The sequence below is a fragment of the Rhizobium laguerreae genome (assembly GCF_002008165.1).
Classification (GTDB): Bacteria; Pseudomonadota; Alphaproteobacteria; order Rhizobiales; family Rhizobiaceae; genus Rhizobium; species Rhizobium laguerreae.
The window spans coordinates 732,130-823,630 of sequence record NZ_MRDM01000010.1 but is presented as its reverse complement, the minus strand read 5'-3'; the positions used below and the strand labels follow the sequence as shown (position 1 = coordinate 823,630).

The 91,501-nt window shown below is 61.0% G+C and carries 79 protein-coding genes and 1 tRNA gene (1 of these 80 cut by a window edge); 18 read left to right on the top strand and 62 right to left on the bottom strand.

The genetic code is table 11. The annotated features are described in order from the left end of the window. The 4 genes from BS630_RS12525 to BS630_RS12510 form a co-directional block, all read right to left on the bottom strand. Positions 1-1,408, bottom strand: a 1,408-nt coding sequence (locus BS630_RS12525; RefSeq protein WP_208623363.1) for a M10 family metallopeptidase, incomplete at its 3' end; no start/stop codon positions are given. 534 nt (positions 1,409-1,942) lie between these two features. Continuing rightward, on the bottom strand, positions 1,943-2,746 hold the full coding sequence (locus BS630_RS12520) for an anti-sigma factor family protein (RefSeq protein WP_077977689.1): 804 nt from the start codon (positions 2,744-2,746) through the stop codon (positions 1,943-1,945). Continuing rightward, positions 2,743-3,348 carry an RNA polymerase sigma factor gene (locus BS630_RS12515; protein WP_077977688.1) on the bottom strand — a complete coding sequence of 202 codons (606 nt, stop codon included), beginning with the start codon at positions 3,346-3,348 and terminating at the stop codon, positions 2,743-2,745. The genes BS630_RS12520 and BS630_RS12515 overlap by 4 nt, the downstream gene beginning before the upstream one ends. Positions 3,349-3,394: 46 nt before the next feature. Next, complete coding sequence (locus BS630_RS12510) at positions 3,395-3,931, bottom strand: tetratricopeptide repeat protein (protein WP_077977687.1); 537 nt, start codon at positions 3,929-3,931, stop codon at positions 3,395-3,397. A 168-nt stretch (positions 3,932-4,099) separates the two neighbouring features. Between BS630_RS12510 and BS630_RS12505 the strand changes: the two genes are divergently transcribed. The 3 genes from BS630_RS12505 (at position 4,100) to BS630_RS12495 (ending at position 6,975) form a co-directional block, all read left to right on the top strand. Next, complete coding sequence (locus BS630_RS12505; protein ID WP_077977686.1) at positions 4,100-5,152, top strand: type III polyketide synthase; 1,053 nt, start codon at positions 4,100-4,102, stop codon at positions 5,150-5,152. Continuing rightward, positions 5,149-5,652, top strand: coding sequence for an isoprenylcysteine carboxyl methyltransferase family protein (locus tag BS630_RS12500; RefSeq protein WP_077977685.1), 504 nt, complete (start codon positions 5,149-5,151; stop codon positions 5,650-5,652). Before BS630_RS12505 ends, BS630_RS12500 begins: the two co-directional genes overlap by 4 nt. 75 nt (positions 5,653-5,727) lie before the next feature. Next, positions 5,728-6,975, top strand: a complete 1,248-nt coding sequence (locus BS630_RS12495) for an NAD(P)/FAD-dependent oxidoreductase (RefSeq protein WP_077977684.1) — start codon at positions 5,728-5,730, stop codon at positions 6,973-6,975. Here BS630_RS12495 and BS630_RS12490 read toward each other — a convergent pair. From BS630_RS12490 to BS630_RS12445, 10 genes are all read right to left on the bottom strand, one after another. After that, complete coding sequence (locus BS630_RS12490) at positions 6,965-7,504, bottom strand: gluconokinase (RefSeq protein WP_077977683.1); 540 nt, start codon at positions 7,502-7,504, stop codon at positions 6,965-6,967. The two genes, BS630_RS12495 and BS630_RS12490, sit on opposite strands and share 11 nt — an antisense overlap. Positions 7,505-7,530: 26 nt before the next feature. Further along, positions 7,531-8,484 carry a peptide ABC transporter ATP-binding protein gene (locus tag BS630_RS12485; RefSeq protein WP_077977682.1) on the bottom strand — a complete coding sequence of 318 codons (954 nt, stop codon included), beginning with the start codon at positions 8,482-8,484 and terminating at the stop codon, positions 7,531-7,533. Further along, positions 8,481-9,497: an ABC transporter ATP-binding protein gene (locus tag BS630_RS12480; protein ID WP_077977681.1), complete on the bottom strand. Its 1,017-nt coding sequence runs from the start codon at positions 9,495-9,497 to the stop codon at positions 8,481-8,483. The genes BS630_RS12485 and BS630_RS12480 overlap by 4 nt, the downstream gene beginning before the upstream one ends. After that, positions 9,497-10,387, bottom strand: a complete 891-nt coding sequence (locus tag BS630_RS12475) for an ABC transporter permease subunit (protein ID WP_077977680.1) — start codon at positions 10,385-10,387, stop codon at positions 9,497-9,499. The genes BS630_RS12480 and BS630_RS12475 overlap by 1 nt, the downstream gene beginning before the upstream one ends. A gap of 9 nt (positions 10,388-10,396) precedes the next feature. Then, entirely contained in the window at positions 10,397-11,401 is a 1,005-nt protein-coding gene (locus BS630_RS12470; RefSeq protein ID WP_017959055.1) for an ABC transporter permease subunit, read from the bottom strand. Between the two features lie 87 nt (positions 11,402-11,488). Further along, positions 11,489-13,084, bottom strand: coding sequence for an ABC transporter substrate-binding protein (locus tag BS630_RS12465; protein WP_077977679.1), 1,596 nt, complete (start codon positions 13,082-13,084; stop codon positions 11,489-11,491). Positions 13,085-13,424: 340 nt separating this feature from the next. After that, positions 13,425-13,907 carry an iron-responsive transcriptional regulator RirA gene (gene rirA / locus BS630_RS12460; RefSeq protein WP_017959053.1) on the bottom strand — a complete coding sequence of 161 codons (483 nt, stop codon included), beginning with the start codon at positions 13,905-13,907 and terminating at the stop codon, positions 13,425-13,427. A gap of 108 nt (positions 13,908-14,015) precedes the next feature. Continuing rightward, the gene (locus tag BS630_RS12455) at positions 14,016-15,065 is read right to left on the bottom strand and encodes a M48 family metallopeptidase (RefSeq protein WP_077977678.1); all 1,050 of its coding nucleotides are present in this window, start codon (positions 15,063-15,065) and stop codon (positions 14,016-14,018) included. After that, the gene (locus BS630_RS12450) at positions 15,055-16,137 is read right to left on the bottom strand and encodes a YjgN family protein (protein WP_077977677.1); all 1,083 of its coding nucleotides are present in this window, start codon (positions 16,135-16,137) and stop codon (positions 15,055-15,057) included. Before BS630_RS12450 ends, BS630_RS12455 begins: the two co-directional genes overlap by 11 nt. A 170-nt stretch (positions 16,138-16,307) precedes the next feature. Beyond that, on the bottom strand, positions 16,308-17,804 hold the full coding sequence (locus BS630_RS12445; protein ID WP_020048532.1) for a CoA-acylating methylmalonate-semialdehyde dehydrogenase: 1,497 nt from the start codon (positions 17,802-17,804) through the stop codon (positions 16,308-16,310). A gap of 179 nt (positions 17,805-17,983) precedes the next feature. On the opposite strand from BS630_RS12445, the gene BS630_RS12440 reads away from it, so the two are divergent. Further along, the gene (locus tag BS630_RS12440; RefSeq protein ID WP_077977676.1) at positions 17,984-18,298 is read left to right on the top strand and encodes a putative quinol monooxygenase; all 315 of its coding nucleotides are present in this window, start codon (positions 17,984-17,986) and stop codon (positions 18,296-18,298) included. Further along, positions 18,295-19,176, top strand: a complete 882-nt coding sequence (locus BS630_RS12435; RefSeq protein WP_077977675.1) for a LysR family transcriptional regulator — start codon at positions 18,295-18,297, stop codon at positions 19,174-19,176. The genes BS630_RS12440 and BS630_RS12435 overlap by 4 nt, the downstream gene beginning before the upstream one ends. Here BS630_RS12435 and BS630_RS37330 read toward each other — a convergent pair. Together BS630_RS37330 and BS630_RS12430 are read right to left on the bottom strand one after the other, a co-directional pair. Beyond that, positions 19,173-19,340, bottom strand: a complete 168-nt coding sequence (locus BS630_RS37330; protein ID WP_017959047.1) for a hypothetical protein — start codon at positions 19,338-19,340, stop codon at positions 19,173-19,175. The two genes, BS630_RS12435 and BS630_RS37330, sit on opposite strands and share 4 nt — an antisense overlap. 43 nt (positions 19,341-19,383) lie before the next feature. Next, the gene (locus BS630_RS12430) at positions 19,384-19,821 is read right to left on the bottom strand and encodes a DUF4174 domain-containing protein (protein WP_077977674.1); all 438 of its coding nucleotides are present in this window, start codon (positions 19,819-19,821) and stop codon (positions 19,384-19,386) included. Between the two features lie 194 nt (positions 19,822-20,015). Between BS630_RS12430 and BS630_RS12425 the strand changes: the two genes are divergently transcribed. Then, complete coding sequence (locus tag BS630_RS12425) at positions 20,016-20,195, top strand: hypothetical protein (RefSeq protein WP_077977673.1); 180 nt, start codon at positions 20,016-20,018, stop codon at positions 20,193-20,195. A gap of 129 nt (positions 20,196-20,324) precedes the next feature. Here the strand turns inward: BS630_RS12425 and traA are convergent, their stop codons facing one another. After that, positions 20,325-24,971 (bottom strand): Ti-type conjugative transfer relaxase TraA, encoded by a 4,647-nt coding sequence (gene traA / locus BS630_RS12420; protein WP_077977672.1) that lies wholly within the window; start codon positions 24,969-24,971, stop codon positions 20,325-20,327. Between the two features lie 328 nt (positions 24,972-25,299). Here traA and BS630_RS12415 point away from each other — a divergent pair, with 328 nt between their 5' ends. Further along, positions 25,300-26,313, top strand: a complete 1,014-nt coding sequence (locus BS630_RS12415; RefSeq protein WP_077977671.1) for a nucleotidyltransferase and HEPN domain-containing protein — start codon at positions 25,300-25,302, stop codon at positions 26,311-26,313. A gap of 320 nt (positions 26,314-26,633) precedes the next feature. On the opposite strand, the gene BS630_RS12410 is transcribed toward BS630_RS12415, so the two are convergent. Next, positions 26,634-26,710: transfer RNA gene (locus tag BS630_RS12410), tRNA-His, on the bottom strand. Positions 26,711-26,840: 130 nt separating this feature from the next. Beyond that, positions 26,841-27,290 (bottom strand): phasin, encoded by a 450-nt coding sequence (locus BS630_RS12405; RefSeq protein ID WP_003545621.1) that lies wholly within the window; start codon positions 27,288-27,290, stop codon positions 26,841-26,843. 213 nt (positions 27,291-27,503) lie between these two features. Here BS630_RS12405 and BS630_RS12400 point away from each other — a divergent pair, with 213 nt between their 5' ends. Then, complete coding sequence (locus tag BS630_RS12400; protein ID WP_077977670.1) at positions 27,504-31,373, top strand: ATP-binding protein; 3,870 nt, start codon at positions 27,504-27,506, stop codon at positions 31,371-31,373. A gap of 215 nt (positions 31,374-31,588) precedes the next feature. On the opposite strand, the gene BS630_RS12395 is transcribed toward BS630_RS12400, so the two are convergent. Beyond that, positions 31,589-33,541 carry an acetoacetate--CoA ligase gene (locus BS630_RS12395; RefSeq protein WP_077977669.1) on the bottom strand — a complete coding sequence of 651 codons (1,953 nt, stop codon included), beginning with the start codon at positions 33,539-33,541 and terminating at the stop codon, positions 31,589-31,591. A gap of 219 nt (positions 33,542-33,760) precedes the next feature. Between BS630_RS12395 and BS630_RS12390 the strand changes: the two genes are divergently transcribed. Continuing rightward, the gene (locus BS630_RS12390; RefSeq protein WP_077977668.1) at positions 33,761-35,650 is read left to right on the top strand and encodes an AsmA family protein; all 1,890 of its coding nucleotides are present in this window, start codon (positions 33,761-33,763) and stop codon (positions 35,648-35,650) included. Between the two features lie 26 nt (positions 35,651-35,676). Here the strand turns inward: BS630_RS12390 and BS630_RS12385 are convergent, their stop codons facing one another. The 5 genes from BS630_RS12385 to BS630_RS12365 all read right to left on the bottom strand — a co-directional run bounded on the left by BS630_RS12385 (position 35,677) and on the right by BS630_RS12365 (position 41,279). Then, a complete protein-coding gene (locus BS630_RS12385) occupies positions 35,677-36,495 on the bottom strand; it encodes an ABC transporter permease (RefSeq protein ID WP_077977667.1) in 819 nt (272 codons plus the stop codon). Positions 36,496-36,498: 3 nt separating this feature from the next. After that, positions 36,499-37,410, bottom strand: a complete 912-nt coding sequence (locus BS630_RS12380; protein ID WP_020665224.1) for an ABC transporter permease subunit — start codon at positions 37,408-37,410, stop codon at positions 36,499-36,501. Between the two features lie 4 nt (positions 37,411-37,414). Beyond that, on the bottom strand, positions 37,415-38,557 hold the full coding sequence (locus BS630_RS12375; protein ID WP_077977666.1) for an ABC transporter ATP-binding protein: 1,143 nt from the start codon (positions 38,555-38,557) through the stop codon (positions 37,415-37,417). Between the two features lie 88 nt (positions 38,558-38,645). After that, on the bottom strand, positions 38,646-39,743 hold the full coding sequence (locus tag BS630_RS12370; RefSeq protein ID WP_077977665.1) for a polyamine ABC transporter substrate-binding protein: 1,098 nt from the start codon (positions 39,741-39,743) through the stop codon (positions 38,646-38,648). A 126-nt stretch (positions 39,744-39,869) separates the two neighbouring features. Continuing rightward, positions 39,870-41,279, bottom strand: coding sequence for a helix-turn-helix domain-containing protein (locus BS630_RS12365; protein WP_077977664.1), 1,410 nt, complete (start codon positions 41,277-41,279; stop codon positions 39,870-39,872). Positions 41,280-41,469: 190 nt separating this feature from the next. Between BS630_RS12365 and aceA the strand changes: the two genes are divergently transcribed. After that, the gene (gene aceA / locus BS630_RS12360) at positions 41,470-42,759 is read left to right on the top strand and encodes an isocitrate lyase (protein ID WP_077977663.1); all 1,290 of its coding nucleotides are present in this window, start codon (positions 41,470-41,472) and stop codon (positions 42,757-42,759) included. A gap of 21 nt (positions 42,760-42,780) precedes the next feature. Then, positions 42,781-43,017, top strand: a complete 237-nt coding sequence (locus tag BS630_RS12355; RefSeq protein ID WP_077977662.1) for an SMc00767 family acetate metabolism repressor — start codon at positions 42,781-42,783, stop codon at positions 43,015-43,017. A 141-nt stretch (positions 43,018-43,158) separates the two neighbouring features. Here BS630_RS12355 and BS630_RS12350 read toward each other — a convergent pair whose 3' ends face one another. Next, the gene (locus tag BS630_RS12350) at positions 43,159-44,028 is read right to left on the bottom strand and encodes a LysR family transcriptional regulator (protein ID WP_077977661.1); all 870 of its coding nucleotides are present in this window, start codon (positions 44,026-44,028) and stop codon (positions 43,159-43,161) included. Between the two features lie 90 nt (positions 44,029-44,118). Between BS630_RS12350 and BS630_RS12345 the strand changes: the two genes are divergently transcribed. Then, the gene (locus BS630_RS12345) at positions 44,119-44,355 is read left to right on the top strand and encodes a hypothetical protein (protein WP_077977660.1); all 237 of its coding nucleotides are present in this window, start codon (positions 44,119-44,121) and stop codon (positions 44,353-44,355) included. On the opposite strand, the gene BS630_RS12340 is transcribed toward BS630_RS12345, so the two are convergent. The 4 genes from BS630_RS12340 to BS630_RS12330 form a co-directional block, all read right to left on the bottom strand. Next, the gene (locus BS630_RS12340; protein WP_077977659.1) at positions 44,328-46,175 is read right to left on the bottom strand and encodes a methyl-accepting chemotaxis protein; all 1,848 of its coding nucleotides are present in this window, start codon (positions 46,173-46,175) and stop codon (positions 44,328-44,330) included. The genes BS630_RS12345 and BS630_RS12340 overlap by 28 nt on opposite strands. 174 nt (positions 46,176-46,349) lie before the next feature. After that, complete coding sequence (locus BS630_RS12335) at positions 46,350-48,881, bottom strand: methyl-accepting chemotaxis protein (RefSeq protein ID WP_077977658.1); 2,532 nt, start codon at positions 48,879-48,881, stop codon at positions 46,350-46,352. 311 nt (positions 48,882-49,192) lie between these two features. Then, positions 49,193-49,336, bottom strand: coding sequence for a hypothetical protein (locus BS630_RS37325; protein WP_165503813.1), 144 nt, complete (start codon positions 49,334-49,336; stop codon positions 49,193-49,195). 215 nt (positions 49,337-49,551) lie between these two features. Next, positions 49,552-50,772 (bottom strand): BaiN/RdsA family NAD(P)/FAD-dependent oxidoreductase, encoded by a 1,221-nt coding sequence (locus BS630_RS12330; protein ID WP_077977657.1) that lies wholly within the window; start codon positions 50,770-50,772, stop codon positions 49,552-49,554. Positions 50,773-50,860: 88 nt separating this feature from the next. Between BS630_RS12330 and BS630_RS12325 the strand changes: the two genes are divergently transcribed. The 5 genes from BS630_RS12325 to edd all read left to right on the top strand — a co-directional run bounded on the left by BS630_RS12325 (position 50,861) and on the right by edd (position 57,827). Further along, complete coding sequence (locus BS630_RS12325) at positions 50,861-52,297, top strand: glutamine synthetase family protein (RefSeq protein WP_017967073.1); 1,437 nt, start codon at positions 50,861-50,863, stop codon at positions 52,295-52,297. 9 nt (positions 52,298-52,306) lie between these two features. Continuing rightward, positions 52,307-53,605 (top strand): NAD(P)/FAD-dependent oxidoreductase, encoded by a 1,299-nt coding sequence (locus BS630_RS12320; RefSeq protein ID WP_077977656.1) that lies wholly within the window; start codon positions 52,307-52,309, stop codon positions 53,603-53,605. Positions 53,606-53,739: 134 nt separating this feature from the next. Then, positions 53,740-55,215 carry a glucose-6-phosphate dehydrogenase gene (gene zwf / locus BS630_RS12315; protein ID WP_077977655.1) on the top strand — a complete coding sequence of 492 codons (1,476 nt, stop codon included), beginning with the start codon at positions 53,740-53,742 and terminating at the stop codon, positions 55,213-55,215. Positions 55,216-55,225: 10 nt separating this feature from the next. Beyond that, positions 55,226-55,924 (top strand): 6-phosphogluconolactonase, encoded by a 699-nt coding sequence (gene pgl, locus BS630_RS12310; RefSeq protein WP_077977654.1) that lies wholly within the window; start codon positions 55,226-55,228, stop codon positions 55,922-55,924. A gap of 79 nt (positions 55,925-56,003) precedes the next feature. Beyond that, a complete protein-coding gene (gene edd / locus BS630_RS12305) occupies positions 56,004-57,827 on the top strand; it encodes a phosphogluconate dehydratase (RefSeq protein WP_077977653.1) in 1,824 nt (607 codons plus the stop codon). Positions 57,828-57,907: 80 nt separating this feature from the next. Here edd and BS630_RS12300 read toward each other — a convergent pair whose 3' ends face one another. From BS630_RS12300 to BS630_RS12275, 6 genes are all read right to left on the bottom strand, one after another. After that, entirely contained in the window at positions 57,908-58,261 is a 354-nt protein-coding gene (locus BS630_RS12300) for a hypothetical protein (protein ID WP_077977652.1), read from the bottom strand. Positions 58,262-58,437: 176 nt separating this feature from the next. Continuing rightward, positions 58,438-59,526, bottom strand: coding sequence for an ABC transporter ATP-binding protein (locus BS630_RS12295; protein WP_077977651.1), 1,089 nt, complete (start codon positions 59,524-59,526; stop codon positions 58,438-58,440). A gap of 20 nt (positions 59,527-59,546) precedes the next feature. Continuing rightward, entirely contained in the window at positions 59,547-61,199 is a 1,653-nt protein-coding gene (bglA, locus tag BS630_RS12290; protein ID WP_077977650.1) for a beta-galactosidase BglA, read from the bottom strand. Positions 61,200-61,233: 34 nt separating this feature from the next. Beyond that, positions 61,234-62,397 (bottom strand): carbohydrate ABC transporter permease, encoded by a 1,164-nt coding sequence (locus BS630_RS12285; RefSeq protein ID WP_020048507.1) that lies wholly within the window; start codon positions 62,395-62,397, stop codon positions 61,234-61,236. Between the two features lies 1 nt (position 62,398). Continuing rightward, positions 62,399-63,412 (bottom strand): carbohydrate ABC transporter permease, encoded by a 1,014-nt coding sequence (locus BS630_RS12280; protein ID WP_077977649.1) that lies wholly within the window; start codon positions 63,410-63,412, stop codon positions 62,399-62,401. A 188-nt stretch (positions 63,413-63,600) separates the two neighbouring features. Beyond that, positions 63,601-64,962: an ABC transporter substrate-binding protein gene (locus BS630_RS12275; protein WP_011650499.1), complete on the bottom strand. Its 1,362-nt coding sequence runs from the start codon at positions 64,960-64,962 to the stop codon at positions 63,601-63,603. 309 nt (positions 64,963-65,271) lie between these two features. Here BS630_RS12275 and BS630_RS12270 point away from each other — a divergent pair, with 309 nt between their 5' ends. After that, a complete protein-coding gene (locus tag BS630_RS12270) occupies positions 65,272-66,297 on the top strand; it encodes a LacI family DNA-binding transcriptional regulator (protein WP_077977648.1) in 1,026 nt (341 codons plus the stop codon). Positions 66,298-66,343: 46 nt separating this feature from the next. Here the strand turns inward: BS630_RS12270 and folD are convergent, their stop codons facing one another. The 26 genes from folD to BS630_RS12140 all read right to left on the bottom strand — a co-directional run. Next, complete coding sequence (gene folD / locus BS630_RS12265) at positions 66,344-67,243, bottom strand: bifunctional methylenetetrahydrofolate dehydrogenase/methenyltetrahydrofolate cyclohydrolase FolD (protein ID WP_077977647.1); 900 nt, start codon at positions 67,241-67,243, stop codon at positions 66,344-66,346. Positions 67,244-67,363: 120 nt separating this feature from the next. Next, positions 67,364-69,136: a GumC domain-containing protein gene (locus BS630_RS12260; protein ID WP_077977646.1), complete on the bottom strand. Its 1,773-nt coding sequence runs from the start codon at positions 69,134-69,136 to the stop codon at positions 67,364-67,366. Positions 69,137-69,292: 156 nt separating this feature from the next. Then, the gene (locus BS630_RS12255; protein ID WP_077977644.1) at positions 69,293-70,132 is read right to left on the bottom strand and encodes a WecB/TagA/CpsF family glycosyltransferase; all 840 of its coding nucleotides are present in this window, start codon (positions 70,130-70,132) and stop codon (positions 69,293-69,295) included. A gap of 290 nt (positions 70,133-70,422) precedes the next feature. After that, positions 70,423-70,962, bottom strand: a complete 540-nt coding sequence (locus BS630_RS12250; RefSeq protein WP_077977643.1) for a hypothetical protein — start codon at positions 70,960-70,962, stop codon at positions 70,423-70,425. Further along, entirely contained in the window at positions 70,962-71,327 is a 366-nt protein-coding gene (locus tag BS630_RS12245) for a hypothetical protein (protein WP_017959015.1), read from the bottom strand. Before BS630_RS12245 ends, BS630_RS12250 begins: the two co-directional genes overlap by 1 nt. 121 nt (positions 71,328-71,448) lie before the next feature. Next, entirely contained in the window at positions 71,449-72,012 is a 564-nt protein-coding gene (locus BS630_RS12240) for a rod-binding protein (protein WP_077977640.1), read from the bottom strand. Between the two features lie 32 nt (positions 72,013-72,044). Further along, positions 72,045-72,458 carry a hypothetical protein gene (locus BS630_RS12235; RefSeq protein ID WP_077977638.1) on the bottom strand — a complete coding sequence of 138 codons (414 nt, stop codon included), beginning with the start codon at positions 72,456-72,458 and terminating at the stop codon, positions 72,045-72,047. A 7-nt stretch (positions 72,459-72,465) separates the two neighbouring features. Further along, on the bottom strand, positions 72,466-73,218 hold the full coding sequence (locus BS630_RS12230) for a flagellar biosynthetic protein FliR (RefSeq protein WP_077977636.1): 753 nt from the start codon (positions 73,216-73,218) through the stop codon (positions 72,466-72,468). Then, positions 73,215-75,302, bottom strand: a complete 2,088-nt coding sequence (flhA, locus tag BS630_RS12225; protein WP_077977635.1) for a flagellar biosynthesis protein FlhA — start codon at positions 75,300-75,302, stop codon at positions 73,215-73,217. Before flhA ends, BS630_RS12230 begins: the two co-directional genes overlap by 4 nt. Positions 75,303-75,392: 90 nt before the next feature. Continuing rightward, entirely contained in the window at positions 75,393-75,659 is a 267-nt protein-coding gene (gene fliQ, locus BS630_RS12220) for a flagellar biosynthesis protein FliQ (RefSeq protein WP_009992823.1), read from the bottom strand. Positions 75,660-75,758: 99 nt separating this feature from the next. After that, positions 75,759-76,202: a flagellar hook assembly protein FlgD gene (gene flgD, locus BS630_RS12215; protein ID WP_017959010.1), complete on the bottom strand. Its 444-nt coding sequence runs from the start codon at positions 76,200-76,202 to the stop codon at positions 75,759-75,761. Beyond that, positions 76,193-76,642: a flagellar biosynthesis repressor FlbT gene (gene flbT / locus BS630_RS12210; protein WP_017959009.1), complete on the bottom strand. Its 450-nt coding sequence runs from the start codon at positions 76,640-76,642 to the stop codon at positions 76,193-76,195. The genes flgD and flbT overlap by 10 nt, the downstream gene beginning before the upstream one ends. Continuing rightward, positions 76,639-76,986: a flagellar biosynthesis regulator FlaF gene (gene flaF / locus BS630_RS12205; protein WP_003556569.1), complete on the bottom strand. Its 348-nt coding sequence runs from the start codon at positions 76,984-76,986 to the stop codon at positions 76,639-76,641. The genes flbT and flaF overlap by 4 nt, the downstream gene beginning before the upstream one ends. Before the next feature lie 34 nt (positions 76,987-77,020). Continuing rightward, complete coding sequence (locus BS630_RS12200; protein WP_077977634.1) at positions 77,021-78,073, bottom strand: flagellar hook-associated family protein; 1,053 nt, start codon at positions 78,071-78,073, stop codon at positions 77,021-77,023. A 3-nt stretch (positions 78,074-78,076) separates the two neighbouring features. Then, positions 78,077-79,564, bottom strand: a complete 1,488-nt coding sequence (gene flgK, locus BS630_RS12195) for a flagellar hook-associated protein FlgK (protein WP_077977633.1) — start codon at positions 79,562-79,564, stop codon at positions 78,077-78,079. Between the two features lie 19 nt (positions 79,565-79,583). Further along, complete coding sequence (locus BS630_RS12190; RefSeq protein ID WP_065282210.1) at positions 79,584-80,888, bottom strand: flagellar hook protein FlgE; 1,305 nt, start codon at positions 80,886-80,888, stop codon at positions 79,584-79,586. Positions 80,889-81,012: 124 nt separating this feature from the next. Continuing rightward, complete coding sequence (gene rem, locus BS630_RS12185; protein ID WP_003545558.1) at positions 81,013-81,684, bottom strand: transcriptional activator Rem; 672 nt, start codon at positions 81,682-81,684, stop codon at positions 81,013-81,015. Between the two features lie 280 nt (positions 81,685-81,964). Further along, complete coding sequence (locus tag BS630_RS12180) at positions 81,965-82,522, bottom strand: transglycosylase SLT domain-containing protein (protein WP_077977631.1); 558 nt, start codon at positions 82,520-82,522, stop codon at positions 81,965-81,967. Continuing rightward, positions 82,470-83,903 (bottom strand): flagellar hook-length control protein FliK, encoded by a 1,434-nt coding sequence (fliK, locus tag BS630_RS12175; protein WP_077977629.1) that lies wholly within the window; start codon positions 83,901-83,903, stop codon positions 82,470-82,472. Before fliK ends, BS630_RS12180 begins: the two co-directional genes overlap by 53 nt. Next, on the bottom strand, positions 83,900-85,195 hold the full coding sequence (motC, locus tag BS630_RS12170; RefSeq protein ID WP_077977626.1) for a chemotaxis protein MotC: 1,296 nt from the start codon (positions 85,193-85,195) through the stop codon (positions 83,900-83,902). The genes fliK and motC overlap by 4 nt, the downstream gene beginning before the upstream one ends. A gap of 4 nt (positions 85,196-85,199) precedes the next feature. Next, positions 85,200-86,531: a MotB family protein gene (locus BS630_RS12165; protein ID WP_077977623.1), complete on the bottom strand. Its 1,332-nt coding sequence runs from the start codon at positions 86,529-86,531 to the stop codon at positions 85,200-85,202. Beyond that, entirely contained in the window at positions 86,528-87,157 is a 630-nt protein-coding gene (locus tag BS630_RS12160; protein WP_077977621.1) for a hypothetical protein, read from the bottom strand. Before BS630_RS12160 ends, BS630_RS12165 begins: the two co-directional genes overlap by 4 nt. 202 nt (positions 87,158-87,359) lie before the next feature. Beyond that, a complete protein-coding gene (locus tag BS630_RS12155) occupies positions 87,360-88,322 on the bottom strand; it encodes a flagellin N-terminal helical domain-containing protein (RefSeq protein WP_077977730.1) in 963 nt (320 codons plus the stop codon). A 300-nt stretch (positions 88,323-88,622) separates the two neighbouring features. Next, positions 88,623-89,534 (bottom strand): flagellin N-terminal helical domain-containing protein, encoded by a 912-nt coding sequence (locus tag BS630_RS12150; protein ID WP_077977618.1) that lies wholly within the window; start codon positions 89,532-89,534, stop codon positions 88,623-88,625. Between the two features lie 246 nt (positions 89,535-89,780). Further along, positions 89,781-90,689 (bottom strand): flagellin N-terminal helical domain-containing protein, encoded by a 909-nt coding sequence (locus tag BS630_RS12145; protein ID WP_077977616.1) that lies wholly within the window; start codon positions 90,687-90,689, stop codon positions 89,781-89,783. A gap of 280 nt (positions 90,690-90,969) precedes the next feature. Further along, positions 90,970-91,501: the 3' portion of a flagellin N-terminal helical domain-containing protein gene (locus BS630_RS12140; protein WP_077977613.1), read on the bottom strand. It continues 374 nt past the right edge of the window; only the last 532 of its 906 coding nucleotides appear in the window; its start codon lies beyond the right edge, outside the window; it ends in the stop codon at positions 90,970-90,972.

The following is a 91,501-nucleotide window of genomic DNA, read 5'->3' as shown; positions in this document are numbered from 1 at the left end:
TATAGGTGTCGTCGCCCGCACCACCGATCAAACGATCGGCCCCGGCCCCACCATTCAGCACATCGTTGCCGGCGCCGCCGGTGATCGTATTGGCAAGCGCATTACCGTTGCCGGTAAAGCTGGCGGATCCCGTATAGAACAGGTTCTCGACGTTGTTGCTGAGCGTATAGCTCGAAAGCGCCGTCTGGACCGTGTCCGTCCCTTCCTTCGCGTACTCGCTCACAAAATCGAAATTATCGTCGACAATGTAGATGTCGTTGCCCGCCCCGCCCGACATCCAGTCGGAACCAGCCCCTCCAATCAATGTGTCAGCGCCGGCACCACCATAAAGCGAATCATTTCCTGCATTGCCCCAAAGCGTATTGTTCGCTTCGTTGCCTATAATGTTGTCGTTGCCGGAGCCGGCCTGAACGTTCTCGATCAAGGACGCAACGTTACCGTGATAAAGAAGCGCGTTGAAAATGTTGCCGCGGGCGTAGCCATTGTTCGGGCCACCCCACAGATCAGCCAACTGGCTCTGGGAAAAGACCGAGTATCCTCCTGCTCGCAGGTCGATCTTGAGGGTGGTGGTATAAGCGCTCAAATCATAGGTATCGATACCGCCGCCGTCCCAGATTGTCGCGAAGATCCGGTTGGCATCGGGTGTGATGGCCGCCACCCCGTCGACATAGGTGACGCCTTCGTTCGGATTCCACTTATAGACGGTATCGCCATTGTTCGTGGTGTAGTCTGCGCCGTACATTTCCTGCAGGGCGGCGATGTCGAGCATCATGAAGGTCTGTGGCGCCCCGTCATGTTCATACTCGTACCCGTCCCCATTATCTCCGACATATGTACGGTAGGTCATGATTGTGTATTCGACCGAATCGTAGGCACGCGGAACGACCGTGGGATTGTAAAAGAAATCCGGTTCGTGAGCATGTTTCAGCCCGAGAGCGTGACCCAGTTCATGCGCCAGGGTATGGCCCGCATAATTGCCGAACTCCGGATATCGATAATCTTCTTCTGTACCAGCATATTCCGTCCCGAACCAGATATCGCCGCCGCTGCTGCCAGCATCTGGGTAATAAGCCCATGCCGTCGGAGGCAGGGACGACTGAGCGAACCGCACCGTGGCGGTATCGGCGCTTCCCGCTACGAAGTCGGCGTTCGTAAACCCCTCAACCGAAAAGCCGTCATTTGCCGCGTTTCCATAGGATTGCTCCATAAAAAACAAGGCTGCAGACTGCTGTTGCGAGGAAATCGACGAAAAATCGAAATCTTTCTCGCCGCTATAGGAATATGATGTCGAGAGAGTGGGGAACGCATAGGTTATCGTTCCGTCCCAGGCAGTGCCGCTGAAGAGCCCGTCAATTCTCTGATCCCCAGTCGAATTAACGTACTTCATCCAAGTAATAAGGTTCGTCATGAACTACCCGTTTGCCTATTCCATTTCGGCTGCGCCTAGTACCAGTGCCCGCTCTGCCCCAACTCTAGGGAAAATTCAACTAAAAGCTTCATTTCTCTGCAGGAAATTTTTTTGACCTAGTAAGGAACGCTCCTGACTCGCTTTCTCCGCAACTTCTATCGAAGGCCAGAAGACATATTCCAGGATTCTGTGCTCGCCCGTCCGAACCTTCGCAATTGCTGCCACGGCGGCCCTTAAATTGACGTTACGGTCATCTGCTGAAATTTAACAAGTCTCAGGCTCGGTGATGTCGGGAAAGCGAGAGGTCCACATTGTTTCAGCGCCGCCGAGCGTTGTTTCGGCCTGTCGTACCGCGGGCAGCAATCTTGGTGACGTGGGCTGCGGTCGTTCCGTGGCGAGTGAAGGGAAAGCTTCGAGCCTGACGACAGCGTCCTGTCCGACCTGGTGAAGCCGATGTCCTTGTTCAAAGCGTCAATTTGGAGCTCAAACGCGCTCCCCAAAAAAAGCGGCGAAGCTGAAGTCCCGCTGAGCCGGTCAGCTTGAAAGCCTGCTCCGGGCGTTCTCCGCCAATTCCTGCACCCGGTCTACGGGGATGCGGCCGATCAGCATGAAGGCGTGCGTCGCGTTCGACCAGTAGACGACATTCATACCTTTGCGGTTTTCGAGGTCCGGCGCCTTCGGCCCCTTGTCAGACTTGACGATGCACAGCGCCATCGGGCCGGTTTCGGGGTCGAGATAGGCGATCTGGGCCAGCGCCTTACCATCATATTGCAGCAACAGGGCGCGTTTGAAATCGATCCCCGGCAGCGAGACGGCTTCGGGGGAGAGCGACAGACCGAGCTTCTCGTCAAGACCGGCGAGCTGGGCGGCCTGGTCCTCCCTGCCGGGGGCGGGGCCGGCGTACGTTTCGGCGGTATAGAGCGAGATATAGTCGGCGACTACGGCGCGCCATTCGCTGTTTTCGTCCTTTGCCGAAAAGCGTGCTCCGATGCCGATGACGGCGCGGTCGATGGCGATGCCGGCGATCAGCGAGGCGGCGAGCGCGCCGAGGAAGCGGCGGCGGCTGGCGAATACGGGCGCGGGGCTGGATTTTGCGCTTTCCTGCATAGGGATGGCGGCAAGCATCGCCTGCAGCTTCTCGCGCGGCGCTTCGGCGAGCAGCGGGGCGAAGGCCTGCTTGAACGGCTGGCTGGCGCGTGCCAGCAATTCCAGCCGCTCGGCGACGCTCTCGTCTTCCTTCACCATGGCCTCAATGCGGGCAGCCTCTTCGGCCGTCAGTTCGCCGTCGATGAAGGCGGTCAGATCCTCGTCGGAGGGAATGGTCTGTTTCGTCGTCATTGCCGTCCCCCTTCCGGTCCGGTGTCGGAGAGCTTGGCGCGGGCAGCCGCCAGCCGGCTCATCACGGTTCCGATCGGGATATCCAATATGCCTGCAACCTCGCGATAGGAAAGTCCTTCCACATAGGCGAGGAAAACCACCGTTCTCTGCGCCTCGGGCAGCGCATTCACCTGCTTCAGCACCTGACCCGCCATCACATGGGTTTCGGTGTCGTGCGCGCCGTCGAAGATCAGCGTCTCCCCGGCATCGACGAAACCCTGGCCCTGGCGCACCCGGCGGGAGCGGATCTCGTTCAGCCAGATCGAGTGCAGGATCGAAAACAGCCAGCGGTCGAGCCGGGTGCCGGGCATGAACTGATCGGCGCGCTCCAGCGCGCGAAGGCAGGTCGCTTGCACCAGGTCGTCGGCGACATCGCGCTGATGCGAGAGAACGAGACCATAACGCCAGAGCCTTGCCAGATTTTCCGTCAAGCCGCTCCTAATATCCGCTTCACTCGCGATGGCCGCCTCCGCCGATCCTGCATCCCTCGAAACCGCCGGATGAACCGGCGATTCCGTTCTCGCGCGACCATAGGCAGGAAAATGGGTGCGCGCGACCGACATTCTTACGTCCCTTTTGCGGTTCAAGTCTTCCCGCCGTGCCTGCTGATCAGATCTTCGATGGGTCGAGGATTGCGGCGTTCAGGTCCTGATATTCCTCGCAGCCGGTGCCGCAGATCGCCTTGATTGTCTTCAATTGGTCCTTGGCGAGATCGAGCTGACCCTTGATGACATAGGCTTCACCGAGATATTCGCGGACCTTAGCGTATTGCGGGTCCATCTTCACCGACTGCAGGTAATAGGAGATGCCCTCGTCGGTGCGGCCGAGCTTGCGGGTGGCGTAGCCGCGATAGTTCAGCACTTCGGCAGTGTTCTGATCCTTGACCGTGTCGAGCACCGCAAGCGCCTCCTCATAACGACCGGCCTTGGCCAGCGAATAGGCATAGTCGGCGCGGTTCTCGTCGGAGACGTTAGCGCTCTGCTGCTTGACGCATTTCTTGGTCTTCTGGTCGTAGATCTCGCCCTTCTTGCAGGTGGGCGTTGTGCTGCTATCATCGCCAACCGCAAAAACCGGGCCGGAGACAACAGAAGCGGCAAGGCAGCCGCCGAGAATGATGGAAGCGATGCGGGCTGTCATAAACGTCATGGGGAAACTCCTCGGAAGTGACGTTGCGACGAGAGAACACCGCTGCATCCCGATTTATTCGGCTGCCGCTTGCATTTCTTTCTTCACCCTTTCGTGAAGCTTCAGAGCTGAATAATTTGGGCGTCCGCGTGTTTTCCTCCGTTCCGCCGGAGGGACAAGGAGAATTCTGTGACCGACACCGTCAAACTCGTCAGCCTCGCCGTTGCCACACCCGAACATGTCATTTTCCAAAAACAGGCGGTCGAAGCCTCGGCCCGGCTGTTTGCCGACCGCTTCGAGGATTTCCGCCATCTTGCCCGCGTCTTCGACAGCGCCGGCATCGAAAAGCGCCATGCGGCGCGCCCGCTTGCCTGGTTCGACGAGCCGCATGGCTGGCACGACCGGATGCAGGCCTTTGCAGAGGTGGCAGGCGGGCTTTTCGTCGAGGCTGCCGCCTCTGCCCTTCGCCAGGCAGGGCTTGAGGCCGGCGATGTCGACTGTGTCGTGACGGTCTCCTCCACCGGTTTTACGACGCCGAGCCTTGATGCGCAGCTAGCCGGCCGGATGGGTTTCAGACCCGACATCGAACGCGTGCCGGTCTTCGGGCTCGGCTGTGCCGCCGGCGTGTCAGGCTTTGCGATCGCCTCGCGGCTGGCGCGAAGCCGGCCGGGCACTGTTGTGCTTTTCGTCTCGATCGAGCTTTGCACGCTGGCCTTCCGGCTGGACGAGCTGACGCGGCCGAACATCATCGCGACGGCGCTTTTTGGCGACGGCGCGGCCGCCTGCGTGCTGCGATCAGGCGAAGGCGGGCTGGCGGAGGTAGAATCGACCGGCGAGCATCTTTTTCCCGACACGCTCGATATCATGGGCTGGAAGATCGATGACGGCGGCTTCGGCATCGTGCTGGCGCAATCGCTACCGCCCTTTGCCGAAAAGGAGCTCGGCCCGGCGGTAAAGGCCATTCTGGCACGAAACGGGCTGAGGGTGGAGGATATCGACCGCTTCATCTGCCATCCCGGCGGCACGAAGGTGCTGGCCGCAATGGAGAGCGCGCTTTCGATGGTGCCGGGCACGTTGGATCACGAGCGGGCCGTGCTTGCCGAATACGGCAACATGTCCTCGCCGACCATCCTCTTCGTGCTGGAGCGGGCGCTCCGCGCCGGGTTGCCGGCGCGCGCCGCGATGATCGCCATGGGGCCGGGCTTTTCGGCCAGCTGCGTGACGCTCAGGAGGGTCGCATGATGTGGCTGTCGATCGCGCTCCTTGCCTTCGTGACGCTGCAGCGGCTGGGGGAACTTGTGCTCGCCCGGCGCAACACGGCAGCGCTTCTTGCCAGAGGCGCCAGAGAGGTCGCACCCGAGCATTATCCCGTCATGGTGGCGCTGCATGCCGGCTGGATTATCGGCCTTTGGCTCACTGCACCGGGCAGGCCTGTCGCGCTCTTCTGGTTTCTGGTGTTCATGGGGCTGCAGGCTCTGCGGCTCTGGGTGCTGGCGACGCTGAAAGACCGCTGGACGACGCGCATCATCGTCCTGCCCGGCGCGCCGCTCGTCAGATCCGGGCCCTATCGCTTCCTCCGCCATCCGAACTACGCGATCGTCGTCGGCGAAATCGCCGCCCTTCCCCTCGCCTTCGGCCTGCCGTTTTACGCGATTGTCTTTTCCGTTCTCAACGCGCTTATCCTCTATATCCGTGTGAAGGCTGAAAATGCCGTACTGAAAAGCGCAATGATTTTGAAATGAAAGCGATTTTTCGTTTGCGTCGCAGTATCGGCGCGGGCATTTTCACCCGATAAACAAAGCGGAATTCAAGCGGAAATGACGAAGAACGCAATCGTGCTCGGCGCCGGCATTGTCGGGGTTTCCACGGCCATCCATCTTCAGCGGCGCGGCCGGCAGGTGACGCTGATCGACCGCAAGGATCCGGGCAGCGAAACCTCCTTCGGCAATGCCGGCCTGATCCAGCGCGAAGGTGTGGCACCCTACGGCTTTCCCCAGCAGCTCGGGCTCTTGCTGCGCTATGCGCTGAATAACCGCATCGACGCGCATTATCACCTGCGCACGCTGCCGAGCCAGATCGCCTTTCTCGCCCGCTACTGGTGGAACTCCGATGCGCGGCGCCACGCGATCATCACCCGGGCCTATGCGCCGCTGATCGAAAATTCGATCGTCGAACATAAGGATCTGATCGAAGCGTCGCAGGCCGAAGGGCTGATCCGCAAGGACGGCTGGATGAAGATTTTCCGCACTGAAGCCAAGCGGGACGGCGCTCTTGCAGAGGCAGCACTTTGGCAGAATGAATTCGGCGTGGAGTATGACAGCCTGACTCCGGCCGATATCGCCCGCATGGAACCTCATATGACCGGCGATTTTGCTGGCGGCATCCACTGGCGCGATCCCTGGTCGGTGCTCGACCCGCATGCGCTGACATCGGCCTATCGCCGCTATTTCGAAAGCCTTGGCGGCCGGTTCGTCACGGGTGATGCCGCCTCGCTCGGTCCGTTCGGCTCCGGCTGGAAGATCATGACGGCGGAAGGTCCGCTCGAAGCCGAGGATGCGGTTTTAGCGCTCGGCCCCTGGGCGGCCGTTGCGACGCGCCGGCTCGGCTATTCCTTCCCGCTCGGCGTCAAGCGCGGCTATCACATGCATTATGCCACTGAGGGCAATGCCGTGCTCAACAACTGGACGCTCGATGCCGAGCGCGGCTATCTCCTTGCGCCGATGAACCGCGGCATCCGGCTGACGACAGGGGCGGAGTTTGCAACGCTCGATGCGCCGAAGACGCCGGTCCAGCTCGACCGCGCCGAAGCCGTGGCCCGCACGATCTTCCCGCTCGGAGGCAGGCTCGATCCCGAGCCTTGGATGGGTGCGCGACCCTGCACGCCAGACATGATGCCGATCATCGGCAAGGCGCCGCGCCATCAGGGCCTGTGGTTTGCCTTCGGCCATGCCCATCACGGCCTGACGCTCGGGCCGGTGACCGGCCGTGTGCTTGCCGAAGTCATCACCGGCGAAACGCCGTTCATCGATATCGCGGCCTATTCGCCGCAGCGTTTCAACCCGTAACACCGAGCGCGGCAAGGCCTTTAAAGGCCTTTGTCGCAATGCCTTCTACCGTGTCGTCGATATCGACGGTGACGACACCTTGCTCGCCTGTCGGCACCTCAAGTGTGGCCAGCTGGCTATCGAGCAACGAGACCGGCATGAAATGTCCCTTGCGCTCGGCCATACGCCTCATCAGCAGCGCTCTGGAACCTTCGAGATAAACGAAGAACAGATTGCCGCCGGCAGCGGCCCGTAGCCTGTCGCGATAGATGCGCTTCAGTGCCGAGCAGGAAACGATGATGCCCTCGCTCTTTTCCAGCGAGGCCTTGATGTCTTCGCCGATGCGGTCGAGCCAGGGCATCCGGTCCTCATCGGTCAGCGGAATGCCCTTCGACATCTTCTCGACATTGGCGGCGGGATGAAGCGCATCGCCTTCGACGAAGGCCAGGCGCAGCGCTTCGGCAAGCTTCTCGCCGACGGAGGATTTACCGCAGCCGCTGACCCCCATGACGATGATCGCATGAGGCCTGTTCATCTGCTCATCCGGCATGTTTACTCCTCAGCTTATCTTCCCGCTCAGTCGAGCGGGAAATGACAGGCATATTGTTGTGCGCCTTCTCCCCTTAATTCGGGAGAAACCTGGCGACAATAGTCCTGCGCCTTCCAGCAGCGCGGATTGAAGTGGCAGCCCGACGGCGGCTTCAAGGGCGACGGCAGTTCGCCCTGCAGGCGGATGCGGGTCTTCTCGCGCTCGGGATCGGCGATCGGGGTCGCCGACAACAAGGCGGCCGTATAGGGATGGCGCGGCCGGGCGAAGACTTCAGCGGCAGGGCCGGTTTCGATCGGGCGGCCGAGATACATGACCATCACCTCGTCGGCGATGTGATGGACGACCGAGAGACCGTGCGAGATGAAGAGATAGGCAAGGCCCATCTCCTTCTGCAGGTCCATCAGCAAGTTCAGCACCTGCGCCTGGATCGACAGATCAAGGGCCGAAACCGGCTCGTCGAGCACCAGCACTTTCGGCCGCAGCATCAGGGCGCGGGCAATGGCGATGCGCTGGCGCTGGCCGCCGGAGAACATATGGGGGTAACGGCCATGATGCTCCGGGCGCAGGCCGACGCGGGCCATCATCTCCTCCACCTTGCGGCGGCGGGCGGCCGCGTCGAGATTGGTGTTGATCTTCAGCGGCTCTTCAAGAATCGCGCCGACCTTCTGGCGCGGGTTGAGCGAGCCGTAAGGATTCTGGAAGACGATCTGCACCTGGCTGCGCAAGCTGCGGTCGCCGACACGCGCCGGCTTGCCGTCAATCAGCAATTCGCCGGCCGTCGGATCCTCGATCATCGTGACCAGACGGGCGAGTGTCGACTTGCCACAGCCGGATTCGCCGACGACGGCGAGCGTCTTGCCGGAATGCAGGCTGAAGCTGACGCCGTTCAGCGCCTTGACGGTGGCGTCGGCTTTGAAGAGACCGCGGTTGACCGTGTAGAAACGGGCGAGATCCCTGGCCTCGAGAACAGCGCCCGTCATACCAGGTCTCCTGCAGTTTCAACGGCGATGACACCGGGATGCCCCAGCGGCTTGCCGTCCTTCAATGGATAATTGCACAAAGCCTGGCCGAGCTCCGGGCCCTGGCGCACCACGCCGCGATCGCATTCGACCGTGGCATAACCGCAGCGCGGCGCGAAGAGACAGCCCGTCGGGCGGCCGTGCTGGCCGGGAACGACACCGGCGATCGAGGGCAGACGCTGGCCGACCTTGGCGCGTTCCGGCAGGGCGGCGAGCAGAGCTGCCGTATAGGGATGATGCGGATCGCGAAACAGCGCCCTCACCGGCTGCTCCTCGACCTTCTGGCCGGCATATTGTACCTGCACGCGCTCGGCGGTTTCAGCAACGACACCCATGTCGTGGGTGATCAACACCAGCGCCATGCCGTGCTCCTTCTGCAGACGCACGAGCAGATCGAGGATTTGCGCCTGGATCGTCACGTCGAGCGCTGTCGTCGGCTCGTCGGCGATCAGGAGCTTCGGATTGCAGGCGAGCGCCATGGCGATCATGACGCGCTGGCTCATGCCACCAGACATCTGATGCGGGAAGTTCGACAGGCGGTCTTCCGGGGCCGGAATGCCGACGAGGTTCAGGAGCTCGATAGAGCGTTCGCGGCGCTCCTTGCGGTTGAGGCCCATATGAAAGCGCAGGGTCTCGCCGAGCTGGAAACCGACCGTGAAGCACGGATTGAGGCTCGACATCGGCTCCTGGAAGATCATCGCCATATCCTTGCCGATGATCCTGCGGCGCTGGCGGGCGGAGATACCGCGCAGATCCTTGCCGTCGAACTGCATGCGGTCGGCGGTGATCTTCGCCGTCCAGGGCAAAAGCCCCATCAGGGCCAGCATGGCCACGGATTTACCCGAGCCGGATTCGCCGACGACCGACAGGATCTCGCCCTTGTCGCAGGCAAGAGACACGCCGTCGACGGCGCGGAAGAGACCGGAAGAGGTCTGGAATTCGACCGTCAGATTTTCAATCTCGAGGAGTGACATCACGACCTCTTCAGTTTGGGATCGAGCGCGTCGCGCAAGCCGTCACCCATCAGGTTGATGGCGAGAACGGTAATGAGGATGGCAAGACCCGGGAATGTCACCACCCACCAGGCGCGCGAGATGAACTCACGGGATTCGGCCAGCATTGTCCCCCATTCGGGTGTCGGCGGCTGGGCGCCCATGCCGAGAAAGCCGAGGGCGGCGGCATCGAGAATTGCCGCCGAGAAAGCGAGCGTCGCCTGAACGATCAGTGGCCCAAGACAGTTTGGCAGGATCGTCTTGAACATTAACCGGAAGGTGCCGGCACCGGCGACACGCGAGGCGATCACATATTCCTTCTCCCGCTCTGAAATGACTGAGGCCCGCGTCAGCCGGACGAAATGCGGCTGGTTGACCAGCGAAATCGCGATCATCGCGTTGGTGAGGCCAGGCCCGAGCACGGCCACCAGCACGAGAGCCAACAGCAGCGACGGGAAGGCCAGGATGATGTCCATTAGGCGCATGATTGCCGTATCGATCTTACCGCGGAAAAATCCGGCAACGAGCCCGATCAGGACTCCCGAAATGACCGAAAGCGTGACGACGACGACGCCGATGAAGAGCGAGAACCGCGCGCCGTAGATGAGGCGCGAGAGGATGTCGCGGCCGACGGCATCCGTTCCGAGCGGGTAGGAGGCGCTGCCCGCCTCCATCCAGAACGGTACGGCCAGCAGCACCTGGCGGTTCTGCTCGTTCGGCTGATGTGGCGCAAAGAGCGGCGCAAGGACTGCAACGACCAGGATGATGCTGAACACCACGAGGCCGATGACGGCGCCCTTGTTGCGGGAGAAATAATGCCAGAACTCCGCAAGAGCGGATGGCTGGCCGGTTTTGACGGTGACCGTGCTCATGGACCGCTCCTAATGACGAATGCGCGGATTGATGAAGCCATAGAGAACATCAACAATCAGATTGACCAGCATGATGACGCCCGCGATCAGCAGAAGGCCGCCCTGGACGACGGCGTAATCGCGCTTGAAGACCGAATCGACCATCCATTTGCCGATACCTGGCCAGGAGAAGATCGTCTCGGTGAGGATGGCGCCGGCAAGAAGAACGCCGATCTGCAGACCGATCGTGGTGATGACAGGGATCATCGCATTGCGCAGCGCATGCACGCCGACGACGCGCAGCGGCTTCAAGCCTTTGGAGCGTGCGGTCCGGACATAGTCCTCGCCCAACACTTCGAGCATCGCCGAACGCGTCTGGCGTGCGATGACGGCGAGCGGGATGGTTGCCAACACGATGGTCGGCAGAATGAGGTAGCTGACGGCCGAGGCGAAGGCTCCCTTCTGGCCCGACAGCAGGCTGTCGACGAGCATGAATCCGGTGACCGGCTTGAAGAAATACATCAGCGAGATGCGGCCGGAAACCGGCGTCCAGCCGAGATAGCCGGAGAAGAAGATGATGAGCAGCAGACCCCACCAGAAAATCGGCATGGAATAACCGATGAGGGCAACTCCCATCACGCTCTGATCGAACCACGTGCCTCGCTTGACGGCCGCAAAGACGCCGGCGGGCACGCCAAGACAGACGGCGATAATGATGGCACAGAGCGAAAGCTCCAGTGTTGCCGGGAACAATGTGAAGAACTCGCCGAGAACGGGCCGCTTGGTGACGATCGAGGTGCCGAGATCGCCTTGCAGCACTTTTCCGAGATAATCGAAATACTGCACATATATGGGCCGGTCGAAACCGAGATCGTGCATGATCTGGGCGTGACGTTCCGGCGCCATCACACGTTCACCCGACAAAAGCATGACGGGGTCGCCGGGGATCATGCGGATGAACGAGAAGGCTATCAGCGAAACGCCAAGGAATGTCGGGATCAGCACCGCGAGGCGGCCGATGAAAAAACGCAACATAGCAGGTTTTCCAATAGTTTCCGGCGGTCAGGGGAACCTGACCGCCGGCCGCACCCGGCGTTGACCGGGCAGTTTACAGATTTTTTATTATTCGGAAATGTCCACACCGTCGAAGCGGTGAATTCCGAGCGGGTCCATGAAGAAGCCCGAGACCTTCTTGCTCATCGGAACGAAGACCAATGAGTGGTTAATCGTATTCCAGGGAGCTTCCTTCTTGAAGATCAGCTGAGCCTGCTCATAGGCCTTCGTGCGCTCGGCGACGTCGGCCGTCAGCTTGGCCTTCGTCATCAGATCGTCGAATTCCTTGTTGCACCACTGAGCGCGGTTGTTGCCGCCGACAGCATCGCAGCCAAGCAACGTATCCATGAAGTTGTCAGGGTCGCCGTTGTCGCCGGTCCAGCCAAGGATGACGGCACCGTCGCGATTCTTGTCGGACGAGAGCTTCAGATATTCGGCCCATTCATGGGTGACGATTTCCGCATCGACGCCGACCTTGGCCAAGTCGGCCTGCATCAATTCTGCGGCGCGGCGCGCGTTCAACATGTACGGACGCGAAACCGGCATCGCCCAGATCTTCATCTTCAGATCCTTGACGCCGGCATCTGCCAGCATCTTCTTCGACGCATCGGGATCGTACTTGTCGTCTACGACGGCATCGTTATAGGACCACATCGTCGGCGGGATCGGGTTCTTGGCAACGGCCGCAGCACCCTGGAAGACGGCGTCGACGATCGCCTGCTTGTTGATCGCCATGTTCAGCGCCTTGCGGACTTCGGCCTTGTCGAAGGGAGCAATCAAGGTGTTGTAGGCGAGATACGAAACGTTCAGGCCGGCCTGCTCGAGCACGGTCAGGTTCTCGTCCTTCTTGAGTTCGGCGACGTCGGCCGCATTCGGATAGGGAATGAGGTGGCATTCGCCGGCCTTCAGCTTCTGCGCGCGGACGGCAGCATCAGAGGTGATCGCGAAAACCAGATCGTCGATCTTTTCCTTGCCCTTGAAATAGGTTTCGTTCGCCTTGTAGCGGATGACGGCATCCGGCTGGTAGGCGACGAAGGTGAACGGGCCGGTGCCGAGCGGCTGCTGGTTGAGCTGCGCCATCTTGCCGTCGGCGGCAAGCTTGTCGGCATATTCCTTGGAGACGATCGAGGCGAAGTCCATGGCCAGGTCGGCGAGGAACGGCGCTTCGGGATGATTGAGGACAAACTTGACGGTGAGGTCATCGACCTTCTCGATCGACTTGATCAGCTCGGGAAAGCCCATGCCGGCCGCGTATTCGTAGGAACCGCCCTCGACATACTTGTTCCACGGATTGTCAGACTTGAGCTGACGCTCGAACGAGAAGATGACGTCGTCGGCGTTGAGATCGCGCGTCGGCGTGAAGAAGTCGGTAGTCTGGAACTTGACGCCAGGATGAAGCTTGAAAGTGTATTCCGTGCCGTCGGCCGAAACGCTCCAGCTATCGGCCAGGCCCGGCTCGATCTCGGTCCCGCCATGCTTGAATTCGACGAGGCGGCTATAGACTGTGCGCGACGACGCGTCGAAGGTCGTGCCTGCCGTATAGAGGCTGGGGTCGAAGCCTTCCGGCGAGCCCTCGGAGCAATAAACAAGGGTCTTGGACCAGGCCGACGTCGCCATGACGGAAATCAGGGCCGTCGCTGCCAGCAGGACAGAGATCTTTTTCATAATATTGTTTCCCGGTTGTTCTTTTTTGATGTTTGGAGACCGTAGATTGCCATCTCGGTCGACGCTCGATGGAACGATATTTATTTACTGAAAGCAACGGGCTACGCAGAAAATTTTTCCAGCTGGACAATTTTAGAAATTTTCCGTCAAAAATCAGCCTCATTCGGAAATATTCGCACAAAAAAGAACGAAATTTTGTCGCATTTGGTATAAAAGCGCGCCCATCGCGACACGCAGCCGGCATTTCCCCGTATTCCTGATGCCAAGGAGATGCCCGCAAAAACAAAAACCGCGGTTGCTGGGGGCAACCGCGGTTCAGAAGTTCATCCTGGTCTTTTGATCAGGCGGCAGGGGCAACGATCGCGGGTTTGCGATAGGCCGGCTCGCCGGTGATTCCGAGAAGGAAATTGATCTGCGGACGCGCCTTGACGAGGTCGTCGATGGAGTATTCCGACAGCACGGCAAAGAAAGCGTTGAGCGCCTTGCGCAGCGCCGAATTCAAACCGCAGCTGTCGACCAGCGGGCATTCGACCTCACCGTCATCCTCAAAGCACTCGGCCATGGCGAAGTTGTCTTCCGTCACCCGAACGACGTCGAAAAGACTGATGTCGGCGGCCGGTTTGCCCAAGCGCACGCCGCCGTTGCGACCGCGCACGGTTTCGACCAGACCCGCCTTGTTCAGCGGCTGGAGGATCTTGAAAAGAAAGAGCTCGGAAACGCCATAGGCCCTGGCGATTTCCGGAATCCGGCTCAAGTGCCCGTCGTTGGCAGCACAATACATCAACATGCGAACCGCATAGTTCGTCTGCTTCGTCAACCGCATGCCATTCTCCTGACTCGTCTGTTCAGACCTATATAGGCGGTTTGCTAGTTTTGAACAATTCCAAAATATGAAATTCGCATTCAGCTTATGAGGCCATTTGCCGCGACGTCAATCCCGCCTTAGGACCTCGACGTAATCGAGGATCGCCTGTTTGCGCTCGGGTGTGCCTGGATGGGTGGACAACATGCTGGTGCGGGAGTGGTCGCCGAGCTTGGCTTCCAGCAGATCGAAAAACCTGGCGATCGCGACAGGATCCATACCGGCCTTGCGCATCAGTTCGACCGAGCGCCGGTCAGCTTCAGCCTCGGCGCTGCGGGAATAGGACAATGCGAGCAGACCGCCTCCTTGCGTCAGGATATCCTCGACGCCGGAGCCGATATCGCCGGCAATCAGCATGACGAGACCGGCGATGCCCGCGGCCCGATAGAGCTGCCTCAGGCTGTGCTTGTATTCGACATGGCCGATCTCGTGGGCGAGAACGCCTGTTATCATCTCGTCATGGCCACCCACCAATTCGATCAACTGGTCGGTGAGGACGATATTGCCGTCGGGAAGCGCGAAGGCATTGGGACCGATCAATCCTCCATTGCGAAAATTCAGGACATAGCGCTCGGCGCCGCCTTCGGCATTGGCGGCCACCTTTCGAAAGCGATCGGCGATTTCGGCCTGCCGGATCTCCGTTATGTGGCTTGGAGACAGCGCCGTCGTATCAAGCGTGTTGAGAGCGCCATAGGACATCATCTCAGATACGACAGGCGGCGTCACGAAGATGGCGACTTCGACGAGCGCCGGCAACGCATAACGATAGATTCCGACGGCAAGCAAAACGACCGCGACCGCGAAGACGAAGATGCGGGGATGAAACTCCTCAAGCCGATGCACCCATCCGCTTTTGCCGCCAGCGCGAAGAAAGGCATCGATTGCGTCATTGTCGGCGCTCTCGAAGACCGAACCGTCGGTAAAGACCGCACGCCGGGGGATCGATCCGACGCGCGCCGTAAAGGAGACGTTTCCGATGGCGCCATCGGAAAGAGCCGCATCTTCCGCGGTGACGGCGATGAGGCGCCCGCCCCGCGACAGCAGGCGGGCGGGAACGGCGGCGCTCGAATGAGGCGGATGCCATTCCCCCGTCGCGATGGTTTCTCCGTCAGAAACCAAAATCAAGCCCTTCCATGCTCATATATTCCGAACCGATGGCAGTGCCGCTGGCTTCAAACTGCGTAAAGACCTCGCCGATCTCGCCTTCGATGCGGATCGCTGTGTGCTCGGTGACATAACGCGCCAGCCTAACCGCCGCCCAGGGGCGCATCAGGCCGAGGGTGAGCACCGTCACCACGACGTTCGATATGGCGATCCAGGCATAACGCGCACGGGAAAGATCGCTCCGCAAGACATGCCGGCCGTCGATCTGCGTCGACGACCAGACGATGTTGTGGACGGCTGCCCGATAAAAGAGGCCGGCAAGGCCATAGATGATCAGGACACCGAAGACGGCCAGGTACATTCCCGACACTATCATCACAATATCGGGATCGCGCTCGAACGCGCCAGCGTCATTCGCCTGCATTCCGACGACCGCGATCGCAACCACCGCAACGAGCACGAGGGCGCCCAGCACGACCATCAGGGCCGGGACGAGAAGCGCGCCGTAAAGCGCGCCAACTTTGGGATCCGTTTGAAACGGTCGGTTGCCGTAGCGGAGGTTGTTGAAGATGTAGCGGTTGAGCCAGCGGCTGGCGAAGGGCGCCAGCAGACCCAGCGACAGGACGGCGACGAGGCTTCCGAGCATGACGGAGACGAAGGCGCCGCCGGCAGTGCCGGCGAAATCAAATCGGACGTTGCGATAGCTGGTTACGCGGGCGTTGAAACGAAGGCCCCTCACGATCAGCCAGGGAAGTGCGATGAGGATGAGGACCGTGGTCACCAGCGAGAACAGCGGATGAATCACCGCCAGAATGTTGGCCACGATAACGAAGGCCACCACAATGAGGCGGCCGATAAGGATCTGCATGCCGGTGGCGTGATATTCGAAACTGCGGCCGAGCAGGACGGTGTTGCCGTAGAAATAACGGTTTCGCCGCACCTTCGCCCAGGCCGAATAGATGCCAAGCGTTAGGATCGTCAGAAGAACGTTGACGATCCAGATGCCGAAATATTCCGATGCCCTGCCGGTGAACCTGGCACGCTCGAATGCGTTCGCCGCGGCGCCCGCGGACACTCGATTATCCATATTTTGCTTCCCCCAAAGCGTAACAGGCCCGACCGGCTCATGACTGGAATCACGCGCCCGGCTGCTCATCTGAAAGCAAATCGGGCAAAAATCAACAACTTAGAATCGAAAAATCCGGAGGCCGAAAGGCGCCCCCGGATTGCAGATTGAAGATTGGAAGCTTGTGAAGATTACTTCATCGTCGGCATGACGAATTCGGCGCCGCTCTTGATGCCGGAGGGCCAGCGGGCGGTGACGGTCTTGGTCTTCGTCCAGAACTTGATCGAATCCGTGCCATGCTGGTTGAGGTCGCCGAAGCTCGAGGCCTTCCAGCCGCCGAAGGAGTGGTAGGCGAGCGGAACCGGGATCGGAACGTTGATGCCGATCATGCCGATATTGATGCGCGAGGCGAAATCGCGGGCGGCATCGCCGTCACGGGTGTAGATGGCGACGCCGTTGCCATATTCGTGCTTCATCGGCAGAGACAGCGCCTCCTCATAGTTCTGGGCACGAACGACGGAGAGAACAGGCCCGAAGATCTCGGTCTTGTAGATATCCATCTCAGGCGTAACGTGATCGAACAGGCAACCGCCGACGAAATAGCCGTCTTCATAACCCTGGAGCTTGAAATCGCGGCCGTCGACGACGAGCTTGGCACCTTCCTCGATACCGCGGTCGATCAGGCCGCGAACACGGGTATAGGCTTCCTTGGTGACGAGCGGGCCCATGTCGGCCTTGTCGTCGGTATAGGGGCCGATGCGCAGGGATTCGATCTTCGGCGTCAGCTTCTCGACGAGGCGGTTGGCGGTCTCCTCGCCGACCGGAACGGCAACCGAGATCGCCATGCAGCGCTCGCCAGCCGAACCGTAGCCTGCGCCCATCAGCGCGTTGACGGCCTGATCCAGGTCAGCATCGGGCATGATGATCATGTGGTTCTTGGCGCCGCCGAAGCACTGGGCGCGTTTGCCGTTCATCGCCGCGGTGCCATAGACGTATCGAGCGATCGGCGTAGAGCCGACGAAGGAGACGGCGCCGATATCGGGATCGGTAAGGATCGCGTCGACCGCACCCTTGTCGCCATTGACGACGTTGAGGATGCCGGCGGGCAGACCGGCCTCGATCATCAGTTCGGCGAGACGGATCGGCAGGGAGGGATCACGCTCGGAGGGCTTCAGGATAAAGGCGTTGCCGCAGGCGATCGCCGGCGCAAACATCCACATCGGGATCATGCCGGGGAAATTGAAGGGCGTAATGCCGGCGCCGATGCCGACCGGCTGGCGGATCGAATACATGTCGATCGCCGGTCCGGCGCCTTCGGTGAACTCGCCCTTGGCGAGATGGGGAATGCCGCAGACGAATTCGCAGACTTCGAGGCCGCGGATAACGTCGCCCTTGGCATCCTCGATCGTCTTGCCGTGTTCCTTGGAGAGGATTTCGGCGAGCTCGTCCATGTGCTTGTTCAGGAGTTCGACGAATTTGAAGAAGACGCGGGCGCGGCGCTGCGGATTGGTGGCAGCCCATTTCGGTTGCGCAGCCTTGGCGTTTTCGACAGCGGCGCGCAGTTCCTCGACGCTTGCGAGCGCGACCGTCGCCTGCACTTCGCCTGTTGCCGGATTGTAGACGTTGCTGACGCGGCCGCTGGTGCCGGCAACCTGTTTGCCGCCGATGAAATGACCGATCTCACGCATGGTGTTCCTCCTGTTTTTGGATGGCCGACAATCGCACTTCAATTTGCACAAATCAATGCGCTGATATAAGCAACCGTTGTGCGCAAATTATAGTTCTATCATTGCATCAGGCGCTGCCGTTGCTTCCAAACTTGGCACCGCACGCCAACAAGTCAAACCCCAAAGGGGAGGTCAAACCGATGAGCCGGAAACCCGTCGTCAGAATGGCGGAGTTGGAGATCGATCCGGACACGCTTGAAACCTATCGCGCAGTGCTCACGGAAGAAATCGAAGCATCCCTAGCGCTGGAAGACGGCGTGCTTTCCCTGAGCGCTGTTTCCATCAGGGACACCCCAAACCGGATCCGTATCCTTGAAGTCTACGCCGACCAGGAAGCATACGAGGCCCATCTGCGAACACCGCATTTCCTTAAGTACAAGAACCAGACGGCGCACATGGTGACATTGCTGACGCTTATCGAGGTCGATCCGATCGCGATACGTGCCAAGCCATGAACTGGGACGATGTTCGTATTTTCCTCGCCGTCGCCCGCACCGGGCAGATCCTTGCCGCCTCGAAGCGGTTGGGGCTCAATCACGCCACGCTCTCGCGTCGACTGACGTCGCTGGAAGAGGCGCTGAAGACGCGGCTTTTCATCCGTCGCACGAATGGCTGCGAGCTGACGGCCGAAGGCGAAGTGTTCCTGGCATCCGCAGAGCGGATGGAAACGGAAATGCTGGCCGTGCAGGCCAGCCTCGGCCACACAGATACGGCAATTGCCGGGACTGTGCGCGTCGGGGCGCCCGATGGGTTCGGTGTTTCCTTTCTTGCGCCACGCATGGGCAGGTTGATCGAGCGCCATCCGGAACTGAAGATCCAGCTCGTGCCGGTTCCCCGCTCTTTCTCGCTCTCGCTGCGCGAGGCCGATATCGCCATCACGCTGGAGCGGCCCGAACAAGGGCGGCTCGTTTCCTCGAAGCTGACGGATTACACGCTCGGCCTTTATGCCTCGCGAAATTATCTGGCGTCACAGGGAGCACCTGCCGATATCGACGCGCTCAAGGCCCATCGCCGCATCGGCTATGTCGAAGACCTGATCTTCACCGCATCCCTGAATTTTTCCGGCGCAGTCATGCGGAGTTGGGATGCAGGCTTCGAGATTTCGACGGCGATCGGACAGACGGAGGCGGTGCGAACAGGCGCCGGCATCGGCATCCTGCATGATTATATCGCCAGGCAATATCCGGAACTCCAGCGCATTTTGCCGGAGGTTTCGATCCGGCGCGCTTACTGGACGACCTATCACGAAACCGCGCGCGACCTGCTACGCGTCAGGAGCGTCGCCGATTTTCTTCAGGAACTCGTCAGCGCCGAACGGCACATCTTTCTTTAAGTCTCGAAAGTGTGTTTTGCCGGTTCGTCGTTCTCGTCGGGATTTGGAACCGGCGCTTCGTCGGGCAGCCGGTCAGGCTCCGGTTCCTTGATCGGAGGCTCTGGCTTCCAGCCAGGCCCGGGCATCGGCGGCTGGTCGGGAATGGGTTCGTTGGGCACGGACATGACCGCCTCCCTTTCATGATTTCCGTTTACGCGACGTTCGGGTTTATTTGTCCGGCTTCAGCGATTCCGCAGCACGCATCGGCATGCTGTCGATGATGGCGAAGAGCTCGCCATCGGTAATCGGCTCGCTGGCCTTGAGCTTCACGGTGCCGTCCTTGCCGAGAAGGAAAGCGGCGAATTCGCCGACCTCCGCCGCCTCGAGATCGCGGCGGATCGCTTCGCCGTCGAGATCGTCGGCCGCACCGAAGAGCGGACGGACGCCGGCGCCGGAAACCTTCAGCACCACCAGGTCGCGCTCATCGAGGGCCGAACGGGTGGCCAGCAGCTGATTTTCCTGCCGCGCGGCGCGGGAATTATCCGTGTCGGCGAAAACAACGAAGACGCGGTTCTTCCACTGAAACTGGGTGAGACTTTCGACCGGCGCATAAGCGCTGTTGGTCTCGTCGATCTTCGTCGCACCGTAGAGAAGGGTTTTCGACATGCGTATTCTCCCGTTAACATGGAGAACGACGCGGTACAGCATGGGTTCCATCGAAACGATAAGAACCGAATTTTTGGTTGCGCTTCCCGAATTCATCAGTGAGATCCGCATCTTATTGCCGATCTCCCCTGCGGCCCTATGCACGTTCGCCGCAGAGCGATATCCAACCTTCGTTTGGCACTAGGGAGACTTTCATGAGCGTGGAGATTTTCTTCAAGGATTGCCACGTGACGCCGGAACTCAGGAGAGGGCGTTGGCTTGTCGGATATAAGGTCGGCGACGATCTCTTCATTTCCAGCAACGACATGCCGACTCCAATCGGAATTAATCGTTTGGTATTTTCGCCGGCACGCCCTTATCGCCCACGCGTCTGATTAAACGCATTCTGATCGTCTGAGGTGCTTTTGCCTTCCGTTCGTTTCCCAGCCAGGATAATGCGACCGAGACGCTCCAGCGAAGAGCGATCCACTACGTATTTAGATCAGCAGACAATGGTCTCTTTTTTAAAAGCCATTCATATCGACGCCACGCCCACGGTTGACAGCCCGCTGACGCCGTTCCGAGATGATCTGCTCACTGCTCTCCATCCGGACAGCTTGCTGCAGGACTTTCAGCCTGTCCTGCAGCGCCTCGAACGCACGGCGCTGCAGCGGCGGGATGCGGTTGATAAGATCCTTTTCGCCGCGAACGATGGCGTTGCGACCAAAGCGCTCGTCGAGCGCCCGGCTGACGGCGTCGAACTCCCGGCGAATGCCGGGATCGAGCGAAGCGGCAGGGGCGCTCAGCTTGCGACCGTTGTTCTTCACCTCAGCGGTCAGGCGCGTGAGCGCCTCTTCCGCCGCCTTCGACAGGCCGGGAATGGCGACTGTCATGCGCCGTCGCTCCTCGGCAATAGCCTGGCGTTCGGCATCGAGCACATTGACGTAGGCCGAACCGAGCGCGCGCAGGCGGGCGGCGGCTTCAGGCACGGCCTGCACTGCCTCCTTCCGCTCCCGGCCGGAAGCCAGCATCCGGTCCATCAGGCGATCGGAACCGCGCAAGGCGCCGTAGGCGGCCGGATCGTTGGTCACCGCAGCGGCGATGCGCTCACCGGCAAAACCTTTGGCAAGTAGTTCTTCGATCTTGCCGACGGCGCCTGCCGGATCGCGCCAGATCATGCTTGCCACGGTCGCCAGCGCGGCGCGCTGCTGGCAATACAGCGGCGTGGCGAGAGTGCGCAATCTCGCCTCCTCGTCGATCGGGGTCTTGAATTCGGTGACTGCGGCGAGCATAGGCAGCACCGCGGCATTCTCCTTGCCTGCCTCCATCCCCTGATCGGCACTGGCGCCAGCAACAATCTTCGAACGATCCCGCCGCTCGGCGAGATGCTGCTCCTCGGCAAAGCGCTTCACGGCTTCAAACAGCCGGGTCAACTTCTCGCCTCTGATGCTCGCGAGGTCTTCCGGCATACGCTCGACCACGTTGCGTTCGGCAACCGCATCGGCCTTCGAGGTAAAGGCGCTCCAGCCGAAGCGGGCGGTGAGCGCCTCGCTGACGGCCTTGACCTCCTGCACGAGCGAGCGGTCTTCTGTGGCGAGCGCAAAGGCGCTCTTGTAGGCGTCGTCCCCTCCCTGCCTGCGCACCGCCTCGATCTCGACGAGACGCTTCATCGCCTTTCTGGAGGGCGCCGGGATCGGCAGGGACATATGAGCGCGGCGCTGTTGCTCACGGAGATCGAAGCGTTCGCCGTTCCGGCGGAACTCCGTCGCATGGGCGCGGGCGAGCGGCAGCAGTTCCGTCAAGGCGGTAATCGCGGCATTTCGTTCGTCGCGTGCCGCACGACCGTCGACGATGAGATCGGAACCGCGCAGGCGGCCGAGCCGATCCGGTGCTGCGGCAAGATCCTCGGCAAGCTTGCGCGGTTCGATGCTCATATCCGAGGAAAGCGCGTTCAGCGCTGACAGCGCCGCATCCGGGTCACGATAGATCTTCTCCAGCAGCGGCCGCAGGATGGCTTCGCGCTCTTTCCAGGCCGGCGACGCAAGCTGAGCCAGCCGCGCGTCCTCGTCGACGCTCCTGGCAAAGACCGTGGTGGGCGCGATCAGATACCGCGCACGGCCAGCATCTGCATCCGAGACGCTTTGCGTTTCAATTCGCTCCTCATTGTAGGAGACGCGCCGCTCCCGCTCGATCGCAAAACCGAGCGCCATGCTGGCCCGCTCCCAGAGCTCAGCCACCTGCTCCCTCTTTTCCGCAATCCACGCCCACCGCCGCGAGACCTCCTCTTCCATGCCGGCGGCAGCTTGAGAAAGAGTGTCGATCCCACGACGCCGGGCGAAGTCGTCGGCATGGGCGCGATAACCGGCCTCGTTCTCAAAATCGAGCGTCGTCGTCTTGGCGCCGGAGCGCGACAGGCGCTCGACGAGCTGCTTGAACACATCCGGCCGATGGCTTTCCCGCTCGATGCGCTCCAGGCGAGCTTCGGCGGTTTCGATGCGCTTGGCAGTCCAGACATTGCGGTCGACTTCTCTTTCCTCGAACCGCTTCTGCCCGGTTTGCTCATCGACGATCGGAACCTGAACCTTGACCCGCTCCACGCCGTCCCTGCGCAGGGTGACGGTGTCGCCTTCTGAGATGCCACCTTCCTCCAACGCCTTCGGCAAGCTGACACCCCAGAGACGATGGACGGCTCCGTCGTCCGTCTTCACGTCGGCATAGGGGCTGTCGTCGGCATCCTCATCATTCGGCCGGAATTTGGCTTGTCCTGTTTCGACGAGCTCGCCGGTCACGCCGGCAGCATGATCGACACGCGGCTTCCTCCCCCATTCCGGCCTCGCTTCAAAATCTTCCTTCGCGGCATAGAGGTCAGCGCGGTCGCGATGCCGGGTCATCGACACATAGGTCAGATGCTGGTCCATCATGCCGGTTGCGAGCACGAAGGTTCGCTCGACGGTGGCACCTTGTGATTTGTGAATGGTCGCGGCGTAGCCATGATCGACATTGCGGTAACTGTTCTCGCTGATGACGACATCGCGGCCATTGTCGAGACGCACCGTAAGCAAGGCATCACCGCGTTTGTCGCCGGTGGACACCACCGTCCCGAGCATGCCGTTCTTGACATATTGCGGACCGAGACGGGGAGCACGGGGCTCGAGGAAGCGGGCATTCTCCAGAAAGATGATGCGGTCGCCGACGGCGAATTCCCGCGCACCACGTGCGGTCTGGAATGAGCGGCTCTCACCTAGCGCGCCCTCTCCCGTCATGACCGATCGCAGTGCTTCGTTCAGACGCTTCACGTCGTCATTGGTGTGAGCGAGTACGAGAAGCTCGTCGCCGCGAAGACGACCGTCATTGCCTTCGAGGACCGACGTCTCGATTGCCAGTTTGCGCGCTTCGCTCCAATCGGCGACGATCCGATCGATGATTTCGTCGCGCGTCGCCGCCTCGATGAGATGACCCTGTTGCGCATAGGCGTCGAGACCTTTCTCGATCTCGCCGCGCGCAAAAAGCCGAGATGCCTCGCGCGCCCACTCTTCGCGCTGGCGGCGCACGCCGGCGAGTTCGGCAAAACCGATGCGCTCGGTGATCGCCCGGAAGGCCGCACCCGCCTGGATCGGCTGGAGCTGCATCGCATCGCCGACCAGCACGACTTTCGCCCCTGCTTGTTCCACGAGCTTCAGCACGCGGGCCATCTGCTGCGACGACACCATGCCGGCCTCGTCGACAACCACCACATCACCACGATGGAGCGTCTCGTGTCCATTGGCCCAGATGAATTCCCAGGAGGCGAGCGTCCGCGACCTGATGCCGGAACTGTCTTCCAGTCCTTCGGCGGCCTTCCCCGCAAGGGCCGCGCCGATCACCCGGCGGCCATCGTGTTCCCAGGCGACGCGAGCGGCGGCGAGCAGTGTCGACTTGCCGGCGCCGGCAAGGCCGACCACGGCCGCAATGCCGCTGTCGCCGGTAACATGATGGACGGCGTCCACCTGCTCCGGATCGAGGCGGAAGGACTTTTCCGGATCAGCTGTTTCGACACTTTCGATCGCGGCCGCAACCACGCGATGGGAAACCGCAAATCCGCGACGTTCCGATAAAACCCGCGCGGACCGCGACATGTCATATTCGATGCGAAGGATCTCGCGCGTGGTGAAGACGGCAGGTTCGCTCGCCTTGCCCGTTTCGGCATCGACCTGCTGCGGCTTCAGCATGATGAGATCGTCCGACACCATCAGCCGCGCCCGGATATTGGCGAAGTCTGCGGGATCGTCGACGTATCGATGCAGCGCCTTGGCAATATCGCGCTCGTCGAAGGTCGAACGTTCATTGCCGAGCTGCTTCAGCAACAGCGTAGGATCGGCGAGCAGCCGGTCGGCCATTTCCTGCCGCCGGGCAAGGTCGGCCGGCGCGAAGTACATCTCGGCACCCCGGCGGGAGAGGGCTGCCTTCTCCGGACCGAGATGTTTTTGCGCGATGCCATCAAGACCCTGCTCGGCATAGGAGCGGCCGTCGAGCCGGATCTCTTGGCCGGCAAGCGCCAGGTGCCGGTTGGCCGTTTCCGCCCAGGCGACCTTCCAGGCCTGCAAGGTTTCCTTGTCGCCGCCCCATGACTTATAGACAATCCGACCCCCGGGCCGCCCGGGCGGGAAGAAACGCAGTGGCTCGCCATTCTCTCCCAAGACAGGGGCGTTTTTCGGCCCGAAGCCCTCCTCCGTCAACGGTCTCACGGTCGTCATCAGATGGATATGCGGGTTGCTATCCTTGTCGTGGTAGACCCAATCGGCGACCATTGCCTCGGACATGAAATTATCACGGACGAACTCGCGCGCCAGGGCGATGTTCTCGGCCCGCGTCAGCTCTTCCGGCAGCGCGATGATCAGTTCGCGCGCCAGCCGCGCGTTTGCCTGTTTCTCGAAAGCTTCAACAGCATTCCACAGCGCTTCACTGGCACCGGCAACGGAACGCCCCTCGACCGCCGACCGCAGCCAATCCGGCATCTGATCCGGCAGGGCCAGTTCCTCGTGCACCAGCTCGGAGGCCCCGCGCCGATAGCTGAACGACGTGCCTGCCTGTTCGTCCATCATCCTAGTGCGATGACGATAGGCGGCGGCCGCGACGACGTTGCGTCCCGCTCCCCGGCTGATCACCTGCGCTCTGACGAACATGATCGCCATGATTGTCCTCGCATATCCGGAGCAGCTGCACCAACGAGAGACGTCGCTCTCTTACAATGGTCGGGGCCGAACGACTGACTCGCTCCGCGCTTGTCTCCGGTCGTTTTCGCGCGGGTCCACATCAACTGCGACAAATAAGCGATTTAACTGTTTTATTCAAGATAGTTTAATCTGAAACCTATTTCACGCTTTGTTCACCCTGTTGCACGACGTTCCAACCACGCCGGGATCGGATAATCCTTGTCCCTAGGCGCTTGAATCTTTTCGTCAATCTCCCGGCGTGGGTTGGCAACCGGATGGGACACAGGGGCAAAACGGGAGTCGAGCTGTGCTAAAATTGCCAGTAGACGATATTGGATCTTTCGCCTATCGATTGCTCATGAAATCGTCGCTTGAACATATGCCGCTTCGCAAGCAGCGAGAACTCGGACGGGTTCTCGAAATCCTGCACGAGGAATTCGAGGACGCGTTGAAAGAGGGCACGGCCGATTTCAAGAAGCGTGGCAGGATCCTGAAGATCATCCTGTTCGGCTCCTACGCCAAGGGCGGATGGGTCGACGAACCCTTTACCATGAAGGGGTATCGCTCCGATTTCGATCTCTTGATCATCGTCAACAACCGCAAGCTCTGCGAGTTCGCCGAATATTGGTACAAGGCGGCTGACCGGCTAATGCACGATAAGTCGATCGAAACACCGGTGAGCTTCATCGTCCATTCCAGACGTGAAGTGAATACCTACCTCAAGGAGGGGCAGTATTTCTTCTCAGACATTCGCAAGGAAGGCATTGTTCTCTACGAACTCGACGATGAGCCGCTGGCCGAGGCCGAGCCTCTTTCGTCGGAGGATCGACTGCGGTTGGCGAAGGAGCATTTTGAGCAGAGGTTTGCCGAAGCCACGACCATCCTGGAGACAGCTAGATTTCAACTCAGCAAGTCGGAAAGGACCGGAGACGCCTGGATAAATTGGTCGGCATTCAGCCTGCATCAATCGCTCGAGCAAGCCTATTCGTGCGTTCTGCTCACTCTGACCAATTACGGTCCACCATCGCACAACATCAAATTTCTGCGCTCGCTTGCTGAGGAGCAGGACCGTCGTCTGGCCGAGGCCTTTCCGCGTGATCAGCACAAAGAGCGCGCCTGGTTTAACACACTGAACGAGGCGTACGTGAAGGCGCGCTATTCAAAACATTACGAGATCAGCGAGGAGGCGTTAGGCTGGGTTCACGAGCGAACGACCGTGCTTCTCGATCTGGTCAAGGCGGTTTGCAAAGGGCACCTGGCGATCCTTAAAGGAACAGCTGGCAGCGACGTAATCAAGCGAGATTCGCTGTCATGCGGTTGACGAGCTGCGTGAATGAAATTCGGCATCTCGGCCACGAGCCGCTACAAAATCTTCAATTGCTACAAAGATGACCACCTGGAGGCGCCGACCGATCGGTCTCGGCGGCCGATGCGTTGCGCCAACCAACTACCTTGCCCGGTGGAGGCGATAGTCACGCAGGTGCAAGGAGATCCGACAACTGACGGTCAAGTGCCTGGCCGGCGAACATGCCGTCGAACAGAGGACTTTGCGACCGATCGACGACCCGTTCGCCACGAGGTTGCCACCCATGTCTTAGGAATGATCTGTTACCTATGTCTTCGATATGGACAAAGGGGAGATGGTACGGTTGGGGGGTCTCGAACCTCCGACCTCAGGTGCCACAAACCTGCGCTCTAACCAACTGAGCTACAACCGCATATATCGCGCTTGGCGCGACGGGGGTCACATACGAGGACTTGGCGAGGAATTCAAGTCCCATTCCTCGTCAATATACAAAAAGGCTGGACGCGAGGTCCAGCCTTTTATCTCCGATCGGTAAAGACCGATCAGGCAACCTTGAAGGAAGCCATGGCCTTTTCGGCGGCGTCCTTGGAGGGCTTTGCGAGCTTCTCGGCCACCTGCTTGGTGGTTTCCTGGATCGACTTCGCCTGCTCGACGGTGAGTTCGGCCTGCTTGCGGATGAACGAGGTCTGCAGCTCGAAGAATTCGGCCGGGGACTTGACGCCGAGCAGCGCTTCGAAGTGCGACAGCGAGTTCTCGGAGTTGATGCGCAGGATGTCAATCGCCTTCAGGCCGATCTCGACGCTGCCGGCCTGAGCCGTCTGGACGGTGGCTTCGAGCGTCTTGCCGGCTTCCTCGCCAGCGGTCTTCAGCTTGGCATAGGCATCCTTCGACTGCTGAGCGCCCTTTTCGGCGAATTCACGGAAGGATTCCGTGAACTTGGACGGGTCGAAAGAAGCGATTGAAAAAACGTCGTCGGTCTTTATGGTAGCCATGGGTCGCATCCTTTGGGTTGAGGCAGCCGCTGCCTGCGTTAGTTGGATGATGCTTATATAAGACATTTCATTGTGCATTGCAACAATTATTGTGCAGTGCACAAGACGTTAACCTTTCCGGCCGAAAACCCCCTCCTCTTCTGGACCGGCATGCGCCCCGCAGTTATTAATAAGCCGTTAATTTGAGAAGGCCGACAGCGACAAGGTTCGAACATGCCCGCAGTCCAATATCCGTTCATCGATATCGCCGTGCATGCACGGGTGCGGGAACGCTTTTCACGCGGCGAGGCCATGGTGCTGTTTTCGGCCGATCTTGCGCGCCTGCTCTGGGCGAACGGTGCGGGTGCCGAGCTTTTCGGCCATTCGGCAGTCTATGACCTGCTCGATCAGGGGGTCGACCGCACCGACATTACCTTCCGCCAGCTGGAAACGGCGGCGCGCCAGCTCACCGATATCGGCGACAGCCGCAGCCTGATGATCCGCGTCGCCAGGGGCTTCCAGCGTGCGCAGGTGCAGGCGGCGGCCGAACTGATCCGGCTTTCCCAGGGCGAAAAGGCCATCCTGTTTTCGGTGCCGGTCTCGGCAAAGCCCCTCGCGGCCGGCGCATCGGCCGCCCAGATGCTGCAGGGACTCGATGATCCCGACACGCATATGGCGGTGATCGGTGGCAATGGCGAGGTCATCGCGGCTTCGCCGGGCTTTGCCTCGCTCGGGATCTCCGAGCAGACGGCAAAGATCTTGATCAACCTTGCCGGCGCGCATCCCGACCGGTTGGTGAAGCGACCTGTCGCGACCGCCAGAGGCAATCTTCCGGCCGCGGTCGGCAAGCTCAGCGACGATCCGGCGCTCAATCTGCTCTTTGCGGTGGAGGCCGCGATCGGTCATCTCGACCCGCTCGACGCGCCCACGCTCGATCCCGTCGATGCGCCCACACAGGAAGAAAGCGCGCCGCCGGCCGAAGTGCTTCAGGACGAACCTGTCACCCCAGCAGGCTTTACCGAAATCATTGACGCGGTCTCGGGGATCGAAGAGGTCGAGGAGACTCTCGAGGAGATCGCCGGCGAAAGCGAACAGCCGGCCGAGACAGCCGCGGCATCGGCAGACGAGGCGGTTGAAGAGACGCATCCTGCCGCGGATGCGGAGCCGGAGAGCGACGGCAACATGATCGATAGCGGCGCGGATGAGACCACCGAGCCCGCCGCGGTCATCGAGGACGATTTGACCTCCATTGCGGAGACGGTGGAAACGGCAACGGCGGCGGAACCGCCTGTTGAAGCCAGCGAAACGCCTATCGAAGCCGCGCCGGAAGCGGTCCACGAAGAGCCAGCCATAGCAACGCCTGTGGTCCCCGACACCACCCCTGCCCCTCAGCTTGAGGCTGAGCCCGCCTTCGTCTTCAGGCCGAACAGCCGCGCCACGCGCTTCGTCTGGAAGATCGACGCCGAGGGCCGGTTCACGGAGGTCAGCCACGAATTTGCCGAGGCCGTCGGTCCGCATGCGTCCGACATTATCGGTTCTGCCTTCGGCGATGTCGCCGCCCTCTTCAATCTCGATCCTGACGGCAAGCTTTCCGAGGCGCTCGCCCGCCGCGACACGTGGTCGGGCAAGACGATCCTCTGGCCGGTCGAAGGCACCAGCCTCGTCGTTCCGGTCGATCTGGCGGCGCTGCCGACCTATACCCGCAACCGCGACTTCGATGGCTTCCGCGGCTTCGGCGTGGTCCGGCTTTCCGATGCACAGGAAGATCCGCTGGCGCTCGGCCTGACACTCGGCCCTGATGGTATCGGCCATGATGCAGCGAGCCTCGGTCCGGTTGCAGAGCCCGTCGCCGAAGTGGCAGATGAAGCGGAAGCCGCCCCCCAAGAGGTCTCGGCCGAAACCATCGCAGCGGAAGAGATCGACGACCAAGCGTTTACGGCAGCCGAGCCGGAGACCGAAGAGACAGGATCGGAAGAGATCACTGCCGAAAAGGCGATCGTGCAGACATCAGCGCCGGAGAATGCCGTAGAAGAACAGGCGGTCGGCGCCGACGAAGCACCTGCCGCCGAGCCGGCAGCGGATGTTTCGGACGAGCCGCCGGCGCTTCGGATTTCGGAAACGCCCAATCGCCGTTTCTCCGACAAAATCGTTCAGCTCCACAACAGCGGCGCTGGACTGACGGCTGCCGAACAGGCCAATTTCCGCGAGATCGCCAAGCGCCTCGAAGCCTTCGGCACCCGCAAGGAAGAGCCTGTCGCCCCGGCGCCGATGGAACCCAACGCCGCGGCGCCGATGGAACCCAGCGCCACGGAAACAACCGGCTTCGAAGAGGCCTCCGGACCCGAAGCGTTCGAGGGCGAAACACCCACTACCGACGAGGCAGACATATCGTCGATCGAGGAGATCGCGCCGCAGGAAGCGATCCTCGAGAATGCCGTCGAGGCGGAGCGCGAAGACGATGGCGCCGCCGAAGAGCCTGACGTCATCGCCGAGGACGAGGCAACGGAAGGGCTTGAGGAGACGACCAGCCAGATCGAGGTTCTCACCAGCTTCATCCCGCCGCGCATCAAGATGACGGACGGGCTTTCGGTGGGAACGGTCGACCAACTGCCTGTTGCCGTGCTCATCCATATCGGCGATGCGCTGATCCATGCCAATCCGGAATTCATGCGGCTGACGGGCTACGGCACGCTCGAGGCATTGCGCGAAGTGGGCGGCATCGAAGCCCTGCTGCAGCGCCGCGAACTCGAGGAGAATGCCGCAGGCTCCGGCACCATGATGCTCGTCAAGGCTGATGATACGCTGGCGCCGGTGACCGCGCGGCTGCAATCTGTGCGCTGGGAAGACGCCAACGCCCTGATGCTGGCGCTGATGCCGGTGGAAGGCAAGGAAGATGGCCGCAGCGACGCAAGCCGCTCCGATGGCCGGTCCGAGGGCCGCTCTGAAGGCCGCCCCGAGCGGATGGTCGAGAAGGTCGCTAAACTCCAGGTCGAAGTGGAAGAATTGCGCTCGATCCTGGAAACGGCGACCGACGGCGTCGTCGTCATCGGCACGGAGGGCGACATCCGCTCGATGAACCGGTCGGCCAGCGCGCTTTTCAATTACGACGAACAGGAAACGCGCGGCAAACCCTTCGTCATGCTGTTTGCCCATGAGAGCCAGAAGGCAGTCATCGACTATCTGAACGGCCTCTCCGACCATGGCGTGGCAAGCGTGTTGAACGACGGGCGCGAAGTGATCGGCCGCGAGGCCGCCGGCGGCTTCGTACCGCTGTTCATGACGATGGGCCAGCTCACCTCCTCCAACGGCTATTGCGCCGTCATCCGCGATATCACCCAGTGGAAGCGCACCGAGGACGAGCTGCGCAACGCCAAGGGTGCGGCCGAAACCGCCAACGCCCACAAGACCGATTTCCTCGCCCGCGTCAGTCACGAGATCCGCACGCCGCTCAACGCCATCATCGGCTTTTCCGACATGATGGCCGGCGAGCGCTTCGGGCCGATCGGCCATCCGCGTTATATCGAATATGCCAACGACATCGGCCGCTCCGGCCGGCACGTCCTCGATATCGTCAACGACCTGCTCGACATTTCGAAGATCGAGGCGGGCGAGATGGATCTCGATTTTGCCGCCGTCGGCCTCAACGAGGCAGTCTCCGAGGCTGTGGCTCTGGTACAGCCGCAGGCGAACGGCCAGCGCGTCATCATCCGCACGGCGCTGTCGCATGCGGTACCCGAGGTCGTGGCGGATCTGCGCTCGATCAAGCAGATCGCGCTCAACATCCTGTCGAACGCCATCCGCTTCACCCCGTCAGGCGGGCAGATCGTCGTTTCCACCTCCTATGAAGCCAATGGCAGCGTTGTGTTGAGGGTCCGCGATACCGGCATCGGCATGACGCGCAACGAACTCGACCAGGCGATGAAGCCGTTCCGGCAGGTCTCCTCGACCCAATCGCGTCACCGCGGTGACGGCACCGGGCTCGGCCTGCCGTTGACCAAGGCGATGGTGGATGCCAACCGAGCGACCTTCTCGATCAATTCGGCGCCGAACGAGGGAACGCTCGTCGAGATCACCTTCCCGTCGCAGCGGGTGCTGGCCGGTTGATAAAGAAAAGGCAGCCAGGAGGCCGCCTTTGAATTTGGTGCTGTTCAACAAGAGCTCAGTCGATCAACGTCATGTTTCGGAGGCCCGAAGGCCCCAGGCCGCATCGCTCATGTGCGGCCCCCAAGTTAGCTTCACCTTTGACAAACCTTTCTTAACGAAAGGTTTCCATGACAGGAAATTGATAAAGGGTGAAAGCTTGTAATCTACGATCGCTGTCAATCCTTCAGCTCACTTAGCCCGGCGAAGAGCCTCAGAGCCTCTGGATTGGCAAGCGCTTCCTGGTTCTTCACCGGCCGGCCGTGCACGACCTCCCGCACGGCAAGCTCGACGATCTTCCCGGATTTGGTGCGGGGGATATCGGCAACCGCAATGATCTTCGCCGGCACGTGCCGCGGCGAGGCGCCGGTGCGGATGCGGGTCTTGATCGCCTTGACGAGATCCTCGGTCAGCGTCACATCCGGGGCAAGGCGGACGAAGAGGATGACGCGCACGTCGTCGTCCCAGTCCTGGCCGATGCAGAGCGCCTCGGCCACCTCCTCCATCTGCTCCACCTGATTGTAGATCTCGGCCGTGCCGATTCGAACACCACCAGGATTGAGCGTCGCATCCGAGCGGCCGTGAATGACAAGGCCGCCATGCTCCGTCCATTCGGCGAAATCGCCGTGGCACCAGACATTGTCGAACCGGTCGAAATAGGCGGCGCGATATTTGGCGCCGTCGGGGTCGTTCCGGAACATCACCGGCATCGAGGGGAAGGCCTTGGTGCAGACGAGCTCACCTTTCTCCCCACGCACCGGCTTGCCGTCATCGTTCCAGACGTCGACCGCAAGGCCGAGGCCGGCCCCCTGGATTTCGCCACGCCAGACCGGCTGCAGAGGATTGCCGAGCACGAAGCAGGAGACGATATCGGTGCCGCCTGAGATCGAGGCGAGCTGTACGTCTTCCTTGATGCCCTCGTAGACGAAGGTGAACCCTTCCGGCGACAGCGGCGAACCGGTGGAGGTCATCAGCCGCAGGCTGGAGAGATCGTGGCTGACGCGCGGCGTCAGCCCGCCCTTGCGCACCGCATCGATATATTTCGCCGAGGTGCCGAAGATGGCGAATTTTTCGGCCTCGGCATAGTTAAACAGCACGTTGCCATCGGGGGCAAAGGGCGAACCGTCGAACAGGCAGAGTGTCGCGCCGCTGGCAAGACCGCTGACCAGCCAGTTCCACATCATCCAGCCGCAGGTGGTGAAATAGAACAGCTTCTCGCCCGCCTGCAAGCCGCAATGCAGCCGATGCTCCTTGAGGTGCTGCAGCAGCGTGCCGCCGGCCGAATGCACGATGCATTTCGGCACGCCTGTCGTGCCCGACGAAAAGAGGATGTAAAGCGGGTGCGAAAAGCCAAGCTGCGTGAACTCGACCTCCCTTGCCTCATAGGGCGCGACAAAAGCGTCAAGCGATAAAGCCCCCGGCGTCTTACGCGCCACGGCCTCCGCATCGCCGGCGTAATGGACGATGACGGTCGGGACACCCAGATTTGTTGCGACGGTGGCGACCTTGGCGCCGACATCCTGCAGCTTGCCGGAATACCAATAGGCATCGCAGGCGATGAACAGCTTCGGACCGATCTGGCCGAAGCGGTCGAGCACACCCTGCTCGCCGAAATCAGGCGAACAGGACGACCAGATGGCGCCGATCGAGGCAGCGGCGAGCATGGCGGCGACAGTCTCCGGCATGTTCGGCATCATCGCGGCGATGCGGTCGCCCTTGCCGATGCCGAGTGCTGTGAAGGCCTGCTGCAGCTTCGAGACCAGCACACGCAGCCGGTCCCACGACCAGCGATCCTCGGCCTTGTCCTCGCCGCGGAAGATGATCGCATCGCCCTCGCCGCGGCCCGACAGCAGGTTTTCGGCGAAGTTCAGCGTCGCATCGGGAAAGAAGCGGGCTTCCAGCATGCGGTCGCCATTGGCAAGCACCTCTGCGCCACGCTCTCCCTTGACCCCGCAGAAATCCCAGACGGTCGACCAGAAATTCTCCCGCTCGGCCACCGACCATGCATGCAGATCCTCAAAGCCCGAAAGAGAAAGCCCGAAATCGGCATTGCAGCGCTCCATGAAGGCATGGATCGGGCTTTTTGCAACGGCATCCGCCGAGGGCACCCAGAGTGGTCTGTTATCCTGCATTCAATCCTCCTCCCCAATACCGTCCTTATATCATGCTGCATTGCATTATAAAGCGTGGAACCGACGCGATCCGACGCCGTCAATTCTAAGGTTACAGCGTCCTTTGCGCGTCTGAAAAGACGTGCGGCGCTGTAAGAGATTTGCATATGCCTGGCATTTCCTATATCCGGCGAAATCAGCGCATAACGGGATGGCCGGCTGAATTTGCCGGCGGAGATCATGAGCACGTCAAGACATCGCAGGTGGCGCAGGAAGATCGGACCCGTTTCGCGCTGGCTTCCGGCCTTCGCCCGCCTGTCGACGGTGTTCCTGCTGATCGCGCTGGCACTTTTCGTGGCGCTCAGGGTTGCCGCACCCTATCTCATCTCGACCGGCTTCGTGCGCTCCGGTATCGAGGACGCGCTGTCGAAATGGACAGGCTACCATGCCGAGATCAAGGGCAGTCCGGCTCTCGAATTCTGGCCGACGCCGCGCATCACGCTGAACCAGATCACCATCCGCCAACCGCGCGAAAGCGGCGACAAACTGCTCGGCAGCATTGAAAGCCTGTCGGCCGATTTCAGCCTCATCGACGCGTTGAGGGGCCGGACGAGCTTTCACGAGTTCCACCTGGTGCGCCCCAAGCTGGCGCTGACGCGCGATGAAAAAGGGCTGATCGACTGGAGTTATGCCGGCCTGCTCGCACGCGCGATCGGCGGCGTACGTTACGAAAACGGAGCTGAGGTGCTCGATCCCGATCTCGATGCCGAGATCGGCGCGGTGACCGTCGAGGACGGCACGCTTGTGGTGACCGACATCCGGTCCGCCAAGACCTATCATTTCGACAGCGTCACCGCAGATATCTCCTGGCCGAGACTCTCCGGCGCGATCTCGGCGGTCATCATCGCCCGTATCAACGGCGAGGACCTGAAGGTCGATTTCGCCTCGCGCCAGCCGCTGCTCGCCTTTGCCGGCAGGAATGCCGAGACACGGACGTCGCTCACATCGAACCTTTTGACCGCGCACTTCCAGGGCATTGCCAGCATCGCCAGCCTTTCGGCCCTTTCCGGCAATATCACCGCCAGCATTCCCGATGTGCCCGCACTTCTGACATGGTCGGGCAGATCGATCCCCGGCATCGCAACGCTGAAGAGCGCCTCGCTGGAATCCGACATCATGTCGTCGGGCAACGGGCTGCGTTTCAACAATCTCAGTCTCTCGCTGAACGAAGCGAGCGCCACCGGGGTGATGGACCTTTTCACCCAACCAGGCAAACGACCGAAGATCGGCGGCACGCTCGCCTTCGACCAGATGAACCTCAAGCCCTTCCTCGACGCCTTCGCGCTCAGGCTCGCGGCCGGCGAGGCGGAGGAAGTCTCCGGCATAAGCGGGCCGCTGCGGGTGCTCGATGTCGACGTCAGGGTTTCGGCGCGGCGCGCGCAGATGGGCCTCTTCGAGCTCTCCGATGTCGGCGCCAGCATGATCGTTGCCGGCGGCGAGGCGAAGTTCGATATCGGCGACAGCCAGTTCGAAGGCGGTGAAATGACCGCGCATCTGGAAGCGACGCAGCGCGACTTCGACGGCGGCGGCAAGCTGCAGCTGTCGATCCGCAATGCCGACTTCGCAGCCCTTGCCGAGCGCCTGCAGCTGAAGGGTCCGCTGCCGCTTGCAACCGGATCGCTCGATCTCGACCTGCAGTCACCGAAGGCGATCTGGACGACCGGCCTTGCCGACGTCACTGGCAGGCTGCACTTCTGGACCGGGGAAGGCACGATTCCCGGCATGGATGCCGCAGCACTCCGGACGCAGGCGGCCGAAAAACCGTTCTTTCCGCTCAGCGCGGCGGCAGGCGGCGCCTTCGCCTTCAACCAGCTCAACCTTCAGGCCGATTTCGCCAACGGCTCCGCCGAAATGCACGACGCCCGCATCGCCGGCGCCACACAGACGCTGACGCTTTCCGGCGTCATCACCTATCAGTCGAACGGGCTGGCGCTTTCCGGGTCGCTTGATGCAACCGATCCTGCCAAGGCGGCGGAGTTGCCGCTTCTGCCGTTCTTCATCGGCGGTTCATGGCCGAACCCGGTGATCTCGCCGGTTCCGCTTTTCGGCAATACGCCTCAGGCGCAATAAAGTGCGAGGAGCTCGCGCTTTAGACCTCACGCGCCGGCGGCTGCCGCGCGCTCGTCCCGCTGGCGCTGGATTTCACGGCGCTTGGTGACGACCGAGGCGCAGATGACACCAACGGTCACGATCGCGATCAGGATCGTGCACACCGCATTGATCTCAGGCGTCACGCCGAGGCGCACCTGGCTGTAGATCCTCATCGGCAGCGTGGTGGCGCCCGGCCCCGACGTGAAACTGGCGATCACCAGGTCGTCGAGCGACAGGGTGAAGGCAAGGATCCAGCCGGAGAGCACAGCCGGCGCGATGATCGGCAGGGTGATCTCGAAGAAAGTCTGCACCGGCGGCGCGCCGAGATCCTGCGCCGCTTCCTCGATCGATTGATCGAAGCTCAACAGGCGCGACTGCACGACGACGGCGACGAAGCACATGGTCAGCGTCGTATGCGCGAGCGTGATCGTCCAGAAGCCGCGGTCGAAACCGATCGCGACGAAGAGCAGCAACAGCGACAGGCCGGTGATGACGTCGGGCATGACGAGCGGTGCGTAGATCATGCCCGAAAACAGCATGCGGCCGCGAAAGCGGGTGTAGCGCACCAGCGTCAGCGCCGCCATCGTGCCGAGGATGGTTGCGACCGTCGCCGACAGCAGGCCGACACGGATCGTCACCCAGGCGGCGTCGAGCAGGCCCTGGTTCGAGAGCAGCGAGACATACCACTTGGTGGAGAAGCCGCCCCAGACGGTGACGAGCTTCGATTCGTTGAAGGAGAAGATCACCAGGAGCACGATCGGCAGGTAGAGAAAGGCAAAGCCGAGCGTGACGGAGATGATGTTGAAACGGGTCCATTTCAGCATGACTTATTTCCCCCGCTCTTCGGCCTTGGCCTGGGCGTTCTGGAAGAAGACGATCGGGATCACCAGGATCATCAGCAGGATCGTCGCTACCGCCGAGGAGACCGGCCAATCGCGGTTGGCGTTGAATTCGTTCCAGAGCGTCTTGCCGATCATCAGCGTCTGCGAACCACCGAGCAGGTCGGGAATGACGAATTCACCGACGGCTGGAATGAAGACCAGCATGCAGCCGGCCACCACACCGGGGATCGACAGCGGAAAGGTGACGCGCCAGAAGGCCTTTATCGGCGTGCAACCAAGATCCTGCGCCGCCTCGATCAGCGTACCGTCCATCTTCTCCAGAGCCGAATAGAGCGGCAGCACCATGAAGGGCAGATAGGAATAGACGATGCCGATATAGACGGCGGTATTGGTGTTGAGGATGATCAGCGGGCTGTCGATGACATGCAGCGACAGGAGAAGCTGGTTGAGAAGCCCCTCCGGCTTAAGGATCGCGATCCAGGAATAAACGCGAATCAGGAAGCTCGTCCAGAACGGCAGGATGACCAGCATCACCAGCGTCGGACGGATGCTGCGCGGCGCCTGTGCCATGCCATAGGCAATCGGATAGGCGATCAGCAATGTGAGGAAAGTGGAGATCCCGGCAATCACCACGCTCGAGACATAGGCATTGAAATAGAGCGAGTCCTCGGTGAGGTAGCTGTAATTGTCGAAGGAGAGCTCTCCGATCTTGCTCCAGAGCCCGGCCCAACCGTCGGCAAGTGAGAAGACGGGCTCGTAAGGCGGCATGGCGATCGCCGTCGTCGACAGCGAAATGCGAAAGACGATGAAGAAGGGCGCCAGGAAGAAGAGCAGCAGCCAAGTATAGGGAATGGCGATGACGAGGCGATTGTAGAGGCCGGACGTGAGCTTGCCCATCATGTCAATCCTTCAGCAGAATGCCGGCGTTCTCGTCGAAGGAGACCCAAACTTCCTGATCGTAGGTGAAGGGGTCGTCGACGGAGCGCTGCGCATTGAGGGACGAAGCCTTAACGATATTGCCGCTCTGCAATTTCACATGGAAGACGGTCATGTCGCCGAGATAGGCTATATCCCAGAGTTCGCCCCTGGCAGCGTTGACCGAAGCGTTGGCGGGAGGCATGCGCCCGACCCGCATCTTTTCCGGCCGGATGGCGAAGCCCACGGCGCTGCCTGACGAGGGCGTCTCGGCGGCGGCGACGCGCACGCTGAAGCCGCCGTCGATGGCGATCTCAACGGTGCCATTGCCCGATGAGGCGACCTTGCCGTCGAAGATGTTCACGTCGCCGATGAAATCCGCGACGAAGCGGGAATTCGGCGCCTCGTAGATTTCCGCAGGCGTCGCTACCTGCACGACCTTGCCGTGGCTCATGACGGCGATGCGATCGGCCATTGTCATCGCCTCTTCCTGGTCGTGGGTGACGACGACGAAGGTGAGGCCGAGATTCTGCTGCAGGTCCATCAGCTCGAACTGGGTTTCCTCGCGCAACTTCTTGTCGAGCGCGCCGAGCGGTTCGTCGAGCAGCAGCACCTTCGGGCGCTTGGCAAGCGAGCGCGCCAGCGCCACGCGCTGGCGCTGGCCGCCGGAAAGCTGGTTCGGCTTGCGGGAGGCGAACTGCTCCAGCTTGACCAACTTCAGCATCTGCGAGACGCGGTCAATCATCTCGTCCTTCGACATGCCGTCCTGCCTCAGGCCGAAGGCGATATTCTTCTCGACTGTCATGTGCGGGAAAAGTGCATAGGACTGGAACATCATGTTGACCGGCCGCCTGTAGGGCGGCGTGCCGGCCATGTCGGTGCCGTCGAGAACGATTTCGCCCGAGGTCGGCTGCTCGAAACCGGCGAGCATGCGCAGGAGCGTCGACTTGCCGCAACCCGAAGCGCCGAGCAGCGCGAAGAACTCGCGGTGATAGATATCAAGCGACAGATCGTCGACGGCGGTAAAATCGCCAAAGCGCTTGGTGACATTCTTGAAAGCAATGAAGGGTTTTGCAGACGGATCCGTCCAAGGCGCAAAAGCGCGGCGGATATTGCCGAGAGACTTCATATTATTCCCCGAAATACAAGGTTCTGCCGGCCTCCACCCCGGCCGGTAATTGAAAGGCCCGGACGTTGCCGTCCGGGCCCAGGCTGAATTACTGGCCGGTAACGACCTTCGTCCAGAGGCGCGTCCCCAAGCGCTGCGTTTTCGGATCCCACGGCTTGACCGTGAAGAGGTTCTTCATCACCTCCTCGGTCGGATAGATCGCCGGGTCTTCCAGAATCTCCTTGCTGACGAACTGCTGCGAAGCCTTGTTGCCGTTGGCATAAAAGGTGTGGTCGCTCGCCTTGGCGATGACCTCAGGCTTCATCATGTAGTTCAGGAACTCGTGGGCTTCCGCGACATGGGGCGCATCGGCGGGGATCGCCATCATGTCGAACCACATCTGGGCGCCCTGCGAGGGGATCGAATAATTGACTTCGACCCCGTTCTTGGCTTCGGCCGCACGGTCGCGAGCCTGCAGCATGTCGCCGGAATAGCCGAAGGCGATGCAGATGTCGCCGTTGGCAAGCGCGTTGATATATTCGGACGAGTGGAACTTGCGGATATTGGGGCGGACGGCCGTCAGCAGCTCTTCGGCCCTCTTGAAATCCTCAGCCTTCGTGGAGTTCGGCTCGAGACCGAGATAACGGAACGCCGTGGTGATGACGTCCTTCGGCGTGTCGAGAACGTAGATGCCGCAATCCTTGAACTTTTCGGCGACCTTCGGATCGAAGATCACTTCGAGGCCGGGCTTGACATCGGGACCGAGGATTTCAGCGACCTTTTTGACGTTGTAGCCGATGCCGTCCGTACCCCACATGTAATCGACCGCGTGCTCGTTGCCCGGGTCATATTCGGCTGTGCGCTGCTGGATCACATCCCACATGTTGGAAAGGTTCGGCAGTTTCGACTTGTCGAGCTTCTGGAAGACGCCGGCCTGAATCTGGCGCTGCAGGAAGTCGGCTGTGGGGACGACGACGTCATAACCCGTGCCGCCGGCTAGCAGCTTGGTTTCCACGGTCTCGTTGGAATCGAAGGTGTCGTAGACGACCTTGATGCCGGTTTCCTTGGTGAAGTCGGCCAGGATGGAGTCGTCGATATAATCCGACCAGTTGTAAACGTTGACCACGCGCTCCTGCGCATAGGCCGGCGCGGCAGCAAGGAGTGCGGTAACGGCGGCGGCCGTCACGCATAGGATGGTTGACCTCATGACTTCTCCTGTTTTGTTCAAAGATTCCGCACCCGGAGCATCTTTTCCCTCTGGTTTTCGACGCAGACTAAGAAGGAATTTCTAAGCCCACAAGCGCAAAATCCTGCGCGCTCAATGATTTCACAATCACTGGAAGTCGAAGGCGCTGAGGCCTGCCACCATCTCGTCGAGCCCGAGCGGTCTCGTCACCGGCGGCTCGGCGCGAGAAAGGCAGCCGCGCCGCTCGCAAAGGCGACAGGCGGGACCGATCGCGACCGGCTCGAGCGCCGTCGCCTGCCCGTAGACCACGCCTTCGCCAAGGGCAGCGTCGCAGCCGATGAGGATCGCGGTGCGCCTGACCCTTTCGCCAAATTCGACGCTTGGTCCCTCCAGGGTGCGGGCGACCGTCAGAAAGGATGCGCCGTCAGGCATGACGACCGTTTCGGCGAGGATCTGGCCCGGCTGCAAGAAGGCGGCATGGATATTGAGCTTCGGACAGCCGCCGCCGAAACGGGCCTGCGGGAAGCCCTGCGCGCCGGCCCTGCGCAGCCGGTGGCCGGCGGCATCGACCTCGATCAGGAAGAAGGGAATGGCGGCCGCCCCGGGGCGCTGCAGCATGGCAAGGCGCGCAGCCGCCTGGCCGAAAGAGACGCCGAAGCGCGCACGCAGAATATCGATATCGTAGCGCGTCGCCTTCGCCGCCGATAGAAAGGCCTCGTAGGGCATTGCCAGCGCCAGCGCGGCGATACGGGCAAGTTCGAAGCGGGCGATGCGGCGCGCCTCGGCGGAGGAGAGCGCGAGATCGTCGAGTTCGGCATCGATTGCCGGCAGCAAAGCGAGCGTCGCGGCCTCGACGGCGATCTCATGCGCACGGTCGGCCGGTGACAGACGCTCCGAGATGAAGAGCCGCATCGAATGGCGATCGAAGCGGCGGCGCAGATCCGGCATGACGTGGACGGGCAAGACACGCACTGCAATGCCGCGCTCGGAGCGCAGCCAGTCCTTCAGCCCGGCGGCAAGATCGACGCCCCAGGGCAGCGTTGCGGCAAAGGCTTCGGCCGCCGTCTCGATCTGTCCGAAATAGCCGGATCGGCGCTCCAGCGTCTCGCGCACCTCGTCCAGCGGCAAGCGGCCGGCGGCGAGCGGCGTATGCCCTTCGGCGGCCATCAGCGCCGTCAGATCGGACAGCCTTGCCGCCTGCTCGCGATAGGCGCGGTAGAGCTTGATCATGCCGCTTGCGGCATTGGGTGCGGCCTCGGCCACTTCGACCAATTCCTGATCACCCGGCAGTTCGCCCGACAGCAGCGGATCGGCAAAGACCTCCTTGAGCTGGCCGAGACTGCCGCCGGTCTGCCCGCGCAACTCTTCCAGATCGACCTTGTAGACGCTTGCAAGCTTGAGAAGGAGCTGCACCGTCAACGGCCGCTGGTTGCGCTCGATCAGGTTCAGATAGGACGGCGATATTTCCAGCGCTTCGGCCATGGCGGTCTGCGTCAGCGCCAGCGCATTGCGGATGCGCCTGACTTTCGGGCCTGCGAATATCTTCCGTTCCGCCATGTCACACCCTTTGACAGGAAGGAGCGCTCATGTTTACAAAATTTTACAAATTCACAGCGCCGCTCTGTCAATCCTCCTCATCTTAACCTCTTTCCGGACAGGAAATCAAAGGTTTTGCTGGTCATAACGGCTCTCATTGTCAATCTTGTCATGCAGCACCTTTGTCGCGCTTTTTAGTGAGGAGAGCAGCATGACGGATTTTTACAAGCTTGTTCCAAATGCATCAGCCAGCCGCTTCGACGGCATCGAGAGACCGTACTCGGCCGAAGACGTGCAGCGGCTCAGAGGCTCGGTGGCGCTCAGCCATACGCTGGCCGAAATGGGCGCGGACCGGTTGTGGCGGCTTCTGCATCAGGAGGATTTCGTCAATGCGCTGGGCGCACTTTCCGGCAACCAGGCCATGCAGATGGTGCGCGCCGGGCTGAAGGCGATCTACCTCTCCGGCTGGCAGGTGGCAGCCGATGCCAATACGGCATCGGCGATGTATCCCGACCAGTCCCTCTATCCGGCCAATGCCGGTCCGGAACTGGCCAAACGCATCAACCGCACGCTGCAGCGCGCCGATCAGATCGAGACCGCGGAGGCCCAGGGGCTTTCCGTCGAGACCTGGTTCGCGCCGATCGTTGCCGATGCGGAAGCAGGCTTCGGCGGACCGCTCAACGCTTTCGAAATCATGAAGGCCTATATCGAGGCGGGTGCCGCGGGCGTTCACTTCGAGGACCAGCTCGCCTCGGAGAAGAAATGCGGCCATCTCGGCGGCAAAGTACTGATCCCGACGGCGGCCCATATCCGCAATCTCGACGCCGCACGGCTTGCCGCCGACGTCATGGGCGTTGCAACACTGGTCATCGCCCGCACCGACGCGGAAGCGGCAAAGCTCTTGACGTCGGACATCGACGAGCGCGACCAGCCCTTCGTCGACTATGATTCTGGCCGCACGGTCGAGGGTTTCTACCAGGTGCGAAACGGCATCGAGCCCTGCATCGCGCGCGCCGTCGCCTATGCGCCGCATTGCGATCTCATCTGGTGCGAGACCTCGAAGCCGGACCTCGAGCAGGCGCGGCGTTTTGCCGAAGGCGTGCACAAGGTCCATCCCGGCAAGCTGCTCGCCTATAATTGCTCGCCTTCCTTCAACTGGAAGAAGAACCTCGACGAAGCGACGATCGCAAGGTTCCAGCGCGAACTCGGGGCGATGGGCTACAAGTTCCAGTTCATCACGCTCGCCGGCTTCCACCAGCTGAACTACGGCATGTACGAACTGGCGCGCGGCTACCGGCAGCGGCAGATGTCGGCCTATTCCGAGCTGCAGCAGGCGGAATTCGCCGCTGAGGTCAATGGCTATACCGCCACAAAACATCAACGCGAGGTCGGCACCGGCTATTTCGACGCCGTGTCGCTCGCCATCACCGGTGGTCGGTCTTCGACCACGGCGATGCACGGCTCGACCGAACATGCGCAGTTCAAGCCGGCTGCGGAATAAATCGAAAAGGAGGAGAAGATCATGGCATCCATCACACGCGTCAGAGAACGGGCCGAAGAGCAGGCAAGCAGCATGAACGAGGATCAGCAGACGACGATCCGCATGCTCGCCAACGACCTGCACCGGCTGAACCAATCGGTCATGAAAGCCGTCGAGGCCGGCGTCTCGGTCGAACTGGTGCGCTCGGCCCGTCATCACGGCGGCGACGGCCACTGGGGCGACCTGCTGATCCCCGTCGTCGTCACCAACCGGCATTGACGAAAAGCCGACCGTTGGCGGGCCGGTGACGTCGGCCCGCTTCTTCAATCGCCGCGCGACCTATCGGGCGTGCGGCGCTCGACGTCCCTCTTGGATGCAGCCGCGGTCCCAAAACTGCTGCACAGTTTTCGGCATCATGCTCTAGCCGCGGCTCGGTCGTTTTCCGGCGAACAGATCGGCATAACTTTTGATCAGCTTGGTCATGCGGTCGGCGACGGTCCGGATCTCCGGGCGGTGGCGGTCCTCGGCATTCATGACGATCCATTGCCGGTGGCGCAACTCCGGCAACTCGCCGCCCTGGCGCTGCAATTCGGGATGGAGATCGCCGACGAAACAGGGAAGTACGGTCTTGCCGGCGCCGGCGCGCACCAGATCCGGCAGCGAGCGCGGCCGATTGACGGTGGCAACGATCCCGGCTGCCGAATGGGCGTGCGGCCAGCGCAGATAGGCCGATATGGCCTCCTCCTCAGCGACTGCAATCCAACGCTCGTCGGTCTCGGCGGCATTGCGCCTGACATAGACGGCATAGGCCACCTCCCCGAGCTGACGTGCGGCGAGATTGGCCTCCTCAGGCTCGAAGGCGCGAATACCGATATCGCTTTCGCGGTAGGCAAGGCTCGCCCGCGCCTCGCCAATGGTGAGCGAAATGGCGAAGGCATCGCCCGGCATGCGGATTGCGGCGAAATTCTCGGTCAGCAGCCAGGCGAGCCAGGTGCCGGCGGTGACCCTGACGGTGGTGCCGCCCTCGCCGGATTGCCGCCACGCCGCCACCTTGCGGGCGGCGGCCTCCATTTCCTGCAGGTGATCGAGCAGCGCCTGGCCATCCTGGGTCAGACGGTATCCGGTCTGGCTGCGCGAAAACAATGCGCGGCCGATTTCCTGCTCGAGATCGAGCATGCGCCGGCCGACGGTCGCAGGACTGAGCCCGCTTGCAGTGCTTGCCCCCGTCAGCCCGCCGAGCCGGGCCACCTGCAGGAAAAGCTGATAGGAATCCCAACTCGCATTTTTCATTGATGAAAAACATAGCGGGATTTTCCCCGTTTATAAAGAGAAATTCGACGCCTAGATCAGGTGATGTCTTACACAGGAAAGGACATTGTCATGATCGACATGCTCACCATCGCAGGCACCATCGGCTATCGGCACTATCCCCAGCGAAGCGGTGGCAAGGCGGAAGAGGACAGATTCTATGCCGAGTTCGGAAACAATAGCCTTATTGGCTTTGCCGCCTGGCTGACGTCGCTCGACCTCAACCTCGGAAGGCGCCGCAAGGCCACTGCGCAATCCCGCAGCGGCTGCGGCTGCGCAGTTCAGGCGACTCTTCTTGCTCCGAGATGAGCCGGTGCCGATTCTGCAACGATGCGGAACCGCTCGATCAGCGCCATCAGCGTATCGGCTTCGCCGGCAAGCAGACGGCTTGCCTGCGTCGTCTCGGCAACCATCGCCGCGTTCTTCTGAGTCATCTGGTCCATGGCGTTGACCGAACCGTTGACTTCCTGTAGCGCGGCCGACTGATCGCGGCTGGCGGTGGCGATGGTCTCGACATGGCCGCTGATCGCGATGATCTCCTGGCTGATCGAGGCAAGGACGCTGCCGGTCTTCTGGACCAGTTCGGACCCTGCCGTCACTTCGCGGCTCGATGTCTCGATCAGCGACTTGATCTCGCGCGCCGCATCAGCCGAACGCTGGGCGAGTTCGCGGACCTCCTGGGCGACGACGGCAAAACCTTTGCCCGCCTCGCCGGCCCGCGCCGCCTCGATGCCGGCATTCAGCGCCAGAAGATTGGTCTGGAAGGCGATGTCGTCGATCACCTCGATGATCTGCTCGATACGCTGCGAGGCCTCTTCGATGCGATCCATGGCGGCGACGGCATCGCCGACGACGGCGCCGGAATTGTCGGCCGTCTTCTTGGTCGCAGCCACGACATTGTTGGCTTCGCGGGCACGTTCGGCGGAAGAACGAACCGTCACAGTGATCTCTTCCACCGCGGCCGCAGTCTCCTCGAGGTTGGCCGCCTGCGCCTCGGTGCGTTTGGAAAGCTCGCCGGCAGAAGCGGAGACGGCGCCGCTGTTGCGCTGGATTGTCGAGGCGCTGTTACGGATACCGGACAGCGTATCCTGGAGCCGCAAGAGGGAGGCGTTGAAATCGACGCGCAGCTGCTCCAGCCGGCCGACGAAGGGCGTACCGATCGTCTGCGAGACATCGCCCTGCGACAGGCGCCCGAGGCCGGCGGCAAGCTGGTTGACGGCAAAGTCGATCTGGCCGTCGAGCGAGCGCTTGTCGGCATCGTTCCTGGCGCGTTCGGCATCGCTCAATTCGCGCTGTTCGCCAGCCTGGGTTTCCAGGTCGCGCCTCGCGCGGGCACTGTCGCGGAAAAGCGCCAAGGCCCGGCCGATGTCGCCGAACTCGTTCCTCTTTTCGACACAAGGGATCGCCCCTTCGAGATTGCCCGCGGAAATCGAGTGAACGCTCGCGGTCAGCGCCTGCAAAGGCTTCACCGACAGGCGGATCGCATAAAAGGCGAGAACGCCGACGATGAGCATGACGATGGCGCCGACACCGAGAACCAGCATCTGCAGCTCATACATGCGCTGGTAATAGACCTCCATCGGAATGCCGATGAAGAGAATGCCGACATTGGCGTTCGCGGCGTTCTTGATCGGGAAATAACCGGTCATGAACTTGCGGCCGAAAAGCTCCGCCGGACCGTAATAAGCCTCGCCCCTGGCGAGAACCGGCTGGGCGGGGTGCTCGGCGACCAGCTTGGTGCCGACGGCACGGTCGCCGTTTTCCTTTTTGACGTTGGTGGAGATGCGGACGTAGTCGCTGCCCTGCTTTTGAAAGATGGTCGCAACGCCGGCGATCGATTGCGCCGTGCGGTCTACGAGCGAATAGTCGGCAAGGGCGGGAATGGCGTCTTCCGTGACAGCGGAGAGCTGATTGTCCTTCAGCTCGATCTTTGCAGCCTGATCGGCCGCGCCGTAGAGGACGGCCATGGCGCGGGTGGCATCCCTGGCGTCGGAGACGGCGCCGTCCATGACATGATGGCTCAGATTGTAATAGGTCACACCGACGATGGCGGCCGTGCTGATGGCCAGCAGAAACAGCGTGATCGCAACGATCTGGCGGACGATCGACGTAGAGAAAAGGCGCAGCATCAAAACCCCCGACAGAACAATAAGGGCTAAATTAGACGAAAAGCGTTAAGGAAAATGTTCTGTAAATCTGGACCGCCCGCGATATTCGTCGCCCCGTTTCCGGTCGCTCTCTATGCAATACACAAACGGCCCCGGAAAACCGAGGCCGTTCGAAAATTTGCAATCGAGCCCTGATCAGGCGGCGCGGTAGACCGGCGCACCGGTGGCTTCGCCGTCGATCTTGAACTGCTGGATGAGCCTGCGCAGCGAATCGGCCTCGTCGGCCAGTTCGCGGCTGGCGGCAGTCGTCTCCTCCACCATGGCGGCGTTCTGCTGCGTCATCTGGTCCATCTGGTTGACTGTCGCGTTGACGCTTTGCAGCGCGTTGGACTGGTCGTGGCTGGCGCGGGCGATCATCTCGACATGCTGGCTGATCGTGACGATCTGGGCGCTGATCTTGGCGAGCACCGTGCCGGTCTCCTGCACGAATTGCGAGCCTGAATTGACCTCGTTGGTCGACTTGTTGATCAGCCCCTTGATCTCCTGCGCCGCGGCTGCGGAGCGCTGAGCCAGTTCGCGGACTTCCATCGCGACCACCGCAAAGCCCTTGCCGGCTTCACCGGCGCGCGCCGCCTCGATGCCGGCGTTGAGCGCCAGAAGGTTGGTCTGGAAGGCGATCTCGTCGATGACGCCGATGATCTGCTCGATCTGGCGCGAGGCACCTTCGATGCGGCTCATCGCGTCGATCGCATTGCTGACGACGACGGCGGAATCGTCGGCGCTGCGCTTGGCCTGGCGGACGATCTGGTCGGCATCCTTGGCGCGTTCGGCCGACGAGCGGACCGTGACGGTAATCTGGTCGACGGCAGCAGCCGTCTCTTCGAGCGAGGCAGCCTGCTGTTCGGTACGCTTGGAGAGGTCCTCGGCCGACTGGGCCATCTGGTTGCCGTTGCCCTGGATCAGTTCGACGTTGTCGCGGATCTGGCTCATCGTCGCCTGAAGCCGCATCATCGAACCGTTGAAATCCTGGCGCAGCTGTTCGAGACGGCCGATGAAGGGCGTTTCGATCGTCGTCGAGATATCGCCCTGCGACATGCGTTCGAGGCCGGCGGCAAGCGCATTGACCGCGAATTCGATCTGACGATCCATCTCGCGCTTTTCGGCGTCGTTGCGCTGGCGCTCGTGTTCGGCGGCGGCGCGTTCCTCGTCGCTCTGCTCCTCGATGCGGATCTTCGAGATGGCATTTTCCTTGAAGATGCCGAGCGCGCGGGCCATGTCGCCGATTTCATCGTGGCGCTGCTCGCCGGAGATGCTGGTATCCAGTGCCCCTTCGGCGATGCGGCGCATGGCGCCGGTAATATGGCTGATCGGGCGCTGCAGCGTCAGCACAAGGGCAATGCCGCCGAGGATGGACAGCAGGATGCCGAGACCGGTGGTCATGACGGAGATGCTGTTTGCCTGGGTGCGCTCGGTGCCGGCCGTCTGCTTCTGCAGTTCGGCGAAATCGGTCAGCTTTTTCCAGATCTGGTCAAGCTCCTGGCGGGCCGCGGCATAGGCGGCGACACGCTGGCCGATCGTGTCGACGATCTTCGAACCGCCGCCGGAAATGACGTCGAGCGCCGGCTGGATCGCGCCGGATATGCCTTCGGCAAAGCCCATGCCCTTGGCGCTGGTGACCAGCACCTGCATGTCCTTACCGAGCGTGCCGGCCTGCTGCTGCAGCCGCACGAGATTTTCCTTGCTGGAATCGGCGAGAAAGTCGGAAAGAACGATCTGAAGCGAATAGACCGAATTTTCGAGACGCCTCGTATCCTGCAGGACCGAGTTGGCCTGGGCAATCCGGCCGTCGAGCGCGGCGAATTCCTGGGTCGCGTCACGCATCTTCTGCGTTGCAGTCAGCTGCGTATAGGTCGAGGTCTGGCGGAAGCGCGAAATGAGACGGCCGAGTTCGGTGGCGGTCTCGTCGGTCGGGTTGGGCGTCTGGACGATCGCCTTGATGCCGTCGATGGTCGCAGCCAGCGCGTCGATGACATTCTTCTGATTGCTCGGAACCGAGATGGCGATCAGACGCTGGGATTTGACGATTTCCGGCATCTGTTCGTTGATGAAGGCGATCTTGTCCTGCGCTGTCTGCGGCTTGCTGAAGCCGCTGGCGACGGTGCCGAGGAAATCCCCGCCCTTCAGCAGGCGGTCGGCGGTGCGAAGGGTGCTGGTTGCGGCGCTCTCGTCGCTCTGGACGGTGCTCTGCAACTGCTCGGCCTGGTAGGACACGGTGAAACGGGTGCTGATTACGCTCTTCTGGGCAGCGTCGATCTGCTCATGCAACGCCTGTTCCTGCTCGTGCAAGGCCCACAGCTTGTCGACGACGCCCGATATTTCCTTGGTGCGGCGCGATGCTTCCGCAAGGCTGTCGCGACCGGCGGCCTCGTCACCGACCTGGCTCAGCGTCTGGTCGAGCACGCCTTGCTGGGTCTTCAGATCCGCGATCAGTTTGTCGCGCGCCTCAGGGCTGGTGACGCGCAGGAAATCGTCCATCGAACCATAGAGATCCTTGAAGCCGCTCAGCGACTGCAGCACGCTGTTGGATATTTCCATCCGGCCCTGCAGAAGTCCCGAAGCGTAGAGGCCCGTCAGGCCCACCGCCGAAATGGTGACGACGAAAGGCAGAACGAAGATCAAAACCTTGGTCTTGATCCTGAAGCGGGAAAGAATCTTGTCAATCAACATGGCGTTCCGGGCCTTTCATACACCACTCCTCCCGCAGGCGGCCACATGGCGCCAGCCGGGTGCACATCGAGCTGTTCTTATTTTACATTGGGGAACCCGGAGGCCAGGCGGCAGTCATTGCCAGTTCATGTCCAAACAACTTGGAGATGCCCAAATATTCGCGAGCAATTGTGTCAATTAGATATTAATTTTCGGATAAGCGGTTATGGCGGGTTAAGCCAAGGCAGTGAAATAGTTACAAATTATGGACCGCGATGCCGCAGTGCGACAACTAGCATGTCGGAACATTGATTCCAGGTCTGCTGAAAGGATCAAATGAAGTGCGAGAGCAGCAGCGCGAGGCAGGCGGCGGTGGCGCCGGCTGCAAGCATCAGATAGCGCAGGGCGACCATTCGAGCGTTCGGCTTTGCCTCGGCAATTGCGATGGCGCGGGCCCGTCGTGCGTTTCTGTTCATGGGCGAAACCTCACTTCTCTCTAACACAACAACAATCCAACAAATCGGCTTGCCGGTAAAGCTTAATTTAGGGACGACCTTACAAACCGCCAATTGAGACAGGATGGCGCACCTCTATTAAGAAGTCTTGAATCGGTATCTCCAGATATTTCCAAGGCATGTCAAAAAATGTGCAGCGGTTTTGGGGCCCACGACATGCATCAAAACAAGGAGCTTTAAACGCATTCGCCCGCGGCAAAACCGGAAGCCCAGGCCCACTGAAAATTATAGCCGCCGAGCCAGCCGGTGACGTCGACGCATTCGCCGATGAAATAAAGGCCGGGCACGGCTTTGGCTTCCATGCTGCGGGAATCGAGCGCCGCCGTGTCGATGCCGCCGAGCGTCACTTCGGCGGTGCGGTAACCTTCCGAGCCTGACGGTTTCACCGCCCAGTTCTGGACGCCGGCGGCAAGACGCAGCAGCACCTTGTCCGGCAGGTCGGCCATGTTGCCGGAGATCTTTTCGCGCTCGACGAGAAATTGTGCCAGCCGCTTCGGCAGGATCTCGCCGAGTGCCGTCTGCGGCGACTGACGGCCATTGATCTGTTTTGCGGTCTTCAGATGGGCGGCAATGTCGATATCCGGTTCGATCGAGACCACGACCTCGCCGCCTTCGCGCCAAAAGGAAGAGATCTGCAGGACAGCGGGGCCGCTCAGCCCGCGATGGGTGAAAAGCAGCGCTTCGCGGAAGGCGGTCCTCCCGTGGCGGATTTCGGCCGGGACTGCGATGCCGGCGAGCGGCGCGATGCTTTCCAGCAGGCCGGGATCGAGCGTCAGCGGCACGAGGCCGGGTCGGGTTTCGAGCACGGCCAAGCCGAACTGCTCGGCGAGGCGATAGGCAAAGCCGGTGGCGCCCATCTTCGGGATCGACTTGCCGCCGGTGGCGACGATCAGCGACGATGCTTCACAGTGACCTTCGCTCGTCGATACCCGGAAGCCGGATTCGGTCTTTTCGACGGCTGATATTTCGGTGCCAAGATGCAGCGCCGCACCGGCCATGCGCATCTCCGCTAGCAGCATGCGGATGATGTCTTTGGCGCTATCGTCGCAGAAGAGCTGGCCCAGCGTCTTTTCGTGCCAGGCGATGCCGTGGCGGTCGACCATGGCGATGAAATCGGCGGGCGTGAAACGGGCAAGCGCCGACTTGCCGAAGTGCGGGTTGGCGGAGAGGAAATTCTTCGGGCCGGCATGGATATTGGTGAAATTGCAGCGGCCGCCGCCTGATATGCGGATCTTCTCGCCAGGCGCCCTGGCATGGTCGAGGATGACGACCGAGCGGCCGCGTTTTCCGGCACGGATGGCGGCCATCATGCCCGCCGCTCCGGCGCCGATGACGATAACGTCGCTTTTGCGCTGCAAACCCGTTTCCCCGATCAAACCCCGCGTCTTCTTTTCCATCAAAGGGCGAAAGTCAACGTTCTCAACCCCTCGCCAATTGGCAAAGTCTGGTTATGATGGCGCCACGATCAACGCAAACCGGTGTGTCATGTCCCCAAAAAAGACGACGCTGAAGCCTGCCAGAAACGTACCCGCCTCGAAGAAAACTCCCCCGGAACCCGGATCCCTGCGTGGCGTTGCGAACTGGAAGGAAGCAGCGCGGTGGCTGAGGGACAGGGGCATCGAAGACATCGAATGCATCACGCCGGACCTTGCCGGCGTTGCGCGCGGCAAGATGATGCCGAGTTCGAAATTCACCTCCAACACCTCGCTGGCGCTGCCTTCGGCAATCTACCGGCACACGATTTCGGGCGAATATCCCGACGAGACGGAGAGCTTCCGCTATGAGCCGCGCGACAGCGACCTGAAGCTGATGCCCGACCTTTCGACGCTTTCCGTCGTGCCTTGGGAGACCGACCCGACGGCGCAGGTGATCTGCGACATCGTCGATTCGGACGGTGGGGAAGTCCCCTATACGCCGCGCAACGTGCTGAAGCGGATCATGAGCCTCTATCATGAGCGCGGCTGGAAGCCGATCGTGGCGCCCGAGATCGAATTCTACCTCGTCGCCAAGAACGACGATCCCGACTATCCGCTGCACCCGCCGAAAGGCCGGTCCGGCCGCTCGATCCTCGGCGGCCAGGGCTATTCGATCGCCGGCATCAACGAGTTCGACGAGCTGATCGACGACGTCTATCATTTCTCGGAGAAGCAGGGGCTGGAGATCGATACGCTGATCCATGAAGAGGGACCGGCGCAGATGGAGATCAACCTGCGCCACGGCAATCCGATCGAACTTGCCGACCAGGTGTTCCTGTTCAAGCGAACGATCCGCGAGGCGGCGCTGAAACACGACATCTACGCGACCTTCATGGCCAAGCCGATGCAGGGCCAGCCGGGTTCGGCGATGCATATCCATCAGTCGGTGGTCGATATCGAGACGGGCAAGAACATCTTCTCCAATCCCGACGGATCGGCTTCGAAGGAATTTTTCCATTTCATCGGCGGCATGCAGAAATTCGTGCCGAGCGCGATGGCGATGCTTGCACCCTACGTCAATTCCTACCGGCGCCTGCAGCCCGATATGTCCTGCCCGGTCAACAATGCCTGGGGTTACGACAACCGGACGACGGCGTTCCGCGTGCCGGTTTCCGATCCGCAGGCGCGGCGCGTGGAAAACCGGCTGCCGAGCTCGGACGCCAACCCCTATCTCGCACTCGCCGCCTCGCTCGCCTCCGGCCTGCTCGGAATCATGAACGAGATCGAGCCGACGGCGCCGACGGAGGATTCGGCCAATGAGGGCTCGATCGACCTGCCGCGCGGCCTGCTGGAGGCCGTGGCGCTGCTCGAGGACGAACCCGCCTTCGAGGAGATGTTCGGCAAGCAGTTCATCGGCCTTTATGCCGGCGTCAAGCGCGGCGAGTTCGAAACCTTCATGCAGGTGATCAGCCCTTGGGAGCGGGAATTCCTTCTGCTCAACGTGTGAGGGACCATCATGGCATCGCAGGAGACATGGCAGAGCCCGATCGCGCCCGGGCTGTCCTGGTATCAGGCAACCGTCGGGGAGCGGCCCACCTACCCCGCTCTCGACGGATCGAGAACATGTGACGTCGCGATTGTCGGCGGCGGTTATACCGGCCTGCAGGCCGCCTATAATCTTGCCAAAGCAGGCGTTTCAGTGGTGCTGATCGAGGCCTGCCGCTTCGGCGACGGGGCGTCCGGGCGCAATGGCGGCCAACTGGGCACCGGCCAGCGATGGTGGCCGGAAGAACTCGAGGAGAAGATCGGCTACGAACGCTCGAAGGCGCTGTTCGATCTTGCCGAAGCGGCCAAGCGCCATCTCATCGATTTCGCTCGCGAGCATCAGATCGAGATCGACTATGTGCCCGGCCAGCTCAATGTCGCACACAAGGCGAGCTACAAACGCGACTATTACGAAAATGCCGAAATCGCCGCCTTACGCTACGGTTATCCGTATCTCAGCTTCATGGACGAGGAGGAAACGCAAGAGAGGCTCGGCTCGAAGCGTTTCCATTGCGGCGTGCGCGATGTCGGCACCGGCCATATCCATCCGCTGAAGCTGCTGGTCGGGCTGGCGCGGGTCGCTGCCAATGCCGGTGCTGCAATTTTCGAGATGACCAAGGCGACGGCGATCCGCCAAAGCGGCGGCAAGGTGACGATCGAAACCGAAAGGGGAACGATCACCGCTGAGCGCGCGCTGATCGCCTGCAACGGCCATATCGGCGACCTCGAGCCGGTGACGGCAAGCCACGTCATGCCGATCCGCTCCTTCATCGGTGCCACGGCACCGCTCGACGGGCATCCCGAGGTGCTGCCCGGGGGCGAGGCCGTGGCCGATTCGCGCTTCGTCGTGCGCTACTTCCGCAAATTCGGCGACGGCCGTCTGCTGTTCGGCGGACGCGAGGCCTATACCTCGGACAATCCGCGGGACATTTCGCTGCACATCCGCCGGCAGATTGCCGAGATCTACCCGGACCTCAAGGACATCGAGATCACCCATGCCTGGGGCGGCAACGTCGGTATCACCATGCCACGCCAGCTCTTCGTGCGCGAGGTCATGCCCGGTGTCATCTCGATCGGCGGTTATTCCGGTCATGGCGTCATGCTGTCAAACTACTGTGGCAAACTCTACGCGGAAACGGTGCTTGGAAAATCTCGCGATCTCGACCTCTTCACATCGCTTGATATTCCAGCCTTTCCCGGTGGTGCGCGCATGCGGGCGCCGTTGCTTTTCCTCGCCTTGTCGTGGTTTGCGCTTCGCGACAAGTTTTAGTCCGATTGCGGATTTCATCTTCCGGAAATTCGCTCTAAAACCGGTGCCTGAGAGATTCATTGCACTGCACACTGGCTTTTTAAATCGATTAGATTAAAAGAGCCGTCAACCAAGCCTGATTGAGAGACAAGCTCATGAGCAGCCAAATCATTCCCGTTGAGCCTTTTGATTACGTCGTTTTCGGCGGCAGCGGCGACCTTGCCGAGCGCAAATTGCTGCCCGCGCTTTATCATCGCCAGATCGAAGGCCAGTTCAGCGAACCGACCCGCGTGATCGGCGCCTCGCGCAGCCCGTTGACCCACGAGGAATACCGCAATTTTGCCCGCGATGCGCTGAAGGAACACCTGAAGAAGGGCGAATACGACGAGGCTGAGGTGGAGAAGTTCTGTGCCCGCCTCTACTACGTCTCGGTTGATGCCCGCACGGATACCGGCTGGGATCAGCTGAAGAAGCTGCTCGACGAGGGCAAGGACCGTGTGCGCGCCTTCTATCTCGCGGTCGCGCCCGGCATCTTCGGCGATATTTCGCAGAAAATCGCAGACCATAAGCTGATCACCAAGTCGACCCGCATCGTCGTCGAAAAGCCGATCGGCCGCGATCTCGCTTCTGCGCTGCAGCTCAACGACACGATCGGCCGTGCCTTCAAGGAAGAGCAGATCTTCCGCATCGACCACTATCTCGGCAAGGAGACGGTGCAGAACCTGATGGCGCTGCGCTTTGCCAATGCGCTCTACGAGCCGCTCTGGAATGCCAACTACATCGACCACGTGCAGATCACCGTGGCTGAATCGGTCGGCCTCGAAGGCCGCGCCGGCTATTACGATACGGCGGGTGCGCTGCGCGACATGGTGCAGAACCACATTCTTCAGCTACTCTGCCTGACGGCGATGGAAGTGCCCTCGTCGATGGATTCGGAAGCCGTGCGCGACGAGAAGCTGAAGGTGCTGCGCGCGCTGAAGCCGCTCAATGCCTCCAACGTCGAGCAGGCGACGGTCCGCGGCCAGTATCGCGCCGGCGCATCGGGTACCGGCCCGGTCAAAGGCTACCTCGAAGAGCTCGAAGGCGGCGTCTCGAACACCGAGACCTTCGTCGCCATCAAGGCCGAGATCAACAACTGGCGCTGGGCCGGCGTTCCCTTCTATATAAGAACCGGCAAACGCCTGACCGGGCGCATGTCCGAGATCGTCATCACCTTCAAGCCGATCCCGCACGCGATCTTCGACCAGGCGGCCGGGCGCATCGTCGCCAACCAGCTGATCATCCGCCTGCAGCCGGATGAGGGCGTCAAGCAGTCGCTGATGATCAAGGATCCGGGTCCGGGCGGCATGCGCCTGCGCAACGTCTCGCTCGACATGAGCTTCGCCCAGGCCTTCAACGTCCGCAATCCGGACGCCTACGAGCGCCTGCTGATGGACGTGATCCGTTCCAACCAGACGCTGTTCATGCGCCGCGACGAAGTCGAAGCCGCATGGAAATGGGTGGATCCGATCCTCAAGGGTTGGGAAACGACCGGCCAGCAGGTGCAGGGCTATACGGCCGGCACCTGGGGGCCGAGCCAGGCCATCGCGCTGATCGAGCGTGACGGCCGCACCTGGCATGACGAAATCTAGGACGACATCGATGACATCGACCCTGCATTCCTTCGCCAGCGCCGCAGACCTCGCCGGCAGTCTCGCCGATAAGGTCGCCGATACGCTTTCGGCAGCGATCGCCGCCCGCGGAACGGCGTCCATCGCCGTTTCCGGCGGCTCCACACCGAAGGCCTTCTTCCAGGCGCTTTCGACGCGCGACATCGCCTGGGAAAAAGTGACGATCACGCTTGTCGACGAACGCTTCGTGCCGGCCGACAATCCGCGCTCGAACCATCTGCTGGTCGATGCCAATCTCCTTCAAAACAAGGCAAAGGCGGCGCGCTTCGTGCCGCTTTACCAGCCGGCACCTTCCGTCGAGGAAGCTGCAAGACTTGCGACTGCAAAAAGTGCCGAGATCGGCATCCCCTTCGACATCGTCATCCTCGGCATGGGTGGCGACGGCCACACCGCCTCGTTTTTTCCCGGCGGCAGCAATCTTGCCAAGGCGCTCGACGCATCGACGCAGCGCGGCATCATCACCATGGAAGCGGAAGGGGCCGGCGAGCCGCGCCTGACCTTCACCTTCTCCAGTCTTGAGGATGCCGCACTCCTGGTTCTCCATATCGAGGGCGAAGGCAAAAAAGACGTTCTCGCCAAGGCGGAAGGCAGCGGTGAAGAGGCAGAAATGCCGATCCGCGCCATTCTGCGCCGGGCCACTTCCCCGGTCGAGATCTACTGGGCTCCCTGATCCGCCGCAGATTTGAAATTCAGATCTAGGCCGGAGCCGCCGAAACAGATAGAGACAACGAACAAGGCAGGGATTTTCCATGTCCGCTCATGCACGCATCTCTGCGATCACCGATCGCATCGTCGAACGCTCGAAGCCCACCCGCGAACGCTATCTCGAACGCCTGCGCGCGGCCGCCTCGCAGGGCGTGCAGCGCTCGGTACTTGGCTGCGCCAACCTTGCCCACGGCTTCGCGGTCTGTTCCCCCGCCGACAAGGATGCGCTTGCCGGCGACCGCATCGCCAATCTCGGCATCATCACCGCCTATAACGACATGCTCTCGGCCCACCAGCCGTTCGAGACCTATCCGGCGATCATCCGTGAGGCAGCCGCCGAAGCCGGCGGCGTGGCGCAGGTGGCCGGCGGCGTGCCGGCGATGTGCGACGGCGTCACCCAGGGACAGCCGGGCATGGAGCTCTCGCTCTTCTCGCGCGATCTGATCGCCATGTCTGCGGGCGTCGGCCTGTCGCACAATATGTTCGATGCCGCCCTCTTCCTCGGCGTCTGCGACAAGATCGTGCCAGGCCTGGTGATCGCAGCCCTGTCCTTCGGGCACCTGCCGTCGATCTTCGTTCCGGCCGGCCCGATGACCACAGGCCTGCCGAACGACGAGAAGTCGCGCGTGCGCCAGCTCTTCGCCGAGGGCAAGGTCGGACGCGCCGAACTGCTGGAAGCGGAATCGAAATCCTATCACGGCCCCGGCACCTGCACCTTCTACGGCACCGCCAATTCCAACCAGATGCTGATGGAGATCATGGGCTTCCACATGCCGGGCTCCTCCTTCATCAATCCCGGCACGCCGCTGCGCGAAGCGCTGACGCGCGAAGCTGCCAAGCGGGCGCTGGCGATCACCGCGCTCGGCAACGAATTCACGCCGGCGGGTGAGATGATCGACGAACGCTCGGTCGTCAACGGCGTCGTCGGCCTGCATGCGACCGGCGGCTCGACCAATCATACGCTGCACCTCGTCGCCATGGCGCGGGCAGCCGGCATCCAGCTCACCTGGCAGGACATTGCCGAGCTTTCGGAAATCGTCCCGCTGCTTGCCCGCGTCTATCCGAACGGACTGGCCGACGTGAACCATTTCCAGGCGGCCGGCGGCATGGGATTCCTCATCAAGGAACTGTTGAAACACGGCCTGGTGCATGACGACGTTCGCACCGTCTTCGGTCAAGGTCTCCAAGCCTATACGGTCGACGCCCGTCTCGGCGAAAAGGGCGCCGTCCTGCGCGAGCCGTCGCCGGAAAAAAGCGTCGATCCCAAAGTTCTCTCCAGCATCGAGACGCCGTTCCAGGCGAATGGCGGGTTGAAGATGCTGCGCGGCAATCTCGGCAAGGCGGTCATCAAGATATCGGCCGTCAAGCCGGAGCGTCACATCATCGAAGCGCCAGCGGTCATCTTCCACAGCCAGCAGGAGCTGCAGGATGCCTTCAAGGAAGGCAAGCTCAACCGCGATTTCATCGCCGTCGTGCGCTTCCAGGGCCCAAAGGCGAACGGCATGCCGGAACTGCACAAGCTGACGCCACCGCTCGGCGTGCTGCAGGACCGCGGCTTCCGCGTAGCGCTGCTGACCGACGGGCGCATGTCCGGCGCATCCGGCAAGGTGCCGGCCGCGATCCACGTCACGCCGGAAGCGGTCGACGGCGGTCCGATCGCCCGCATCCGCGAGGGCGACATCATTCGCCTCGACGCGATCAAGGGCACGCTCGAGCTGCTCGTCGATGCGGCCGACATGGCCGAGCGTGAACCTGTCGTCGTCGATCTTTCCGACAATGAATTCGGGATGGGCCGCGAGCTCTTCGCACCGTTCCGCCGCGCCGTCGGACCTTCGGACCAGGGTGCGAGCGTGCTCTTCCACCACTGAGCGTGGTCACTGGAGACAGACAAAAACCCACGGGGCGCGCGCAGCACCCCGTGGGTTTTTGATTTCAGTCGAATGGTCCCTCAGGCCCGGACGTCGAGAACGTAGTCGCGGTGTGCCGGATGGGTGCTGTAGACGAAGATCTTGTTCAGCTCCTTCTGCGTCAGCAGGCGCAGGAAGCGCACGTCGATCGTATTGTTGGCGTTGACCTTCATCAGCAGGCAGCCGACTTTGGTGATGCGGGCATCCGGAATATCCAGATAGAACTGCTTCGGTAGGCTGAACTGGGTCAGGATCGCGAGTGTCGCGCTGCTCATCGAGATCCGGACAATGTCGCAGCGGCGCGAAGCCGCGTGCATGACGCCCTTTTCCGTATATTCGATGCGCGCGGCATTCATCGTGTCCTCCATCTTGAACCGCGCCTCGCGGTCATACATGAAGGATTCTTCCTTGCTCAGGAAATGAGATTTTGGCTGTGACGGATTGGAAGCGGCCACGTGCTTATCCCCCTCATAAATTGACGAGGAAAAGGTAGCAGCCGATCTTTAACAGAAAGTGAGAATTCGGCCCGTCCTGCACAATTCCTGGGGTGATCACCCCAAAAATGGCCGCCTCATTTCCGGTAGGTATGACCGGTTGCGTCAAAGAGATGCAACTTCTGCCTGTCGGCGGCAAACCGCATCCTCTGGCCCTTCTTCACATCATAGATGCCGGGCAGTTTGACGACGATCGGCTCGCCGGGAACCAAGCCCTCGATATAAAGCAGCGTCACTTCGCCGAGCGCTTCGACGATCGACACCTCACCTTCGAAAAGGTAGTCGGCGCCGTCGGCAACCCCGAGATCCTCCGGACGAACGCCGAAGCTTGCCTGCTTGCCCATTTCGGACGCATCGGTCGCGATATCGAGCGTCACCGACATGCCGCCGGTCAGCGTCACCGTCGTCTGGCTTCCAGTCCCTGATATCGTCGCGGGGATGATGTTCATCGCCGGCGAGCCGATGAATTTCGCAACAAAGAGGTTTGCCGGGCGCTCGTAGAGGTCCAGCGGCGCACCGACCTGCTCGATATTGCCGGCGGAGAGTACGACGATGCGGTCGGCGAGCGTCATCGCCTCGACCTGGTCATGGGTGACGTAGATCATCGTCGTATCGGCCATCTGTTCGTTCAGACGGGCGATCTCGATGCGGGTCGCGACGCGCAGCGCGGCATCGAGGTTGGAGAGCGGCTCGTCGAACAGGAAGACCTTGGGATCGCGGCAGATGGCGCGGCCGATCGCCACGCGCTGGCGCTGGCCGCCGGAAAGCGCCTTCGGCAGGCGACCGAGATATTGGGTCAGCTGCAGGCTCTCGGCCGCCGCCTTGACGCGGCGATCGATTTCCTGCTTGCTTTCGCCGGCGATCTTCATGCCGAACGCCATGTTATCGAAGACGGTCATATGCGGGTAGAGCGCATAGGACTGGAAGACCATGGCGATGCCGCGCTTGGAGGGCGGTACGTCATTGACGAGATGGCCATCGATATACATCTCACCGCCGGTGATCGCCTCAAGACCGGCGATCATGCGCAGAAGCGTGGATTTGCCACAGCCGGACGGACCGACGAAGACGATGAATTCGCCCTGCTTGATATCGAGGTCGATACCGTGGAGAACGTCCACGGAACCGTAGGATTTGCGAATATCCTTCAGCGTCAGTCCAGTCATTTCTCTCTCCCCTGCGTTCTTTAGGCGAGACGGGCGAAATACGCCCCCCAGGCCGGAATATCGATCTTGTCGCCATAGTTGTTGCTGGTAAAGCCATGGCCCGTCAATGCCTGCCATTCTCCCGCCGGCAAGATGACGCCGACCTCGGCCGGGCTCATGTTGAAGATGCAGAGCAGCTTCTCATTGCCGTATTCACGGGTGAAGACCAGCGTATCGCCCTGTGTTTCCTCGAATTCGATCTCGCCCTTGGCAAAAGCCGGGTGCAGCTTTCGGAAGGCGATGAAGCGGCGATAGTGCTCCAGCACGGAAGTCTCATCGCCCAGCTGGACGCTGACGGCACGCAGGATATGCTCGACCGGCACCGGCAACCAGGGCTTGACCGTCGAGAAGCCGCCCTGGGCGACCTGGCTGTCCCAGACCATCGGCGTGCGGCAGCCGTCGCGGCCCTTGAATTCCGGCCAGAACTGGATGCCATAGGGGTCCTGGAGATCCTGATAGGCAAGATCGGCCTCCGTCAGCGCCAGTTCCTCACCCTGATAGAGGCAGACGGAGCCGCGCAGCGTCAACAGCAAAGAGGCATAGAGCTTGGCAAAGGCGTCGTGATCGGCGACCAGCCCGCCCCAGCGGCTGACATGGCGCATGACGTCATGATTGGAGAAGGCCCAGCAGGCCCAGCCATCGGGTGCGGCAGCTTCGAAATCCTGCATCACCTCCTCGACCCGCTCCGGCGTCAGCGGATCGGGCGCCAGGAACTCGAAGGCATAACACATATGCATCTTGTCGTTGCCGGAGGTGTATTCACCCACGATTTCGAGGCCGCGCTGGCTGTCGCCGACTTCGCCGACGGCGGCGATCGCCGGGAACTCCTCGAGAACGGCCCGGAAGCGCTTCAAGAACGCAAGATTCTCGGGCCGGTTCTTGTCGTAGAGATGCTCCTGGAAATTATAGGGATTGACCGCCGGCGCCGTCGAGGCGTTGCGGCGTTCGGGGGCAAGCGCCGGATTGTCGCGCAGCTGCGTGTCATGAAAATAAAAATTGATGGTGTCCAGGCGGAAGCCGTCGACGCCGCGATTGAGCCAGAAGCGCACGACATCGAGCAGACGGTCCTGCACCTCAGGGTTATGCAGGTTCATGTCCGGCTGCGAGGTCAGGAAATTGTGCATGTAATATTGCATGCGCGTCGGATCCCACGCCCATGCCGAGCCGCCGAAGATCGACAGCCAGTTGTTCGGCGGCGTGCCGTCCGGCTTGGCGTCGGCCCAGACATACCAGTCGGCCTTGGCGTTGGTCTTGCTGGAGCGGCTTTGCACGAACCAGGGATGCTGATCCGAGCTGTGGGAGATGACGAGGTCGATCATCACGCGGATGCCGAGGCGATGGGCCTCTGATATCATCGTGTCGAAATCCACCAGTGTGCCGAAGATCGAATCGACGTTCTCGTAATCGGAAACGTCATAACCGAAATCACGCATCGGCGAGGTGAAGAAGGGCGAGATCCAGATCGCATCGACGCCAAGGCTTGCCACATGCGGCAGGCGGGCGGTGATACCCTTCAGGTCGCCGATGCCGTCGCCGTTCGAGTCCTGGTAGGAGCGCGGGTAGATCTGATAGATCACCGCGCCGCGCCACCAGTCCTTGTCAGGGGTCGAGATCGAATGGGAAGCCACGTTCATGGAATATCCTGTTTGAAGTCACGTTCGGGAATGGTCAACCTCCCTTGACCGAACCTGCCAGCAGACCGCGCACCAGATAACGCTGCAGCCCGAAGAAGACGAGCAGCGGCACGATGATGGTGACGAAGGCTGACGCCGTCAAAATCTCCCAATTGCCGCCGCGCGAGCCGAGCAGCGCGTTCAGGCTGCCGGTCAGCACGATGTGGTCCTTGTCGGTACCGAGGAAGACCATGGCGACGAGCAGGTCGTTCCATACCCACAGGAACTGGAAGATGGCGAAGGAGGCGAGTGCCGGGAAGGATAGAGGCAAAACGATGCGGACGAAGATCTCGAAATCACTCGCGCCATCGACGCGGGCGGATTCGATGATTTCCTTCGGCAGGCCGGCGATATAGGCCCGCAAGAGATAGATGGCGAGCGGCATGCCGAAAGCGGTATGAGCCAGCCAGATGCCGGGATAGGTCTTCGACGGCTGGCCGAGCATGTTGCCGATCTCGTTGTAGAGACGCAGCAGCGGGATCAATGACATCTGCAGCGGCACGACGATGAGGCCAACGACGAGCGCGATCAGCAGCGCGCGGCCGGGAAACTCCATCCAGCTGAGCGCATAAGCGGCGAAAGCGGCAATCAGGATCGGGATGATCGTCGCCGGGATCGTCACGGTCAGCGAGTTGATGAAGGATTGGCCGATGCCCTCGCCTCTTAGAACCGTGTTGTAGTTCTGCATGGTGAATTCCGGCGGCGCCGAGACGGATGCATAGATGCGCCGCGGGCGCTGGTCGGGCGAAAAGGCGGCGTTCTTCACATAGCGATAACTGCCGTCGCTGTTGATCTGCAGGGTTTCGCCGTCGCCGAGATCGGCGGTCTCGCCGGCCTTGAAGGCGGCCGGCTGCTGCACGCGATTGCCGAAGGCCTTTACCGCGCGGCCGGTCTGGCCTTCCAGCACATTGCCTGCAATGACATAGGCGGCACCTTCCTGCTGCTGCTGGTCCGGTGTGCCCAAGCGAACGGCAACGGTCTGCGTCGAGCCGACGAAGGCCGTCCACCAGCCGGAGACGACGATCTGGTCCTTGTCGCGCAGCGCGCTGACGAAGATGCCGAGCGTCGGGATGAGCCAGATGATGACAATCAGCAGAACGGCTGCGTGAACGAAGAGACGGGCGGGACCGATCTTGAAATAGCTTCCGATAGCGGTCATCTCAGTGCCCCTTCAATTCGCGATTGGCGCGGCGCACGTTCCAGACCATGATCGGCGTGACGGCGAGCATGATGATGATGGCGATGACCGCGCTTCGGCCGGAATCCCCGCCGCCGCGGAACATCCAGTCGAACATCAGGTTCGCCAGCACCATCGTCTGCCACTGGCCGTTGGTCATGGTCAGCACGATGTCGAAGACCTTAAGGACGAGGATGGTGATCGTCGTCCAGACGACTGCGATGGAGCCCCAGATCTGCGGCACCATGATGCGCCAGAAGATCTGCCAGCCATTGGCGCCGTCGATGACGGCCGCTTCGATCGTCTCTTCCGGAATGCCGCGAAGAGCCGCCGACAGGATGACCATGGCGAAACCGGTCTGGATCCAGATCAGAATGATCATCAAGAAGAAGTTGTTCCAGAAGGGAATGGAGATCCACACCTCCGGCGTGCCGCCGAAGGTCTGGACGATGGCGTTCAGCAGGCCGATCTGGACGTCGTTGCCGCCGCGATATTCATAAATGAATTTCCAGATGACCGAGGCGCCGACGAAGGAGATCGCCATCGGCATGAAGACGATGCTCTTGGCGATATTGCCCCACCAGATGCGATCGGTCATCACGGCGATGACGAGGCCGAAGAAGGTGCAGGCAGCAGGCACCACGGCGAGCCAGAGGATGTTGTTGAAGATCGCCTGGCGGAATTCGCGGTCGCCGAGCGCCCATTTGTAGTTGGCGAGGCCGACGAACTGCAGACCGGCGCGGTCGTAGAAGGAGAGGATGAAGGTCGCAACGACGGGATAGACGAGGTAGACGATGAGCAGGAACAGCGCCGGGCCGATGAACAACCATGGCCGGATCAATGCACGCCGGTTGAGATTGCGCGATGCGGCGCGGATGTCGCCATCCTTCACCGGCAGAGCGAGATCCAGGATCTTGTTCGAAAAATAGAAATAGGCCGAGCACGCGACAACGGCGACGACCACGACGCTTAAAGCGGACACTATCTGCAACAGCATTTCGTCCCTCCCCTGCTTCCCCTGATCTTATTCCGACCGGTTTTTATTCTGACGGGTCAACGCCGGTCACCGTCAATTTATTTGTATTGCCCAATCACAATATATCCTGCGATGGCCGGGCTCTTTGCGAGTCCGGCCAGTCATGCAAAGCCATGCCGCCGGCAAGCCGGCGGCATAATTTTAGAAGATTACTTGATGCCGTCCCAGGCGCTCTGGATTTCGCCTGCAGCCTCTTCAGCGGACTTGCCGCCGACGAAATCGACCATGCCGGTCCAAAAGGCGCCGGCGCCGATCTTGCCCGGCATCAGGTCGGAACCGTCGAAGCGGAAGGTGGTGGCGGAGGTCAGGATATCGCCTTCCTTCTTCATCTGCGGGTTGGCATAGGCCTCGGTGCTGACGCTCTTATACGGCGTCAGGAAGCTCGACTGCGCCATCCAGACCTCATGGGCGATCGGGGTTTTCAGGAAGTCGATGAAGGCGCGAGCAGCCTTCGAGTCCTTGGCGATCGAGACGAGCGTGCCGGCGCCCAGAACCGGCTTGCCGAGTTCGGGATGCGAAGCAAAGGTCGGCATGTAGAAGAAGTCGGCATCCTGGCCGAGCTTCGTGCCCTCAGGGAAGAAGGACGGGATGAACGAGGCCTGATGGTGCATGTAGCACTTCGGCGGAACCGCAAAGAGGCCCTTCGGGCTGTCGCGGAAATCGGTCGAAGCCACGGCTGCGACGCCGCCATCGACGTATTTGGCGTTCTTGGCGAACTTGCCGAACTCGTCGATCGCGGCAACGACGGCCGGATCGGTGAACTTCAGCTCGTTGGTCGTCCACTTATCGTAGGCTTCCGGCGGCTGCATGCGCAGCATGATGTCCTCGACCCAGTCGGTCGCCGGCCAGCCGGTGGCGCCGCCGGAACCGAGACCGATGCACCAGGGAACGCCGCCGTCCTTGACGATCTGGTCGGTCAGGGCATGCAGCTCTTCCATGGTCGTCGGGATCTTGTAACCGGCTTCCTCGAAGTTCTCCGGAACATACCAGACCAGCGATTTTACGTCGGCCTTGTAGGGGAAGGCGTAGAAGGCTTCCTTGCCGTCCTTGCCCTTGTAGGTGCCATAACCGACCCAGCTGTCGCCGGCGCCGTAATTGTCCTTGATCCACTTGGAGTTGTCATCGCCGAGCGGCGTCAGGAAGCCCTTGCTGGCGAGATCGGCCAGGAGGCCGGGCTGCGGCAGAACGGCAATGTTCGGCGGCGAACCCGCCTGCGTGTCGATGACGATCTGCTGTTCGTAGTTTTCGGAAGAGGAGTATTTGGCATCGATACCGGTGGCTTCGGTGAAATAGGCAAGCACGCTCATGAAGAACGCCTCGTCCTCACCGCGCCACGGCCCGAAGATCGTCAGCGGCTGACCCTTCAGATCGGCATGAGCAGCCTTGAACTCGTCATAGCTCTTCCAGTTGAACTTGGAATCCTGTCCCGGGGCAAATTTCAAATCGGCCGCGGACGCAGCACCGGCAAAAAGCGCTGCCACGGCAACGCCCATCAAAAATGACTTTTTCATGTGATCAACCTCCCATCACAATCCCAACCGCGCCGAATTCCCTTAATAAAAGAAATTTCAAAGCGCTTTGACACCAAACTCATTCCACTTTCGGTGGAATGGAGTCAAGTTAATTCGCGAAAACCCGTTGTGAATACGCCAGATATCGCGGCATATCGCGGCGCAACAGCGCCTATCGGGAAATATGGAGCGATTTTTCTTGAGTCAAGCGCGCCAGATGATACATAATTGAAAGCGCTTTGGATGCCACTGGGAGGCGGCAGGCCTTTTCAAGACGGCTGACGGGCGGGCTGGGAGGAAGCATAGCAGGTGAATCTCAAACAGCTATCGGAATTGCTGGGGCTGTCTCAGACGACGGTGAGCCGGGCGCTCAACGGCTATCCCGAGGTCAATGAGGCGACCCGGGAGCGCGTGCTTCAGGCTGTCAAGGAAACCGGATACAGGCCGAACAAGGCGGCGCAGCGGCTTGCGACCGGCAAGGCAGGCTCGATCGGTCTCGTCATGCCGACGGCGCCCGGCCACCAGTCCGACGTGCATTTCGGTGAATTCCTGGCCGGGCTCGGCGAAGAGGCCGTGCGCCACGATTTCCACTTCGTCATCATGCCGGCCGACCCGGATGACGAGGTGGCGGCGCTGCGCCGCCTTGCGATCAGCGGCAATGTCGATGCCCTGTTCGTCGCCTATATGCGCGGCCACGACCCGCGGCTCGCCATGCTGAAATCGCTCTCCATGCCCTATGTCGTGCACGGTCGCTCATACGGTTCGGAGCCGGATTATCCCTATCTCGACATCGACAACGAAGGTGCCTTCTACGATGCGACGCGGCTGTTGCTGCAACTCGGCCATACGCGTTTTGCGCTGATGAACGGGCCGATGCATCTCGATTTCGCCATCCGCAGGAAGAACGGCGTCCTATCAGCCCTTGCCGAGCGCGGGCTCACGCTCGAGGAGGGTTGCACGAGCCACGCGCTGATGACCGACGAACAAGGCCTGCTGGCGATGGAACATTTCCTGCAATTGCCGGAGCGGCCGACAGCGATCCTCTGCTCCAGCACGGTGCTGGCGCTCGGCGCGATCCGCGCGGTCAACCAGGCCGGATTGCGGCTCGGTGAGGATATCTCACTGATCGCCCATGACGACGTGCTGCCGCTGCTGAAACCGGAAAGCTTTTCCGTACCGCTGACGACGACCCGCTCTTCATTGCGGGCGGCCGGCCTGCGTATCGCGCAGCGGCTGATCGGCACGGTGAAGCATGCCGGCCCCTTCCCCGACCAGGAGCTCTGGAAGACCGAGCTGATCGTCAGGGCCTCGACCGGTCCCGTTCCCCAGTCCTAGAACAGGATGCCGAAAACCGCTCACACTTTTCGGCATCATGTTCTAATCAAAACTGCGGCGGCGTCTGCCCTGCCGTGCGGTGGGCGGCGATGACCGTGTTGGCCATCAGCATGGCGATGGTCATCGGCCCGACGCCGCCGGGAACCGGAGTGATGGTGCCGGCGACCGCCGAGACCTCCTCGAAGGCGACGTCGCCGACGAGCCGGGTCTTGCCTTCGCCTCTTTCGGGGGCTGCCACCCGATTGATGCCGACGTCGATGACCGTCGCACCGGGCTTCACCCAATCGGCCCTGACCATCTCCGGCCGGCCGACGGCGGCCACCAGGATATCGGCGTTGCGGCAGACCTCGGCGAGATTCCTGGTCCTGGAATGAGCAATCGTCACCGTCGCATTGGCGTTGAGCAGCAATTGCGCCATCGGCTTGCCGAACAGGTTGGAGCGACCGATGACGACGGCGTTGAGGCCGGAGAGATCCTCGCCATGGGTGCGGCGGACGAAGACCATGGCACCGGCCGGGGTGCAGGAGACAAGTCCGGTCTTCAGGTCGCCGGTGGCGAGCTTGCCGGCATTGACGACGCTCAGGCCGTCGACATCCTTTTCCGGCAGGATCGACTGGATGATCGCCTCGCTGTCGAGCGGCTTCGGCAAGGGCAGCTGCACCAGAATGCCGTGGATCGACGGATCGGCGTTGAGGGTGGCGACGAGAGCTGCCAGATCCTCCTGCTTCGTTTCCGCCGGCAGCGTGTGCTGAACGGACTTGAAGCCGCACTCCTTGGCCATGCGGCCCTTGGAGCCGACATAGGCGTGGCTTGCCGGGTCGTCGCCGACGATGACGACCGCAAGGCCGGTGGTGACGCCGCTGCTCCTTTCCAGCGCCGCCGTCGCACTCTTGACCGTCTGAATGACCGATGCAGCTACGTTCTTTCCGTCGATTACTGTCGTCACGCGTGTCTCCGCCCTGTTTCGCGTCAATCTATGGATACTCGGCGAGCGTCAATTGCCCGCTAACGCCCTATCCTGTCGGAAAGCGGCAATGCAATAGCAAGCTTGCAAGGAAATGTTCGTTCAGCGCAGCGGCTGCCGCGCTTCGAGCGCATGAACACGAAGCCGGTCGCGCAGGCCGGAGATTTCGGAGCGCAGCAGCTCCATTTCGTCGAGCGGCGCGGGGGCCGGCACAGGCATTGAGGGCAGTGGGGCCTGCGGCCGGGATACGGGCTTTTTCTCGCTTGCGGAATCGGCGACGGGCCTACGCAGCCGGAGCAGGAAAGCCGCAGCAAGGCCTATCGCAAGGCCCGCCGCGGCACCAGTCAGGGTTCGGCCGATCAGACCATCGCTTGCCGATACTGCGGTTGCCAACGCCGGCTTCAGGAGAACGATACGACCGTCGGCGGCCGTTTCCACCGCTGCGGACGTCGCCTCTTCGAGGCGCGAGCGGGCGGCATTCGCCTTTTCGCTGAGTTCGGTCAGGCGTGACAAATCGACGCCGGTGTCCCGGCTCTGGGCGATCAGCGTGTTGCGGCGATCGTTCAGGCCCTTGCGCGCATCGACGGCGGCCTTAGCAGTGAGGTTGGCAGTCTGGGCAAGACGGGTAAGCTCCTTGCCCATATTCTCCTTGAGACCGTCCGTTTCGGCCTGCTGCTGCAAGAGGCGCGGATGGCGCGGACCAAGCTCGGCCGAAAGCTGCGCAAGCGTCGTTTTGGCGACGGAATATTTGTCGCGCCAGTCCTGTAGCGCCGGCGAAAGCATATCAGAGGGGAGCGAGCCGTCGAGCACTTCGGCAAGTTTTGCGGCCTTGAGCCGGTCGGCCTGCGCCTTGGCGGCAAGGATATTCTGGTCTGCCTCTTTCAGATCGGCATCGAGCCGGTCGATCTGGCGGCGAAGATCGATCGCTACCTTGACATTGCCCTCGCCGCTCTTCGCGGTGAAGGCGGCAAGCTCCGCTTTCACTTCGTCATAGGTTTTACGCAAGGCGGCATCGGTCTCGACGTTGCCGCCGGCTCCGTCTGCTGCGGACACCGCTTCGGCAAGCCTTGCGGCGATGCGCATGGATTTGCCGCTGTCGCCGGTCGTCACCCTGACGAGGATGGTGCCGGCGGCGGCATCGGGCAGTATCTCGACCGCATGTTTCAGCGTCGCCTCGGCGCGCGAGGCCGGATCGGCAGCAGCACCGGTCGCCGAGAGCAGATCGAGCGCGACGCCGAGCGCATTGGCGCTGGCGCCGGCAAATTCGGGATCATGATCGAGTTTCAGGGCGGCCACCGTCGAAGCAACCACCCGCGCCGACAGCAGCCCTTTCGCCGCGGCCTGGGTGAAGGCAGCGCGGCTTGCTACATCGCTCTTCACCGCAAGTGTCGCCTCGGCACGATAGAGGGCGGGCGAAGCTGGCATCAGCGCCGGCAAGCCCGCGCCGATGATCGTCGCGGCGGCCACCATCATCGCAAGGCCGATCCCGCTCGCCCGACGCAGCGGCGCTACCGACCGGGGGTCGGCGGGCTCTTCACGGACAGCGGCCAGGGGTGCGGGTGAGATCATCGGCTGGTCGGCCGGAACGCCCAGCTCTTCATCGCCCGCCGGCTCCTGAGGAAGCGGATGGCCGACGTCGTTGGCGGCCCGGAGGCGGTTGCCGAGGATGGTTTCGATGCGGTCGACCAGCGGTGCGGTGCGCGCCGCACTGGCGCGCTGTTCTTCCAGCGCGCGGCCGATGGCGCGCAGCAATTCGGCCTCGGGCGGCGCGATATCAGGCCGGCTCGACTGGGGCGGAGCATAGGAATCGCCATGGGGGCGCGGCCCTGCGGCTGCGCGATCCTGGAAGCTGTTTCTGGCCCTGATATCGTACATTTGCGCCACATCTCATGCACATGATGGCCGAGTTCGCTCATCCGCACGAATGCAGATGATTAAACGACTCTAAATATTCATGGCAAAGAAATGGTTAACCGCAGCGGGCAAGAATTGCTAAGCCACGCATCCTGTTAGACACGCGGCGCTATAAGCTCAGCTCGCCTTCTTATGGTCCGACCGCGGCTGCAGCGCGCTGCCGTGCTCTTCCGGATAGCTGAGGATCCTTTCGCGCCGGCGGAAGCGGTAGCGCAGAACATGGAAGAGGAAGACCGGGATGCCGACGATGTAACGGCGCCAGAGGCGCGTCGGCTCCTGCAGCAGGCGATAGGCCCATTCCAGACGCATCATCCGCACTGTTTTCGGCGCGCGGGGCACGGCGCCGGAGACGAAGTCGAAGAGAGCGCCCACCGTCAACACCAGCCGCGCATGATCGGCGCGGATATTGTTGTGAACCCATTTCTCCTGCAGCGGCGTTCCCATGCCGACAATCAGGATATCGACCTTCTGGCGCTCGAGCTCCTCGATGACATCAGTTGGATCGACCTTGTCGAAATAGCCGTCGGAAACGACGACGAATTCATGCCAAGGCGTGTGCCTGCGGAAATTTTCTGCCGCCGCCTCGACGACCGTGCGCGTGCCGCCGATGAGGCCGATGCGGCGCGGGGCCTCCATGAAGGTCAGGAAGGCCGGCACAAAATCGGTGCCGTTCAGATTGGCGGGAAACGGCGCACCATGGGCGATTTGCGATGCGATGTTGAGGCCGATACCGTCAGGCAGCACCAGATTGTGCGACATAATCCGGTAATATTCGTCGTCGCGTAGCGTCGTCAGCATGTTGTGGGCGTTGACGAAGCAAACCACGGTCTGGCCGACGGGAATGGAGGCCAGCTCGTTGATGAAAACGAGGGCGTCGTCCCAGCCGAGATCGCAGACCGGCAGATCGAAGATCGTCCGCCGCGATGCGAGCACCGCGAAGTTTGCAATCAGATTCATTCCTACCTCCTGCCGAGGGTGCTGCATGCGCCCGACATCCCGGAAAACAAGCCCATATTTCCGCACCGGAGGTCTCGAAAGGACCGGTCGCGTCCCGCCGGTGCGCGTCCCTCCGATCCCGGATAAGCGGCGCATGCCAAGCTGTGACACCTGATATAACAGGACGGTTTCAAACAACCCTTAGGAAAATTCCTTGAATTTCCATGCTCGCATAAGTGGTTTATTAACCACGCGCGCCAACGGCAAACGGCGCCCGAGGGCGCCGTTTGCCGTCAATGATATGATAGTCGTTAATGGGCCGCTGGCGCCGGTGCTTCGGCGGCCGGTGCGGTCTCGACGATCTTGACCGGTGCACCCACCGTCTTCAGCTGACCGGCGGAGCTTTCCTTGACCTCTTCCTTGGAAAGATAGTCGAGCTGCTCCAGCATCACGTCGGCGACGTATTCGCCACCGAGGCGTTCGTTCATGCCCTTCTTGATCTCTTCGCGAAAAGCGTTCGGATCGAAGGATTTGATGTGGGCGATATCGACCATCTTGTTGCCGACCAGCAGGCTGAAAAGCTCGTCCGTCGTCATCTCGCTCAGTGGCAGCGTCACGCCTTTCAGCATGTCCTTGTTCATCATGAACGAAACGCGGCCGAGGAAATAGCCGGTGATCGCACCGTTGCCGATGATCGGCACCGTGATCGTTTCGCCCTTCACCAGTTCAAGCGCGCTCTGCTTGGAATCCGTTGCTGCGGGCGCCGGCGCGGTCGCCAAGTACACCGAGAAATAGACCGAGGCCAAGGTGATGGCGCAAACCCAGACACCGGTGAGGACGAGCTTGACCATCAGTTTCCACGCGCGGCAAATTGTTCCTGGGAATAGGTGCCGTCGGCGTCGGCGTCCTGAACTGCATTCTTCAGCAGGTCGGCGACAGCGCGAACCGCTTCGAGATGCGCCTCAACGCGACGGGCATTGAGAACCAGCTTCTTCTTTAGGCCGTGCAGCTGATCGAGATGGGCAGCGGCAAGCTCGGCCGGATCGGTGTCGCGAAAAAGCGTCGACAGCTCGTAGAGGCAGCGGCTCTTATGGGCATTGGAGACCTTGAGATCGAACTGCGGGTCGTTGCCGATCCGGGTGTTCTCATTGTCGATGATCATTTCGAGGCGTCCGAGAACGGATTTGATCCTGTATTCGTTCGAAATTATTTCCATGATACCCTCGGTTATGCTTCGCTTAGAGCATGATGCGAAAAACGTACGGAGTTTTCGGACAACAGCATGCTCTAACTGTTAACTGGAACGGGATTCGGATTTTTGGCCAACCGGCCTAAGATCATCCTGTTCTATCGGTCTTGGCTTCGGCGGTCGGCGTGCCAAAGGTCTTACGCTGGAAGTCGTCGATCATGCTGAGCGCGGTGTTGCGGTCATCGTCGTCTGTGGAGGCATTGACGATCTTGCCTTCCTGCCGGCGCAGAAGTTCGCTGTACATCTGCTTGGCAATGCCGATGCCGTCACCCTTGGCCATGGTGTTGCCGAGCTGCTCGGCCATCATGCCTTTCCAGATATCGCCGGTCGCGCCCTTGCCGTAGACCTCTTCGCTTTCGCTCGGCAGCATGGACTTGACGAAATTTTGCAGGACCATGGCTTCGAACTTCCGGTAGCTTTCCGGAACTTCCTCGGTCTTGGTGCGGTTCTGGACGTTGGCGAGGCCGCTCTTCTGGCCGACATGATCGAGAACGTCGACCGTATTGGAGAAGCCTTTGCCATTTTCGGCGAGACTCGTTGCGGCAAAGGCCGCACGATTTGCCTTCAACTTTTCCTGGGCCGCCTGAACCTCCATGGGGTCGGCAGCTTTGACAACGTCCAGGACCAGATCACTGGGAGGCGAAATAGCCACGTTACAATCCTCTGAATTTAAGATCGTAACGACTATGGTTTTTGAAGCTTGCTGGAGGCTGGCGTTGCGAATTGCTGATCGATGACATCGTAGACGGCGTTGTCATCGGCCTCGCGGCGCTCGGCCTCGAGTGCTTCCTTCATGCCCTCTTCAAAGCGGTCACCCTTGGCGCGCTCGCGCGCCAGCCGCATCTCGTGGATCTGCTGCATGCCGGTCAGCTGCTGGTCCTTGATGCTGAGCCTGCCGAATCGGTCGGCGTAATTCTGCGAGAAGGCATGGTGGACGGGGTCCATCGAGCCGAGCGCGAGGATGACGTCGTCCATCGCCACATTCACCTCGACACGCTGGCGGCTGGTTTCGGCCAGATCGTTCTCGGCCATTCTTTCGATATGCCGCTGCACCGAGAGCAGCCGCTTGAGCTTCTGGGAGCGCTTCTTTTCAATCATATCGGCCTCATCGCCCGATATAGATCGAGGCGAAGGACTGGCCGAACTGGCTGACCATCGCCGCAATCGAGAAATAGATCAGGAAGAGCCCGCCCATCAGCAGATAGGGCGTGGAGATGAAGTAGACCGGGATCTGCGGCGCCAGCTTGTTGATGAAACCGATCGAGACGTTGAAGATCAAGCCGTAGATCAAGAAGGGGCTCGACAGCCGCAGCATGATGTAGGTGGTCTGCTCCAGCGTGTCGGTAAAGGATATCAGCGTCGCGCGCATCTGCATCATACCGCCGAATGGCATGGTCGTGTAGGAATCGATCAGCGCGCGGAAGACGATGTGATGGAAATCCATGATGAAGAGGATCATCATGCCGGCAAAGGTGATAAAGGCCGACAGGCTGGTCTCCGGCGTATCTTCGATGACGTCGGCGGAGCCCGGCTGGGTGTAGCCGACCATCATGGCGGTGATCGAGGCGGCGAACTGCATGCCGAGCGTGTAGATCCTCGCCAGCATGCCATACATCACGCCGATCAGCGATTCGCTGAAGATCAGGCCGATATAGGTTCCGGCACCGGTGTGAACGGCCGGATAGACAGTATCCCAGAGCAACGGCATGACGGCGATCGAAAGCGCGCTGGCGATGAAGACGCGCAGCTGTGCGGGAACGCGCGCCGAGGAAAAACCCGGAAGAGCCAGCACACAGCCACCGATCCGGCAGAAAACCAGAAACAGCGCGAGAACGGTCCCTTGCGGGTCTGTTATCATGAAATAGAGCCCAAAATCTTTATCTCGATGCCCTTGGCCAGTTCGACATGCGACAGGACCGGGAGCGTGGCGAACAGCCTCTCGATGATCATGCGTACATAGGAGCGTGTTTCCGGCGACGTGACAAGTGCGAATGGCAGGCCGCGATCCATGAACTCACGGATAACTTTGGTGGCCTGCTCGCTGAACTCCTCCAGGCTGCGCGGATCGATGTCGAATTCGATCACCTCGCCCTTGGCGTCGCGCTTCAGCGCCTGGTGGAAAGCCAGATCCCATTTGCTGCCCAGCCGCAGCACGCGAAGCACGCCGTTGTCGGCGAGGTCGCCGCAGAGCTGCTGGGCCATGCGGATGCGGACATGCTCGACGATCTGCTCGGTCTTCCTGACATGCGGGGCGAGCTCGGCCACCGCCTCGAGGATAAGGTGCAGGTTGCGGATCGAGACACGTTCGGCAAGCAGCAGCTTGAGCACCGCCTGCAGGCCCGAATAGGACATGTGCGACGAGCAGATCTCGTCGGCAAGCTTCTTGTATTCGGGATCGAGCCGATCGATCAGCACCTTGACGTCCTTATAGGACAGAAGCTGCGGCAGGTTGTTGCGGATGACCTCGCTCATATGGGTCAGCACGACGGAGACATTGTCGATCGGCTGAAAGCCCTCGCGTTTCAGATCGTCGGCGAAGTTTTCGAGGATGGAGACGGCAGGCATGCCGAAAGCAGGTTCGCGGATTTCGTCGCCGGGAATGCTCGGCCGGCGGCCAGCACCGGTAACGACGAGGACTTCGCCGACGCGCAGCAGGTTGGAAGCGACCGTCGTGCCGTGGATGCGGATCTGATAGGACTTTTCAGCGATGGCGATATCGTCGGTCACCTTGATCTCGGGCACGACGAAGCCGTATTGCGTGGCGAACTTCTTGCGCATCTTGCCAACGCGGAAGGCGAGCTCCTGGTGGGCGCCGAGCAGGCGCGTCGAGACCATCTTGCCGAGTGCGAGCTCGATTTCGGAGGTGCGCAGCACCGCCTTGACCGAATCCTTTTCCAGCTCCTTATTCTGGACGACCTTCTTTTCTTCCTGCTCGCGGCGAAGCATGTTCTCTGCCTCGACCTGACGCGGGATGAACCAGGCGCCGAAGGCGAGAAGACCGCCGAGGACCACGAAGGGGATAAACGGCAGACCCGGCATCAGAGCCAGGATGAACATCAGCACCGCCGAGACGGAAAGCGCACGGGGATAACCGCTCAACTGGTTGACGACCGCCTGGTCGGTGGAGCCGGTGGTGCCGCCGCGGGAGACGAGAAGGCCGGCGGCGAGCGAAACGATGAGGGCCGGCATCTGCGAGACGAGGCCGTCGCCGACGGAGAGCTTGACGAAGACGTCGGCCGCTTCGCCGATCGGCATACCGTGGCGGAAGTAGCCGATGATGATGCCACCGAAGATGTTGATGCAGGTGATGATGAGGCCGGCGACGGCATCGCCGCGCACGAATTTCGACGCACCGTCCATCGCACCGAAGAACGAGCTTTCCTCCTCGAGTTCCCGGCGCCGGCGCTGGGCTTCCCTCTCGTCGATGATGCCGGCCGAAAGATCGGCGTCGATCGACATCTGCTTACCGGGAATGGCGTCCAGGGTGAAACGCGCGCCGACTTCGGCGATACGCGTGGCGCCCTTGGTGATGACGATGAAGTTGATGGTGATGAGGATCAGGAAGACGATCAGACCGATGACGAAGTCGCCGGACATCACCAGGCTCGCGAAACCGGCGATGACGCCGCCCGCTGCGTCATGGCCTTCATTTCCGTGGGACAGGATGACGCGTGTTGTCGCGATGTTCAGCGCCAGCCGGGTCATCGTTGCGATCAGCAGAATGGTCGGGAAAGACGAGAAATCGAGCGGCTTCTGGATCCACAGCGCGACCATCAGGATCAGCACCGAGAAGGCGATCGAGAAGGCCAGTCCCATATCGATCAGGAACGGCGGGATCGGCAGGAAGAGAATGCAGATGATGCCGATGATGCCGAGGGCAAATCCAACATCGCGCAGGTTGGGGGCGACTTTTGGAAGGGGGAGTGCAGGTGGTTGCGCCATGACGATTCCGTCTCTTCATGAGAGGAGGCGGGCATGCGGCCCGCCCAATTCGGATCGAGAATTAAATGGCGAAGCTTGCGCGAAGGTGGCTCAGAAACCTGACTGGATGCGAGAGAAGACCAGATTGGTGAAAATCGAGATCTGCGAGCCGACGAAGGGTGCTGTGACCCCGACGGTGATCAGCACCGCTACGATCTTCGGCACGAAGGTCAGTGTCGCTTCCTGCACCTGAGTCAGCGCCTGGATCAAGGCAATGACGAGACCCACCACCATTGCCGCAATGACGGCGGGACCGGCGGCAATCAGGACGGTCCAGATCGCCGCCTGAAACAGATCCAATGCATCAGCTTCATTCATCCGAAGGCAACCTCATATCGCCCTGAAGCGGCCCCGCCGTGGCCGGACCGCCATTGATTGGTATCACCCGACTTCGGCGGCGCACCGGCGCCGTGGGTATCAGGTATCGCTGGTGTCGGTCGACGTGGTCGGCGCCTTGTCGGCAATAGTGATTCCCGCCTGCACGAGTATATTCCCGCCAGCCGTGGTTGTCGCAATGATTCCGTCCGAATAAACCTTGACGGATTCGATGGTGCCCTTGACCTTACCGTCAGCGCTTTCCATGTATTTGCCGACGTAGCTGCTCGCTTGGGTGAGGCTGGAGCTTGCCAGAAGTGTGTCCAGCTTGGTGTTGGTCTGGATCGTCTGTTCGACCTGCGAGAAGCTTGCCAGCTGCGACATCTGCTCGCTGGCATCCATCGGATCGGTCGGATCCTGGTTCTTCATCTGCGCGATGAGCAGTTGAAGGAAATTGTCGTAGTTCAGCGTCGCCTTCGTCTGGGCCGTGTTCGTTGTGGTCGTCGAACTCGTTTTGGCCACGTTCGATGTTGCATCTACCGCCATGGTGCAATCTCCCTGCGAATCTGCTCGACCATCGTCGGCGGCATTTCGTGGTTGTTGAGGATGTTGTCTTCGATGGCGTAAAGGCCGCGGATCGCCTTGAGTGCGTCGAAGGCACGGCCTGTCGAGACGAGCGCATCGATGCGCTTCAGTTCGGCGAGGATTTCCTCGTTCTTGAAGCAGGAGAGCAGCATGGTAATCGACTTGCGGAACAACGCCGTCGACTGGTCCTTGCCCTCAGGGTTGATGAGGATCATCTGCGCGATGAAATAGAGCTGACGCAGCGGCGTCGTGGCGCCCTCCGGCTGGAGGACGTGGTTTTCGAGAAGGAACGTCACATCATTCAGGAATTCCAGCGCGACCTTACGGTCGACGCGCAGGACGGCGCCGTTGATGAAGATTCTTTCTCCGGCTTTCAGAGAAATGCGAAGTGTGCTTTTCATTTAAGTCCATCCCTGATGATGGTGGTAACGTCGATGATGCCCTGGTAGTTATTAGACTGACGTTTTCTGATCCTGTCGCATTCCTTCAATATCCAGATCGCGATCGAGATGAGGTTGGCCCTGAGCCCGATCTCCAGCTGGTTGTCGGGATGTTTGAGATCCTCGATGAAGCTGATCCAGACCCGGCGGGTATAAAACAGGGCTTCAATGGCTTCCCGGCCGTATTTTTCCTTTTCGCGCGCCGCCGCCAGCAGGTCTATGGACCGGTCAAGAACCTGCCATTCCCGCTCTTTCGCGTCGGCCACCGAGTCCTGCATGACTTCGGCATATGAGAACTGATACATTCATGCATCCTTCTTTATTGCGCGCCTTTGATCATCAAAGGTAGTTTACTAGACTCAACTGCTGGATCTTCGAGACGATCGTGTAAGCCGTTTCAAGCTGCGTTTCCAAAGTCTTGACAAGGGTCGACGCCTCGTAAGGGTCGACGCCCTGGAGATCGACGAGCTTGTTCTTGATGATGTTCGATTGAGCGTCGAGAGCGTCGTTCGACTTCTTGACGCGCTCTTGGGAAAGACCGAGCTGGCTTGCCTGGGTGACCAGGCCACTGGTCGCCTTCGCCGTGTAGCTGATCGCCTGCTTGGACACCGTGCTCATCGCATCGCTGCTGAGGCCTTGTCCCAACAGTGCCGAGGCCATCACCGAAGCGAGCGCGAAGTAACGCATGCCCTCGGAATTGGCATTGGTCGAGGATTCGATCACTTCGGAGTTGCTGATGCGGCTCGTCATGTTCTGGTTCGACGCCTGCGACCAACCGGTCGTCGGGTCGGTCCAGGCTGCCTGACTGAACATCGGCTCTACCGTCGTGGTGATGAAGGTGCTCATTTCGGCGCCGGTCAGATCCTTGACTGCCTTCGGGGGGACAAGAGCGGCGGCGTATGCATTCAACTGCGTGACGATGGCAGCACTCGTCGCGGCCGTCTTGTCTGCCAGCGGCTGCACATCGGTGTTGATGCCCGAGAACAGATATTCGCCGTTTACCATGGTATTGGCCGTATCCATCATCGTAGACAGGGCGCTGGTCGCCGATTGGATGGCGACGGTGATGCTGCCTGGGTCGTGGCTGCCCTGGAGCGCCGTCAGCTTCGAAACGAGGCCGTCGCCGACATCCTTCATCTTGGAAAGGCCAAGCTGCGAGGATTCCATGCGCGCAGTGACAAGCGAGTTGCTTGATTTGATCGAGGCTATCCTGTCGACCTCGCGGCTGAAGTCCACGCTCCTGGCGGCGTTGCCGCCGAGCGAGACGCCGATATCGGCATAGACTCCCGTCGTCGCTTCCATCGTCGCCTTCGTCATCTGGTTCTGCGCCTGACGGATCGTCAGCCGCATCGCATTCTGAATGGCCGAACTTGAAATAAATGAGCTCTTCATGGCTTAACTCGCAATATCCAGCAATGACTTCAACATTTCGTCAACGGCGTTCAGGATCTTGGTCGCCGCCTTGTAAGACTGCTCTATGTCGAGAAGCAGCGTCAGCTCCTCGTCGAGGTTGACGCCCGTCTCGTTGGAATAAGCTTCGTCGGAGCGCGATAGCGCCGCCGAGGTGTTTTCCGCCGCCGTCGTGGCATTGCTGCGGTACTGTTCGAGCCAGCCAAGCGAATTCGTGGCGAATTCCATGATGCTGACGTTTGAATCGATGCCAGTCGTGGCGTCGAACCCGACCGGCGTCCCCGCCGCTGGATCGAAATCGATGTCGGAGCCCAATGCGGTATAGAGACGATCGAGTTCAGTCGTATAACCGCTGGCGCCTGACGTGTTCAGGACGAGGCCGGTGGCGTTGACGCCACCGTCGCGCAGGCGCATCGGATCGCCGCCTTGCGAGGTGATGACGCGGCTGCTGACCGAGATGGTCGCCGCCATGCCGGCAACTGCGGTGGCGCCGGTATCGACCGTGCCGCCGCTCCAGGTGAAGAGGCCGGGCACATAGGCCGGACCGACCACCGTGTTCTGCTCCTTGAAGAGCGAGACCAGCCCGCGGGCGACTTCGTCGAGCTGCTTTTGGAAGTTCGGGGCGATTTCGTCGCGCACCTGGAGGAGAGACTGAAGGCTTCCCTGCCCCGTTGTCGTCGATCCGCTACCGCGTGGAAGTGCCACGCCGTCGATATAGACCGAATTGCCGGCGATGGTCGCGGTGTAGACATCCTGAGACTTGAACGTCACCTTGCGCGGGATCGTCTCGAAGAGGATCGTCCCGTCAGACGTGCTCAGCACCATGTCGTTATTGTCGCGCGTCGTCGTGTTGACGCCGACGATCTGCGAAATCTGCTTGAGAGCCTTCTCACGTTCGTCGAGGGCGCCGGATGCATCCGCACCCGAGGCCGTGGCGGTCTTCACCGCATTGTTGGCCTTCTCGAAGTCGCTGAGAAGCGTATTCAGCTTATCGACGTCGGTGGCGATCTGCTTGTCGGCGGTGGCGCGGACGTTCTGAACGGATTGCGAGGCATTGTTCAGCGAGTTGGCGACGTCCTGCGCGGCGGTGATGGCGCCCTGAGCGGCGACGGTGCTGCCCGGCGTCGTGCGGAAGGCCTGAAGCTTCTGCTGGAAAACACCGAGATAGGTGGATGGCGACGTTTCGTAGTCGTTGCCACCCACGATCGACTTCAGGTCCTCGAGACCGCCGAGCAATGCCTGCTGGGCACTGTCCTGAGAGGATGTCTTCAGATATTGGCGCAGCAGCGCCTCTTCCTGCGCGCGGTCGATCTTGACGACCTGCGCGCCATTCAAGGACGTGGTGAGCATCGCCTGCCGGCGCACGTAATCTTTGTTGCCCGCATTCGAGATATTGTTCGATACGACACTGCTCTGAGTGCCCGTATTGTTAAATATATTCTGCGCGGTATTAAGTGCTGACGTGAGCGACATGGCTTACCCGGTACCTTGCTTATCTCTTGAGGTTGACGAGAACGTCCATAATGTCGGATCCCGTCTGGAACACCTTGGAATTGGCGGTATAGCTGCGCTGCGATTCGATCATCTCGGTCAGTTCGCCGGCGAGGTCGACGTTCGAGCCTTCGAGAGCGCCTGATTTGATCGTGCCGAGACCGTTGGTCTGCGGGAAGCCAGTGACGGTGACGCCCGACTGGCCGTTGGCGCTGTAGACGTTGCCGCTCATCAGCGTCAGCTTGTCCGGGCTTGCGACATTGGCCAGCGGAATGCGATAGAGCGGCTTGGTGCTGCCGTCTTCGTATTTCGCGTAGACGATGCCGTCGCCGTCAACCGTGACGTCCTTGACCGGGGTCGCTGCCTGACCGTTCGGCGTACCGGTGCCGGAGAAGTCGGCGCCGAGCTGCGTGAAGGCGGAGAAATCCATGGCAATCGTCTGGCCAGTCACCGGATCGACAATGTTAATGGCGCCGCCCGTGGTCAACTTGCCGTTGGCGTCGAAGGTGATCGTTCCGGTGCCGACATCGCCGCCGGCGGTGGAGTAGGGGAAGGAGGTCGTGCCGCCGACCGCGGCATCGGCGTTGCGGAACATTGCCACTTCCCAGGTGGCAGCCGTAGCGGGGGGTGCCGGCGGCGGCGTCACGACCGATTGCTTCGTGAAGTAGAAGTCGTACATCACCTTGTTGCCGAGACGGTCATAGGCGACCATCGAGACCTTCTTGGTGTCGGTTGTCGTGGTGGCGGCATTGGCGCTCGGCAGTGTCGCAGGAGCGACCGGAGCGACCTTGGCATTGGAATCGAGGTTGCCTTTGAAGACACCGGATGTCGAGGCGATCGCCGTCAGACCATCCTGGTTGACGTTGACGGGAACGAGGCCGTCGAAGCCGTTGACGACGACAGCAGGAGCGCCGGAGTCGTAGGAATAGCCCATCAACTGGAAGCCGGCGGCGTTGACGAGGTTGCCTTCGTCGTCCTTGGTGAAGTCGCCGGCGCGGGTCAGGACCGGCGTGCCATCTGCACCCTGGACGATGAAGAAGCCATCGCCCGAAATTGCAAGGTCGGTGCTTGAGGTAGTGTAGGAAATATCGCCCTGGTCGGAGACGGCCTGGCGGACGGAGGTCTGAACACCGCCGGAATTGTAATTGCCGCCCGAGGAGGGCAGAACCAGCGACGAGAAGCTCGTCGACACAGCCTTGTAACCGGTGGTGTTAACGTTGGCGATGTTGTCGGCGACGGTGCTGAGGCGGTTGGCCTGAGCGTTCATCCCCGATACTGCCGTCTTCATGCTGCCGAAAATGCTCATCTGAAAACCTCGTTTTACCTGTTATGCACGAGAGTATTTGTCGGGCCTTGCGTGAAGCTGTCTGTCATGCGGGCTGCGAGGCTAAATTGAGGTTCAGCCGGGCGCCGCCGCCCGGCCGAGAAAATCAGGCCCAATCGATGCAGTAGCCAAGGAAGCGCTTGGAATCGACCGGATCGACGCCAAGCTTTTTGCGCAGCTTCTTGCGCAGCTTCGAGATGTGGCTTTCGACGACGTTCTCCTCGACCTCTTCGTCGAAGATGCCGTAGATGGCGTTGAAGATCTGGGTCTTGGTGACCCGGCGACCGCGATTGGCGATCAAATATTCGAGGATGCGGCGCTCGCGCCGGGGAAGTGCGAAGACTTCGCCGTTGATCTCGGGGTCACGACCATCCGAGAAGACGCGGATCCCGCCGATCTCGGTGTAGTTGGTGATCGCCTTCAGCCGGCGCCGGATCGCAGCCGCCCTTGCGAGGATCTCGCGGGGATGCACCGGTTTGCGCACCACGTCGTCGACGCCGCAATCGAAAAGCGCAAGAGTGTTTTCGAGCGAGTGCTGGTCGCTGACCGCAATCACCGGCGCCATCGACCGATCCCGGATCGCCCGGGGCAGTTCGAAGTTGCGCTGGCCCTGGCCGATCAGAAAGGCCTCGACTGCAGCTATATCGGAATCGGCAGCGGTCTGTACCCACTCGCCAAATTCCGCTGGATCAAAGCCGGTGGAGGGAATGCCCTCACGACCGAACAGAGATGTGTATCCATCTTTCACGAGCTCACGCTCATCAACCACTACGATCATTCGTCCGCCTCCGAATCAGTGTGGCACTTCGATGATCTATGGGTACGAATCGCACGAATCGGCGACAACTCGTTAAAGTTAATGGCAGAAACTAATAATTGATTAAGATCTGGGTAGCGATTTGATCTATATCTAGTGGGTATGCCTAATTATACACACCAAAATTTCGTGGAAAAGTTAACAGTCGGTTAAATATGACTTGCGTACGGGTTTCGTGCCGGATTCCCGCCACATTGTGACACAGTTTCGTCACAATACGCCTCTTCCATCTTTGGTTGAATCAATTTCGGCAAAAGTTACTCGCATTGAGAGTCCACTTGCCATAGCCGGTGGCAACGAGATTGGAGATGACGCGGCAGACATATTGCTTCTGCGCCGGATTGTTGTTGGGTCCGGCATGGTATCTGGCTACCGCCATCGTCCATGTCTCGTGACGGTCATGCAGATTGCGGAGGAATTTTGCCGCATACTCCACGTTGCGATGCGGGTCGAACATCTCCTCGGCGGAGCGGAAATTCTCGCCGTGAAAGTAATGGTTGATCTGCATGCAGCCGATGTCGATGAGCTTGGCGCCGCTGCTGCGGGCGACATCGAACTGCCGCATTGCGTCCTGCTCCGAGGGTGGAAAGATCGCCTTGCCTTCGACGTTCATGGCGTAGGGATAGAGCGAGCCCTTGCGGCCGGTCTCCGTCAGCCCAACCGAATAGAGGATGCCTTCCGGGACGCCGTATTTGGCCGCTGCCGACTGGATCTCGCGTTCGCAGGCGCCGGTGGAGGCGATCGCCTCAGAGGTAAACGCCGCCAGTGCTGCTGCTGCCGCCAGAACGAGCGTCTTCAATACTGGTATCGCCTGCGCCATTGAAGCCTCCGTCCGTCCGCTGTGCCGTCTGATTTTGGCGATCGCGCGCCTCGCCGCCCTGCCCCTGCTGAGGGAGCGACTGCTGCTGGGAGGCCTGGCCCTGATTGCCCGCGTCGGGACGCTCGACCGGCGCCATGCTGATGGTGACGTTTTCGACCGCGTAACCCTGGCTGCGCAGAGCTTCGAGAATCTTGCCGTGATCATCCTTCATTTGACGATAGGCCGCTCCGGTTTCGACCTTGAGGTCGACGTTCAGAGCGTCACCGGACAAGCGCATGGTCGCCGTCACCAGGCCGAGATCGAGTGGGTTCATCTGGATCTTCAACGTATTGACCACCTTGCCGGTGCTCGTCCATTCCGCCGCGTTAGAGAGCGCCGAGCTCGGCTCCATGGCGCGCGCCCATTCGGAATCGCCGGAGAGAGCAGCGGTGACGGCGGCGGAATTCGTATTCTGCATCAGGCCGATATAGCGGCGCGATTCGAGCACCGAAACGTTTTCGACATCGGCTTTCTTCGAACCATCTTTCGGCCCGGCCTGATCCGTGCCCATGTGGACATCCATCGACACGCCGCGGCCATCGGCGCGGCTCAACCTGAATGTCTTGCCATCGGCGGCTTCGGCAGTCTCCGATCCGGGGACCTTGATGTCATCCGCCTTGCCGCTCTCGATATTGCCGCTGACCGCGGCAAGAGCGTCGGACGCATGGCCGCCCGCCTTGGCTTCGATAGCATCGAGTTTCTTGTCGCCCGCTCCAGCCTCGTCGACCTTGACGGAGACGTGATGCGCGGTGGTCGCCGGCAAAGTCACGGTCCCGTCGGCAGGCTCCTGCTTCAGCAGACCCAGAACATCGGAAATGCCGCCGTCATCATCGTCGCTGACCTTGTCCGTATCGGTTTCCAGCGCGTCGGCCTTGGTGTGTTTGCCACCCTTGGCTGCCGGAGCGACCTCATCTGCGGGACTGTCCTTCGGATCGAGCTTGCCGAAGGCGAGATCGGCCGGCATTTTGACCTCAGCCTTTGCGGGCTTTGTCGTGGCTTTTTCAACACTGGCAATCGTTTCCGGCTGCACCTCGGCCTGTGCCTTCAGCGCGGCGTCGCCGAGGTCGATCAACGGCTTTGCACTGCTGCGGCCGCGGATCGTCCGCGCCACTTTCTCGGCGGCGCCATCGGCAGCCACGCCCTGATCCGGCTGCGCATCGTCGGGCTCGTCATTGACGGCATCGCTGCCGGCCTTGGCAAGCGCGTCGAAGAAGCCGCTCTTTTGGCCTTCAGCATCACCTTTTCCGGCCAGTCGCGCGGATTTCGCAACCGCAGCCGTCTCCGTACCGGAGGCTCCGCCCGAGACGCTTATATCCATCATTGTTCGTTGCCTTCTTGCGCCAGAAGACCGTCGATCTCGTCGAGCTTGGATCGACTGGTCGTCACAAATGCGTTGAATGAGGGGTCGGTATCCTGGCTTTGGCCAGTCGATGCCACACCTCCCGGAACAGGCTCGGGAAGCGCGCCTGGCGCCCCCGGTTGCATGGCTATCGCCGCAGCCTTTTCAGAAGTGATTTCTTGATGATCAGTGTTAGGATTGGAGGCTTGCGTCAAGCTTGCCGGGTCGGGAGCGCGCAGGATCTGCTCGGCAACGGATCGCGCCGCCTCCTGCAGCGCCTGATCCCGCCGCGACAGCGCGTTGCCGTCGATGCCGCTGACATTCTTTGCTGCCTGATCGATATCCTCGGTGGGAAGGCCGGCCATGCCGCCATAGAAATCCGCGAGCGGACCGAAAGCATTGTCGGTGCCGCCGCCAAGCGACTGCACGCGCCCGACCGCCATGCGCGCCAGCTCCGGCTTGCCTGATATCGCGGCGGCGCGGGCGATGCGCAGATAAACCTCGCGTTGGCGCGGTGCGTCCATGAAGGACAGGATGTCGATGACATCCTGTGGTTTCACGTCGTGATCGTGGCCAACGACGAGGGTGACGAAAAGATCGGCGAACTGGCTGGCATAGGGCGAATGCAGGAATCGACGGACATAGCGCTGCGAATAGGCCATTCCCCTGTCGAGCATCCCCTTGTCGACGCAAATGGCGAGTGAGCGGCGCAACGCCGCCTCCTCGACGATCGTGCCCGGCGCGGCAAGACGCGCCTGGTCGTAGAGATCCAGCGCGTCTGTCGGTTTCGTCGCGATCAGCACGTTGCCGCCGATCAGCGCAAGGTAGGGGCCGATCTTCTTGTCGCGATATTCCTTCGCCGTCTCCTGCAGCGTCTTGGCGACGAGGAGGCCCTTGCCGCTCAGATATTTGCGCAGCACGTCGGTGACACGGTTGTCGAAATAGCCGTTGACGTCGTGGGCGATCAGATATTCGAGCGTCTGGGGATTGCCGCCGCTCATCGTGTAGATCAGCGCTGCGTCGACATTGCGATCGTCGTCAAAGATCGACGGTTCGACGGTGCGCAGCCGCGTGTCGATTGTGCCCAGCATGAAGCGCTGCATCTCACCGGCCGAATGATCGCCGGTAACGACGGAATCCTGCACGAATTGCAGCGACCGCAGCATTTTGTAGGGCGCGAGATCGTCCGGATCCTGCGCATTGGCTGCGGCCGGCGAAAGCATCGCCAGGCCGAGGGCCATAAATCCGACGTAACGATGCTGCCGACGCGCCATTCGACTATCCTTGATCCGCCTGCACCAGAATCTCGATCCGGCGGTTGGTCGCGTTGAACGGTTCAGACGGCAGCTTCAGCCGACGGTCGGCGAAGCCGGAGACCTGGGAGATACGTTTCTCGTCGAGCCCTCCGCGCAAAAGCATGTAATAGGCGCTCTGGGCGCGGTCCATCGAAAGCCGCCAGTTCTCGTTCTGCGCGCCCTTATACTGGCGACCGTCCGTGTGGCCGCGGATGGCAACCGCACCACCCCTCTCCTTCAGGATCGCGCCGATCTTTTCCATGGCGAGCACCATTTCCTGGCGCGGAACCGCAGAACCGATATTGAACATCGAATCGTCGGTCTGGTCGGAGATGCTGACCAGCAATCCGCCTTCGGACGCCGTCACGGTCAGGCCTTCGGCGAGCTTGCCGGCAACGCCGCCGATCTGCTGGGCGATCTGCGCCTGCAGCTGCTCGGCTTCCTTTTGCTGCTTCTGCTCGGCCTCGGCGGCACTCTTGTCCGCATCCTTCTGATGATCGGCGTCCTTCTGAGCTTCGGCCTTCTTGTCTTCGGGCGACTTGCCACCCGGCGTCTTGCCGTCCTTGGCCTCGGCCGCGCCCTTGGTTTCCTTCGTTTCCTTGGTCTCCTGGGCGGCCTTCTGATCGGTGGTCAGCGGTATCGGCTTGGCGTCCTCAAGCTTGGCGATCTCGGTCGTCTCGCTTTCGACCGCCTGCTCGTCGTTCTTGCCGGGCGGCAACGGCTTGCCGGCCGTCGTGACCTCGACCTGCTTCGTCCAGAAATCCGGATCGAAGGGATCACGATAGGCCTCGCCGCCATCGGCGCCGGTGGCCGGGCCGGAATCGGCGGCACCGCCATCACCCTTGGCGCTGACATTGGCCTGCTGACCGACTTCCTGGGCGATCTCGGCGAGAACCGAATAAGGGTTTTCGAAGAAATCGGCCTCGGAATAATTGGTTTGGTCACCGGAGGTCGATGTCTGGTCGTCACCATCCGCCGCGGCCTTGCCGTCGTTCGGATCTTCTTCCTTCTGTTTCGACTTCTCCTGCTTCTCCTCGCCCTCGGCGTTGTCGACGGGCTTCTTCAGGCCCTTCTCAGTCGGCTTTTCGTCGGAAAGTTTGATCGGATTGAAATAGGTCGCGACCGAGGCCTTGGTCTCCTCGTTCGCGGCATTGACCAGCCACATGACCAGGAAGAATGCCATCATCGCCGTCATGAAGTCGGCATAGGCAATTTTCCACGCACCGCCATGGGCGCCATCGTGATCACCGCCGCCATGTCTCTTGACGATGATGATCTCGTTCTTGCCGTGGTGGTGGTTTTCGCCTTCGCTCATTCCAGAACTTTCTTCAAGCTGGCCGCCCAGGCGGACATACGGGTGACGATGACGGAATCACCGATTTCTATGGCAAGATCGATATCGTCGGTCTCAAAGTGGCGAACCCCGCCTGCATGTTCGCCGAGCTCAGCCTTCAATATATCGAAAAGCCGGGTCGGGCCCCTGACCACGATCGCTCCGGCCGCGCCTTCGAGGATCGTATCACGCAGCAGGGCGGCGAGGCTTTCGACAGCCTTGGCCGCGAGCGCTTCCGTCATCACAGGCGCGATGACTTGGGCAGCGCCGGCGCTGACCAGCTGAGCGATCTCTTCTGCAATATCGCGGATGCGGGATGCGATGACCGCCGCAGCCTCGATTTCGTAACGCAGCTTCAGCTCCTCGAGTTCACGCGCATGGACCTCCGCCAACGTCCGCGCCTCGCGTTCGTATTTCTCGGTCAATTCCACGGTCGCTGCGGCATAACCTTCCGCATAGGCTTCGCGGCGCTCCGCCTCGACGTCGATCGCCGGTTCGCTCGGCATTTCGGGGAAATCGTCGCCGCCGAAATCGTTCATGTCGAGGATCGGCGCTGACGATTCCGGTTCACCGAAATCCTTCAAATACCGGGAAAGCGTAATGCTCATAAAAAACCATCCAGCATTCGGGAGGCATGCGGCATGCCCGCCCCCGCTCAAAGTGACCTTGGCGCCGGCATCCCCTTCGAAACGGGCAAGGGGCTGACCTTGGACCGGCACGGATTCGGACGATGCCTTCATGCCGGAAACTAGGCAGTCAAACTTGCGCGAGGATGAATGGCGCCGCCGCCACCCGTGATCGCACCCACCCCTATTCCAGCAGGATCAGGATCTTGCTTGCGGCCGTGTTGAGGATCGAGATCGCTTCGACCGCCATCTGCTTCTGGGTTTCAATCGCCTTCTGCCGGATAGAAGCCTCGTCCATGTCGGTATCGACGAGTGCGCCGACACTCTTGTCGATCGAATCGGACAGATCGGCGGTGTAGTCTATCTGATCGTCGATACGTGCCTTCATCACGCCTATTGAAGCCGCCGTCGTCGTCAGCGAGGCGAGCAGCGAATCGGTCACATCAAGCATGTCAGTAAGTTGCGCATCCGTCGTGTTCTTGCCGATCGCAATTTCCGTACCTGTCGCCGGCGTGGTCGAGTTGGCGTTCAAAAGGTAGTAGTTGCGTGACGTCGCACCGCTGTTGTTGATCGCGTTGGCATCGACCGACTTGGTCAATAGGCCGCCGCTTGCATTGTTCTTGTCGATGAGAATTGTCTGCGAGGATGGGAAATCGATGGTCTGGGCCTGATATTCGCCGGTCGGAGCGCGCACGAAGCCAGAGATGACCTGCCATGTCGGCGGCGGAGCGGTGTCGCCGTTCAGCAACCAGTTTTCACCCGCAAACGATGTCGATTCCACGATCGTCTGCAACTGCTCCTTGTATTCGCTGATCTCCGCGTTGATCTTTTCCTTGTCGGCGCCGGGCTCTCTTGCCGAAACCAGCTTGGCGCGAATCTGGCTTAAGAGATCGATCGAGGAGGTCATCGCCGTGTAAGTCGCATCGACCTTGGCAGCGCCGAGACCGAGCGCATCTCCGATCGTCCCGAGATTGGTGCTGTCCGAGCGCATGACGGTCGCGACCGACCAGTAGGACGCATCGTCGGCGGCCGTCTCGATGCGATATCCCGAGGACACTTGCTGTTGGGTCTGGCTGGCTTCTTTGTTGATGCTGCGCAGCACCGCAAGCGCATTCACCGCGGACGCGCTGGTAATCTTAACGGTCATCGACAGGGTCTCGGAATAAGGTGAAAGGGCAGGCCGGATTGCCGGCGGCGACTGAGGTGGCATCATGCCTCCGGCAGGGTTTCCGCCGGTGTGTCGCAAAAGCAAATCAACTCAAGGCGAAGGTAACTCGATATCAACCTGTTCGGCAAGAGCGCAGCGCAACGCGTGGCGCGCCGATCGCCATATCGATCAAGCCTTTGATATAAAAGAAAGAACCGCGCCGTTTCGGGCGCGGTCCGGGAAGTTTTTCGCTTGCCGCCAGACGATGGCGCAAGATTCGGTCCAGCTTCAGCGCCCGACTTAGCTGCGGAACAGCGTGAGGATGTTTTGCGCGCTGGAGTTGGCAATCGACAGCGACTGGATGGCCAGCTGCTGCTGCGTTTGCAACGCCGTCAGCTTGCTCGATTCTTCTTCCATGTCGGCATCGATCAGGCGGCCGACGCCTGAATCGATCGAGTCGCTGAGCGCGCCGACGAAGTTTTCCTGCAACTCGATGCGAGTGGAAATTGAGCCGAGCTGCGATGCAGCCTTGGTCATGGCTTCCAGGCCGGCCTCGATTGACGTCAGAGCCATGGAGATCTCAGCCGAGCCGAAAGTGCTGATGTCCATCGAGTAGACCGAGCCGATCGTACCGTATGACGTGCCTATGATGCCCGAACTCGTCTCGATCACGCCGGCCGAGGTCATGCCGAAGAGGACGTTGCCCGTCGAGCTCGTGTCCAGGACATAGTCCGTTGTCTTGACCGAGACATTGCCGTTGCCGTCGCGGACGAAGGTGGAAACGACGCTTTTGGTGCCGTCGACGCCGGCAACCCAGTTTTCACCGGAGAAGGAAGCCGACTGTGCGATGCTCAGGAGCTGCTGCTGCAGCTGGCTGATCTCCTCCTGGACCTTGGTCTTGTCGACTCCGTTTTCGGTCGCGGCGACGATTTTCGCCTTGATTTCGCTGATAACATCGATGGCGCTGTCCATGGCGGAGTAAGCGGTGTCGACCTTGGCGGCGCCGAGACCGAGAGCGTCAGAAACAGCCCCGAGAGCCTTGTTGTCCGAACGCATGGTCGTTGCAATCGACCAGTAGGCGGCGTTATCGGCTGCCTTTTCGACGCGGTAACCCGACGATACGTGGTTCTGCGTAGTCTCAAGGCTGTCGTTGATTCCGCGAAGTGTCTGAAGAGCGGCCATCGCCGCGACGTTCGTCAAAATGCTGGTCATAAAATGATTGCCCCTTGTTGGCAGATGGAAAAAAGGGACATTCCGGAAAGCTACCGGGAACGGAAAGCAGCCTCATGCCTGTTAACCGGTTCTTAAACTTGGTTAACTCTCCGTCTCGTTGACCGCAGAAGACAGCATTATAGTTAATCATTGGTTAATAGAAATTAAAAAGCCGCGCTCCATCGAAGCGCGGCTCTATTCCTGGATGCCCGCCGGGGACCGGCGGGCCGATGTTTCGGCGGGCTATTAGCCGCGGAACAGCGTGAGGATGTTCTGCGAAGAAGAGTTCGCGATCGACAGCGACTGGATCGCCAGCTGCTGCTGGGTCTGCAAGGCGCTGAGCTTGGAGGATTCCTCTTCCATGTTGGCGTCAACGAGGCGGCCGACACCGGAGTCGATCGAGTCGCTGAGCGCGTTGACGAAGTCTTCCTGCAGGCCGATGCGGGTGGAGATCGAGCCGAGAGCAGCGCCGGCGCTGGTCATAGCCTTCAGAGCCGATTCAACGTTGGTCAAAGCCGTCTGGATCTGGCCGAGCGTGAAGCTGGTGATGCTCATTGCAAAGACCGAGCCGACCGTACCCGTCGAAGTACCGAGGATACCCGTAGAGGTTTCAACCGAGCCGCCGCTCATGCCGAACAGAACGTTACCCATAGAGCCGTTCGAGAGAACGTAGTCGGTCGTCTTGACCGAAACGGCATTCGAGGCGTCGCGGACGAAGGTGGAAACGACGCTCTTGGTGCCGGAAGCGCCGGCAACCCAGTTTTCGCCGGAGAAGGAAGCCGACTGAGCAATGCTCAGGAGCTGCTGCTGCAATTGGCTGATTTCTTCCTGGACCTTGGCCTTGTCGACGCCGTTTTCAGTGGCGGCAACCAGCTTGGCCTTAATGTTACCGACGACGTCGATGGCGCTATCCATGGCGGAGTAAGCGGTGTCGACCTTAGCCGCACCGAGGCCGAGCGCGTCTGATACAGCCGAGAGAGCCTTGTTGTCCGAACGCATGGTCGTTGCGATCGACCAGTAGGCGGCGTTGTCGGAAGCCTTGCCGACGCGATAGCCGGACGAAACGTGAGCCTGGGTTTCCTGGAGACCCTGGTTGATGCCGCGGAGAGTCTGGAGAGCTGCCATTGCAGCGTTATTGGTGTTGATGCTCGTCATAGTTTGCGTGCCCCTTGTTGGCAGATTTTAAGAAGGGACATTCCGGATTTTGGGCCGGCCCACAGCGATCAGCATCATGCCTGTTAACCATTCCTGTTAGGGTTAACTCGCCGTTTCGATGGGCCTAGATGACAGCAAGATGGTTAAGGAAAGCTAAATTCAAATTGGAAATAGGCTAAAAATATCTGAGACTTAGGAGGATTTTGATTAACCTTATATTAAAACATTTCGCGGCCGGGGATGACCCGGCCGCGAAGCTTGGAAGTGTTGTGGGCTGGTCCTAGCGGAACAGCGACAGAATGTTCTGCGAAGAGGAGTTCGCAATCGACAGCGACTGGATCGCCAGCTGCTGCTGGGTCTGCAGGGCGCTGAGCTTGGATGATTCCTCTTCCATGTTGGCGTCAACGAGGCGGCCGACACCGGAGTCGATCGAGTCGCTGAGCGCGTTGACGAAGTCGTCCTGGCTGTCGATGCGCTTGGAGAGCGAGCCGAGAGCAGCGCCGGCGCTGGTCATGGCCTTCAGAGCCGATTCAACGTTGGTCAAAGCCGTCTGGATCTGGCCGGCAGTGAAGGTGGTGATGCTCATCGAGTAGATCGAGCCGACCGTACCCGTCGAGGTACCAAGGATACCCGTAGAGGTTTCAACCGAACCGCCGCTCATGCCGAACAGGACGTTGCCCAGCGAGCCGCTCGAGAGAACATAATCGGTCGTCTTGATCGAAACGGCGTTGGAGCCGTCGCGGACGAAGGAGGAAACAACGCTCTTGGTGCCGGCTGCGCCAGCAACCCAGTTTTCGCCGTTGAAGGAAGCC

Coding starts and splice junctions, on each gene's coding strand:
- BS630_RS12300 (WP_077977652.1), bottom strand. CDS start 58,261: ATGTATGACCGCGAGGCGCGGTTCAAGATGGAGGACACGATGAATGCC.
- BS630_RS12510 (WP_077977687.1), bottom strand. CDS start 3,931: ATGACGTTTATGACAGCCCGCATCGCTTCCATCATTCTCGGCGGCTGC.
- edd (WP_077977653.1), top strand. CDS start 56,004: ATGTCCGCTCATGCACGCATCTCTGCGATCACCGATCGCATCGTCGAA.
- BS630_RS12230 (WP_077977636.1), bottom strand. CDS start 73,218: ATGATAACAGACCCGCAAGGGACCGTTCTCGCGCTGTTTCTGGTTTTC.
- pgl (WP_077977654.1), top strand. CDS start 55,226: ATGACATCGACCCTGCATTCCTTCGCCAGCGCCGCAGACCTCGCCGGC.
- BS630_RS12255 (WP_077977644.1), bottom strand. CDS start 70,132: ATGAATCTGATTGCAAACTTCGCGGTGCTCGCATCGCGGCGGACGATC.
- BS630_RS12400 (WP_077977670.1), top strand. CDS start 27,504: ATGCCCGCAGTCCAATATCCGTTCATCGATATCGCCGTGCATGCACGG.
- BS630_RS37330 (WP_017959047.1), bottom strand. CDS start 19,340: ATGTCCGTGCCCAACGAACCCATTCCCGACCAGCCGCCGATGCCCGGG.
- BS630_RS12280 (WP_077977649.1), bottom strand. CDS start 63,412: ATGCTGTTGCAGATAGTGTCCGCTTTAAGCGTCGTGGTCGTCGCCGTT.
- BS630_RS12350 (WP_077977661.1), bottom strand. CDS start 44,028: ATGAAAAATGCGAGTTGGGATTCCTATCAGCTTTTCCTGCAGGTGGCC.
- BS630_RS12340 (WP_077977659.1), bottom strand. CDS start 46,175: ATGCTGCGCCTTTTCTCTACGTCGATCGTCCGCCAGATCGTTGCGATC.
- BS630_RS12430 (WP_077977674.1), bottom strand. CDS start 19,821: ATGTCGAAAACCCTTCTCTACGGTGCGACGAAGATCGACGAGACCAAC.
- BS630_RS12320 (WP_077977656.1), top strand. CDS start 52,307: ATGGCATCGCAGGAGACATGGCAGAGCCCGATCGCGCCCGGGCTGTCC.
- BS630_RS12385 (WP_077977667.1), bottom strand. CDS start 36,495: ATGCTGAAATGGACCCGTTTCAACATCATCTCCGTCACGCTCGGCTTT.
- motC (WP_077977626.1), bottom strand. CDS start 85,195: ATGGCGCGTCGGCAGCATCGTTACGTCGGATTTATGGCCCTCGGCCTG.
- BS630_RS12330 (WP_077977657.1), bottom strand. CDS start 50,772: ATGGAAAAGAAGACGCGGGGTTTGATCGGGGAAACGGGTTTGCAGCGC.
- BS630_RS12480 (WP_077977681.1), bottom strand. CDS start 9,497: ATGTCACTCCTCGAGATTGAAAATCTGACGGTCGAATTCCAGACCTCT.
- BS630_RS12475 (WP_077977680.1), bottom strand. CDS start 10,387: ATGAGCACGGTCACCGTCAAAACCGGCCAGCCATCCGCTCTTGCGGAG.
- BS630_RS12335 (WP_077977658.1), bottom strand. CDS start 48,881: ATGTTGATTGACAAGATTCTTTCCCGCTTCAGGATCAAGACCAAGGTT.
- flhA (WP_077977635.1), bottom strand. CDS start 75,302: ATGGCGCAACCACCTGCACTCCCCCTTCCAAAAGTCGCCCCCAACCTG.
- BS630_RS12425 (WP_077977673.1), top strand. CDS start 20,016: ATGAGCGTGGAGATTTTCTTCAAGGATTGCCACGTGACGCCGGAACTC.
- BS630_RS12245 (WP_017959015.1), bottom strand. CDS start 71,327: ATGGAAATAATTTCGAACGAATACAGGATCAAATCCGTTCTCGGACGC.
- BS630_RS12405 (WP_003545621.1), bottom strand. CDS start 27,290: ATGGCTACCATAAAGACCGACGACGTTTTTTCAATCGCTTCTTTCGAC.
- flgD (WP_017959010.1), bottom strand. CDS start 76,202: ATGGCGGTAGATGCAACATCGAACGTGGCCAAAACGAGTTCGACGACC.
- BS630_RS12345 (WP_077977660.1), top strand. CDS start 44,119: ATGATCGACATGCTCACCATCGCAGGCACCATCGGCTATCGGCACTAT.
- BS630_RS12285 (WP_020048507.1), bottom strand. CDS start 62,397: ATGACCGCTATCGGAAGCTATTTCAAGATCGGTCCCGCCCGTCTCTTC.
- BS630_RS12235 (WP_077977638.1), bottom strand. CDS start 72,458: ATGATTGAAAAGAAGCGCTCCCAGAAGCTCAAGCGGCTGCTCTCGGTG.
- BS630_RS12150 (WP_077977618.1), bottom strand. CDS start 89,534: ATGACCAGCATTTTGACGAACGTCGCGGCGATGGCCGCTCTTCAGACA.
- BS630_RS12200 (WP_077977634.1), bottom strand. CDS start 78,073: ATGAAGAGCTCATTTATTTCAAGTTCGGCCATTCAGAATGCGATGCGG.
- bglA (WP_077977650.1), bottom strand. CDS start 61,199: ATGAACGTGGCTTCCCATTCGATCTCGACCCCTGACAAGGACTGGTGG.
- rirA (WP_017959053.1), bottom strand. CDS start 13,907: ATGCGGTTGACGAAGCAGACGAACTATGCGGTTCGCATGTTGATGTAT.
- BS630_RS12370 (WP_077977665.1), bottom strand. CDS start 39,743: ATGAGGTCAACCATCCTATGCGTGACGGCCGCCGCCGTTACCGCACTC.
- BS630_RS12250 (WP_077977643.1), bottom strand. CDS start 70,962: ATGGTCAAGCTCGTCCTCACCGGTGTCTGGGTTTGCGCCATCACCTTG.
- BS630_RS12445 (WP_020048532.1), bottom strand. CDS start 17,804: ATGCGTGAGATCGGTCATTTCATCGGCGGCAAACAGGTTGCCGGCACC.
- flbT (WP_017959009.1), bottom strand. CDS start 76,642: ATGAAAAGCACACTTCGCATTTCTCTGAAAGCCGGAGAAAGAATCTTC.
- BS630_RS12465 (WP_077977679.1), bottom strand. CDS start 13,084: ATGAAAAAGATCTCTGTCCTGCTGGCAGCGACGGCCCTGATTTCCGTC.
- BS630_RS12160 (WP_077977621.1), bottom strand. CDS start 87,157: ATGAGCATTACGCTTTCCCGGTATTTGAAGGATTTCGGTGAACCGGAA.
- BS630_RS12450 (WP_077977677.1), bottom strand. CDS start 16,137: ATGGATAATCGAGTGTCCGCGGGCGCCGCGGCGAACGCATTCGAGCGT.
- BS630_RS12390 (WP_077977668.1), top strand. CDS start 33,761: ATGAGCACGTCAAGACATCGCAGGTGGCGCAGGAAGATCGGACCCGTT.
- BS630_RS12190 (WP_065282210.1), bottom strand. CDS start 80,888: ATGAGCATTTTCGGCAGCATGAAGACGGCAGTATCGGGGATGAACGCT.
- BS630_RS12365 (WP_077977664.1), bottom strand. CDS start 41,279: ATGGCGGAACGGAAGATATTCGCAGGCCCGAAAGTCAGGCGCATCCGC.
- fliK (WP_077977629.1), bottom strand. CDS start 83,903: ATGATGGATATAAGCGTCTCGGGCGGAGCCTCCGGTACGGAGACGGCT.
- BS630_RS12375 (WP_077977666.1), bottom strand. CDS start 38,557: ATGAAGTCTCTCGGCAATATCCGCCGCGCTTTTGCGCCTTGGACGGAT.
- BS630_RS37325 (WP_165503813.1), bottom strand. CDS start 49,336: ATGAACAGAAACGCACGACGGGCCCGCGCCATCGCAATTGCCGAGGCA.
- BS630_RS12435 (WP_077977675.1), top strand. CDS start 18,295: ATGAACTGGGACGATGTTCGTATTTTCCTCGCCGTCGCCCGCACCGGG.
- BS630_RS12520 (WP_077977689.1), bottom strand. CDS start 2,746: ATGACGACGAAACAGACCATTCCCTCCGACGAGGATCTGACCGCCTTC.
- flgK (WP_077977633.1), bottom strand. CDS start 79,564: ATGTCGCTCACGTCAGCACTTAATACCGCGCAGAATATATTTAACAAT.
- aceA (WP_077977663.1), top strand. CDS start 41,470: ATGACGGATTTTTACAAGCTTGTTCCAAATGCATCAGCCAGCCGCTTC.
- BS630_RS12355 (WP_077977662.1), top strand. CDS start 42,781: ATGGCATCCATCACACGCGTCAGAGAACGGGCCGAAGAGCAGGCAAGC.
- BS630_RS12515 (WP_077977688.1), bottom strand. CDS start 3,348: ATGTCGGTCGCGCGCACCCATTTTCCTGCCTATGGTCGCGCGAGAACG.
- BS630_RS12485 (WP_077977682.1), bottom strand. CDS start 8,484: ATGACGGGCGCTGTTCTCGAGGCCAGGGATCTCGCCCGTTTCTACACG.
- BS630_RS12440 (WP_077977676.1), top strand. CDS start 17,984: ATGAGCCGGAAACCCGTCGTCAGAATGGCGGAGTTGGAGATCGATCCG.
- BS630_RS12260 (WP_077977646.1), bottom strand. CDS start 69,136: ATGTACGATATCAGGGCCAGAAACAGCTTCCAGGATCGCGCAGCCGCA.
- traA (WP_077977672.1), bottom strand. CDS start 24,971: ATGGCGATCATGTTCGTCAGAGCGCAGGTGATCAGCCGGGGAGCGGGA.
- BS630_RS12490 (WP_077977683.1), bottom strand. CDS start 7,504: ATGCCGGATGAGCAGATGAACAGGCCTCATGCGATCATCGTCATGGGG.
- BS630_RS12155 (WP_077977730.1), bottom strand. CDS start 88,322: ATGACCGTTAAGATTACCAGCGCGTCCGCGGTGAATGCGCTTGCGGTG.
- BS630_RS12380 (WP_020665224.1), bottom strand. CDS start 37,410: ATGGGCAAGCTCACGTCCGGCCTCTACAATCGCCTCGTCATCGCCATT.
- rem (WP_003545558.1), bottom strand. CDS start 81,684: ATGATCGTAGTGGTTGATGAGCGTGAGCTCGTGAAAGATGGATACACA.
- BS630_RS12500 (WP_077977685.1), top strand. CDS start 5,149: ATGATGTGGCTGTCGATCGCGCTCCTTGCCTTCGTGACGCTGCAGCGG.
- flaF (WP_003556569.1), bottom strand. CDS start 76,986: ATGTATCAGTTCTCATATGCCGAAGTCATGCAGGACTCGGTGGCCGAC.
- zwf (WP_077977655.1), top strand. CDS start 53,740: ATGAGCAGCCAAATCATTCCCGTTGAGCCTTTTGATTACGTCGTTTTC.
- fliQ (WP_009992823.1), bottom strand. CDS start 75,659: ATGAATGAAGCTGATGCATTGGATCTGTTTCAGGCGGCGATCTGGACC.
- BS630_RS12395 (WP_077977669.1), bottom strand. CDS start 33,541: ATGCAGGATAACAGACCACTCTGGGTGCCCTCGGCGGATGCCGTTGCA.
- BS630_RS12495 (WP_077977684.1), top strand. CDS start 5,728: ATGACGAAGAACGCAATCGTGCTCGGCGCCGGCATTGTCGGGGTTTCC.
- BS630_RS12295 (WP_077977651.1), bottom strand. CDS start 59,526: ATGACTGGACTGACGCTGAAGGATATTCGCAAATCCTACGGTTCCGTG.
- BS630_RS12275 (WP_011650499.1), bottom strand. CDS start 64,962: ATGAAAAAGTCATTTTTGATGGGCGTTGCCGTGGCAGCGCTTTTTGCC.
- BS630_RS12325 (WP_017967073.1), top strand. CDS start 50,861: ATGTCCCCAAAAAAGACGACGCTGAAGCCTGCCAGAAACGTACCCGCC.
- BS630_RS12470 (WP_017959055.1), bottom strand. CDS start 11,401: ATGTTGCGTTTTTTCATCGGCCGCCTCGCGGTGCTGATCCCGACATTC.
- BS630_RS12145 (WP_077977616.1), bottom strand. CDS start 90,689: ATGACGAGCATCAACACCAATAACGCTGCAATGGCAGCTCTCCAGACT.
- BS630_RS12165 (WP_077977623.1), bottom strand. CDS start 86,531: ATGAGCGAAGGCGAAAACCACCACCACGGCAAGAACGAGATCATCATC.